We start from the raw sequence: 111,805 nt of genomic DNA, 5'->3' as shown, positions 1-111,805 counted from the left end.
GTGGGCGCCGACCGCGCGGGCGGCCGCCTCCACCTCGGCGTCGCTCGCGTCGGGACGTCCGTAGGCGATGGCGTCGCGGACGGTCCCCGGGAACAGGTACGGCTCCTGCGGGACGACGCCGAGGCGGTGGCGGTACGCCGTGAGGTCGAGCTCGCGCAGGTCGGTGCCGTCGGCCGTGACCCGGCCGGAGGTCGGATCGTAGAACCGGGCCACCATCTTGACCAGAGTGGACTTGCCGGCTCCGGTCTCGCCCACGAAGGCGACGGTCTGGCCCGCGGGTATCCGCAGGGTGATTCCGGCCAGCGCCTCTCCCTTCTCCCCCCGCTCCTCGGCGGTCCCGTACTGGAAGCGGACGTCCTCGAAGGCGATCTCCCCGCGCAGCTCCGGAACCGCCACGGGGGTGGCGGAGCGCGGGGTGGTGGTCGGCTCGCGCAGCAGCCCCTGGATGCGGCCGAGGGAGACGGTGGCCTGCTGGTAGCCGTCGAAGACCTGGGACAGCTGCTGGACGGGGGCGAAGAACAGGTCGATGTAGAGCAGGTACGCGACCAGCGCGCCGGTGGTGAGCGTCCCCGCCTCCACCCGGCCCGCGCCGACGATCAGCACGGCGGCGGCCGCGGCCGAGGACAGCAGCTGGACGAAGGGGAAGTAGACGGATATCAGCCACTGCCCGCGGACCCGGGCCGAGCGGTACGAGTCGCTGCGCTCCGCGAAGCGGACGGCTCCGGACCGCTCGCGGCGGAAGGCCTGGACGATCCGGAGCCCGGCGACGGACTCCTGGAGGTCGGCGTTCACCAGGCTGACCCGGTCGCGGGCGAGCTCGTACGCGGCGACCGACTTGCGGCGGAAGACGATCGTGCCGAGCACCAGCAGGGGCAGGGTGGCGAAGACGATCAGCGCGAGCTCGACGTCGAGGACGAGCAGGGCGATCAGGATGCCGAAGAAGGTGAAGACGGAGACGACGGCGGTGACGAGCCCGGTCTGCAGGAACGTCGACAGGGCGTCCACATCGGTGGTCATCCGGGTCATGATCTTGCCGGTCAGCTCGCGCTCGTAGTAGTCGAGGCCGAGACGCTGGAGCTGGGCGAAGATCTTGACGCGCAGCGCGTACAGCACGCGCTCGCCGGTACGGCCCGTCATCCGGGTCTCGGCGAACTGCGCGGCCCACTGCGCGACGACCACCGCGAGCGCGAGGCCCGCGGCCACCCAGACGGCGCCGAGCGCGACCTGCTCCACGCCCTGGTCGATGCCGTGCCGGATGAGGATCGGCAGCAGCAGTCCGGAACCGGCGTCGACGGCGACGAGGCCGAGGCTGATGGCGAGCGGCGCCCAGAAACCGCGGAGCAGGCGGCGCAGGCCGTAGCTCTCCTCGGCCGCCGAGGCGCGGGTCTCGTCCACGTCCGGGGTGTCGTCGGCGGGCGGCAGCGCCGCCACCTGGGCCAGGAGTTCGGGGGTGGCCGGCATGCCGGGGACGGCCGCGGGCACGCCGGAGGCGGCGCTGTCGGACTCGTCCTGGCGCCGCCAGAGCTCGGGGGTGATCCCGCCCGCGACCCGGCGCTTGGCGTTGACGGGCTCGGAGTCGATCTCGGCTTCGAGCTCGATGTCCCGCTCGATGTCGCGCTCGAACTCGGCCATCGCGGCCGCCGCGTCGGGGGTGCGCGGCGAGCCGGCCCCGAGGGCGTCCGGGTCGGTGAGCAGCCGCCGGTACAGGGGGGACCTGCGCTCCAGCTCCTCGTGCGTGCCGATGTCGGCGAGCCGCCCGTGTTCGAGTACGGCGATCCGGTCGGCGAGCGCGAGGGTGGAGCGGCGGTGGGCGATGAGGAGGGTGGTGCGGCCGGCCATGACCGCGCGCAGCGCCTCGTGGATCTCGTGCTCGACCCGGGCGTCGACCGCGGAGGTGGCGTCGTCGAGGAGGAGCAGGCGGGGGTCGGTGAGGATGGCGCGGGCCAGCGCGATGCGCTGGCGCTGGCCGCCGGAGAGGGTGAGCCCCTGCTCGCCGACCTTGGTGTCGTACCCGGCGGGCAGCGCCTCGATGAACCCCTCCGCCTGCGCGGCCCGGGCGGCGGCGCGTATCTGCTCCTCGCCGGCCTCGGGGTGCCCGTAGGAGAGGTTGGCGCGGATGGTGTCGGAGAAGAGGAAGGAGTCCTCGGGCACCAGCCCGATGGCGTCGCGCAGGGAGCCGTAGGTCAGCTCGCGGACGTCGTGGCCTCCGATGCGGACGGCGCCGTGGTCGGCGTCGTAGAAGCGCGGCAGGAGGAGCGCGAGGGTGGACTTGCCGCTGCCGGAGGAGCCGACGACGGCGACGGTCTCCCCCTCCGCGAGGGAGAGCGAGAACCCGTCGAGGACGGGCCGCTCGGGGTCGTACCCGAAGCGGACGTCGTCGAACTCGACGGTCGCGGGCGCGCCCGCGGGCAGCTCGTGCGTGCCCTCCTGGATCACGGGCTCGGTGTCGATGAGCTCGAAGACCCGCTCGACGCCCGCGCGGGCCTGCTGGCCGACGGTGAGGACCATGGCGAGCATGCGGACGGGGCCGACCAACTGGGCGAGGTAGGTGGAGAAGGCGACGAAGGTGCCGAGGGTGACCTGCCCCCGGGTGGCCATCCAGCCGCCGAGCGCCAGCATGGCGACCTGCCCGAGGGCGGGCACGGCCTGCAGGGCGGGGGTGTAGCGCGAGTTCAGCCGGATGGCCCGCATCCGCCCGGCGAAGAGCCCGCGGCCGGCGGTGCGCAGCTTGGCGGTCTCCTGCTCCTCCTGCCCGAAGCCCTTGACGACGCGGACGCCGGTGACGGCGCCGTCGACGACGGTCGCGACGGCGGCGGCCTGGCCCTGGGCCCACCAGGTGGCGGGGAAGAGCTTCTTGCGGCTGCGTTTGGCGATGAACCAGAGGGCGGGGGCCATCAGCAGCGCGACGAGGGTCAGCAGGGGGGACAGCGCCAGCATGATCCCGAGCGATATGCCGAAGAGCAGGAAGTTGCCGATGGTCATCGGCAGCATGAAGAGCAGGCCCTGGATCAGCTGGAGGTCACTGGTGGCCCGCCCGACCACCTGCCCGGTGGACAGCTCGTCCTGGCGCCGCCCGTCGAGGCGGGTGATGGCGTCGTACATGTCGGTGCGCAGGTCGTGCTGCACGTCGAGGGCGAGCCGGCCGCCGTAGTACCTGCGTATGTAGGTGAGCAGGTAGACCAGGACGGCCGCGCCTATGAGCATCCCGGCCCAGGGCCCCATGGGCTTGGACTTGTCCCCGATGACGTCGTCGAGGATCACCTTGGTGACGAGCGGTACGAGCGCCATGACGGCCATGCCGGCCAGCGAGGACCCGAGCGCGAGCAGCACGTTCAGCTTGTACCGCCAGGTATAGGCGGTCAGCCTCCTGGCCCACCCCTGTTTCTCCGCCGCCGCCACGTGGTGCCTCCCCGTTCGTCCTGTCCTGCCGGAAGCCCCAACGCCCCGACCGGCGGATTTCATCCCGCCGCAACAATTCGAACGTGTACGCCGAGCGGCTCCGGCGCACGCGGGGAGCGCCGGGACATGGGCCGGGCGGGTACACCCGCTGGTTCAGCCGGGTGGTCCGCGCCCGGGTGCGGGCGGGGGGAGCGGCGAACAGACTGGGCGCATGCCCGAGCCGCAGGATCAGCCGCCGGAGGGGCCGCCGGCGCCTGATACGCGGGCGGCGCCCACCGCCGGCGAGGCTGCGAGCTCGTCGAGGGCGTTCCTGGAGAAGGTGGCGTACATCGGGGCGCCGGGGACCATCGCCCTCGGCCTCCTCTACTACTTCGGCAGCACCTACACCGAGGCGTACTACGCCACCTTCGGCGTGCCGGCGGCCGACCTCCAGCTCTCCGTCCAGGCGTATCTGGTCCGGAGCCCGCGCGCGATCTTCTTCCCGCTCTGGTTCCTGCTGTTCTGCGGGCTGGCCGTGCTGCTGGCGCTGGGGTGGGCGGGGCGGCTGCTGGCCCGGCCGGGACGGGAGGCGGTGCGCGGTCCGGTGGCCGCCTCGTTGCTCGCGGCCGGTCTGTTCCTGGTCCTCACCGGCTTCCCCGTCTTCTTCTGGGAGGACCGGCTGCCGCGGCTGCCCCGGGGCTGGTTCCGCGAGTTCGTGCCCTGTCTGGCGGTGGCCCTGGGCGCCACCCTGGCGTTCGTCGCGGTCCAGCTGCGCCTGAGCGGTCCCGGGGGGCGGGACCGGGAGAGCCGCACGGCCGACCGGCTGTGGCTGGCAGCCGGCGCCCTGCTCCTGGGGGTGCTGACCATGAGCCTGTTCTTCGGCATGGCGCGGTACGTGGCGGCGGCGGGCCGCACCGAAGCCATGCACGACGCCGCCGGAGGCTACGTCTCCAGCCCCAGGGTGGTCGTCTACTCCCGGGTGCCCGTGACCCACCACGCGCCGGGCATCGTCTTCGACGACCTGGGCGGCGGCCAGGGCCCGTACCGCTACCAGTACCGCGGCTTCCGCGTCCTGGCGAAGACGCCGGCCCGCTTCTACCTCGTCTCCTACCTGCCGAAGCAGCCGGAGCGCATGCTGGTGGTCCTGCCGGACGACGCCACCGTCAGGATCGAGCTCAGCCCGTGAGGGGGCGGGTGGGTCAATAGCTGTCGGTGGGGACGGGCTCGGGGGTCTCGGAGGCGGTGTAGCCGTCGGGGGTCGACGACGGGGACGGCTCTTCGGTGCCCGTGGGGTCCTCGTCAGCGGGAGTGGTCCCTGCCAGGGCCTCACCGGAGATGCCGACGGACAGGACGTTGCCGTCGGAGGTCGTGGCGGTCAGCTCCCCGGTGTAGGGGCCCGGCTCCGTCGCGATGTGCCGCAGCCGGATCCGGCAGCTCCCGCCGGGCGGCAGCTCGACGCCGGTGCAGGCGTCCTCGACGATGGAGGTCTCTCCGGTGTCGGTGGTGGCGGCGAGGTTCTTGACGGTGACGGCGTCGCTGCTCGGGTTGACCACGGCGACGTCCTCACCGGCGGGTTCGCCGACCCGCGACGTCGGGACTTCGATCTTCGGCGCGGAAGCGTCGGCCCCCCGCCCCAGGAACACCGAGGCCGAGGCGTCGGGCGTGCTCTCCTGGACCGCGGACGGCACCGGGGGCGGCGGCGACGCGGCATTGCCGCCCGACCCACCGCCCCCACACCCCGCGAGCAGCACCCCGGCCGCCACTGCCACGACAACACCGCCGACGACTGCACGCTTCACGGCGCCTCCACCTGCGCTCCGGTTCCGGCCGCCGCCCAACGTCCCACACGCCGCCCCTGCCCCGACCCATCCGGCGCGGTGACACAGCGTCATCACCCGAAGAGACGCGTCCGCTCGCGCGGTGCGCCGTCAGGGGGTGGGGAGCGGCTTCACCACGGGGGGCTTCGCCAGTGGCTCGTTCTCGCAGCCGAGCGCGTCGGTGACGCGGCGGGCCATGAGGTAGGCGAGGGTCATCCGCCGGCCTTGAGCCGCCTGGTCCGCATCCGGCCGTGACGGGGTGAACGTGATGTCCGCTGTGAGCCACGCCTTCTGCGACTGCGACCCGAGTTCACCCGGCATGTCGCACGGGACGAACAGCGCCGTGCGGGTGCCACTCGTCACGCCGCGCGCACCATTCAAGTCGTAGGACACATCGCCCGGGAAAGAGGGCACTTCGGAAGCCCGCAGGAACCACCCGGGCACGAAGGTCATACGGGCGTCACCTTGCTCGTCGTCCGTGCTGTACCCGCATGCGTTCGTGTAAAAGATGTGCTTCTCGGGACGGAGCACCGGCAATGCGCGCTTGAACTTGTCGACCAATTTGCTCGTGGTGCCGTACGCCTTCGTCTCGAAGGCCTCCGTACCGAGGAGCTCGCGCACGAGCGCTTCCTCCTCCGAAGACGGGCTGATCCCGCACGGGTCTGCGGCCTTCTCGTCCAGCTCTCCGGAGGCGCACGAGGCCAGCATCAGCACGCAGACGAGCGCGGTCGCCGACCGTACGAGGGCTTTGGGCACGTCAGGGCCGCAGGTGCGCACGGGTGGCTTCCCGTCCAGCGGAGTAGGCATTGCCCGCTTCGTTCTGGGCATGCTCGGCTGCCGGATCGGCGGCGTCGATGTGCCGTTCCTTCCGCCATGCGTCGAACAACTCGTTGGTTCCTTCCACACCCGCCGCGTAGTTGTTGCTGGAGTCCTGCTTGCTCTGCTCCTCGGCGGCGTCCTTGACGCCCTCCACCCAGTCGTACTTGGCCACGTCGATCATCGAGCCGCCGATCGTGCTCACGACCGGGATCTCACCGATGAGCCCGTTCGCGCCCGCGGCCGTGTACTCGGCGGTGCCCTCCGCCCACTTGACCTGGTCGTCTTCCTTGTCCTTGTAGACGTCGGCTCCGATGCCGTTGAGGGCGCCGGCCGCCACCCCGATGTCGTGCGCGCGGTTGTCCCAGTCCGCGCTGACCGAGTGCGGGGAGTCGGCCTTGTACGGGGCGGCGGTCGCGAGCTGGTCCGCCGAGTAGGCCCGCTCCGCCTCAACCAGCAGGGCGTAGGACGGGCCGTCGTCCGCGATGCCGCGCATCACGCGGATCAGGCTGCCCTGCCCGACCGCGATCTGGGCCTTGTCGCCGGAACCGTGAATGGAGTCGCTGCCCTTGACGGCGCCCAGATCGGTGTTCTTGCCGCCCAGGATTTCGTGGGTGTCGTCGACGTAATCCACCAGCGCCTTCGCCATCGGCTGCTGCAGACCCTTCAGGTCCTCCGGGAACTCGTCGCCGCCCATCTCGTCGTCGAGGAAGCGGATCGCGTTGTGCATCACGCGCGCCTGGCCCTCGGTGTGGGGGCCGGGCGGGCCGAGCTTCTCGCCGTCCGTGTGGCCCGTGGCCGCAGCCTGGATGGCCGCGCCCAGGCCTGCCGTCTTGTCACCGTGCATCTCGATCGGCTGGCCGACGCCCGTCGAGATCCACGGGTCCGGCATGTCACGGTCGTTGAGCATGTACTTGAGGTGCTCGTTCTTGTTTCCGGGCGCCTCGGGGTCGAGGAAGTACGTCGCCGAGTCCGGGTCCTTGGCCATGATGCCGAGCAGGCCGTCCAGCGGGTCGGAGACCAGGTTCGGGCGCTGGGAGTCGTAGGCGTGGTCGTACATGTGCGGCTTCGACTTCTCGGCCGCGATCATGCCGTCGCCGATGTCGTTGAGGAACTGCTTGCCGTAGCCGTCGCCGTTCGACATGAGGGTGACCAGCGCCTGGTAGCCGTACGTGGGCCGCAGGCCCTTGGCGACCAGTTCCTTGCCCTGCTCGTTGAGCCCGTTCACGAAGGGCTTGTACGCGTAGCTGTCCGGGTCCTTCGTGCCCGAGGCGATCGTGCCCGCGAGGCCGTGGTTGATCGACTCGTAGAGCTTCTTGTCGGCCGCCGACGCTCCGCGGTCGTTGGACGCCAGGTTCATCTGGTCGGCCAGGAGCAGGGTGTCCTTGGCGCCCAGCGAGTTCAGGTACGCCTCGCTGAAGTGCTGGTCCCCGGAGTTCTGCTTGAGGAGGTCGTCGTAGTGCCGGAGCTCGTCCGCAGAGGCCTTGCCGTCGCGGATCTTCTGGGTGAGGGCCAGCGCCTCCACCGCCTCGACGTCGTTGACGGGCTTCGAGTTGAAGCCGAACATCGCCGTGCCGTCGGCGCCCGACGCGTTCAGGAGGGCGACCTTGACGTCCGCGTCGAACTCCGTGACCGCCTTGACGGTGTCCGCGATCCGGCTCGTCCACGACTGCTCGACGTTGTGCAGGTCGGGGTCGTGGCGCGCCGCGTTCGCGGTGGCCGCGTCGACCTTGCTGAAGTCGAAACTCGCGATGCCCGCGTCCGAGACCTTCATGCCCGCCTTGACGGCGTCCTCGACGGCGGAGGTGACCCGGCCCTTGAGCTCCGTGAAGCGGGTGTGCGCGTCACGGAGCAGTGACTCCATGGCCAGCGCCTCCGTCTGGGCGGAGTCGAACTCCTTGCGGGTGATGGAGGCGTTGGTACTGGCCACCTGCTGGCTGCTGCCCAGCCAGCCGTTGCCGGAGGAGACGCTCTGCACCTCCTTCTCGTACACGTCCTCCATCTTCTTGAACTGCGTCGCCATCGACTTCCAGCCGTCGGCGGCCGTCGTGAGCGCGGAGAGGTCCGTCTGCATGATCTCGTGATAGTTCGGCATGCCCGTCTCCCCCTACAGTCCCGAGACCTTGGACGACTGCACCGGCCGGAAGCTGCTTCCCGTGAGCTGGTCGTTCCCGGTGAACAGGTTCGACGCACCGCGCAGGGCCGTCTTCTCGGAGTCGAGGCGGGCCATCAGCCGCTTGACCTGGTCGTCCCAGTGCGTGTGGGCCTTCGACAGGCCGGCCGCCGTGTCCCAGCCGTTGAAGGCCTTGACGGCGCTCTTGGTGGGTTCGTCGGCCGCGTCCGCGGCCTTCGTCGTGCCGGGCTGCAGGACGTTCTCGATGGTGTTGGCGGCCTTCTTCTTCTCGGGAGGGGCCGTGGCCAGCACGCCGTACCCGCCGGGTGCGGAGCCGCCCTGATCGGCGGGGAGCTGGTTGAGTCTCATCTGTGGCGACGGATCCTGGGTCGTGGCCGCCTGCTTGTGAAGGCCCCACTCTTCCTCGAACGACACCGCTCCCCCTCGCACTCCGCCCACCTGATCAAGGCCACCCTAGCGAGCGTCCTGACGGGCCCTAAACGTGCGTAGGGGCGAACATGCGCAGTTTGACCGGAAGTACCACCACCGAGGGGCCCGGGGTGGCGAAGGCCTTCACAAGGTCCCCACGAACGGTGGCCGGGGAGGTGAGGACCGCCGGGACGCCGAAGGATTCCGCCAGGGCCACGAAGTCGGGCCGGGTCAGTTCCGTCGCGGTCGTGCGGCCGTCGAAGGAGTCGGTCATGTACTCCCGCAGGATGCCGTAGCCGCCGTCGTCCACGATCAGCCACGTGACGTCCAGGCCGTACTGCTTCGCCGTGGCCAGTTCCGCGATCGAGTACATCGCGCCGCCGTCGCCGGAGACCGCCAGGACGGGCGTGCCCGGTTCGGCGACCGCCGCGCCGAGGGCCGCCGGGAAGGCGTAGCCGAGGCCGCCCGCGCCCTGGGCCGAGTGCATGGTGTTGGGGTGCTTGGCGTCGAAGGCCGACCAGGCCCAGTACGACAGGATCGTCATGTCCCAGAACGACGGGGAGCTGGCGGGCAGGGCTGCTCGGATCGAGGCCAGGAGCTCCTGTTCCCGGTCCAGGTCCTGGGAGGCGATGCGCGCCGCGATCTCCGCCAGCAGGGCGCGGACCCGCTCGGGGGCCTGGGCGTCCTCGCGCTCGGAGACCGTTTCGAGGAGGGCCTGGAGGGCGAGGCGGGCGTCCGCGTGGATGCCGAGGGCCGGGTGGTTGGACTCCAGCTTGCCGAGGTCCGCCTCGATCTGGACGACCCGGCCGGTGGGGAAGAACGTGTGGTAGTTCGAGCTGAGTTCGCCCAGGCCCGAACCGACGACCAGGACGACGTCCGCGTCCTCCAGGAAGTCGGTCATGTGGCGGTCCTCCAGCCAGGACTGGAGGGAGAGCGGGTGGGTCCACGGGAAGGCGCCCTTGCCGCCGAAGGTGGTGACCACCGGGGCGTTCAGGCGCTCGGCGAGCTGCTTCAGCTTGCCCGCCGCGTCCGAGCGGATGACGCCGCCGCCCGCGATGATCACGGGCCGGGAGGCGTTCTGCAGCCAGTGCGCGGCCAGCGCGGTGAGCTCGGGGCGCGGGGCGAGCTCGTGCGGGGTGGCGTCCATGCCCGTGACCTGCGGGATGAGGGTTTCCGCGCGCAGCACGTCCTCCGGGATCTCCACCCAGACCGGGCCGGGCGGGACCGTGAGGGCCGATTCCCAGGCCTCGGCGACGACGGAGGGGATCTGGGAGGGGGTGCGCGCAATGTGGACCGACTTGACCACGTCCCGGAAGGACGCGGACTGGTCGCGCAGCTCGTGCAGGTGACCGCGGCGCCCGCCGCCCAGGCCCGCCGTGGGGACCTGGGAGGAGATGGCGACCACGGGAGCGGAGGCGGCCGCCGCCTCGGCGAGGGCGGGCAGGGAGGTGAGCGCGCCCGGACCCGTGGACAGGAGGAGGGGGACGGCCTCTCCGGTGATCCGGCCGTACGCGTCGGCCGCGAAGCCCGCGTTGTTCTCCACCCGGAGGGTGACGAGGCGCAGGTCCGATCGGCCGACCGCGTCGAAGAGGGCCAGCGCGTGCTGCCCCGGCAGACCGAAGACGGTGGTCGCGCCGAGGCCGCGCAGCGTCTCCACGACCAGGTCCCCGCCCGTCCGCCCCGGCGGCGGCGCGAGTGCGGCCGCCGTCTGGGCTTCGGTGGGACGGAGTACCAGGTCGTGGTCGTGCGTCACGCGCTTGTGGGCCCTTCTTACTTCGCCTTCGCGGCAGCGATCTGGCGGCTCATGATCGTGGTGAGCTCGTACGCGGTGTGCGAGGCCGCGACCGAGGTGATCTCGGCGTGATCGTACGCCGGGGCGACCTCGACGACGTCGGCGGAAACGAGGTTGCAGGAGGACAGGCCGCGGATGATCTCCAGCAGCTCGCGGGAGGTCATGCCGCCCGCCTCCGGGGTGCCGGTGCCCGGCGCGTGCGCCGGGTCCAGCACGTCGATGTCGATGGAGATGTAGAGCGGGCGGTCGCCGATGCGCTGGCGCAGCTGGTCGGCCACCTCGTCGGCGCCGCGCCGGTAGACGTCCGCGGAGGTGACGATGCCGAAGCCCATCTTGGCGTCGTCGTCCAGGTCCTGCTTGCCGTACAGCGGGCCGCGCGTGCCGACGTGGGACAGCGCCTCGGTGTCGAGGATGCCCTCCTCGACGGCGCGGCGGAACGGGGTTCCGTGCGTGTACTCGGCGCCGAAGTAGGTGTCCCAGGTGTCCAGGTGCGCGTCGAAGTGGAGCAGCGCGACCGGGCCGTGCTTCTTCGCGACGGAGCGCAGCAGGGGGAGGGCGATGGTGTGGTCGCCGCCGAGGGTCATCAGGCGGGAGCCGGAGGAGAGCAGCTCGTCGGCGGCGGCCTCGACCGTCTCGACGGCCTCGTTGATGTTGAAGGGGTTGACGGCGATGTCACCGGCGTCCGCGACCTGCGCGAGGGCGAAGGGGGAGGCGTCCTGGGCCGGGTTGTACGGGCGCAGCAGGCGGGAGGCCTCGCGGATGGCGTTGCCGCCGAAGCGGGCGCCGGGGCGGTAGGAGACGCCGGAGTCGAAGGGCACGCCGACGACGGCGACGTCGGCGGAGCCGACCTCGTCGAGGCGGGGCAGACGGGCGAAGGTCGCCGGGCCCGCGTAGCGCGGGATGCGGGAGGAGTCGACGGGGCCGCGCGGCTGCGTGCTCATGGGGGGGGTGCCCTTCTGGAGGTGCTGCTGGTTCCTACTGGTGCGGTGCTTCGAGCGTAAAGCGACACCTCCGGCCCGCGAAGTGTACGTTCTATCCACAGAGCACCCCTTGATGTGTACGGAGTATCCATGGAGGCCCCGCCCACCCCGCCGGTCCCCCTCGGCGCGCTGCTCGCCGACCGGGAGCTGGGCCTGCGGCACCTCGCGGGGCCGGCCGGGGCGGAGGTGCACGGGGTGCACGCCTCGGAGATGGCGGATCCCTCGCCGTACCTGCTGGGCGGCGAGCTGCTGCTGACGGCGGGGGCCGACCTCGCGGGGGCGGACGCGGGCCTCGCGACGACGGCGGCGCGGACCGGGACGGCCGGGACGGGGGCCGGGACGGAGGCCGGGGAGTACGTCGCCCGGCTGGTGCGGGCGGGCGCGGCCGCGGTCGGGTTCGGGGTGACCCCCGTGCACGAGACCGTGCCGCGGGAGCTGGTGGACGCCTGCGACCGCCACGGGCTGCCCCTGGTCGAGGTGCCGCCCGGGACCCCTTTCACGGCGGTCGCCCGAACGGTGTGGCGGCTGATGGCGGAGGCCCGGACCCGGGAGCTGCGCCGGGTGGCCGAGGCGCAGCAGTCGCTGGCCGCGGCGGCCGGCCGGACGGACCCGGTCGCGGCGGTCCTCTCCCGCCTGGCGGCGAGCCTGGGCGGCTGGGCCGGCCTGCTCACCCCGGAACCGTCCCCCGGGCCGGCCGGCAGCCGGCGCGCCGGGACCGTCACCGCCCGCACCGAGGCCGAGACCGACACCGACACCGCCGTCGCAGGAGCCGGCCGTACCGGCCCCGGCGGCCTCCGCGGCGTCCGGGCCGCCGCCGGGAGCGGGCCCGACGCGGGCGTGCACGCCGCGATCGAGGCGCTCGCGGGACGGGTGGCCGAGGGGGCCGCGGCGACCGCCACCGACACGCTGGCCGGGACGGATCTCGCCGCCTACGCCGTGGGCGGGGGCCAGGTGCTCGCCCTCGCCACCCCCGGCCGGGCCGCGGGCGACCACACCATCGCCTCCGCCGCCGCCGTGCTGCTCACCCTGCTCACCGCGAGCCGCCCGGCCGGGACGGAGGCGGCCGCCCTCACCCGGCTGCTGCTCGACGGCGACCCGGCCGCGGCCCTCGCCCCGGGGCCCTGGTACGCCGTGCACGCGCGGGGCGCCGGCGACCCGCGGGCCCTCGCCGAAGCGCTGGGCACCGTACTGGTGGACCCGCGCGGGCCGGTCGTACGGCTGCTCACCGATCGGGAGCCCGGCCCGCAGCCCGGCTGGCGGCTGGGCGTGAGCGCCCCGGCCGCGCCCGCAGCCCTGGCCGGCGCCGACGCGCAGGCCGGGCGGGCCCTGGAGCGCGCCGAGGCGGCCCGTACCCCGCTGGCCCGGCACCGGGACCCCGGCTTCGCCGGCCTGGTCGGCGAGGCCGAGGCCCGCGCCCACGCCGAGGCGCTGCTCGCCCCGCTCTCCCCGGCCCTGCGGGACACCCTGCGCGCCTGGCTGGCCCACCACGGCAGTTGGGACCGCAGCGCCGCCGCGCTCGGCGTGCACCGCAACACCGTCCGCCAGCGCATCGCCCGCACCGCCGACCTGCTGGGCGCCGACCTGGACGACCCGGACACCCGGATGGACCTGTGGTTCGCCGTACGCCGACTGCCCGAGGCGTGACCTCCCTCACCGCGCGCCGGACCCCGCGCAGGCCAGGCGCGGAAAGGTTTCAGCGGGCAGGTTCCCCGCCCTGGACAGCTGGAGTGACTCCCGGGTAACTTAGCCATGAGCAAGCGCTTAGGCATGTGGACTGGCCGAACCAGGGATCAAGGAGGCGGCTCGTGCGCCGTACCGTATTCAACGAGGACCACGAGGCGTTCCGGGAGACCATCCGGGCCTTCATCGAGGCCGAGGTCGTCCCCGTCTACGACGAGTGGTTCCAGGCCGGCCAGGCGCCGCGCGACTTCTACTACAAGCTCGGCGAGCTGGGCGTCTTTGGCATCAACGTGCCCGAGGAGTTCGGCGGCGCGGGCCTGGACACCCACAAGTTCGAGGCCGTCCTCTACGAGGAGACCTCCCGCGCGGGCGTCAACTTCGGCGGTTCCGGCGTGCACGTGCTGCTCGCCCTCCCCTACATCAAGATGCTGGCCGACGACGAGCAGAAGAAGCGCTTCCTGCCGAAGTTCGTCTCCGGTGAGGAGATGTGGGCCCTCGCCATGACCGAGCCGGGCACCGGCTCCGACGTCGCGGGCATGAAGACCACCGCCAAGCTCTCCGAGGACGGCACCCACTACGTCCTCAACGGCGCCAAGACCTTCATCACCGGTGGCGTCCACGCCGACCGCGTGATCGTCTGCGCCCGCACCTCCGCCCCGAGCGCGGACGACCGCCGCTTCGGCATCTCCCTGTTCGCCGTGGACACCAAGTCCGAGGGCTACTCCATCGGCCGCAAGCTCGACAAGCTGGGCCTGAAGACCTCCGACACCGCCGAGCTGGCGTTCGTCGACGTGAAGGTCCCGGTCGAGGACCTGCTCGGCGAGGAGGGCAAGGGCTTCTACTACCTCGGCCACAACCTCGCCTCCGAGCGCTGGGGCATCGCCTTCGGCGCGTACGCCCAGGCCGCCGCGGCCGTCCGGTTCGCCCAGCAGTACGTCACGGAGCGCACCGTCTTCGGCAAGCCCGTCGCGCACTTCCAGAACACCAAGTTCGAGCTGGCCGCCTGCCAGGCCGAGGTGGACGCCGCCCAGGCCGTCGCCGACCGCGCCCTGGAGGCCCTGGACGCCGGCGAGCTCACCCCGGCCGAGGCTGCCTCGGCGAAGCTGTTCTGCACCGAGGTCGCGCACCGCGTCATCGACCGCTGCCTCCAGCTCCACGGCGGCTACGGCTACATGAACGAGTACCCCATCGCCCGCCTGTACGCGGACAACCGCGTCAACCGCATCTACGGCGGCACCAGCGAGATCATGAAGTCCATCATCGCCAAGTCCATGGGCCTGTAAGGGATTCAGGGCACCTACCCTTCCCCCATGAACGAGGCACTGACGACGCTCCTCGATCTGCTCGACCTCGAGCAGATCGAGGAGAACATCTTCCGCGGCACCAGCCGGCCTTCCCTGGTGCCGCGCGTCTTCGGCGGTCAGGTCGCGGCCCAGGCGCTGGTCGCCGCGGGCCGGACCGTGCCCGAAGACCGCACGGCGCACTCGCTGCACTCGTACTTCCTGCGCGCCGGTGACCCGGGCGTGCCCATCGTGTACTCGGTGGACCGGATCCGCGACGGGCGCTCCTTCACCACGCGCCGGGTCGTCGCCGTCCAGCACGGGCAGCCGATCTTCCACCTCTCGGCGTCGTTCCAGACGTACGAGGACGGCCTCGACCACCAGGCCGCCATGCCCCCGGCCCCGGACCCGGAGACCCTGCCGACCGCGGCCGAGTCCCTGCCCGCGTACCGGGACATCTTCCGCGACCCGGGGACGGTGGAGCGGCTGATCGACGCGCGCGGCGCGGTGGACCTGCGGTACGCCACGGTCCCGCCGTGGGGCAGCATCGGCGAACCGGTGGAGCCGCGGACGCAGGTGTGGTTCCGCACGGCGGGCAAGCTGGAGAGCGACGACGCGCTGCTGCACACCTGCCTGGCCACCTACGTCTCCGACATGACGTTGCTGGACTCGGTGCTGCTCGCGCACGGGCGGGGCGGGTGGGCGGTCGGCGATGTCGTCGGCGCGTCGCTGGACCACGCGATGTGGTTCCACCGGCCGTTCCGGGCGGACGAGTGGCTGCTGTACGACCAGGAGTCGCCCTCGGCGTCCGCCGGGCGGGGGCTGGGGCAGGCCCGCATCTGGACGCAGGACGGGCGGCTGGCCGTGACCGTCATCCAGGAGGGCGTCGTTCGCGTTCCGCGCGGATAGTTCCGCGGGCCTCGGGCGCCTCTACCTCCGGTGGGCGCGCCTGCGCCGCCGGTGGCGCGGGGCCGTGGGCGGGTGCGGGTGGTCGGCCCTGCGGGGCTGGTCCCCTGCCCGCCCTTCCTCCGTTCCCCGGGCTCCGCCCGGACCCGTTCCCGGGGCGGAGCCCCGAACCCGCCTCCGGGGCTCCGCCCCGGACCCCGCGCCTCACACGCCGGCGGGGCTGAACCGGCTAGTCGTCAAGGAGGCCGGCGGCAGCCAGCAGGTAGGCGACCATCGGGTCGTAGAAGCGCGGGTCGCGGACGTGGTCGTCCAGGGGGACCGCCACCTGGAGGGTGCCTTCGGCCTCGCCCAGGAAGAGCGCCGGGTCGTTGCAGTCCGCGTAGCCCACCGCGTCCAGGCCCCGCTGGGCCGCGCAACCCGCCCAGCCGTGGTCGGCGACGACCAGGTCCGGCAGGGCGCGGCCCGCCGCGGCCAGGCCGTCCAGGATCGCGGCCATCGGTTCCGGCGAGTGGGTGTGCCACAGCGTCGCGCCCCGCTCAAGGACGGCGACGTCCGCGAACTGCCACACCGAGCCCTCGTCGGCCAGCAGGCCGGACGGGATGACGACGATCTCGCACCCGGCGGCGCGCAGGGCCGCCGCCGTCGCGCGGTGGACGTCCAGGAGCCCGCCCGGGTGCCCGGTGGCCAGCAGTACGCTCTGCCGGTCCAGTGCCGCCTTGCGCAGCCGCGCCGCCAGCCGGTCCAGGCCGGCCACGGTCAGTTCCGGGTCGATCGTGTCCTGGCCCACGCGGTGCACCGGGTCGTCCACGACGCCGACCCGCTCGGCCATCACCGCCAGCACGTCCTGCTCGTCGGTCCACCGGTCGCCCAGTTCCAGGCCGAGCCAGTAGTGCCGGTCCCCGTTCGCGAGCTTGCGGTAGTGCGAGAGGTTGTTCTCCCGCGGGGTGGCGACCTGCCCCGCGATCCGCGTGCGGACCAGGTGGTCGATGAGTTCGGCGCGGCTCGGGACGGGCGTCTCTATCGGCTTCGGCATGCGCGCCATTCTGCCGCCGCCCGGGCGGAGGCGGCGCGTCCATTCCAGCGTGCGGACCCGGGCCCCGCGCCCCCTCACCCCGACAGCGCCCCGAACGCCCCGTGCGCGAGCCTGCGGAGCAGCGACTCCGTCGCCTCCCGCCCCAGGGCCGCCAGGTGGGGCGTGGAGTTCAGCAGGCCGAAGACCGCGTGCACGGAGACCCGTACCTCCGCCTCGCCCACCTCCGGGTGCAGTTCCCGTACGACGGCCACCCACAGCTCCACGTACTGGCGCTGCAACTGCCGTACGAGCTTGCGGTCGGCCTCCCGCAGCCGGTCGAGCTCCCGGTCGTGCAGGGTGATCAGCGCCCGGTCGTCGAGCGCGAAGTCGATGTGGCCGTCGATGAGGGAGGACAGGACCGCCGCCGGATCCCCGACGGCCTCCTCGACCCGGCGCCGGCCGCCGGTCAGCAGCCGTTCGCTGATGCCGACGAGCAGCTCGGCGAGCATGGCGTCCTTGCCCGCGAAGTGCCGGTAGAGGCCGGGGCCGCTGATGCCCACGGCGGCCCCTATCTCGTCGACGCCGACGCCGTGGAATCCACGCGCGGCGAAGAGGCGGGCGGCCTCACTGAGGATCTGCTCGCGACGGGTCGGGGCGGCCGCTCTGGTGCTCATGGGAAACCATTCTAGACAGGGCGGTTAGCGGTCGTTAACCTAGGCCGTACATGCGTTAACGACCATTAACAGCGTGCACCGAGCAAGTGGAACGAGCAAGGGAGCTCGACCGATGCAGCAGGCACCAGTGCTGACGAGCGCCGCGGACCCGGCGTCCGAGGCCTGGCGGACCAACGAGGCCGCCCACCGCGAGCTCGCCGAGGGGCTGCGGGCCCGGCTCGACGCGGCCCGCCTCGGCGGCGGGGAGAAGGCCCGCGCCCGCCACACCGCCCGCGGGAAGCTGCTCCCCCGCGACCGCGTGGACACCCTCCTGGACCCCGGGTCCCCCTTCCTGGAGCTGGCCCCGCTGGCCGCCGAGGGCATGTACGGGGGCGCCGCCCCCGCCGCCGGGGTCATCGCGGGCATCGGCCGGGTCAGCGGCCGCGAGTGCGTGATCGTCGCCAACGACGCCACCGTCAAGGGCGGCACGTACTACCCGATGACCGTCAAGAAGCACCTGCGCGCCCAGGAAGTGGCCCTGGAGAACCGTCTCCCCTGCCTCTACCTGGTCGACTCGGGCGGCGCGTTCCTCCCCATGCAGGACGAGGTCTTCCCCGACCGGGAGCACTTCGGCCGCATCTTCTACAACCAGGCCCGCATGTCCGGCGCCGGCATCCCGCAGATCGCCGCCGTCCTCGGCTCCTGCACGGCGGGCGGCGCGTACGTGCCGGCCATGAGCGACGAGGCCGTCATCGTCCGCGGCCAGGGCACGATCTTCCTCGGCGGGCCGCCGCTGGTGAAGGCGGCCACCGGTGAGGTGGTCACGGCCGAGGAGCTCGGCGGCGGTGAGGTCCACTCCCGCACCTCCGGGGTCACCGACCACCTCGCGGAGGACGACGCGCACGCGCTGCGGATCGTACGGAACATCGTGGCGACCCTGCCCGACCGCGGGGCCCTGCCCTGGTCGGTCGAGGCGCCGGAAGAGCCGAAGGTGGACCCGGCCGGGCTGTACGGCGCGGTTCCCGTCGACTCCCGCACCCCGTACGACGCCCGCGAGATCATCGCGCGCATCGTGGACGGCTCCCGCTTCCAGGAGTTCAAGGCCGAGTTCGGGCAGACGCTCGTCACGGGCTTCGCCCGGATCCACGGGCACCCGGTCGGGATCATCGCCAACAACGGCATCCTCTTCTCCGAATCCGCCCAGAAGGGCGCCCACTTCATCGAGCTGTGCGACCAGCGCGGCATCCCCCTCCTCTTCCTCCAGAACATCTCCGGCTTCATGGTCGGCCGGGACTACGAGGCCGGCGGCATCGCCAAGCACGGCGCCAAGATGGTGACGGCCGTGGCCTGCACGCGGGTCCCCAAGCTGACGGTGGTGGTCGGCGGCTCGTACGGCGCGGGCAACTACTCGATGTGCGGGCGCGCCTATTCCCCGCGGTTCATGTGGATGTGGCCCAACGCGAAGATCTCCGTCATGGGCGGCGAGCAGGCTGCCTCGGTGCTGGCGACGGTCAAGCGCGACCAGATCGAGGGCGCCGGCCAGGAGTGGCCCGCCGAGGACGAGGAGGCCTTCAAGGCCCCGGTCCGCGCGCAGTACGAGGAACAAGGCAACGCCTACTACGCCACCGCGCGGCTGTGGGACGACGGGGTCATCGACCCGATGGAGACCCGGCAGGTGCTGGGACTGGCCCTGACCGCGTGCGCGAACGCCCCGCTGGGCGACTCGGGCTTCGGCATCTTCCGTATGTGACGTGAGGACCTCACTGATGTTCAGCACTGTTCTGGTCGCGAACCGCGGCGAGATCGCGGTCCGGGTCATCCGCACCCTGCGGGAGCTCGGCATCCGCTCCGTGGCCGTCTTCAGCGACGCGGACGCGGACGCCCGCCACGTACGGGAGGCCGACACGGCCGTCCGGATCGGCCCCGCGCCGGCCGCCGAGAGCTACCTGTCCGTGGAACGGCTGCTCGACGCGGCCCGCCGCACCGGGGCCGAGGCCGTTCACCCCGGCTACGGCTTCCTCGCGGAGAACGCGGCGTTCGCGCAGGCCTGCGCCGAGGCCGGGCTGGCCTTCATCGGGCCGCCCGCTTCGGCGATCTCCCTGATGGGCGACAAGATCCGGGCCAAGGAGACCGTGAAGGCGGCGGGCGTGCCCGTGGTCCCCGGCTCCTCCGGCAGCGGACTGTCGGACGCCGAACTGGTCGCCGCCGCCGAGCAGATCGGCATGCCGGTGCTGCTGAAGCCCTCGGCGGGCGGCGGTGGCAAGGGCATGCGGCTCGTGCGCGACGCGGCCGTACTCGCGGAGGAGATCGCGGCGGCCCGCCGCGAGGCGCGGTCCTCCTTCGGCGACGACACGCTGCTGGTCGAGCGGTGGGTGGACCGGCCGCGGCACATCGAGATCCAGGTGCTCGCCGACTCCTTCGGGAACGTCGTCCACCTGGGCGAGCGCGAGTGCTCCCTGCAGCGGCGCCACCAGAAGGTGATCGAGGAGGCGCCGTCGGTCCTGCTGGACGAGAAGACGCGGGCGGCGATGGGCGCGGCGGCGGTCGAGGCGGCCCGCTCGTGCGGGTACGTCGGCGCGGGCACCGTGGAGTTCATCGTCCCGGGCGGGGACCGGTCCTCGTACTACTTCATGGAGATGAACACCCGTCTCCAGGTCGAGCACCCGGTGACGGAGCTGATCACGGGGCTGGACCTGGTGGAGCAGCAGCTGCGGGTCGCGTCCGGCGGGGCGCTGGCCTTCACCCAGGACGAGGTCCGGCTGACGGGCCACGCGATCGAGGCCCGCGTGTGCGCGGAGGACCCGGCGCGGGGGTTCCTGCCCTCCGGCGGCACGGTGCTCGCCCTGTCCGAGCCGTCGGGCGGTCCGGTCCGCACGGACTCCGGGCTGACGGCGGGCGTGCCGGTGGGGTCGACGTACGACCCGATGCTGTCGAAGGTCATCGCCTACGGACCCGACCGGGCCAGTGCGCTGCGCTTGCTCCGGGGGGCGCTGGCGGACACGGTGATCCTGGGTGTCCAGACCAATGCCGGTTTCCTGCGGCGGCTGTTGGCCCACCCGGACGTGGTGTCCGGCGACCTGGACACGGGTCTGGTGGAGCGGGACCTTTCCGGGCTCCTCCCGGAGGGCGTCCCGCCGGAGGTGTACGCGGCGGCCGCACTGCTGGCCCAGGCTGCTCTCCCCCACCCCGCCCCTTCCCGAAACCGGGCTCTGCCCGGACCCGCGCCTCAAACGCCGGCGGGGCTGGGGATGGCTGCGCCCCGACCGGACAGCCAGGGCGGCGCGGGCGCCTGGGTGGACCCCTTCGGCGCCGCCAACGGCTGGCGCCTGGGCGGCACTCCCGCCTGGACGCTCCACCACTTCCGCCTCCCGGGCCAGGACCCGGTAACGGTCCGCACGCGCCCCACCGGCTCGGAGCTGGAGCTCCTCCTCGGCACCCCCGCCCCCGACACTCAGCCCGCAGTCGGCGCACCGGCCCGCGGCCGGATCGTGGCCCGCACCATCGACACGGTCACCATCGAACTCGACGGCGTCACGCACCGGTTCAGTCACGCCACCTCCCCGGAGGGGACCTGGCTCGGACGCGACGGCGACTCCTGGCACCTGCAGACGCATGACCCCGTCACCGCGAACCTCAGCGGCGCCGGCCGCGGCGGCGCGGAGACCCTCGCCGCCCCCATGCCCGGCACCGTCACCGTCGTCAAGGTGGCCGTCGGCGACAAGGTGACCGCCGGTCAGAGCCTCCTGGTCGTCGAGGCCATGAAGATGGAGCACGTCATCTCCGCCCCGCACGCCGGGACCGTCACCGAGCTCGACGTCACCCCCGGCACCACCGTGGCCATGGACCAGGTCCTGGCCGTGGTCACCCCGGAGTCCGAGGAGGAGGGCGCATGAACGGCCTGCCCATGACCGTCCCGAGCCCCGGCCTGCCGGCCCGGGTCCGGATCCACGAGGTCGGCGCCCGCGACGGGCTGCAGAACGAGAAGACGGCCGTACCCACCGCCGTCAAGGCCGAGTTCATCCACCGGCTGGCCGCCGCCGGCCTCACCACCATCGAGGCCACCAGCTTCGTCCACCCCAAGTGGGTCCCCCAGCTCGCCGACGCCGAGCAGCTCTTCCCGCTGCTCGGCGACGTCGAGGCGGCGCTGCCCGTCCTCGTTCCCAACGAGCGCGGCCTCGACCGTGCCCTGGCCCTCGGGGCCACCCGTATCGCCGTGTTCGGCTCGGCCACCGAGACCTTCGCCTCCCGCAACCTCAACCGCACGGTCGCCGAGTCCCTCGCCATGTTCGAGCCCGTCGTGGCCCGGGCCAGGCAGGAGGAGGCACACGTCCGCGGCTACCTTTCCATGTGCTTCGGCGACCCGTGGGAGGGACCGGTCCCGGTCTCCCAGGTGGTCTCGGTCGCCAAGGCGCTGCTCGACCTCGGCTGCGACGAGCTGAGCCTCGGCGACACCATCGGCGTCGCCACCCCCGGCCACGTCCAGGAACTGCTCCGCAGCCTCAACGAAGCGGGCGTCGGCACCGACCGCATCGGCGTGCACTTCCACGACACCTACGGCCAGGCCCTGTCCAACACCCTCGCCGCGCTCCGGCACGGCGTGACCACCGTCGACGCCTCAGCCGGCGGCCTCGGCGGATGCCCGTACGCCAAGAGCGCCACCGGCAACCTCGCGACCGAGGACCTGGTGTGGATGCTCGACGGCCTCGGCATCGAGACCGGGGTCGATCTGGCCGCCCTCACCGCCACGAGCGTGTGGATGGCCGAACAGCTGGGGCGACCCAGCCCCTCCCGTACCGTCCGCGCCCTCTCCCACAAGGAGTAGTCACATCATGTCCCTCGACCACCGGCTCACCCCTGAGCACGAGGAACTCCGCCGTACCGTGGAGGCGTTCGCGCACGACGTCGTCGCCCCGAAGATCGGCGACCTGTACGAGCGGCACGAGTTCCCGTACGAGATCGTCGCCGAGATGGGCCGCATGGGCCTGTTCGGCCTGCCCTTCCCGGAGGAGTACGGCGGCATGGGCGGCGACTACCTCGCCCTCGGCATCGCCCTGGAGGAGCTGGCCCGCGTCGACTCCTCGGTCGCCATCACCCTGGAGGCCGGGGTCTCGCTGGGCGCCATGCCCCTCTACCTCTTCGGCACCGAGGAGCAGAAGCGGGAGTGGCTGCCGAGGATGTGCTCCGGCGAGATCCTGGGCGCCTTCGGCCTGACCGAGCCCGGGGCGGGCAGTGACGCGGGCGGCACGCGCACCACCGCCGTCCGCGAGGGCGACGAGTGGGTGATCAACGGCTCGAAGTGCTTCATCACCAACTCCGGTACGGACATCACCGGTCTGGTCACGGTCACCGCCGTGACGGGCCGCAAGGCGGACGGCCGCCCGGAGATCTCCTCGATCATCGTCCCGTCCGGCACCCCGGGCTTCACGGTGGCCGCGCCCTACTCCAAGGTCGGCTGGAACTCCTCGGACACGCGCGAGCTGTCCTTCGACGACGTCCGGGTCCCCCTCGCCAACCTGGTGGGCGAAGAGGGCCGCGGCTACGCCCAGTTCCTGCGCATCCTCGACGAGGGCCGGATCGCCATCTCCGCGCTCGCGACGGGCCTGGCCCAGGGCTGTGTGGACGAGTCGGTGAAGTACGCCAAGGAGCGGCACGCCTTCGGCAAGGCGATCGGCGACAACCAGGCCATCCAGTTCAAGCTGGCCGACATGGAGATGCGCGCCCACATGGCCCGCATCGGCTGGCGCGACGCCGCCTCCCGCCTGGTGGCCGGCGAGCCCTTCAAGAAGGAGGCGGCCATCGCGAAGCTGTACTCCTCCACGGTGGCCGTCGACAACGCCCGTGACGCGACCCAGATCCACGGCGGCTACGGGTTCATGAACGAGTACCCCGTGGCGCGCATGTGGCGCGACTCGAAGATCCTCGAGATCGGCGAGGGCACCAGCGAGGTGCAGCGCATGCTGATCGCCCGCGAGCTGGGCTTCGCCGGCTGACCGCAGCAGACGCCGGGCACGCCCGGCAGGAGGGGGCCCCGGGGAAACTTAGGGCCCCCTTACCGCTTTCAGCCAAGGTTAGGCTAACCTTCCCTGCGAACGGCCCAGTGGCCGCCCTGCAACGCACGAAAGCGGACATCGACATGCCCAAGTCCCGAAGCTTCCCCCTCTCCCGCCGCGGTTTCATCGCGGCCGGCGGCGCCCTCGGCCTCGTCGCGGCGCTCGCCGCGTGCGGCGGCTCCGACTCGGCGAAGGGTGACGGCGGCAAGGACAAGGGCGCCGCGGCCTCGGGCGCGTGGACCTTCACGGACGACCTCAAGAAGGAGGTCAGCCTCAAGGCCAAGCCGAAGAACGTCGTCGCCTTCACCGGCACCGCCGCCGCGCTGTACGACTACGGCATCCCGGTCAAGGGCGTCTTCGGCCCGACCAAGACCGCCGACGGCAAGCCCGACGTCCAGGCCGGCTCCATGGACATCTCCAAGGTCGAGATCCTCGGCAACGTCTACGACGAGTTCAACGTCGAGAAGTACGCGGCCCTCCAGCCCGACCTGCTCGTCACCAACACCTGGGACGGCTCGTACTGGTACGTGCCGGAGGCCTCCAAGGAAAAGATCCTCAAGCTGGCCCCGGCCGCCGCGATCGGCGTGGGCGGCGACGTCACCATGGACAAGGCCCTCGAGCGCACCGCCGAGCTCGCCAAGTCCCTGGGCGCCGACATGAACGCCAAGGCCGCCGTCGACGGCAAGGCCCGCTTCGAGGCCGCCGCCGCGAAGGTCCGCGAGGCCACCAAGGCCAACCCGGGCATCAAGGTCCTCGTCGGCTCCGGCTCCGCCGACCTGTTCTACGCCTCCACCCCCGAGACCTCGGCCGACCTGAAGTACTTCAAGTCGCTGGGCGTCGAGTTCGTCACCCCGGAGAAGCTGGACGAGGGCGGCTTCTTCGAGAGCCTGAGCTGGGAGAACGCCGGCAAGTACAAGGCCGACGTCATCCTGCTCGACAACCGCACCGGCACCCTGCAGCCGCAGGACCTGAAGGCGAAGGCCACCTGGGCCGAGCTGCCCGCGGTGAAGGCCGGCCAGATCGTCCCGCGCGTCACCGAGCCGATCTACTCGTACGAGAAGTGCGCGCAGATCCTCGAGGACCTCGCGAAGGGCATCCAGAACGCCAAGAAGGTCAGCTGACCACCCTTCACTCCGGCTCGATCCCAGGGGGACCCTCCGCATGACCGTCAACGCGTCCGACGCACCTGCCGTCGCACACTTCCGGTTCTTCACGCTGGACGTGCTCCGCACGCGCCGCGTCGGCCACTCGTTCCTGCGCGTGACGTTCGGCGGTGAGTCCCTCGCGGACTTCCGTTCGGGTGGCTACGACCAGAGCCTCTCGCTCTTCCTGCCGCCGCCGGGGCGGGAGCACACCGTGCTCCCGTCCACGGACGAGGACACCTGGTTCGCCGCCTGGCGCGGGATGCCGGACGAGGAGCGTCCGGTGATGCGCTCCTACACCGTGCGGGAGCAGCGCCGTACGGCCGGGGGCGTGGACGAGGTCGACATCGACTTCGTCCTGCACGGCGACACGTCACCCGCTTCGCACTGGGCCGGGCGCGCGGTGACCGGCCGGCGGATCCTCGCGATCGGCCCGGCCGTCGCCGAGAACAAGTCCGTACGGTTCCAGCCGCCGGCCGCCGCCGACGCGATCTGGATGTACGCGGACGAGACCGCCCTGCCCGCCGCGGCGGCGATCCTGGACCGGCTGCCCGCCGGGACCAGGGTCCGCGCCTGGTTCGAGGTTCCGCACGAGGACGACCGGCTGGACCTGCCGACCCTCGCCGAAGCGGACATCACCTGGATCGTGCGGGAGAGCGCGGGCCGGGAGCGTACCGACCGGGTACTGGGGGCGCTGCGCTCGGCCGGACCGGCCGCCGCCGAAGCCCCGTACGTATGGCTCGCGGGTGAGGCGGGCACGATCCGCGCGGTGCGCCGCCACTTCGTGCAGGAACGTTCCGTCGACCGCCGCTCGGTGCGCTTCACCGGCTACTGGCGGCTCGGTGCGACCGAGGAGGAACTGCTCGCCGAGGCGTACGCGGGCCAGGCCCCGAGCGAGGACCCAGGGTCCGAGCTCTAGGCGGCAACCCACGCCGCTCCGCAGGGATGTGAGAGAAGGGCCCCGGCCACAGCCGGGGCCCTTCTCTGTTTGGAGATGAAGTTAGGTTAGGCTAACCTAAGCAACACCCCACCACCTTCGCTCCCCAGCCACCGCTGGGAGGTACCCCACCTGCCCGGAGGAAAGTTGATGCGCCAGCATCTGCTGAACGAGACGACCGCGGATGTCTACCGGCGTTCTGTCACCGAGGGCGTCGACCGCGTCGCCGCCAAACTCGCCACCACCGAACGGCCCCACACCGGCATCTCGGTCGACGAACTCGCCCCGGTGGTCAACGGAATCGACCTCGACACCCCGCTGGCCGACGTCTCTGCCGCGCTGGCCGAGCTGGAGGACGTCTACCTCCGCGACGCCGTCTACTTCCACCACCCGCGCTACCTCGGGCACCTCAACTGCCCGGTGGTCATCCCCGCGGTGGTCGGCGAGGCCGTCCTCTCGGCCGTCAACTCCTCCCTCGACACCTGGGACCAGTCCATCGGCGGCACGCTCATCGAGCGCCGCCTGATCGACTGGACCGCCCGCCGCATCGGCCTCGGCGAGGGCGCGGACGGGATCTTCACCTCCGGCGGCAGCCAGTCCAACTTCCACGCCCTGCTGCTGGCCCGCGACGAGGCCTGCCGGGTCGTCATGAAGCGCGCGCTGGACGCCGGCATCCGCCTCACGAAGGCGGAAGTCCTGCCGAAACTGCGCATCTTCGCCTCCGAGGCGGGCCACTTCAGCGTGCAGAAGTCGGCCGCCATGCTGGGCTTGGGTTACGAGGCCGTCATCGCCGTCCCGGTCGACCGGAACCGCCGGATGGACACCTCCGTCCTCGCGCTGGAGCTGGAGACCTGCGCCGCCGAGGGCCTCTTCCCGATGGCCGTCGTGGCGACCGCCGGCACCACCGACTTCGGGTCCATCGACCCGCTCCCCGAGATCGCCCGCCTGGCCGGCGAGCACTCCGCCTGGATGCACGTGGACGCCGCGTACGGCTGCGGACTGCTGGTCTCCCCCACCCGCCGGCACCTCCTGGACGGCATCGAGCACGCCGACTCGGTCACGGTCGACTACCACAAGTCGTTCTTCCAGCCCGTGAGCTCCAGCGCCATGCTGGTGCGCGACCGAGACACCCTCAGGCACGCCACGTACCACGCGGACTACCTCAACCCGCGCCGCATGGCCGAGGAGCGGATCCCGAACCAGGTCGACAAGTCCATCCAGACCACGCGCCGCTTCGACGCCCTCAAGCTCTGGATGACCCTGCGCATCATGGGCGCCGACGGGATCGGCTCCCTCTTCGACCAGGTGGTCGACCTGGCCGCCGCCGGCCACGAGGTCATCGCGGCCGACCCGCGCTTCGAGGTCGTCGTCGAGCCGCAGATCTCCACCCTCGTCTTCCGCTTCCTGCCCGGCGAGGAGGTCCCCGCCGACCTCGTCGACGAGGCCCAGCTGCACGCCCGCAAGGCGCTCTTCGCCTCCGGCGAGGCGGTCGTCGCCGGCACCAGGGTGGACGGGAAGCAGTACCTGAAGTTCACCCTCCTCAACCCGCAGACCACGACGGCCGACATCGCGGCCGTCCTCGACCTCCTCGCCGCACACGCCGAGCAGTTCCTGGGAGAATCCCTTGCCGTCCACCGTTAAGCCCCACGACTTCATCGGAATCGGCCTCGGTCCCTTCAACCTGGGACTCGCCTGCCTGACCGCCCCGATCGACGAGCTCGACGGCCTCTTCATCGAGTCCAAGCCGCACTTCGAGTGGCACGCCGGGATGTTCCTCGACGGCGCGCACCTGCAGACGCCGTTCATGTCGGACCTGGTCACCCTCGCCGACCCCACCTCGCCCTTCTCCTTCCTGAACTACCTGAAGGACAAGGACCGGCTGTACTCCTTCTACATCCGGGAGAACTTCTACCCGCTGCGCGCCGAGTACAACGACTACTGCCGCTGGGCGGCCGACCGGCTCGACAACGTCCTGTACTCCACCTCCGTCACCGAGGTCACCTACGACGAGCGGGCCGGTCTCTACGAGGTCCACACCGACAAGGGCGGAACCCACCTGGCCCGCCGCCTGGTTCTGGGCACCGGCACACCGCCCTTCGTCCCGGAGGCCTGCGCCGGACTCGGCGGCGACCACCTGCACAACTCCTCCTACATGCAGCACAAGGCGGAGTTGCAGAAGAAGAAGTCGATCACCCTGATCGGTTCCGGCCAGAGCGCCGCCGAGATCTACTACGACCTCCTCGCCGAGATCGACGCGTACGGCTACCAGCTCAACTGGGTCACGCGTTCCCCCCGGTTCTTCCCTCTGGAGTACACGAAGCTGACGCTGGAGATGACCTCGCCCGAGTACGTGGACTACTTCCACGCGCTCCCCGAGGACACCCGCTACCGGCTGGAGACCCAGCAGAAGAACCTCTTCAAGGGCATCGACGGCGATCTGATCAACGCCATCTTCGACCTGCTCTACCAGAAGAAGATCACCATGCCGGGCCAGGTGCCGACCACCCTGCTGACCAACACCTCACTGAACAGCGCGGCCTACGACACCACCACGCGGACCTACACGCTGGGCCTGCGCCAGGAGGAGCAGGAGCGGGACTTCACCCTCGACACCGAGGGCCTGGTCCTGGCCACCGGCTACAAGTACCGCGTCCCCGAGTTCCTCGCCCCGGTGCGCGGGCGGCTGAACTTCGACGGCCGGGGCCGCCTCGACGCCGCCCGCAACTACAGCGTCGACACTACGGGCCGCGGGGTGTACCTCCAGAACGGCACGACCCACAACCACTCGCTGACCTCGCCCGACCTGGGCATGGCCGCGTACCGCAACGCCTACATCGTGGGCGAACTCCTCGGCCGCGAGCACTACAAGGTCGAGAAGTCCATCGCGTTCCAGCAGTTCGCAGCCCCGGAAGGCATGCACGTATGAGCACCACCGACATCCTCTTCTCGCGGACGGACCCGGCCCTCGGGACCTTCTCCCTCCGCCCGCTGGACCCCTTCGCCGACGCGGAGCTGCTGCACGGCTGGGTCACGCACCCCAAGGCCTCGTTCTGGATGATGCAGGACGCCTCGCTTCCCGACGTCGAGCGCGAGTACATGCGCATCGCCGCCCACGAGCACCACCAGGCCTTCATCGGCCTGCACGAGGGCCGCCCCGCCTTCCTGATGGAGAGCTACGACCCTGCGCGGCTCGAGCTCGTCGGCCTGTACGACGCCCGGCCGGGCGACGTCGGCATGCACTTCCTGGTGGCCCCGACGGAAACCCCGCTCAGCGGGTTCACCCGCGCGGTCATCACCACCGTCATGGCCGCCCTCTTCGCCGATCCGGCGACCGAACGGGTCGTCGTCGAACCGGACGTCCGCAACACGGCGGTCCACGCCCTGAACGAAGCGGTCGGCTTCGTCCCCCACGGCCCGGTCCGGAAGCCGGAGAAGGAAGCCCTCCTCAGCTTCTGCACCCGCGCCCGGTTCGAGGCCGCCACCGGCATCCTCGTGGGGGAGTCGATATGAGCCTCGCCGACGCCGTCTCCCACCTCGCCCCCGAGCTGTGGGCCCGCGCCAACCGCGCGCTGGTCCGCAAGGCGCTCGCGGAGTTCTCCCACGAGCGCCTGCTGACCCCGAAGCCGCTGGGCGGGGACCGGTACTCGGTGCTCAGCGACGACGGGACCGTCGAGTACCGCTTCAAGGCCGTCCTCCACGCGCTGGACCACTGGGCGGTGGACGAATCCTCGGTCACCCGCCACCAGGACGGCGCCGAGCTCCCGCTGGACGCCCTCGATTTCCACATCGAGCTCCAGCAGGCCCTGGGCCTGAGCGCGGAGGTCCTGCCGGTCTACCTGGAGGAGATCTCCTCGACCCTGGCCGGCGCGGGCTTCAAGTACACGAAGCCGCAGATCCCGTCCGCGGTCCTCGCCAAGTCCTCCTTCCAGGACATCGAGACCGGCATGACCGAGGGCCACCCCTGTTTCGTGGCGAACAACGGCCGCCTGGGCTTCGGCGTGCACGAGTACCTCTCGTACGCACCCGAGACCGCGAGCCCCGTCCACCTGGTGTGGGTCGCGGCCCGCAAGGACGTCTCCACCTTCACGGCCGGCGCGGGCCTGGACCACGACTCCTTCATGCGCGAGGAACTGGGCGAGGCGGCCGTCGCCGGCTTCTCCGCGAAACTGGCCTCCCTGGGCCTGGACCCGGCGGACTACCACCTGTTCCCGGTCCACCCCTGGCAGTGGTGGAACAAGACCACGGTCACCTTCGCGGCCGAGATAGCCAACCGCCGCCTGGTGCTGCTCGGCGAGGGCGAGGACGCGTATCTGGCCCAGCAGTCGATCCGTACGTTCTTCAACACCACCACCCCCGAGAAGCACTACGTGAAGACCGCGATCTCGGTCCTCAACATGGGCTTCATGCGGGGCCTCTCCGCCGCGTACATGGAGGCCACGCCGGCCATCAACGACTGGCTGCACCAGCTGATCGAGGGCGACGAGGTCCTCCAGTCCGTCGACTTCTCGATCATCCGCGAGCGCGCGGCCATCGGCTACCACCACCGCCAGTACGAGCGCGCCACCGACCGGTACTCGCCGTACCGCAAGATGCTGGCCGCGCTGTGGCGCGAGTCCCCGGTGAACTCCCTGCGGGACGGGGAGCGCCTCGCGACCATGGCCTCCCTCCTCCACGTGGACGCGGAGGGCCGCTCGTTCGTCGGCGCGCTGATCGAGGAGTCGGGCCTCACCCCCGCCGAGTGGCTGAAGCCGTACCTCCGGGCGTACCTCCTCCCCCTCCTCCACTGCTTCTACCAGTACGACCTGGCGTACATGCCGCACGGCGAGAACACCATCCTGGTCATCAAGGACGGTGTGGTGCAGCGGGCGATCTTCAAGGACATCGCCGAGGAGATCGTGGTCATGGACCCGGACGCGGTCCTGCCGCCGGCCGTGGAGCGCATCAAGGCCGACATCCCGGAGGACATGAAGCTCCTGTCCGTCTTCACGGACGTCTTCGACTGCTTCTTCCGCTTCCTGGGCTCGATCCTGGCCTCGGAGGGCATCTGCACCGAGGAGACGTTCTGGCGCGCGGTGGCGGACTGCGCCCACGACTACCAGGACTCGGTCCCGGCCCTGGCGGACCGCTTCGCCCGCTACGACCTCTTCGCGGAGGAATTCCAGCTGTCCTGCCTGAACCGCCTCCAGCTGCGCAACAACAAGCAGATGGTCGACCTCGCCGACCCGTCAGCGGCCCTCCAGCTGATCGGCACCCTCAAAAACCCCGTCGCACCCTTCGCGCGACGGTGACCCGGGGCGCGCGCCGGTGAATACGGTCCCTCGGCGGCGCGCGCCCTTCCCTCTCTTCTCCGGTTACCGCTGCCAGGGCACCTCCGGGTCGCGGAAGTAGGAGATGTCCTGGGCGTCCAGCCGGGGGCCCTGCGCCGCGAGGCGTTCGCGGTACGCGGCCCAGTCGAGGGCGCCGGCCGGGGACCAGCCCAGTTCCGCCAGGCCCAGGATCCGCGGGAACGCCATCAGTTCCCAGTCGCCCCGGTTCGCGATCGTCTCCGTCCACAGCGGTGCCTCGACGCCCAGGACCGAGGATTCCGCCACGCCGGGCAGGTAGGCCCCGGGGTCCCAGGCGTAGGCGCGCCGCACCGGGACGTAGCCGGCCCACGCGAGGCCCGGCTTCGTCGCCTTGTCGTACTTCATGTCCAGGTACAGCCGGTCCGCCGGTGACAGGATCACGGGGTGCCCGGCCTTCGCCGCCGCCGCCACGGCCTCCTTCTCCGCCGCGGCCGTCCGGTCGTGTCCCCAGTACTGGAGCACCGCGCCCGCCGCCGGCCGGGCCGACGCCAGCTGGTGCCAGGCGAGCACCGTCTTCCCGTGCCGGCCCACCACCGCCTGCGCCCGGTCCATGAAGGCCGCGTAGCCCGCCGCCGGGGTCGAGTGCGCCTCGTCGCCGCCGATGTGGAGGTAGCGGCCCGGCGTGAGCTCCGCCAGCTCGCCGAGCACCTGGTCCACGAACTCGTACGTCCGCTCCTTGGCGACGCACAGCGAGCTGAAGCCGACCTTGATGCCGGTGTACCGCTCGGGTGCCTTCCCGTCGCAGTTCAGCTCCGCGTAGGAGGCGAGCGCCGCGTTGGTGTGCCCGGGCATGTCGATCTCCGGGACCACGTCCACGTACCGGTCCGCCGCGTAGGCCACCAGATCCCGGTACTGGTCCTTGGTCCAGTGGCCGCCCGGGCCGCCGCCGACCTCGCTGCCGCCCCCGTACGGGGCGAGCCTCGGCCAGGAGTCCACCGCCAGGCGCCACCCCTGGTCGTCGGTCAGGTGCAGGTGCAGCGTGTTGACCTTGTACTGGGCGAGCTGGTCCACGTACCTCTTCACCTGCTCCACCGTGAAGAAGTGCCGCGCGATGTCGACCATCGCCCCCCGGTACGCGAAGCGCGGCCTGTCGGTGACCGTCCCGCCCGGCACCGTTCCCGGGCCCGCGACCGGCACCAGCTGCCGCAGGGTCTGGCCGGCGTGGAACAGTCCGGCCGGGGTGCGCGCGGTGAGGGTGACCCCGGTCGGTCCGGACTCCAGCCGGTACCCCTCCGCCCCGGTCTCCTCGGCCTCCTCGTCGATCCGGAGCCGGATCCCGCCCCCTTCGGCCCCGTCGACCACCGGGAGCGGCAGCCCGCTCGGGCCGCGCAGCTGTTCCGCGAGGAGCTCGCCGACCCTGCGGACCTCCTCGTCGGAGCCCCGGCCGGTACGGATGACCGTGCCCGCCCCGAAGGCGTACCCGGGGCCCGCGGCCCGTGCGGAGACGGGCGCCGGCAGGAGCCGTTCGAAGGGGGCCGGGGCGGCGCGGGGGACATCGCCGGGTTTGGCGTCGTCCCCCCGGGCGGTGGTGCAGCCCGTGGCCAGGGCGGGGGCCGCGCAGAGGAGCAGGAGGGTGCCGAGCGTGCGTCGCAGGACTCTCATGGCCCAGGTATAGGCCAAGGGGGCCGCCGCGGAGGCCGCCCCGAGGCCCGGAGGGCGGAAATCATCCGGAAGGACGGCGCGGACATTCGTTGGGCACGCGCCCGGTTTTGTCCCGATTCTGACCGGATCCCACCATTCCGCTGGTTCATACCAAGGTGATCCTGCCCGCATTCGGGCAGAATCTTTGCGTTCAGCGGCGGGAACCGTCAGTATCTACGGGTGCTCGACCGCCGCCCGTCGCATGACGACCTCGTCGAACACCTGGTGCGGAGCACCTCGCTCCAGCGGGGCGAAGCCGCCCGGGTGGTACTCGACGTGCTCGCGTACTTCGATGAGACGACCGAGGACTACGTCCGACGCCGCCACCGCGAACTGCAGTCCGGCGGGGCCGTGAACGCGGAGATCTTCGAGCGGATCGCGGCGGAACTGCCGCACCGCGCCGTGGCGCCCCCGGAGCTCTCGCTCCGGCAGCTGCGCCGCATCGTCTACGGCTGAGAGAGCCACCGGAACTTCAGGAGGGGTAACACTTTTATGTGCGGAATCGTCGGTTACATCGGTAAGCGTGACGTGGCACCGCTGCTGCTGGAGGGCCTGCAGCGGCTCGAGTACCGCGGATACGACTCCGCGGGCATCGTCGTGAACAGCCCGAAGGCCGCCGCCCTCAAGGTGGTCAAGGCCAAGGGCCGGGTCCGCGACCTGGAGTCCCGTGTCCCCAAGCGCTTCGCCGGCACCACCGGCATCGCCCACACCCGCTGGGCCACGCACGGCGCCCCGAGCGACATCAACTCGCACCCGCACCTCGACGCCGACAACAAGGTCGCGGTCGTCCACAACGGCATCGTGGACAACGCCTCCGAGCTGCGCGCCAAGCTCGAGGCCGACGGCATCGTCTTCGTGTCCGAGACCGACACCGAGGTCATCGTCCACCTGATCGCCCGCTCCGAGGCCGACACCCTGGAGGGCAAGGTCCGCGAGGCGGTCCAGGTGATCGAGGGCACCTACGGCATCGCCGTCATGCACGCCGACTTCGCCGACCGCATCGTCGTCGCCCGCAACGGCTCCCCCGTCGTGCTCGGCATCGGCGAGAAGGAGATGTTCGTCGCGTCGGACGTCGCCGCGCTCGTCGCCCACACCCGCCAGGTCGTCACCCTCGACGACGGCGAGATGGCCACCCTGAAGGCCGACGACTTCCGCACCTACACCACCAGCGGTGCCACCACCACCGCCACGCCGGAGATCGTGGAGTGGGAGGCCGCCTCGTACGACATGGGCGGCCACGACACCTACATGCACAAGGAGATCTCCGAGCAGCCCGACGCGGTCGACCGCGTGCTGCGCGGCCGGATCGACGACCGCTTCTCCACCGTGCACCTGGGCGGGCTGAACCTGGACCCGCGCGAGGCGCGCGGCATCCGCCGCGTCAAGATCCTGGGCTGCGGCACCTCGTACCACGCGGGCATGATCGGCGCCGGCCTCATCGAGGGCATGGCCCGCATCCCCGCCGACGCGGAGCCGGCCTCCGAATTCCGCTACCGCAACCCGGTCGTGGACCCCGACACCCTGTACATCGCGGTCTCGCAGTCCGGTGAGACGTACGACGTGCTCGCGGCGGTGCAGGAGCTCAAGCGCAAGGGCGCCCGCGTCCTCGGCGTGGTCAACGTGGTCGGCTCCGCTATCGCCCGCGAGGCCGACGGCGGCGTGTACGTGCACGCCGGCCCCGAGGTGTGCGTCGTCTCCACCAAGTGCTTCACCAACACGGTCGTGGCCTTCGCGCTGCTGGCCGTGCACCTGGGCCGCATCCGCGACCTGTCGGTCACCGACGGCAAGCGGATCATCGAGGGCCTGCGCCGGCTGCCCGCCCAGATCGAGGAGATCCTCAAGGGCGAGGAGGACATCAAGAAGCTGGCCGCCGAGTACGCCGAGGCCAAGTCGATGATGTTCATCGGCCGTGTGCGGGGCTACCCGGTGGCGCTGGAGGCCTCCCTCAAGCTCAAGGAAATCTCCTACATCCACGCCGAGGCCTACCCGGCCTCCGAGCTCAAGCACGGTCCGCTCGCGCTCATCGAGCCCTCGCTGCCGACGGTCGCGATCGTCCCGGACGACGACCTGCTGGAGAAGAACCGCGCCGCGCTGGAGGAGATCAAGGCCCGCAGCGGCCGGATCCTCGCCGTCGCCCACCGCGAGCAGGAGAAGGCCGACCACACCATCGTGGTGCCGAAGAACGAGGACGAGCTGGACCCGATCCTGATGGGCATCCCGCTCCAGCTGTTCGCGTACCACACGGCCCTGGCCATGGGCCGGGACATCGACAAGCCGCGCAACCTGGCGAAGTCGGTCACCGTCGAATAGTCGCGAAGTCGCGTAGTCGCGACACGCGAGAACCCCCGTGCGCTCCCTGCGCACGGGGGTTCTCGCCTGCCTGCGACCGCTCAGCCCGCGGCGACCGCGCCGCGCCGGGCCCTGCCCACCGCCATGGGCCAGTGTGCCAGAGCCGCGGTGGCCCCGTACCAGGCCAGCAGGCCGGCCACGGCGGCGACCCAGCCGCCCGCCTTGGCGAGGGCGCCGTTGTCCGCGAACGCGCCTATCGCCAGCAGGAGGAGGGACAGGGTCAGCAGGGCGTAGACGCCCTGACTGAAAAGACCGCTCGCCGCGGCGACCGTGAGGGTCAGTGCGAGCATCGCGAAGAGGACGAGGAACGTTCCGGCTGCTTCGTCGGAGACGGAAGCTCCGGCGCCCTTGGCCCACGTGAACCAGAAGATGCCGAGGCCCGCGAACGCGGTGCCGTTGAAGCCGTTCCCGCCGCGGTACTCGAGGAGTCCCAGGAGGAACAGGGCCGCACCGCCGACGTACATCGCGAGCGACACGGAATTGGCGGCGGACACTCCGTCGATGACACCGGTGTGGCCGACGCCGAATGCGAGAAGGGTGAGACCCAGGGCGATGTGCCCGAGGGTCGAGGTCGAGGCCGTGCTTCCCGCAGAGACACCATTGTCCACGGCGGGCTCCCTTCGATCTGCAGTTGTTTGCTGCGTCCCAGCAGCATTTATCTACCCTTTACAGGGGTGCACAACCGCACAATCGCCTAGCAAGCGGTCACGGAATGACAACGACCGGTCGCTGTGCGCGCTTGGCGAGCCGGCCCGCCACGGACCCGAAGATCCGGCCGACGATTCCGTGCGTGGAACCGACCACGATGGCGTCGGCCGAATACTCACGACCGACCTCCTCCAGCTCATGGCAGATGTCACCACCGCGCTCGACCAGGATCCACGGCACTTCCGACAGGTAGTCCGCGCAGGCGAGTTCCAGTCCGAGCACCTCGGTGCGGTGGTCCGGCACGTCCACAAAGACCGGCGGCTCACAGCCGGCCCACACCGTGGTGGGCAGCCGGTTGGCCACATGGACGATGATCAGACCGGATCCGGAGCGGCGGGCCATGCCGATCGCGTACGCGAGGGCGCGCTCGCTGGAGGTGGATCCGTCGAATCCCACGACGACCCCGTGCCGGAAGGCCGGATCGCAGGGCAGGCGTGTCTGTTCCACCGCGCGCAGATCGGCGGCCGACGCGGGGTCGGCGAGGCGTTTGCGCTTGCGGTCCGCGGGTTCGGAGAATTCGTGACCGGCCATGGGTGTCTCGGCGAGGAGGTCCTTGGAGGAAGGAACAGGGGCGAAATTCGGCGACGCTGGGTGACGGAGCTCTGTCCGGGAAGCATCTTCCCAAGCCCATACCCACCAGGGTACGGCGACACTCCTGCCTGCACAGGGCTTGCCGCCCTTGGAGAGCGTCCCAGGGAGCATGCCGGAGCGAGCCCGCCTTGGCAATGGCCGCTGCCCCCTACAGCCAGTGACGATCGGCCCCGTCGCCACCCGTGTGCGGAGTGACCGAGCCCTGCCGAGGGGCGTTGGACAAGAGTCCGACCGTCCAGGAAGAGCCCGCAGGGAGCACGCCGTGCCCGGCCATCCGGTTCACCCCGTCCAGCCAGCTCAGCCGACGCAGTCCGTCCACTACGCCGACACCGTTGCGCACTTCACCCCTTCGCCGCGCACGCCCCTTCACCCGTCCGTGCAGTCCGCGAGACACCACCAGGACGACCCCGCGGGTGACGTCGTCCGGTGGGCCGCCTTCAGCTGCCTGCTCGTGCCCGTGGTCCTCGTCGTCTACGGGACCTCCTTCGGCGGGGCGGCCGTCGCGACCCTCGGCCTGCTCGCCGTCACAGCCGCGTGCCGGGTGCTGCTGCGCCTCTCGGAGCGGACGGAGCGGGCCGCGGCCCGGGGGCGGGCGCAGGAGGGGCTCGCGCCCGGTCACCGCGGCCGGCACTCCCGCGGCGGGCCCGGGAACCACCGCGGCTGCGGCGCCTCTGACCCGATCTCCCCGCAGGACTGACTTATTCGCACACCCACACCCGCATGTTTTCAGCCAACTTCCCGGCAGGTTGCCCTCCTTGCCGGAATGTCCCCCCAACCCCCCTACCACCAGGGACGACAGAGCGCGGGGGGCGTCACGACCCTACGGGTACTGGCCACAGGCGGACGGAGCGCTTCCCACCCGGCTAGCGGAGCGGAACGCTTCCTGATCGAATGCTTTTCGCCAAGTTGAGAAGTCGACATAGCGCTGCGTGCTGAACTTGTCACGCCGACACCACGGGACGCAGTAGATTCGATCATGTTTTTACGGCGGGGGATCCACGTGCAAGGCCGAGGGGAAACGTGCAGGTGCGACCAGACCAAGGAGTCGCGACACCCAAGGGGGGCTTAGCGCCATGAGCCAGGATTCCACCGCCGTCGTCGCAGACGCCGGCCGGAAGCTCGCGGGGCGTCGCCGCAGGGAGATCGTCGCGGTGCTGCTCTTCAGCGGCGGACCGATCTTCGAGAGCTCCATTCCACTTTCCGTGTTCGGCATCGACCGGCAGGACGCGGGAGTTCCACGCTATCGATTGCTCGTGTGCGCCGGTGAGGACGGTCCACTCAGGACCACCGGCGGACTCGAACTGACCGCGCCATACGGGTTGGAGGCGATCGCCCGGGCAGGGACGGTCGTCGTGCCCGCCTGGCGCTCCATCACCTCACCGCCGCCTCCGGAGGCGCTCGACGCACTGCGTCTGGCGCATGAGGAGGGGGCCCGGATCGTCGGCCTGTGCACGGGAGCCTTCGTGCTCGCCGCCGCGGGTCTGCTGGACGGCCGGCCCGCGACGACGCACTGGATGTACGCGCCGACGCTGGCCAAGCGGTACCCGTCCGTCCACGTCGATCCGCGCGAGCTGTTCGTCGACGACGGCGACGTGCTCACGTCCGCGGGCACCGCGGCCGGAATCGACCTGTGCCTGCACATCGTGCGCACGGACCACGGCAGCGAGGCGGCCGGGGCCCTGGCCCGCAGGCTCGTCGTGCCGCCGCGCCGCACCGGCGGCCAGGAACGCTATCTCGACCGGTCGCTGCCGGAGGAGATCGGCGCCGACCCGCTGGCCGAGGTCGTCGCCTGGGCGCTGGAGCACCTCCACGAGCAGTTCGACGTGGAGACGCTGGCGGCCCGTGCGTACATGAGCCGGCGCACCTTCGACCGGCGGTTCCGCTCGCTGACCGGCAGCGCGCCGCTGCAGTGGCTGATCACCCAGCGGGTGCTCCAGGCACAGCGGCTGCTGGAGACCTCCGACTACTCGGTCGACGAGGTCGCCGGGCGCTGCGGGTTCCGCTCGCCGGTCGCGCTGCGCGGGCACTTCCGGCGGCAGCTGGGGTCCTCCCCGGCCGCCTACCGGTCCGCCTACCGGGCGCGTCGGCCGCAGGGCGACGTGGCGCAGGTCTCCGAGCTCTCGGGGGCCCCGGTGCCGCACCAGCGCACTCCGCAGCCCCAGCGGGCGGCGGCGGCCCTGGCCGCGGCCGGCCCGTCGGTGACCGAGCTGTACTCGCCCGGCCGGGTCCTGCGGGAACACGCGTAACCCACACAACGGGTACGACACGGAAGGTCCTCCATCGGTCACCACCGAACGGGGGACCTTCCGCTTGTGCGGTCCGCTCCCGGAGCGACCGCATAAGGTGGGACACATGAACGATCGCATGGTGTGGATCGACTGCGAGATGACCGGGCTCTCGTTGACGGACGACGCACTTATCGAGGTGGCCGCGCTGGTCACCGACTCGGAGCTCAACGTGCTCGGCGAAGGCGTGGACATCGTGATCCGCCCGCCGGACGCGGCCCTGGAGACCATGCCCGACGTGGTGCGCGCGATGCACACCGCCTCCGGACTGCTCGACGAGCTGCCCGGCGGGACCACCCTCGCGGATGCCGAGGCCCAGGTCCTGGCGTACGTACGGGAGCACGTGAAGGAGCCCCGCAAGGCGCCCCTGTGCGGGAACACGGTCGGCACCGACCGCGGCTTCCTGCTGCGCGACATGGCCGCGCTGGAGGGCTACCTGCACTACCGGATCGTGGACGTGTCCTCGATCAAGGAGCTGGCGCGCCGCTGGTACCCGCGGGCCTACTTCAACAGCCCGCCGAAGAACGGCAACCACCGGGCGCTCGCGGACATCAAGGAGTCCATCGCCGAGCTGCGCTACTACCGGGAGGCGGTCTTCGTTCCGCAGCCCGGCCCCGACTCGGACACGGCGCGGAGCATCGCCGCCAAGCACGTCGTGCCCGCCGAGTAGCACCGCCGGAGACAGAGCCGGGGAAACCCGGGCGGGGGTCGGGAGAAAAGGTGGGAGCGAGCACCCTCCCGGACCCTGTACCCTTTTCTTCGGCCGGTCGGTTTTCCGACCGGACATGGTGGGTGTAGCTCAGTTGGTAGAGCACCTGGTTGTGGTCCAGGTGGCCGCGGGTTCAAGTCCCGTCACTCACCCTGCGGGAAGGCCCCGGTCCGTGAAAGCGGACCGGGGCCTTCTGCGTTTCCGGTGCCGTGGCCGGAAAGGTTGGCCGGGACGCCCCGGCCCGGTGAACCTTTCCGGTCACCGCGGAGTCGCCGAATCCGGCGAGCGCCGCCTCCCGCCGCATCCGCCGGCCGGCCGCGCGCAGCTCACGCCGGGCGCCCGCCGCCATGGCGTCCGAGGCGGCGAAGACCGCGTCAGCGGAAGGCCGGGGCGAAGCGCGCCGCCCAATCGGTGAAGGGCCGGGCGGGGCGGCCGAGTATCCGCTCCACGGCGGGGCTGGGTACAAGTTCGGCGGGCAGGGGTGCCCCGAGGATCCCGAGGGTTCCCTCGACGACGGGCTCGGGCATGAAGCCGAGCATCTGGGCGCGGGCCTCCTCCCGGCTCTGCTCGACGAACCGCACGGGCTCGCCCAGGGCCGCGCCGATCGCCTCCACCCGCTCCCTCGGGGTGGTCAGGACCGGCCCGGTCAGCTCGTAGGTCCTGCCGCCGTGTCCGGGTTCGCGCAGGACGGCGGCCGCGACCTCGGCGACATCCGCCGGGTCGACGGTCGGCAGCCCCACGTCGCCGAAGGGCGCCATGGCCGTGCGCCGCATGCGGATCGTCTCGGCCCAGGCGAAGGCGTTGGAGTTCAGACCGCCGGAGCGCAGGACCGTCCACTCCAGGCCGGACCGCCGGACGGCCGCCTCGAACTCCGCGGGGTGCCGGTAGACCTCGGGGCGCGTGCCGACCCCCTGCGAGGAGAGCAGGACGACCCGCCCGATCCCGGCCGCCCGGGCCCGGTCGAGGATGCCCTGCGGGTTGTCGCCGGCGACGATCAGGAACAGCGCGTCCGCGCCTTCGAGCGCGGGCCGCAGCCCCTGCGGCTCGGCAAGGTCCGCCTGATGATGGCGGGCCCCCTCGGGCACCTCCGCGGGCCGCCTGGACACGGCGGTCACCTGCTCGCCCGCCGCCGCCAGGATCCGTACGAGCTCCTGCCCGACATTCCCCGTCGCACCTGTCACCACGATCACAACGTCCCCCTGAAACTCGGCAGTTGAGTCATTAGTGAGTTGACTGACTCACTTCCCCGACCATAGCCGTCCCCTTTTCTCTCGTCTACAGTTAGTCAGGTGACTGACTCAAAGAAGCCGCGACGGACGTCCGGCAAGCGGGAGCGGCTGGCGGCGGCCGCCGCCCAGGTGCTCCACGCACAGGGCGTCGCCCAGACCACGCTCGCCGACATCGCCCAGGCGGCGGAGGTCCCGGTGGGCAACGTCTACTACTACTTCAAGACCAAGGACCAGCTCGTCGAAGCCGCGATCGACGCCCACGCCGAGAGCCTCCAGGGTCTGATCGGTGCGCTCGACCAACTCCCCACGCCTCAGGGCCGCCTGAAGGCCCTGGTGAACGGTTGGACCGAGCAGCGCGACCTCACGGCCCGGTACGGCTGCCCCACCGGCAGCCTCGCCTCGGAACTCGACAAGCGCGCCGACGGCCTCGACCAGTCCATCGCCCAGGTCATGCGCATCCTGCTCGACTGGGCCGAACAGCAGTTCCGCGCGATGGGCCGCACCGACGCCCGCGAACTCGCGGTTGCCCTGCTCTCCGCCTACCAGGGCGTCTCGCTGCTCACCAACACCTTCCGCGACCCGGACCTCATGACCACCGAGGCCCGCCGCCTGGAACGCTGGATCGACTCCCTCGCCTAGCGGATGACACCGGCCACCGAGACCGGCCGCCTGCGCTCCCGTACCGAACACCGCGCCCCTCTAGGCGTCGAAGGCGTCGGCGTGGTCCTTCACCCAGGTCTCGAAGGTGCGGGCCGGGTGACCGGTGAGGTGGTGCACCTCATCGGTGAGCTCGAGCGGGAGGCCGTCCGAGGAAGCCCAGAAGTCGAGCAGGGCTTCGGCGTAGGGGCCGGGTATGTAGCCGTCGACCTCGGACTTCCACTGCTCGGCGGTGACGGCCTCGAAGGGTACGGGCCGGCCGAGGGCGTGGCCGAGTACGGAGAGCTGGGCCTCGAAGGTCAGCGTCTGCGGCCCGGTCAGGGTGTAGGCGCGGCCACCGAGGGCGGGGTCCGTGAGGACGGCGAAGGCGGCCTCCGCGAGGTCGGCCTCGTGGACGGGGTCGCAGTAGGCCCCCGGGTAGGGCAGGTGGACCGGGCGGCCGGACTTCAGCGACCACGCCCAGCCGAGCGCGTTGCTCGCGAAGGATCCGGGACGCAGCAGGGTGGTGCGCAGCGGGGAGGCGGACAGGGCCTGTTCCACGGCGAGGTGGGATGCGGACAGCGGGCTGTCGGCGGCATCGGGGGCCAGCACCGAGGAGGAGGACAGGAGCACCACGTGCTCGACGCCGGCGGCGACGGCCTCCTTGACGAAGGCATCGATGCCGGAGGCCTCGGCGTAGAGGAAGACGGAGCGGACCCCCTCGAGGGCGCCCGGGAAGGTCGCCGGGTCGGAGAGGTCGCAGTGGACGGTGTCGGGGCCGGCCGGCTCGCGCGAGCCGACGCGGTGCGGGATGCCGTGGGAGGCGAGGAGCGCGGAGAGTCCGCGGGCGACGGCGCCGCGGCCGCCGGTGACGAGGATCGACATGGTGATTCCTGCTCTCGGTTCTGTGTTTCTCGGATTCTCGCTACGCTGGAACCGTGACACAGATTCTGCGCTACACATTCTCTGTGTCACGCAGATAAATTTGGAGCATGGAGAAGCCGATGTCAACCGATTCCCCTCGTAAGGGTGATGAGTGGAGCCGAGCCGAGCTGCTCGCGCGCATCGTCACCGAGAGCCAGCGGCACTACGCCGACTACTCCCTCTTCAACCAGGCCATGGCCGACCACGTCGGCCTGCACCCCACCGACATGCAGTGCGTCGCCCTCCTCGACATGGAGCCCGGCCCCGTCACTACCGGCGACATCGCCCGCCTCACCGGTCTGACCTCCGGCTCCGCCACCCGCCTCGTGGACCGCATGGTCAAGGCGGGCATCGTCGAGCGGCACGCCGACCCCCACGACCGCCGCCGCTCCCTCGTCTCCCTGTCCCCCGAAGCCCGCCGGCGGATCGGCGCCGCCTGGGACACCCCCGGCCGGGCCTTCGGGGCCGTACTGGAGAGCTACTCCGACTCCGAACTCGCCGTCATCGCCGACTACCTGCACCGCGCCGCCGAGGTCGGCCGGGCCCAGGCCAAGCGGCTGACCTCGGGCGAGGCCGGCTGAAAGCGCCCCGCCCCTGCGGTCGCGAGCCGCTACGAGGACTGCAAAGCCCCCAGCGCCTTCGCCAGCTCCTCGGGCGTCATCACCGGACCGACCTCGATCTCGGCGTTGAAGTCCTGGAACAGGTCCCACGTCAGCGACGGCATCACCGCGCTGTCCTGCAGGTCGAAGACGATCCAGCAGGACCGCACGCCCTCGTGCAGCCCGAAGTAGGCCGCCTCCGGCTTGACCGTGTCCATCAGCTTCCTGATCGCCTGGGGCAGGGCCCCGCTCTTGATGCCCTCGTTCGTGGCGGCCGTGTCCATGTGGGCCCTGAGCATGACTCTCATGCCGGCTCCTTCCGTCAGGGCCACCCTGGGCGGGGCCGCCGGACCCGGCAACATCTCGCCACCGTCCGGGCGGCGGCCGTACGGGGGAAGGAGCCGCACGCGGGGAAGCCGTAGGGGGAAGGCGCGGCGCCCGCAACGCCGTAACTACGCCCCCTGGATGTGGAAGTTGAAGTCCGTGTGCCCCAGGGCCCCCATCAGCCGCAGCCACACCGGGAGCATCATCTCCACACCCCGGGCCGTCTCGATGCCGCCCAGATCGAGGATGCTCCGCTCCCGCCAGCCGAAGGAGCGCAGCAGCTCCCGTACGGCCTTCTTCGCGTCCGCGTCCTCACCCGACAGGAAGACGTGGTGCTCACCGGCGACCCGGCCCGGATCGACCATGATCCGGCAGTTCATCGTGTTCAGCGTCTTGACCACCCGCAGCCCCGGGAAGGTGCGCTGGATCAGCTCGCCCAGGCTGTCGGTGCCCACCGGGTCCAGGCTCGGCGGGAACCCCCGCGCGAAGTCCAGCGGGTTCGCGACGTCGATCAGGACCTTGCCGTCCAGGCGGGCCGCGCCGGCTTCCGTCAGCGCGGCGATGCTGACCTGCCCGCCGGTGGCGTTGACCAGGGTGTCCGCGTCCCGCGCGGCCTCCGCGAAGGCGGCGAGCCGCACCTGGGGCTGGAGCGCCTGCCACTCGGCGTACTCGGCGCGCCCGGCGGTCGCCTCGGGGTCCCTGGTGCCGATGACCACGTCGTGGCCCAGGGAGGCGAGCCGGGCCGCCAGCGTACGGCCGGCGATTCCGGTGCCGAGGACTGCGTAGCGCATGCCTGTTTCCTTCCGCTGGGCCGGGAATGCCCGGCGCGCCCAGCACGACCCCGCCGAAGACGGGGGTGTCCATGGCGCGGACCGTACCGACGGACGGACACACCGCCCGCGAGGCGCGCCCCCCGCCCTCCCCCGTTACGTCAGTTGCTGCGCCGCTTGCGCCGGTCGCGCCTGGTCCGGACTCCGCCGGAACCGCCGCGGGTGCGCCCGTCCAGGCCGATCCAGACCCGCACCTCGGTTCCGCCGAGCACCGAGCGCCCCAGCCGCAGGTCGCCGCCGGTCGACTCGGCGACCCGGCGCACGATGTCGAGGCCGAGGCCCGTCGAGCCGTCGCGGGCGCCGTCGTTGCCGCGGCGCAGGGCGGCGTCCGGGTCGGCGATGCCGGGGCCCGCGTCCGAGACGAGCACGATGACCGCGTCGGAGGCGTCGTGGACGTCCACCGCGAAGGGGGTGCCCTCGGGGGTGTGCCGGAAGACGTTGCCGAGCATGGCGTCGAGGGCGGCGGCCAGTTCGGGCCGCGCCACGGGGATCCGTACCGTACGGTCCACCCCGGCGAGCCGCACCTCGCGGCCCTCGTCCTCCGCCAGCGCCGACCAGAAGGCCATCCGGTCGCGGATCACCTCGGAGGCGTCGCAGCCCGCGCCCGCCCCGGCGCCCGCGCCGGTCAGGCCGGTGGCCGGGCGCTGTTCGCGGGCCGTACGGATGATCGTGTCGACCTCCCGCTCCAGCTGCTCGACAGCCGCCCGGGTCTGATCGGCGGCCGCGCCGTCCCCGAGGGAGGCCGTGTTGAGCCGCAGCACCGTCAGCGGCGTCCGCAGCCGGTGCGACAGGTCGGCGGCCAGCTCCCGCTCGTTGGCGAGGAGTTCCACGACCTGGTCCGCCATCGAGTTGAACGCGACGGCCGCCGAGCGGAGTTCCTTCGGCCCGTCTTCCGGTACGCGGGCCCCCAGCCGCCCTTCGCCCAGCTGGTGCGCGGCGTCCGCGAGCCGCTCGGCCGGCCGGACGAGCCGGGCGCCGAGCCGGTCCGCGACGGCCACCGAGCCCACGATCAGCGCCAGCCCCACACCGGCGAGCACCAGCCAGGCGGTCGTGACGCCGTTGCTGACCTCGCTCTCCGGTACGAAGACCTCCACGACGGCGATGTCCCCGGACCCGAGCGCGATCGGCTGGAGCAGCGCCGAGCCGCCGCCGGCGACCGAGGCCGTCGTGGCCCGCCCCATCCGGCGGGTCTCGGCGACGGCGCGCTCGCCCGCGCGGCCCTCGCCGATGTCCACCGGCGCACTGCCGCCGATCGCGGGCACGTGGACGGCCATCCGCCGGGATGCGCCCATCTGTGTGGATTCCACGGCCTTGCGCAGCTGCACCGGGTCGGTGGTGATCGACAGTGTCGGCCCGATGGTGGCGGCCTGCCGCTCGGCGTTGGAGAAGGCCCGGTCGCTGGCCATCTCCTTGACGACGAGCCCGAGGGGCACGGCGAAGGCCACGACCACCATGACCGTGACCGCGAGGCACACCTTGACCAGCGCCCACCTCATCGCGGGTTCCTCACTGCGGCGGCTCCAGCTTGACGCCCACACCCCGCAGGGTGTGCAGGTAGCGCGGGCGGGCGGCGGTCTCGCCGAGTTTGCGGCGCAGCCAGGACAGGTGGACGTCGATGGTCTGGTCGTCCCCGTACGACTGCTGCCAGACCTCGGCGAGCAGCTCGCGCCGGGCCACGACCACCCCGGGCCGCCCGGCGAGGAAGGCCAGCAGGTCGAACTCCCGGCGCGTGAGGTCCAGCACCGTGCCGTCCAGCTCGGCCTGGCGGCGCAGCGGGTCGATGGCCAGCCCGCCGACGCGCAGGACGCGAGAGGGCGGTTCGGCCGCGGCGGCCTGGGAGCGGCGCAGGACGGCGGCCATCCGGGCGGAGAGGTGCTCGACGGAGAAGGGTTTGGTCAGGTAGTCGTCCGCGCCGTCGTTGAGCAGCCGGACGATCTCCGCCTCGTCGTCGCGCGCGGTCGCGATGATCACGGGTACGTCGGTGATGCCGCGCAGCATCTTGAGCGCCTCCGACCCGTCGAGGTCGGGCAGCCCGAGGTCGAGGATGACCACGTCGAAGCGGTTGTGCGCGACCTCGCGCAGGGCCTCCAGGGCGGTTCCGACGCTCCGCACGGTGTGCGAGGCCTCGGTCAGGTGCCGGATGAGGGCGGATCGTACGAACTGGTCGTCCTCGACCACGAGCACACTTGCCATGGCCCGCACCGTAGCCCATTCGGGGGACCGGGGGAGGGGCCGAGCGGCTCTTGTGGCACGTGGTGCAGTATGTCCCCCGATGCTTCGAGGACTTGTACATGCCATGGCTTGGACGCTGGCGACCGGGGCGGCGGTGACGCTGTCCTGGTGGGGCGTGCACACCGTCATGTCGGGCACGGCCTACGATCCGCCGCTCGCGGTGCCGCTGGCCGGGCAGCCGCTGTCCTCCTCCACCCACCACGCGCAGCTCGCGCCCTCGCCGCCCGCCGAGCCGCCGGCCTCGCCCACGCCCTCCGCCCCGCCGTCGGCGCAGCCCTCGTCCGCCAAGCCCTCGCCGAAGTCCTCGCCCAGCCCCCGCGCGAGCCAGAAGACGGACGAGGAGGACCAGGGCGACGTGAAGGCCTACCCGGTCTCCGGCGGGCGCGTCGTCTTCTCCCTGGGCGCGTCCTCGGCCGAGCTGGTCTCCGCGACGCCGGCGGCCGGCTGGCGGATGCAGGTGTGGAAGCAGGACACGTGGATCCGGGTCACCTTCACCCGGGACGGCCGCGAGGTGTCGGTCTTCTGCACCTGGCACGACCATCCGCCGATGGTGGAGATCGTCGACCCTTAGGGGGTGTCTGGCCCTGATCCGCCAGACACCCCCTAAGGGTGTCCGGTGTGTCAGCGGTTCCCGGGGACCGTGCCCACCAGCACGAACTCGTTGTACGGGAAGACCTTGCCCATGGGGCGGGGGAACGGGAACGAGTAGGTGCGCCGCACCGTGACCCCGGCCTTGTCCGCGTGGCTGCGCAGCTCCTCGAAGCCGACCCACCGGATGTGGGTGGCGTCGGAGCGGAAGCCGACCTCCTGCGGGGTGATCAGGACGAGGGAACCGCCCGGCTTCACCAGCGGAAGGTACTGCTCCAGCAGCGCGGCCGCCGTCTCCTCGTCGACGTGCTCCAGCACGTGGGCGGCCAGCAGGCTGTCGAAGGACCCGGGACCGCAGTCGGGGGCGGCGGCCAGTTCGTCGGGGGTGTAGGCGGTCAGTCCGCGCTCGCGGCAGGTCTGTACGGAGTGCGGGTTGTGGTCGACTCCGACGCTGTCCGGACCGCAGTTCAGCAGGTTGCGCCCCAGGCCGCAGCCGATGTCCAGGACCCGGCCCAGCTTCAGCCTCTGCAGGTTCCACCGGTACGGCGCCTGCGTGGGCAGCAGCCGCTTGATCCCGGACTGCTCGAGGCGGGCGAGCCGCTTCGTGTAGTCGGACGTGGCGGTGCTCGGGGCTTCGGGGTTGGCGGGGGATTCAGACATCGTCGGCCGTCTCCTGACGCACTCGTAGAGGGGCAGCCCTCCCGGGGGACATCAGGCTACGCATGGCGGCCGTCCTTCGGGAGACCTCCGGCGATCTTTATCCGAACTTCCCCGTGTGCGTCCGGCGGAGCCCCTGATTCCCGCTTGTCCGGGGGGTGTCCGACCGGTCCGGGCCCGGCGTGATCGACGGACACCCCTCTGGCAGGACACCCCTGGCACGACACCCCTCAGCGGAACACCGAGGGCGGCGGCTGCGGCGAGGCCACCGCCGAGGCGTCGGCGACCGGGGCGGCGCCGCCCGCGAAGTCCGCCAGGGCCCGGCCGTGCTCGACCCGGCCCGGGTGCGGGTCGCTCGCGACCCGGCGGGTGAACTCCGCCACCGGGAGCTCGCGGTCCGCGGCCACCAGGACCCCGTTGCCGAATCGTTTCCCCCGCCAGACCACGGGATCGGCCGCCAGCGCCAGCTCCCCGAACCGGGACGCGGCCGTCGCGATCTGCCCCCGCAGGTGCGCGAGCGGCGGACCGTCCGCGAGGTTGGCCACGTACCACCCGGTGGGCGCGAGGGCACGGCGTACGTCGTCCAGGAACTCGGTGCTCGTCAGGTGCGCCGGGGTGCGGGCCCCGCTGAACACGTCCGCGATCACCAGGTCCGCCCAGCCGTCCGGCACCTTGGCCAGCCCGGCCCGCGCGTCCACCGCCCGGACCCGGACGCGTGCCTGCGGGTCCAGCGGCAGGTGTTCCCGTACGAAGGCCACCAGCGCGGCGTCGATCTCCACGATCTGCTGGGTGGAGCGGGGGCGGGTGGCGGCCGTGTAGCGGGCGAGGGTGAAGGCGCCGCCGCCCAGGTGCACCACGTTCAGGGGTTGGCGGGCAGGAGCGGCGAGGTCGATGAGGTGGCCGATCCGCCGCTGGTACGCGAAGTCCAGGTGCCCGGGGTCGGCCAGGTCCACGTGCGACTGCGGGGCCCCGTCGATCAGCAGGGTCCAGGCGTCCGCCCGCTCCCGGTCGGGCTCCAGCTCCGCCCGGCCGCCGGCCACCTGCCCGACGACCGCCTCGGCGGCGCCGCGTCCGCGCTGCTGCTGCCTGCCGGTGCCTCTGCCCTTGCCTCTGTCCTTGCCTGCCACGACCCCATTGTCGCCGGTCAGCGGCAGTTGTCCGCGGCCTCGATCAGCCGGGCCGCCTCGCCGAGCGCCGCCCGCAGCACCTCGGGGTCGGTGACCGGACCGACGGCCTCCGGCGGAAGCAGCCAGCCCGTGCCGCCGGCGGTCGGCGAGACCACGTCGCCGAAACGCATCCCGCGCCCGTTGGTCTGCGTACACGCGCTGCCCGGCAGGTCCCAGGCGTCGGCGGTGCCGGGCGGGACGAGGAAGCCGAGGGTGCCGCCCGAACCGTCGTGCAGGACCGGGCCGACCCCGCCGGCCTGGCTGGCGGCCCGGCGGATGATGTCCACCGCCTCCAGCCCCTGCCGGGCGGGCACGGTCACGAGGTCCAGGTCCGGCTCGGGGACCACGAGCGGGACCGTGACCGGAGGGGGGCCCGCGGCGGGGGCCGCGCCGGGCGCGGGCGCGGTGTTCGTTCCAGTGCTCTCCATGCCGCCCTCCACCAAGGGAACCCCTCCTCGATCCGTATCCGCATGGGTTCAACGCACGGGAACGTCAACGGGTGCGGCGGCAAGACGCTGCAAAGGATGGCAGTTCATGGCGGATGGCGGGTGAGATATCCCTTTTGTAGCCAAACACCGCATGTACCACCCCTCGCTGGCGGTACGTTCATGCGCGCCGGGCTCACCTTCACTTCACATGTCACAGCACCGGCACTGCGTTCCTTGCCAGAGAGGCCACGTCCATGGCGGCGTCCCCCCACTCACCCAACTCCACGTTCCGGCGGCTGCGCGGGCAGCACTCCCCGGCCGAGTTCGCGGCGCTGGTGCGCCGGGCGGCGAAGGAGATCGGCGAAACGGTTTCCTGCGACGCCCGCTACATCGGCCGGGTCGAGTCCGGCGAGATCCGCTGCCCCAACTACGCCTACGAGCGGGTCTTCCTCCACATGTTCCCCGGCCGCACCCTGGCCGACCTGGGGTTCTCGCCGCGCGAGGCCGTCCGGGGCCGGTCGGCGCAGCTCACCGGCCGTTCCGGGGCCGGTTCTCGTGCCGGTTCCGCTTCCAGTTTCAAGGAGAGCGACGTGCTGCGTCGCGCGTTCATGGCGGGCGGCTCCGCGACCGTGGCGGCCGCGACGCTCAGCCTCACCCTGCTCGGCGAGCCCCGCCGGCTCCCCTCCCGCGCCGGCGAGTCCGAAGCCGCGGCCGTCGAGGACGCCGTACGCCAGATCCGGCTCCTGGACGACCGGCACGGGGCCGACGCCCTCTACCGCAAGGCCGCCGAGCCCCTGCGCACCGCCTACGCGCTGCTCGACGCGGGAGCCACCCGGCAGTCCACCGAGGACCGGCTGCACGCGGGCGCCGGTGAACTCGCCGTCTCGGTCGGCTGGCTGGCCCACGACTCCGGCCGCTTCGACGACGCCCGCTCGCACTACGCGGAAGCCCTCGCCACGGCCCGGGTCTCCGGGGACGCGGGCCTGGAGGCGCACGCGTTCAGCAACATGGCGTTCCTGGCGCGGGACTGCGGCCGCTCGCGCGAGGCCGTACGGGCGGCCCAGGCGGGCCGCCGCGCCGCGCGCTCGCTGGGGTCCCCGCGGCTGCTGTCCCTGCTGGCCCTGCGGGAGGCCGGGGGCTGGGCGGGCCTGGCGGACCGCAGGGCGTGCGAGGAGGCGCTGGCCCGGGCCCACACGGAGTTCTCCCGGGGGGAGACGGGCGCGGACCCGGAGTGGATGTCCTTCTTCGGCGAGGCCGAGCTGGAGTTCCTGGAGGCCAGGTGCTGGGCGGCCCTCGGCGAGCACGCCCGCGCCGCCCGGCACGCCCGCCGGGCCGCCGACCTCCAGGACCCGCACTTCGCACGGAACGTGGCGCTCTACACCGCCGAGCTGGCCGATGACCTGGCCCGGGCCGGGGCCCCCGACGAAGCCGCGTGGGCCGGGGGCCGGGTGCTGGACCTGCTGACCGAGGTCCAGTCCACGCGGGTCCGCTCGATGCTGTCGGAAACGGCCCGCGCGCTGGTCCCCCACCAGCGGTCGCCCCGGGTGGGCGCGTTCCTGACCAGGCACGCCACGGCCTGACGGGCGCCGCCGGGCCACTGCCGGGCCACTGCCGGGCCGCTGCCCCGCCGGAGTCCGAGACGTGGGGTGCGGGCCGGTCCGCGGGGCCGGGGAGGGGTGTCTCCTCGGCTCGCGCACCGAGCGGGGGCCCGGATGCGCGGCGTGGTTGCGCGCTCGTCCTGCGGGGACACCCCTCCCCGTCCCCGCTCCCCCCGTACGGGGCGGCTTCGGGCAGGGCCCGGACCCGCATCCGGAGCCGGCCGTGGGGTGGGGACACTCCGGAGTGTCCCCGCAGGACGAGCGCGCAACCACCCTTGGCCGTCGAAGCACTGCCTCAGTGCGCGAGCCGAGGAGACACTCCGGAGGGGCCCCGCCCCACCCCGCTGCCCCGCCCCACCCGCTGCCCCGGCCGCGCCGCTCCCGCCCGGCGAGCGCAGCGGCCCGGCCGGACACGCCGCATGCGGCTTTACGATGCCCCGGTGACACTTGGGCGGAGCCCCGGAACAGGCGCCGCGCCAGGCCGGGGGGCTTCCGCGCAGCGGGCTACGCGTCCAGGTGGCCCGTGTCGTTCCAGCGTTCCAGCGCAGGGGCGCCGTACGCCCAGCCCAGGACCGACAGGGACGTGGGGTCGAGGCGGATGCGGGCGCCGAAGGAGGCCTCGAGGCCGAGCCAGCGCGCGGCCAGCGTCCGCAGGATGTGGCCGTGCGCGAAGACCAAGACGTCGCGCTCCGCCGAGCGGGCCCAGGCGACCACCTCATCGGCGCGGGCCGCGACATCGGCGACCGACTCGCCGCCCGGAACCCCGTCGCGCCAGATCAGCCAGCCCGGGCGGATCGCCTGGATCTCGGCCGGGGTCATGCCCTCGTAGTCGCCATAGTCCCACTCCATCAGCGCGTGCCACTCATCCGCCTGCGCCCCGAAGCCGGCCAGGTCACAGCTCTCGCTCGCGCGCACCAGCGGGCTCGTGCGGACCTCCACGCCGGGCAGGCCCTGCCACGGGTCCCGAGCCAGCCGCTCGCCGAGCAGCTTCGCGCCCTGCCTGCCCTCCTCCAGCATCGGCACGTCCGTGCGTCCGGTGTGCTTGCCGAGCTTGGACCACGCCGTCTGGCCGTGACGGGCCAGCAGGATGCGGGGGGCCATGTGAGTTCTCCTGGTACGTAAAGAGTCTGCGCACATCATCCAACACCCACCCCCTCGGCCGTTTTCCGGACGAAGCCCACGATTGTCAGTGGCGGATGGGACACTTCCGCCCGTGAGCTCCTACCCGCCCAGCAGCCCCGCGCAGCCGACGGCGCCGCCGACGACCCTGCGGCAGCGGCTCGCCGGCCTGCGCGGCCCCGCCGTGCCGCCCCGCCCGCTCGACGCCCGGGCGCTGGCGGCCCTCGCCGCCAACCCGGGCTGTGGCAGACGCGCCCTGCTCGACGGCGCCGGGGTGGACAAGACCGCCCTCGCCTCCGCGCTCGGCTCCCCCGCCGCGTTCGGGCAGTCGCAGTTCGCCATCGTCCGCGGGAACTCCTTCGAGGCCAAGGTGAAGGGGGACGGCGGAGCGGAACTGCTCCGGCTCGTCCACCGGTACCTCGACCCCGGCTCCGAGCCCCCCGGCCCGGGCGCCCCCGTGCCCGACCTGGCCGCCGCCGGGCCCGAGGGCCGCGCCGCGCGGACCGCGCTCGCCCTGCGCGAGGCCACCGCCGCCGGACGGGAAACGGGGGCCTGGACCCTGCTGGACCACCCGATGCTGGCCCTGGAGGTGGCGGGCTCCCCCGCCTACCTGGAGCCGGACGCCGTCGTCGTGCACCCCGACGGCCGCTGGACCGTCGTGGAGATCAAGTCGTTCCCGATGATCGACGGGGCCGCGGACGCGGCGAAGGTGGGCGCCGCCGCCCGCCAGGCCGCCGTCTACGTCCTCGCCCTGGAGAAGACCGCGGAGAAGCTGGCCGGCGCCGAGGTCGGGCACCGCGTGCTGCTGGTGTGCCCCAAGGACTTCTCGAACCTGCCCACCGCCGCGCCCGTCGACATCCGCCGCGAGCGCGCCGTGACCCGGCGCCAGCTGGACCGGCTGACCCGGGTCGAGGAGCTGGCCGCGGCGCTGCCGGAGGGCCTGAGCTTCGACCCGTCGCGGACCGCCGAGGAACTGGCCGAGGCGGTCGCCGCGGTGGACGCCTCCTACGCCCCCGAGTGCCTGGCCGCCTGCGAGCTGGCCTTCCACTGCCGGGACCGGGCCCGCGCCGCCGACGAGGTGACCGCGCTGGGCCGTTCCGTACGGGGTGAGCTGGGCGCGCTGACCACGGTCGAGGCGGCCCTCGCGGCGGCCGCCGGACACGGCCCCGCCGACGATCCGACCGCCTCGGCGCTGCACCACGCGGCCCGGCTGCGCGCCGAGGCCCTGGACCTGGCGGCGGGGGTGGGCGCATGTCCCTCCTGAGCACCCTGGCCCGGCTGCAGGCCCGCAAGGCGGGGCGCGCCCAGCCGCTCGCGACCGTACGGCACCGGCATCTGGGCGAGCGGCCGCTGGTCTTCGTACCGCTGACGACGGCGGGCGAGGCGGGGGCCCCGCTGGGCGCCCTGGTCGGCACGGATCCGCGGGAGCCCCGGCTGCTGGTCGTGCCACAGCCGCGCGACCGGGACCTGCGCTGGTCCTTCCTGGCCGACCTCGCGGACGAGGTCCTGCCGTACGTGGACGCGTACGGCGACGAGGTCGAGCTCGTGGAGCGCAGCGAGGCCGATCCGGAGACGGGCAAGAAGGTCAGGGTCGAGGCCGAACTGTGCCTGGACGCACCCCAGCTGATCGTGCCGAGCCGGGCGGGCATCGAGTACGTACGGCTGCTGGGACGGTCGATGCGGTTCCGGCGGACGGCCGAGGAGGATCCGGAGAACCCGTACCCGGCGCCCGCGCGGGTGCCGATGCTGGGGCGCTGGTTCACCCACCTCGGCGAGCGCTCCCGGGTGCCCGGATCCGCCATGCTGCTGGCGGCGACGGACCTGCTGTCCCGGCACTGGGCCACGGGCCAGAGCAACCTGGAGGACCAGCACCTGGGCGCACTGCTGGCCTGGATAAGCCCGCCGGAGGGGACGTCCGGCGCGGAGGCGGCCCTGCACGCCGAACTCGCCCGGGACCGGGACGGCTCGCTGCTGGTCCCGCCCGCCGGCCCGGCCACCGATCCGGCCTTCGACAACAAGCTGCTGGCCCCGGCCGTCGCCCGGTACGACGCCGCGCGCTCCGCCGAGCCCCGCGACGAGCGGGCCCTCGCCCGGGCCGAAGCGGAGGTACGGGCCCTCGTCGAGGCGCAGATGCGGCCCACGTGGGACGCGGTGTGGCGCTCCGTCGAGCTGCTCCGCGCCCTTCCGCCCGGCGAACGGGCCGAGGAGCGCTGGACGCGCGACCGCTGGTCCTACACCGGCCACCGGGACCGGGTCCGGGCGGGTGAGCCGCCGCAGCCGCGCCGGGACGACGCGGTGACGGCGGCGCAGAAGCTGGCCACGCGCGAGACCGAGCAGGTACGGCTCGACGCCCAGGAGGCCCTGGACGATCCGCTCGTCATGGCGGGCCGGCGCCTCGCGGGCGAGGCCTTCGCCGGCGAGGTCACCGAGGTGGTGATGGAGTGGACGGACTCGAAGCGTCCGAGTCCGCGCCCGCTGGTGACGGTGGCGACGGAGGACCGGCCGCAGCTCGCGGAGGGCGGTGGCGGGAAGGTCTACCGCTCGCTGGACGGACGTCCGCAGAGCGCGCAGTTCGTGCGCGTCGAGGAGGACGGCGGGCTGGTGCTGCGCCTGCTGGACAAGATGGGCCGCGGCCGGGACCCGGAGCCCGGTTCGGTGCCGGAGAAGGGCGACCGGGTGTGCTGGACGCTCTTCGAGCACGACGCGCGCGGCGGCCCGAAGCTCCCGGACCGCGAGCAGACCCCGTGGACGCACGGCGGCCCGCCCGGCTCCGACACCGCCCTTCCGCTGCCCGACGCCGTGACCGACGAGGACCTCCTGTGACCGCGCCCTTCGACCCGGGGGCCGCGGCCGCCGAGGCGACCGCCGCCATCCTGCACGACACCCTGCACGGGACCGAGCGGGGCGTGGTCGTCGACTCCCCGCCCGGGGCCGGCAAGTCCACGCTCGTCGTGCGGGCGGCCCGCGAGCTGGCCGCGGCCGGGCGCCGGCTGATGGTGGTCGCGCAGACCAACGCGCAGGTCGACGACCTGGTGCTGCGGCTCGCCGAGAAGGATCCGGGGCTGAAGGTCGGCCGGCTGCACAGCAGCGAGGGGGACTCCTACGACCCGGCCCTGCGCGAGCTGCCCTCGGTCACCCTGTCGGCCAAGCCGGGCGACCTCGCGGAGCTGCCGATCACCCTCTCGACGGCGGCGAAGTGGGCGTTCGTCAAGGACGCCGAGCCGTGGGAGCACGCCATCGTCGACGAGGCCTACCAGATGCGCTCCGACGCGCTGCTGGCCGTGGCCGGGCTGTTCGAGCGGGCGCTGTTCGTCGGTGACCCGGGGCAGCTGGACCCCTTCAGCGTGGTCGGCGCGGAGCAGTGGGCGGGCCTGTCCTACGACCCCTCCGCCTCGGCGGTGAGCACCCTGCTGGCCCACAACCCGCAGCTGCCGCAGCACCGGCTGCCCGTGTCCTGGCGGCTCCCGGCGACGGCGGCGCCGCTGGTCTCCCGCGCGTTCTACCCGTACACGCAGTTCCGCAGCGGTACGGGCCCGGGCGAGCGGCGGCTGTCGTACGGGGTCCCCGCGGACGGGTCGGGTCCCGACCGGGTGCTGGACGAGGCGGCGGAGTCGGGCTGGGGCCTGCTGGAACTGCCCGCGCGGCACACCCCGCGCACCGACCCGGAGGCGGTGCGGGCGGTGGCCCTGGTGGTCCGCCGCGCCCTCGACCGAGGGGCGGTGACCTCCGACGAGCAGTCGCCGGAGCCGGCCGCACTGACGGCGGACCGCATCGCCGTCGGCACCGCCCACCGCGACCAGGCGGCGGCGGTCCGCGCGGCCCTGACCGGCCTCGGCGTCACCGGCGTCACGGTGGACACGGCGAACCGGCTCCAGGGCCGCGAGTACGACCTCACCGTGATCCTGCACCCGTTGTCGGGCCGCCCGGACGCGACGGCCTTCCACCTGGAGACGGGCCGCCTGTGCGTGCTGGCCTCCCGGCACCGGCACGCGTGCGTGGTGGTGGCCCGTGCGGGCATCGCGGAGCTCCTGGACGACCACCCCTCGACGGAGCCGGTGCAGCTGGGCGTGACGGTGAAGTTCCCGGACGGCTGGGAGGCGAACCACGCCGTGCTGGCCCACCTCGCCGAACACCGCGTGCCCTGGCGGCCCTGAGGGCGCCGCTACTGCTTGCGGGCGATGCCCATGCGGATGCGGAGGGCCTCGCCCACCTCGGCCATGGTGCGCAGCTGCTCCGGCGTGAGGACGTCGATCAGGTGGCGGCGTACGGACTCCACGTGGAGCGGCGCCGCCGCCGTGATCATGTCGACGCCGGCCTCGGTGAGGACCACCTCCGCGCCGCGGGCGTCTTCGGCGACTTCCTCGCGGCGGACGACACCGCGCTGTTCCATGCGGGTGAGCTGGTGGGACAGCCGGCTGCGCGACCACTGCATCAGGGCGGCCAGCGCGCTGATCCGCATGCGGTGGCCGTCCGTGGAGCCGAGCACCGACAGGACGTCGTAGTCGGCCTCCGAGAGGCCGCTGTCCTGGTTGAGGTCGCGCGCGATCCCTGCGTTGACCAGGGGGAACATCCGCCGCCACGCGTACCAGGCGGCTTGTTCGGGCTCGGTGAGCCAGCGCGGCTCGGGTGGGGGGGTCATGTCTTCCACAGTAGCCAGATCGATGACACATCACCTATCTGGTTGACACGTCACCCACATTCGGGCTTTTATAGGTGACACATCAACAACCGCACCGAGGACCGGGAGTCCACTCCATGACCCGCCTGCACGTCATTTCCGCCGCCACCCGTCCCACCTCCTCCGGCCGCCCCTTCGCCCGGTGGGTCACCGAACAGGCCCGCCTCCACGGCGCCTTCGACGTCACCCCCGTCGACCTCGCCGAGATCGCCCTCCCCTTCCTGGACGAACCGGAGTACGCGTCCACCGGAAACTACGCCCACCAGCACACCCGCGACTGGAGCGCGCTGATCGACTCGGCCGACGCCTTCCTCTTCGTCATGCCGATGTACAACGGCGGGTTCACCGCCCCCTTCAAGAACGCCATCGACTTCCTCTACAACGAGTGGAAGGGCAAGCCGGTCGGCCTCGTCAGCTACAGCGCCGGCCCCTCCGGCGGCGCGCCGGCCGCCGGGATGCTGCTGCCGGTCCTGACCCAGCTCGGCATGCTGCCCGCCGAGCGGTCGGTCGCCGTCCCGGGCATCCCCCGGCTGATCGGCGCCGAGGGGTTCGAGGCCCCCGAGGGGCTCGCGGGCGAGCTGGCAGGCGTGCTCGACGACGTGGCGGGGCTGGCCTCGCTTCGCGCCGCGGAGACCGTCACCGCGTAAGGCCTCATACGGGTGCAGCGGTCGGCCGCTGTGCGGTCTTGCGCGTCGCGGGACAATGGACGGTGGCCCGGAAGCATTTCGCACGCGCAGCAGGAGGACACGCATGGCAGAGCCCGAGCGGACCGAGCGGAGGCTGCGGCCCGCGCCGCTGCTCTTCGAGCCGTCGGAGGCCGCCACGGACCCGGAGCACTTCTTCGACCTGGAGTCGATAGAGGACCCGCTGGAACTGCTGCTCCGGGCGACCGAGCTGACGCTGGCCTTCCGGGCCGCACAGGAGCGGGCGGTGGAGTACCAGGCACTGGCGGCCGCGCAGCTGGCGGATCCGCGACGGTTCGACCGGCTGTCGCCGGGGACGATCGCCGAGCGGGCGGAATGGACCGAGGACTACGCGCGGAAGATGATCGAATTCGGCGAGTCCCTCCAGCGGGACGCGGGCCCGGAAACCGCCTAGGCCCGCACCTTCACCGGCGGTCGGGGTGCGGGGCAGGGGGTGCGGGGCAGGGGTGCGGGGCGGCCCACGGCGGGGCGGCGAGGCCGGTGGCCGGCGGGGCGCTGCGGCCACGCGCACAGCGGCTGGCATATGCGGGGCGCAACATACCCCACGCCCGCCCGCGCTGTCCCGGTTTCCGGTAACTCCGGGAAACCGGAATGTCACGCCGGGTAGACCTGGTGGCATGACGACCTGCCCCGCCCTCGATGTGCGTCCCGCGCCCGCCACCCACGTGACCGCGCAGGGCGCCGCCTGGCTCGCCTCCGCCTCCGCCCGCCCGGAGCGCACCCTCGCGCTGTGGCAGGCGCAGCCGGCCTCGCCCGCCGTGCTGCCCTGCGGGAGCGCCTTCGACGTCGTCAACGTCCCGCTCGTCCTCGGCCGGCGGCTGCTGGACCTGCTCTGGGCCGAAGGCCCCGGTTCCGGCCCGGTGGCCGTGCACCGCGGCCGGATGCTGCTCTTCGCCGCCACCGGCACCGCCGACCGGCTGCCCGCGCTGCTCGCGTGGGAGGAGTGGGGAGGGTCCCGTACCGTACCGGCGCCCCTGTGCCACGGACACGGCGACGCCGTCACCGTGCCCCCGCTGGCCGGCACTCAGGGCGCCTCCCGCTGGCTGGTGGCCCCCGACGCCCGCACGCCGTGGCTGCCCGGGCCCGAGGCCCTGCTGTGGGCGTTCGTCCGCGCCGCCCGAGCTGCGGATATCGATTTTTCGTTCCGCCGATCGGGATGCTAATGTCTACGACGTCAGCAAGCGCCGCTAGCTCAGTTGGTTAGAGCAGCTGACTCTTAATCAGCGGGTCCGGGGTTCGAGTCCCTGGCGGCGCACAGACGGAAGAAGGCCTCCACTCGTCAGAGTGGGGGCCTTCTTCGTGTCCGGCACCAGCGGGGGTGCGGAGCCTACGTCGTGATCTTCACCGTGTACGCGCCGGACTGCGTCCGGTCCGCCACCTCGATGGTGATCCGCTCCCCCGGCACGGTGAACGTCTCGCCCACCTCCAGCGGCGCGTCCGCGAGTGGCGGGTACACCGAGCGGTCCCAGCACGCCTCCGTCGACGGATGCGCGTCGAGCACCTCGATGGGGCCGCCGCCCGAGGCGGCCTCGTTGCGCACCCGGTAGACCAGCACGCCTTCCGTGCAGGTGTCCCCGTCGTTGCCGGCCGAGCCGCGCGCCTCCACGGCGATCGCACTGCCGGGGCCGGTCCGGATCACCGCGAGCCGGGTCCCGCCCGTGCCGCCGCTGGGCGGGGTCTGCGCCAGCGGCTGCAGGGTGTGCAGCGAGGAGCCCGACTGCACGCAGTCCACCTGGCGGGGGTCGAGCCAGCCCAGCTTCCACTTGTGCCAGGCGAAGAGGTCCGGGGCCATCCCGAACTGGCTGCCCATGACGTCCCAGTCCCCGACGTACGTGTCCCAGTCGCCCTTGCCGTCCGACGGCCGGTGGTAGAGGTCGGGCAGGTCGAAGACGTGCCCGGTCTCGTGGGCGAGCACGTTCCGGTCAGGCGGGTGCCGCTCGAAGACGGTCACGATCCGCCGCAGGTCGGTGCCGTCCGCGCGGATCGGACGGTCGAAGTTGACGACCTTCGTGGCGTCGGAGTCCACGCCCGGCGCATCGGGATCGGCGACGAAGTAGACGACGTCGTACTTACCGAAGTCCACCTCGGCGTCGGCGGTGGTGACCGCGTCCCGCAGGTACGCCGCCCGGTCCTCGGGGGCCCAGTCGCGCCGTATCCCGTACGCGGTGGACGGCTTGGGCATCCGGATCCACTGCTTCTGCGGGTGCGGGACCAGGCGGAACCGCCCGTACGAGGCCCGCTCGAAGAAGTCGCTGGTGGCGGGGAAGTAGTCGCCCGCGATCGCGGCGGGGGTGAGGGTGGTCCGGTGGTCCGGGAAGGACAGGAAGACCATGACCGCGTGCAGGGGGCGCTCGGGCCGCGGGTAGGCGCCGTTCCAGCTGTCGAGCCCCAGGGAGTGGTGCGCCGCAGTGCGGGTCAGCGCGCACGGCCCGGCTCCCGGATCGGCCACCGCGGGGCCCGCGACGAGCGACGTGGCGGCGAGCGCCGTCAGGGAAGTGAGCGCTGCCGCCGTACTTCGGACGCGGGAGCGTTCCACTCCCCCGGGTGTCTGCTGTCGCGGCACATCGACCTCCGGTGGTGGATTCGTACCTGTTCATCCACCTTGGGGCGGTCGTCTTGCTTATGCCCTGTTCCGCTGCCCCACACGAGTGAGCGGTACGGCAAGCCGGTGACCCCCGGACTTCACGCCCTTGCCTACAGAACGTCACGACCGATCACCCGAGATCAGCAGGGGTCCATGCACGCTCACAGCTGCGCAGAAACGATCAAGCGATCTTGGACCGACGATCCGTCATCACACCGAACTCCCGCGTCTCGCGCGGCGACGCCGCTGGATAGGGCCTCCCGGCAGCCTCTATGATCGGCAGACTTTCCTGCACGGACACTCACGAGCACTGCGGGAGCCAACGGTGAGCGGAACCTCAGAGGGAACCGGTTCGGCGGCCGACAGCATCCGATCGGCCATTACGGAGCGTCACCCTGCAGTGTCGGCGGCGGCATCCCCGTCGCGCGCCGAATCCGATCTGCGCGACTACAAGGCCGCCTTCAACGCGGCCCACCTCGCCATGGCCGTCGTCGACCGCGACGGCTATGTCGTCACCGCCAACCAGGCGTTCGCCGGACTGCTGGGCTCCGAACCGCACGCACTGGTCCACCGGTGCGCCGCCGACCTGGTGGACCTGGCGGCGGAGGCCCGCACCTGGGCCTCGTACCAGGAGGTGCTGCGCGGACGCCAGGCCCGGCTGCGCTGCACCCGGCGCCTCAAACATCCCGACGGGCATTCGCTGTGGACCGAGGTCACGCTCGGACCCGTGCCCGGGACCGGCGAAGTCCTGCTGTCCGTCGCCGACATCAGCGACCGGCGCGACCTCCAGGCGCGGCTGCGCCACCTCCAGATGCACGACCCGGTGACCCGGCTGCCCAACCGGGCGCTGTTCTTCGAGCGGCTCTCGGCCGCCCTGGAGGCGTCCTCGTACGAACACGGCGGCGGCACCGGGCGGATCGGGCTGTGCTACCTGGACCTCGACGGGTTCAAGGCGGTCAACGACACCCTCGGCCACCGGGTCGGCGACCGGCTGCTGGCCGCCGTCGCGGCCCGGCTGACCCACTGCGCCGACCAGTCCGGATACGGGCGCACGGGCGGGCACCTCGTGGCACGGCTCGGCGGCGACGAATTCGCCCTGCTCGTCGAGGACTCCACCGGTACCGAACAGCTCGCCGACCTGGCCCGGAGCGTACTGGCCGCCGTACAGGAGCCGTTCGACCTGGCCGGGCAGCGGCTGTCGGTCTCCGCGTCGATCGGGGTGGTGGAGCGGGCGGTGGCCGGGACCTCCGCGACCTGTCTGATGCAAGCCGCCGACACGACCCTGTACTGGGCCAAGGCGGACGGCAAGGCCCGCTGGACCCTCTTCGACCCGGAGCGCAACGCACACCGCATGACCCGGCAGGCCCTGTCCTCGACGCTGCGGCCGGCCGTGGAGCGCGGGGAGTTCGAGCTGGAGTACCAGCCGCTGGTGGACCTGGAGAGCGGCGCGCTGCGCGGGGTCGAGGCGCTGGTGCGCTGGAACCACCCGCAATTCGGCACGTTGACGCCGAATCGGTTCATCGGCATCGCCGAAGAGGACGGCTCCATCGTCCAGTTGGGACGATGGGTGCTGCGCACGGCATGCCGGCAGGCGCGGCGCTGGCAGATCGAACAGCCCAGCGACTCACCGGTCTTCGTGTCCGTCAACGTCGCGGTGCGGCAGGTGTGGGACTCGGATCTGGTGGGCGATGTCGCCGAGATCCTGGCCGAGACGGGCCTGGCTCCGCAGCTGCTCCAGCTGGAGCTGACCGAGTCGGCCGTGATGGGCTCGGCGGGCCGGCCGCTCCAGGCGCTCCAGGCGCTGAGCGACATGGGCGTACGGATCGCCATCGACGATTTCGGCACCGGCTATTCGAACCTCGCCTACCTCAGCCGGCTGCCGGTCTCGGTGCTGAAGCTGGACGGCTCCTTCGTGCGGGGCTTCCGCTACGACGAGGGCACGCACCCGAACCCGGCGGACGAGACCATCGTCGAGGCGCTGGTCCAGCTCGCGCACCGGCTGGGGCTGACGGTGACGGCGGAGTGCGTGGAGACCGCCGGGCAGGCGGCCCGGCTGCGCCGGGTCGGCTGCGACACGGGCCAGGGCTGGCTCTACTCACGGGCGGTGGCCCCGGACGTGATCGCCCGCATGATCGGCCGCAGGGTGGCGGCGGCCGCCGCCACGGGGACACCGGAACCGGAAACGGCCCCTGACCCGGCACCGGCACCGGCACCGGCACCGGCTGCGGCATGCCAGGCCTCCTCCGCCGAACAGGACGGCCCCGCCCCGCACCCCCTCGTCTGAGGGGCGCGCGGGCGGGCCGCCGGTGGCGCCGACACGGCCGCCCCCGGCCTCGGACGAGGACGGGGGCGGCCGGCGCTCGGCGCGGGGTGGGGGGAGATCAGCAGGCGCCGAGGTCCTTCCAGACACCCCATTCACCGGTGGTGCCCGGCGTCTCGTTCTGCGTCCACCACTGGGCCTTCCACTTGTGCCCGTTGTGGGAGACCTCGTTGCCCGCCGTGTAGACCGTGCCCGCGACGTACGCCGGGGTGGAACCGCAGCCGGTGGTCGGCGGGGTCGTCGTCGGCGGAGTGGTCGTCGGCGGGGTCGTGGTCGGCGGGGTGGTCGTCGGAGGCGTGGTGACCGGCGGCTGCGTGGCTCCGCCGAGGGCGTCCGAGATCTGGTTCAGCAGCGTGGTGTTGGCGTCCAGGCCGAGCAGGGAGTACATCATCGCGCCGGCCAGGCCTCGCTGCTTGCCGTAGTCGACCCGGGCCTGGATGGACCTCTGGTTCAGGCCGGTGAAGAACTCGCCGTCCTTGTAGAAGTACGAGGCCTTGGCCCGGTCGTCCCAGAAGGTCGTCGCCGGGTTGTCGACGATGCCGCCGAGCTCCTTGTACATCGCGATGCCGGCCTGCTGGCTGGTGGGCCGGGCGCCCGAGGCACCGGTCGCGGTCTGGGCGAGGCCGTTGGTGGTGCCGGCCGGGACGCCCTTCCAGCCGCGGTAGTAGAACTCGTATCCCAGGGTCAGCTTGTTGGCGGGGAAGCCGCCCGCGATGCCGTAGGCCGGGTTGCCGTCGATCCAGGAGTCGATCGCGTTGTCGATGCTGTACTTCTCGGTGCCCGGCGCGATCGGGTCGGTCGGGTCGGCCGCCGAGGGCTGCAGCGGGGACTGGTGGTACGTCGGCCCGTCGCCGTCCCAGGCGCCGTGCATGTCGTACGTCATGATGTTCGCGTAGTCGAGGTACGCGCCGATCTTGTCCGTCTCGATGTACTTGATCTTGTCCTGGCCGGCCGGGAGGGCGGAGGTCAGCAGGTACTTCTTGCCGCCGTTGGCCGCGCCGTAGGCGTCGAGCTGGGTGCGGAACTCCTTGAGCAGGAGCGTGAAGTTCTGCTTGTCCTCGGGGGCGTAGTGGTTGCCCAGGTGGCCGCCGGAGGAGCCGGGGTACTCCCAGTCGATGTCGATGCCGTCGAAGATGCCGGCCGCGCTGCCCGCGCCGCCGTATCCGCCCTCGACCGGCAGGTTGCCCTTGATGTACTGGTCGATGCAGGAGGACACGAGCTTCTTGCGGGAGGCGTCGGTCTTCGCCGCGTCGCTGAAGTACTTGGAGTACGTCCAGCCGCCCAGCGAGATGTTGATCTTCAGGTGCGGGTACTTGGCCTTCAGCTGCTTGAACTGGTTGAAGACGCCCACGATCGGCTGGTCCCACTTGTCGGCGACCCCGCTGACGCTGTCGGCCGCGCTGAAGGACTTCTGGTAGTCGGCGTACGAGTCGCCCGCGCCGTCACCGGCGTTGGGGTTGTTGTCGTCGCCCGCCGCCTTGTTCGCCTCGAAACAGGTGAGGTTGGTGGGGTGGATGTTGCCGAACGAGTAATTGATGACGTCCAGCTTGCCCGCTATGCCGCGGGTGTCGAGGTGCTTGGGGTAAAAGGCGTTCCCGTACACGCTCCACTGGTCGTAGTAGGCGATGCGCACGCCGCCGGCCGCGGCGGTCGCAGAGGCGTCCGCGGCCTGGGCGGTGCCGAGCCCCGCGAAGGAGGCGAGCGCCCCGGCTGCCAGCGCGGCGGTGGCGGCGGCCGCGATGAGGGGTTTACGGATGTGCATGGAACTGCCTCCGGAGGTGGGGGGAGGGCATCACTGGCGGGTGAGAGAAGTGATAGCGATCACCGCCGTCCTCCGTCAATGGTTTGGACCAAAGAAGGACTAGACCACTCCTGCAGCAAATGCCCTCGTCAGAGACCTGAGCGCACATCAGAAACCGCCCGCCACCCCGGGTGACGAGCGGTTTAACGGTGTTTCAGGACGGCCCGCGGCAAGGTTTCGGCAACAAACCAGCCGAACCCCGTTCGCCTGCGGTCAACCGGCGGCGGGCGCCTCCGTGGGCATGCCGTACGCATCTGCGACGAGGCCGTAGGAGTGCAACCTGGCGGCGCCGCTGTGGGCGTTGGCGGTCAGCATCAGCTCGTCCGCACCCGTCCTCTTGGCGAGGTCGTCCAGTCCGGTGCGCACCTCGTCGGCGGTGCCGTGGACGATGTTCGCGAGCCAGCCGTCCACGAACTCCCGCTCCAGCGGGGAGAAGGCGTACGCCGCCGCCTCCTCGGGCGTCGGGACCAGGCCGGGCCGGCCGCTGCGCAGCCGCAGCATCGACAGGGCGCCCGTGAGCACCTGGGCGCGGGCCCGCTCCTCGGTGTCCGCGGCGAGCGTCGAGACACCGATGAGGGCGTACGGCGCGTCCAGGACGGCCGAGGGGCGGAAGCTCTGCCGGTAGAGGTCGAGCGCGGGCAGGGTGCCGGCCGCCGAGAAGTGGTGGGCGTAGGCGAAGGGCAGTCCGAGCTCCCCCGCGAGGCGGGCGCTGAACCCGGAGGAGCCCAGCAGCCACAGCGGCGGCCGCCCGGCGGGCCCCTGCACCGGACCGGGTACGGCGTGCACGCGCGCGTACGGGTGCCCGTCGGGGAAGTCGTCGTCGAGGAAGCGGGTGAGCTCCGCGAGCTGCCGGGGGAACGCCTCCGCGGACTCGTCCAGCCGTCCGGGCCCGCGCAGCGCGGCCGCGGTGCGCCCGTCGGTGCCCGGCGCCCGGCCGAGTCCGAGGTCGATCCGCCCCGGGGCGAGCGCCTCCAGGGTGCCGAACTGCTCGGCGATGGCGAGCGGGGCGTGGTTGGGCAGCATGACCCCGCCCGAACCGAGCCGGATGCGGGAGGTGTGCGCGGCGAGGTGGGCCAGGATCACGGCCGGGGAGGAGCTGGCGACCCCGGGCATGGAGTGGTGCTCGGCGACCCAGTGGCGGTGGTAGCCCCGGGACTCGGCGAGCCGGGCTATGTCCACACTGGTGCGCAGGGAGGCGTGGGCGGTGCTGCCGGCGCCCACGGTCACGAGGTCCAGGACAGAAAGCGGTACGGGCGCCCGGCCCCTCGCGGTGCCGCGGATCGCGTCGCGACCCTCCTGCCGATGCCCGTCCCCGGTGTCACTCATCGTCGCTCCCGTCTCGGTTCCCGTCCGTACGGAGACTTCGAACCGCGCGCGGGGCCCGGGCATTCCCGGCACACGGGGCAGCGCCCTTGACCATGGCATATGCCAATGGAGTAGGTCCTGGCAGAGAGACATGATTGAGCCATTAATCTCCTCAACAGGCGCTCCACATGGGCCTCTTGATGGCTATCGTGGTAGGGCAAGCGGTAACAACCTGCTAGGGGGAAACCGTGGCGCTGAAGCCCGAGCCGACCGCGCCGTTCCACTCGGTGCAGTACGCCCTGCGCGTACTCGAAACGATTGCCCGGCACACCGGTGGTGTGACCGACGTGCAGATCGCGCGTGAGACCGGCCTGCCCGCCGTCCATCTCGCCCCGATGCTGCTCATGCTGCGCCGGGAGGGATACGTCCTGCAGGTGTCCGACGGCGCCTACGCCATAGGGGATTCCCTCGTCCTGCTCGGTTCCGGTGTCGACCGGCAGCAAGCGCGCTGACCGACAAGCTGCAGGAGACCCTGGACCGGCTGCGGGACTCGGTCGGCGCGGCCGTCTACATCAGCCGGTACGTGGACGGTGAGGTCAGGATCACACAGTTCGCGGACAGCCCGCGGACTCCCAAGGTGCACGAGTGGGTCGACTTCCGCTCCGCCGCGCACGCCAGTGCGGTCGGCAAGTGCCTGCTCACCCAGCTCGACCTGAACGGGCGGCGTGACCACCTGTCCCGTCACAAGATCGCCCGGCTCACGTCGAAGACGATCGTGAACGAGCGGATCCTGTTCTCCAAGCTGGACGCCCAGCCGGCCACCGTGCCGGTGCTGGACCTCCAGGAGTACGCCGTGGGCACGGTCTGCGCGGCGGTGCCGATCACGGCCGGGGCGTCGGTGGGCTGCCTGGCACTGTCGATGCCGGTCGAGCACGCGCACCGGCTGCGGGCCGCGGCCGACACCTTGAACCGGAAGGCGGCGCCGCTGCTGCTGTCGCTCACGCTCTAGGGAGTGTCGTCAAAGTAGCGCCGGCCGCCCGAAGGGCGGGCCGGCGGGGTCTGGTGCGTGCGGTCGCAAGGCGGAGGAGGGAATCGACGCGGAGCGTCGGTGACCGACGACAACGCGGCGAGCGTGCGTGCCAGACCCCGCCGGCCAGGCGGGACTTTGACGACACGACCTAGGGGGTTGGGGGCAACCGGGCAAGGTCCCGGAAGCCCCTGGTTGCCCGGCCCGGAAAACACTTCGGGCGGTTCCCGGTGAACCGGAAACCGCCCGAAGGACAGGTGCGCCGCCAGGGACTCGAACCCCGGACCCGCTGATTAAGAGTCAGCTGCTCTAACCAACTGAGCTAGCGGCGCCTGCTGACAGAGAAAATACTACCTGGTCCTCAGGGGTGCTCAAAACCATTACCCGCGGAGGTACGCGAGGACCGCCAGGACGCGGCGGTGGGTCTCCTCGGCCGGCGGCAGGTCCAGCTTCCCCAGGATGTTCCCGATGTGCTTGCCGACGGCCGCCTCGGTCACCACCAGCTCCCGGGCGATGGCCCCGTTGGACTTCCCCTCCGCGACCAGGCCCAGCACCTCGCGCTCGCGCGGGGTCAGGGCGGTGAGGGGGTCGCGCCGCCGGCGCAGCAGCTGGCGTACGACCTCGGGGTCCACGACAGTGCCGCCCGCGGCCACCGTGACCACCGCGTCGAGGAACTGCTCCACCTGACCGACCCGGTCCTTCAGGAGGTAGCCGACGCCGCTGCCGTCGCCCGAGTCGAGCAGGTCGGCGGCGTACGAGCGCTGCACGTACTGGCTGAGCACGAGCACCGGCAGCGCCGGGCGGGCGGCGCGGAGCTCGACCGCGGCGCGCAGGCCCTCGTCGGTGAAGCCCGGGGGCATCCGTACGTCGGTGACGACGATGTCCGGATCGTGCGAGGCGACGGCGGCGCGGAGTCCGTCGGCGTCGCCGACGGCGGCCGCCACCTGGTGGCCGAAACGTGTCAGCAGGCCGACGAGCCCTTCCCGCAGCAGCACGCTGTCCTCCGCGAGGACGACTCTCAGGGGCTCACCGGGCACGGGATCTCCAGGCTCAGGACGGTCGGCCCGCCGGGCGGGCTGGTGATCGTCAGTGTGCCATCGAGGACCGCGATCCGGTCGGCGAGTCCGGTCAGGCCGGAGCCGGCGGCCGGATCGGCGCCGCCACGGCCGTCGTCCCGTACGTCGATCAGCAGCGCGGCGCCGGTGTGCCGGGCGGCGACGGCGGCGCGGCCGGCGCCGCTGTGCTTGCCGATGTTGGCGAGCGCCTCGCAGACACCGAAGTAGGCGGCGGCCTCGACCGACTCGGGCAGGCGGGGCAGGGCGGGATCGACGGCGTCGGTGTCCACGGGGAGGGCGGACCGTTCGGCGATGTCGGCGAGGGCGCCGGGGAGCCCGTAGTCGGTGAGGACCTGGGGGTGGATGCCGTGGATCAGCTCGCGCAGCTCGGTGAGGACCCGGCCGGCTTCCTGGTGGGCGGTGGCCAGTTGGTCGGCGAGCGGGCCGGGGGGTACGTCGAGGCGGGCGAGGCCGAGGGTCATGGTGAGGGCGACGAGCCGCTGCTGGGCACCGTCGTGGAGGTCGCGCTCGATGCGGCGGCGCTCGGCCTCGAAGGCGTCGACGAGGCGGGCCCGGGAGCGGGTGACCTCGTCGAGCCGGTCCCGGAGCTCGCCTTCGCGGGGGACGAGGAGGACGCGGGCGAGGGCGGCGCGGGCGCCGGCGTAGACGGAGAGGGGGTGGAGGAGGGCGGGGAGGAGCGCCGCGCCGGCGGCGGCGCAGGCGAAGGCGGCGGGGTAGCCGGTGACCAGCCAGAGTTTGACGACCTTGACCTCGTGGTCGGCGGCGAGGGCGAGGAGGAGCGGGGTCGCGAGGAGCAGCAGCGGGAGGCCGAGGAAGGCCGCGAGGACGGTGAGGTCCACCCACCAGAGGAGAAAGCCGTGCAGGACGGCGTAGCCGAGCTCGCGCCAGGTGGCCTGCTCTCGGTAACGCAGCCGGGCCCAGGCGGCGAGGCCGGGCTCGGCGGGCGTGCGGTGGGGGGTGGGGGCGGGCTCGGTGTCCACGAGCCGCAGCCGGCGGCGCTCGACGGCGCCGGTCGGGATGCCGACGAGGCCGAGCAGCGCGAGGAGGGGCAGGCCGACGAGGACGACGCCGAGGGCGGCTCCGGCCGTGGCGAGCAGGACGAGGGCGAGCAGCACCGGGATGCCGGTCAGGGCGCTCCCGGCGAGGTAGCCGGCGGCGCGCCAGGGCTGCGCCGTGCGGAGGTGGTGGGGGGCGGGGGTCGGTGCCTGCCGGGGGCTGCGGCCGTCGTCGTCCATGCGGGCACGCTAGCCGCGGGGCTGCCGGGCCGCGATGGCCCCTGCGGGCGTCCCGGAGGTAGCCCTGGCCCTACCCCCGGGGCTCCGCCCCCGGACCCCCGCGCCTCAAACGCCGGCGGGGCTGGTTGTGGCCACTGCCCGGCCTTTCGGCGCGGCTCAAAGATCCGCCTCAAACGCCGGCGGGGCTGGATTTCCCGCAGCTGAAGGGCGGACGGGAGCAAAATCCAGCCTCGCCGGCGTTTGAGGCGCGGGGTCCGGGGCGGAGCCCCGCAGCGGCGGCACACCTGACGGCGGAGGTCGCGCACCCTCCAGCCCCGCCGGCGTTTGAGGCGCGGGGGGTTCGGGGGCAGAGCCTCCTCAGGGGGCGTTCCGACCCGTCTGGACGAGGAGGTGGCTGCGGCCGTGGGACTCGTACGTCGTGAGGAGGGTGGACAGGATGTCGGGGGTCAGGGGCTCGTAGGGGCCCGAGGGGGTGCGGTGCCAGATCGGGTCCGGGCTGGGCTGGGGGAGGAACGCCTCGCGGCGGAGGGCCGCGCGGTGGATCTTGTTGGTGGCCGTGACCGGCATGGCCCGGACCACGCGGACGTAGCGCGGGCTCATCTTCGTGCCCAGGTCGGGCTGGGCGGCCAGGAAGGACGCGAAGGAGGAGGGGGAGAAGGCTGCTCCCTCCCGGAGGGCCACGGCCGCCATCACCTGGTCGCCCGCGACCTCGTCCGGGACGGCGTACACCGCGACCGCCGCCGCGTCGGACCAGCGGGCCAGGATGTTCTCGATCACCGCGGCCGCCAGGTTCTCGCTGTCGACCCGGAGGCGGTCGTCCGTACGGCCCGCGAAGTAGAGGTACCCGTCGGCGTCCCGGAAGAAGAGGTCTCCCGTCCAGTACCAGCCCTCCCGCGTCCGCGCGGCCTCCGCCTCCGGGTTGCGCCAGTAGCCCTCGAACAGGCTGCGGCCCCGGTTGACCAGTTCGCCGATGGCCGAGGAACCGTTCAGCAGGCGGCCCTGCGCGTCGAGGACCGCGGGCGGACACTCGAGACCCGTCTCCGGGTCGATCACCGCCAGGTCGTCGCCGGCGCCCGCCCGGCCGAGGGCGCCCGGCGGGGTGTCCGGGGTGTGCTGGACCGAGGCGCCGCCCTCGGTGGCTCCGTAGCCCTCCACCAGCCGGACCCCGAACCGCTCGGTGAAGCGGGCCGCGTCGACCGCCCCGGCCTCGGTGCCGAAGCCGAGCCGCAGGGTGTGCGCGCGGTCGTCGGGGCGGGGCTCGGTGGCCAGAAGGTACTGGATCGCCCGCCCGACGTACGTGAAGTACGTGGCCCGGTAAGCCCGTACGTCGTCCAGGAACGCGGAGGCCGAGAAGCGCCGGCGCAGCGCCACCGCGGCCCCGCCGGTGAGCGCCGGTAGCCAGTCGGCGATGACCGCGTTGCCGTGGAAGAGCGGCATGCAGACGTAGTGGACGTCGTCGTGGCCCACCGAGAACCGGCGGGCCAGCGCGGAGCCCGCCGCCGCCAGCCGGCCCTGGGTACAGATGGCGGCCTTGGGCGCGCCGGTGGAGCCGGAGGTGAAGTAGAGCAGCAGCCGCGAGGCCGGGCCGGGGCCGGCCAGCACCGCCTCGCCCGGCTTGGCGGCGGCGTACGGGGCGAGCAGGGTCTCGTACTCCTCGGTGCCGGTCACCAGGATCCGTACCCCCGGCAGGTCGAGGCCGCGCAGCAGCGGGAGGTGGACGGGTTCGGTGACGAGGATCCGGCAGTCGGTGTGCAGGATGTCGCGGGCCAGCTCGGGGCCGCGCCGGGTCGGGTTGATCCCGGCGACGGCGGCCCCGGCGAGGGCCGCCGCGCCGAGCCAGAAGGGGAACTCGGGGGTGTTGTCCAGGAGCACCCCGAGGTGGGGTTCGGCCTCCGGCGGCATGAGGTCGACGAGGAGCGCGGCGCGTGCGGCGGCCTCCTGGGCGGTCCGGTGGTGGGTGAGGACGTGCCGTTCGGCGTCCCCGTACATCAGCCCGGGCCGGTGGTCGCCCCATTGGCGCGCGATGAGCTCCGCGACGGTTTCGGGTGCAGTCGTCGTCCGCATGCCGCCGGAGAGTATCTGACGTAGCGTCAGAATTGAACGTCGGAGCAAGCGTAGAAGGCGTTCGCCGTGTCGTTGATGGTCCAGACGGCCAGGATCATGTGACGGCCGGACTTCCCGCTCGGCATGGCGCCCTGGTGGACGGTGGTCATGGCGGGGCGGGCGCCGTTGTAGGCGACGGTGAGGAAGGGCTGCGGGTCGAGGTCGGCGCGGGTGAGGGCCCTGGTGCCGGTCCAGCCGTTCTTGGTGACGTAGTACTTGAAGTCGGTGGTGGAGTGGTTGGCGGTGAACTGCCACCGGAAGCCGTAGCTCTGGCCACTGGTCACCTTGGTGGTGGGCCAGGCGCCGCCGCGCGGGTCGTCGAGCTCGGCGAACTGCGGCAGGCCGGCGGAACATATCTTTCCGTCGGCGGGCCCGGCCGCCGGGAAGCCCTTGGGGCCCTCGACGCTCTGCGGCTCCCACTGGATGGAGCCGCAGTTCGACACGGTCTTGTTGGCGCAGAGCTTCTGGCGGCTGATGGGGGTGTCGGTGTATCCGTGGCTGCTCGCGGTGGGGGCGCTGAGGACGGATACGCCGGCGACGAGGCCGAGACCGAGCAGGGCTGCTCCGGCTCGTCGTCCGGGCATGCGGAGGCTACGCATGATGCTCCTTGAACGTGGGGGGAGTTCGGTGAGCGTGCGCACGCGTGGGGATACTTCAGGTCTAGACCAAGTCCCAGATTATTGACGCGAGTTGGCCGTGTCCATACCAACGGAAGAACGGGTGGTCCGGTCCTTTCCGGCCACCCGTTCCCGTGCCCCGCGCCGCCCTACTCGGCGCGTCCCGTGTAGAAGGCGACGGTGAGGTCCTTCACCAGCGCCTTGCGCTCGTAGTCGTCGAGCTCGACGAGCCCGCGCGAGGTCAGCCGGTGGACGGTGTCGTCGACGGCGTCCACGACCGAAGTCAGCACGGTGTCCCGGTGCTTGGCGTCGATCGCCGCGACGCGGCGGCGGCGCATGGCCTCGGCCACCTCGGCCGCGTACTCGATCCGGGTCGGCTGGGCCGAGAAGACCTCGATCCCGACGGCCTCGGTCTCCGCCGCCAGCATCCGGGTCAGCGCGTCGCCGACGGCCTCGGCGTCGCGCAGGGTCGGGGCGTCCTCGTGGAAGGCGTCGGCGGGAAGCTGGGACAGGACGCGGGCCATGGCCGATTCGACCTGTTCGGCCAAGTACTCCACGTGGTCCTCGACGGCCAGGGTGGCCCGGGCCGTGTCCTTGACCTGCCAGACGACCTGGACGACGACCTGGAGGGCGAGGCCGCCGGAGTCCACCGCGGGCATGGGCTCGCTGCGCCAGTGGCGCAGTCGTACGTCGACCCTGCGGCGCAGGAGGAGCGGGCTGACCCAGGTCAGGCCGGTACGGCGGACCGTGCCGCGGTAGCGGCCGAAGAGGGTGAGCACCCAGGCGTGGCCGGTACGGATGCGGCCGAGGCCGCCGAGGGCGAGGAGGGCGACGATGCCGAGGAAGGCGAGCGGGGGCCAGTGGGTGGCGCGCAGGCCGTGGTAGGCGCGGGGGCTCGCCCCGAAGGCGGCCACGATCACCGGGGGGACGACTCCGGCCCGCCAGAACACGGCCGCGCAGCCGGCGAGGGCGAGGCCGCCGACGCCGACGCCGACCCAGCCGGGCAGGACCGGGCCGCGGTGCTCCCGGAGCCGCTCGTCGCCCGGCGGCACCCGGCGGCCGGGGGCGGCCGGGCGCCGGGTGGTCCGCGGGGCGCGGGGGCCGGGGTCGGGGTCGGGGTCGGCGGGTGGGGTCGGCCGCTGCGGCTCGGCGCGGAAGGGCAGGCGCACCGGCACCTCGGTGACCGCGGAGCCCCGGTGCGGGCCGGGGGGCGCGATGTCCTCGGTGCCGCCCTCGCGTCCGGGCTTCGGCACCCGGCCCCGCTTCGGCTCGCGCCGCATCCCGCGGGTCACGGCCCGGGCGACGATCTCGGCCACGCCGGGGCCGGGCACTCCGGAGTGCGGTTGCTCCGGCTCCTTTTCGGCGGTGAGCCGGGCCTCGGGATCGGCGTGGGGGTCGGGGTCCACGTCGGGGTCCGGCTCGGTGGGCCTCTGGTCCTGGGGATGCGGGATCGCGGGCTCCCCGTCGGCGGTCCGCGGGCGCGCGACGCCCGCCGGGGCGTCGCCCGTCGCCGCCTCCTGCTCCTGCGGGTGCGGAACGTCCGCGTACGGATGCACCGCCTCGGGCCCGGTCCGGCCCCGGGCGGCCGGCAGCGCCAACGGAACCGACTGCGGCCCGGACTGCGGAGGCTCCGACCACGGCTCCGGCTCCGACCACGGCTCCGGCTCCGGGCGGACCTCCCGGGCGGGAGTCTCCACCAGGAGCGCCGCAAGCGCGCCGGCCCAGCCGGTCGAGGTCTCGGCCTCGGCCTCGGCGGCCGGTGCCGGCGCGCCGCAAGCACCCTCGGACACGCCCGGCCCGGCCTCCTCCCGGGGTGCACCGACGCCCCGCCCGGCCGCCGGCTCCCCGGCCCGGCCCGTGCCCTGAGGTGCGCCGGCAGTTCGCACCTCGGTCCCGCCCGGGCCGGTGGCCGCACCGCCGGCCGCCCGATCGGAGGCCGGCGCCGGACCGGTGCCCCGCTGAACGCGCGGCGCCGCGAACCCGAACGCGGCCGGGGCAGGGGCAGGGGCCGGGGTGACCGGCGGCGGGGCCGCGGACCGCGCCGCGGCGGGGGCAGGAGCGGTGGGCCGGTCCGGGGCCGGGACCGCTGCCGGCGCCTGCGCGGCGCATGCGTGCGGGACCGCCGGATCCGGCGAGACCCCTGCCGGGCCCGCGGGCGCGGGCGCCACGCCGGCTGCTGCGCGGTCGGGCGCGACGGCCGCAGCCGGGCCCGGCGCGGGGACCGCTGCCGGGGCCAGGTGGCCGAGCGGGGGCCGGGAGTCCGTGACGGCGGGGACAGGGGCCGAGGCCGCCCGCGCGGCCCCGGACGGCACCTCCGCCGGGGCGGCAGCCGAGGGCGCCGCCGGGGTCACGGGCTCCGGTACGGAGGCCAACGGTCCCGCATGAGGGGACTCCGGTACGGAGGTCCAGGTCATTCCCGCGGGCGCGGACGCAGGGGCCGGGGCCGAGGCCGAGGTCATTCCCCGGGGCGCGGCCTCCCGGACCGGGGCCGAGGTCGTTCCGGCGGGCCCGGCCTCCCGGATGGAGGTCAACGTCGGTCCCGCACCAGGGAACTCCGGGACGGCGGCCGAGGTCGCTGCCTGTGGCGCGCTCTCCGCGCCGGAGGCAGCGGTCAGCGCCTGGGGCGAAGCCGCCGGAACGGAGGTGAGCGTCGGTCCCGCCGACGTGGACTCCGGGACGGAGGGCGAGGTCATTCCCAGGGACATGGGTGCCGGGGTGGGAGTCGAGGTCATTCCCAGGGCCGCGGACGCCGGGGCGGGGGACGAGGTCATGCCCACCGACGCGGACGCCGGGGCGGGGGGCGAGGTCATGCCCACGGACGCGGGCGCCGGGGCGGGCGTCGAGGTCACTCCCAGGGACGTGGCCGCCGGAGTGGATGACGTCGAGGGTGTTGCCCGGGGCGCGGGCGGCGGGGTTGCCCGTCCCGGGGTCGGGGCGGGCGGGACCCGGAGGGTGCCTGTCGTCGAGGTGGTGTGCGTCGGGTACATCGTTTCCTCCGTCATGCGAAGAGCCGTCGCCAGGTTTCCGGGCCCGGGTAGCCGTCGGCCGCGGCACCGCGCCAGCCCTGGGCGCGCTGGAAGGCCTCGACGTTGCGGCGGTCGGCCTCGTTCCAGCGGGAGTCCGGACCGGATGTGTAGTGCTTGCCGAAGCCCTTCTTCACCAGCTGGCGGCCCAGGGCGGCGATGGCCGCGTGCGACCGGCCCGGGCGGAACACCCCGGGCCCCGGGTAGGCCCGTACGCCGCCCGGACCCGGTGCGCCCGCCACCGTCGGCGGGATGTCCCGGCCCTGTCGCTCCACCAGCAGCCGCCAGGTGTGGGCGCCGGGGATGCCGTCGGCCTCCGCGCCCGTCCAGCCCTGGGCCTTCTGGAAGGCCTGGGTGGCGAGCCGGTCGTGCTCGCTCCACGTCCGGTCGGCCACCCCCTTCGGGTAGAACCGGTACGCGCCGCGCTCGATCAGCATCCGGCCCAGCTGCGCGATGTGGTCGTTGGTCTGCCCCGGTCCGAACTTCGCGGCGCCCGGGAAGGCCGTCGACTCCCCCGGCTTGGGCCCCGGTGCCGGGACCTCGGGCACGATCCCGCCCGTGACCCCGTTGAACCGGTACGGGATGTACTTGCTCGCGTTGGCCCAGTAGCCGTAGGGCGTGGCCAGCTTCCGGGTGGTGGGCCGCGTCTGCTCGTAGGCGATGTAGTGCGTCTGCGTCTCGTCGACCCAGCCGCCGAAGAGGACGACGTGCGAGCCGTTGTTGGGGTCCGCCGGGTTGTGGAAGAGCAGCATGTCCCCCGGCAGCAGCTCCGCCTTGGTGATCTTGGTGGCGAACTTGTCCAGGCTGCCGGTCCACTCGTTCGTGCCGAGGTTCCAGGCCATGGAGACGTAGCCCGAGCAGTCCTGCCGGTATCCGTCCGTCCAGTACTCCGACATGCTGTACGGGACCTGCGCGTCCAGCCACAGCTTCGCCCGGTTGACGATCGTCGTCCGGTCGATCCGCTTCAGGCCGGCCGGTGCGCCGGGCTTGCCGACCGGGCCCTTGTGGGGGCCGTGCAGCGGGCCCCGGCCGCCCTGCGGGGACCCGGGGTCGTCCAGGGCGAGCGGGCCGGGAGTCGGGGTCGGGGCGGGGGTCGTCACCGCCGCCGCGGCCGCGCCGCCCCCGCTCAGGACCACCCCGGCGGCCGTGGCCAGGACCAGCGCCCGGCGGGCGCCGCGCGCGGCGGGATGGCCGCCGTCACGGAGCGGTATGGCACGGGCGCGGGCGAGGGAGCGTCGGCGCTGGGCGCACCCCCGGCACGCGCAGTCGCCCGCGGGCTCGTACTCCTCGAAAACGGGCATCGGCATCGGCACATGCCTCGGCGGCTGCATCGTCATGCGGTTCCGTCCACTCCCCTGCTCGTCCACTGGTCGGCCGCGACCACACCTGGCGGGGCGTCAGATGTTGCGCGGCCAGACATATCGTGCACGATAAACCCCCCAAACATGGGTTAATCGGACAAGGCGGGCGTGGCTGGTCATGAGCACCCGCGGAGGTGGGGTAGAGTTTTCCCTGTCAGCAAGCGCCGCTAGCTCAGTTGGTTAGAGCAGCTGACTCTTAATCAGCGGGTCCGGGGTTCGAGTCCCTGGCGGCGCACAGACGGAGGAAGCCCCTCGCAGCGAAAGCTGTGAGGGGCTTCTTCGTTGCTGCCGGACTTCCGCCGAACGGCGGTGCCTACGCCGCCGTTCCCGGGCGGACGCCCGCCCCCGTCAGATAGGCGGAGACCACTACGTTCGCCGTGTATTCCTTGGCCCGCTTGTCATAGGAACCCCCGCAGGTCACCAGCCTCAGCTCGGCCCGGCCCTCGACCCGCTGGCCGTACGCCTTGTGCGGGTCGAAGCCCGCCCGCTCGTAGACCCGTACGTCCTCGATGGTGAACTCGGCCACGGAACCGTCCGTGCGCACCACCCGCACCTTGTCGCCCGGCTGCGCCGAGCTCAGCCCGTAGAACACCGCCGGCTTGGACTTGGTGTCCACGTGCCCGACCATCAGCGCGGTCCCGGCGGCGCCCGGCACGGTGCCGTTGCCCCACCAGCCCACGGTGCCCGGGCTGTCGTACGGGGGCGGTTCGATCGCACCGTCGGAGTCCAGGCCCCGGGAGATCACCGGGGCCTGGATGCCTATGGAGGGCACGTCGACGCGCTGGGGCAGGACCACGCGGAGGGGGGCGTGCGCGGCCGGCAGGCCCCGGCCCACCGACCCGCCGGCCTGACCGGCGAGGGGGGCCGGGACCCCCGTGAGCTGGCGGCCCCAGAGCCACAGGCCCAGCACCAGCACCGACCAGGCCGCGAGGGTCAGCAGCCGGCCGCCGCCGGAGGCCCTGCTCTCAGTCACCGTTTCGGCGGCGGCGCAGGGTCAGCGCCCGGCCCGCGACCGCCAGCGTGGCTGCGGCGGCCAGGACGGCGCCGATCACGGTGTGCGGCAGACCCGGTCCGTCACCCCCGTGCTCCTTCTTGGCCGCCGCGGCGGCCTGGGAGTTCTGCCGGAGTTCGGCGGCCATGCCACCGCCCCCCGCGTGGACCGGCCAGACGGGCGACGCGTGGTGGCTCGGGCGGTGGTGGCCGATCTCGATGGAGCCGCTGACCTTGTCGTGGCCGTCGCAGGACACCCGGATGGAGTGCCGGCCCGGCTCGACGTGCGAGCTGATCACCGCCTCGCCGTAGAGCGGGCTGTGGTCGCCGCTGCGGCCGAACAGCTCCACGTCCGTCGCGAAGACGGATGACTTGGCCGTGCCCCTCGTACCGTCACAGCCGTGGACGCGCAGCTTGACCTGCGCCCCCGGGTGGGCCGGGTCCGGATCGACCGAGATGCTGCCGCGATCGCCGCCGCTCCCCCAGCGGTCCTCCTCGCCCGCGAGGGCGGTGGGCGTTGCCACGGCGGTCAATGCCGTCACGGCGACGGCCACCCCGGTGACACGGAGCGCGAACAGAACACTGCGCATGGTGAACCTCCTCAACAAGGAGATTCACGCGCGCCACGCCGCTCCGCATCCGGAGCGGCGCCGTACGTGTCAGCCGTACGCGTTACACGAGGTCCACCAGGTCGGCGATCGAGGCGACCGTCCTGGTCGGCCGGTACGGGAACTTCTCGGTGTCCGCCGCCGTGGTCAGGCCGGTCAGGACGAGGAAGGTCTGCATGCCCGCCTCCAGGCCCGCGAGGACGTCGGTGTCCATCCGGTCGCCGATCATCGCGCTGGTCTCGGAGTGCGCGCCGATCGCGTTCAGCCCGGTCCGCATCATCAGGGGGTTCGGCTTGCCGGCGAAGTACGGCATCTTGCCGGTGGCCTTGGTGATCAGCGCGGCGACCGCGCCGGTGGCCGGGAGCGGGCCCTCGGTGGAGGGGCCGGTCTCGTCGGGGTTGGTGCAGATGAAGCGGGCGCCCGCGTTGATCAGGCGGACCGCCTTGGTCATGGCCTCGAAGCTGTAGGTGCGGGTCTCGCCCAGGACCACGTAGTCGGGCTCGTGGTCGGTCAGGACGTAGCCGATGTCGTGCAGCGCGGTGGTCAGGCCGGCCTCGCCGATGACGTAGGCCGTGCCGCCCGGGCGCTGGTCGTCGAGGAACTTGGCGGTGGCGAGCGCGGAGGTCCAGATGTTCTCGACGGGGACGTCGAGGCCCATGCGGCTGAGGCGGGCCTGGAGGTCGCGGGGGGTGTAGATGGAGTTGTTGGTCAGCACCAGGAAGGGCTTGCCGGATTCGCGCAGCCGCTTGATGAAGGTATCGGCGCCGGGGATCGGCGTGCCCTCGTGGATGAGGACCCCGTCCATGTCGGTGAGCCAGGATTCGATCGGCTTGCGCTCTGCCACTGGACTGTTCTCCGCTCTCGGTGGCGTGGGACCTGACCGGCGGCCCGTGGTCCGGGACCTGTGACCTGCGGTCTGTGACGTCTGGTCTGTACCACCCTATCGGGGCCGGGCGGCGGACGCCGGGGGCGTCCACAGCCCGGACCGGGAGGGCGGGGATCAGCCCAGCCGGACGGTGTCGACGGTCCAGTACCAGCGGTTGTCGCCGCTGTAGCGGAAGCGGATCTGGATGTCCGTGGCGCCCGCCGGGATCCGTCCCACTCGTCGGAGTCGGCGACGGCGAAGACGTCACGGGAGCGGACGTTCGGCTCCCGCCACTGGTCGCGCTGCGTCCGGCTCCAGAACTCGTCGGTGGGGAAGGCCCATCCGGCCCGCTCGGTGACACCGCCCGTGCCCCTCCCGGAGTTGTCCACGGACCGGTCGGCGGGCGGGGTGTGCGTGAAGCCCTTCACCCCCGACGGGATGCCCGTCTCGTCCACGCGGGCCCGGAGGCTGGGGCGCAGGCCGTCGAAGGCGTCGCGTCGTCCGGGGCGTTCAGCGGGACGCCGTCCAGCCCGGTCGTGGGGACGCCGACCTGCTGGAGCGCGGTCGCCGCCACGTCGACGAGCCGTACGTCGTCCCGTACCGAACCGGCGGGAAAGCCCGCGCCCTTGGCGATGACGAAGGTGCCGCGCTCCTGGATGGTGGAGCCGCCGTGGCCGCCCGCGTCGGTGTGGCCGTGGTCGGTGGTGACCAGGATCGTCCAGTTCTCCCGGGCGTAGGCCGGTCGGTTGTGGACGGCCGTGAGCGGTTGGCCGATGAGCGTGTCCACGCGGCCGATGGCATTCAGGTACTCCTGGCTCGCGGCGCCGGAGGTGTGGCCGGCGTGGAGGACGTCCGCCACGATGCCCGCTCCGGCGCGGCGGCCACTGAGCATGTCGTACGCCGTGTCGCCGGCCACCACGAGGCCGCATACGTCGGGCACGGCGCCGGTGCGCAGGAAAGCGGCCAGGACCATGTCGGTGCGGCCGTCGGCGCGGAGTTCCTCGATGGTGGCGCGGGCGCCGGGGACCGGGGCGATGAGGCCGCCGTCGGCGACGGTGGTGCCGGCCATGTCGAGGACGATCAGCCGGCTCGCCGGTGCGGCGGCGGTGGTGGCCGTGGTGGTCATGTCGCTCACCAGCCCAGTTCGTTCGCGGTGGTCTCGGCAAGGGCGGGCGAACAGGTCATGCCTCGGCCGCCGGGTCCGGTCATCAGCCGTACGCCGTCGGCCACTTGCCGGCGGTGGACGACGCGGGTGGGGTCGGTGCCCTGCGCGTACACGCCCGCCCGGCGGTGCCGGATCTTCGGCGGGGGGCGGCCCAGGAAAAACTCGACCGCCTCGGTGAAGTGGTCGTAGGGGTCTTCGAGGGTGTCGAACGCGAAGGGGTGCTCGTACTCGTGGGTGTCGCCGATGGTCGGTCCGCCGTCCTGGCGCTGGACCATGAGCAGCTGCATCCTGTGGGCGGCTGCGGTCGGGGCCTACGCCTGCCCGGTGTTGAGCTCGTCGAGGGCGGCGGACCGGTAAGCGGGGTAGTAGCGGGAGTCGCCGCGCAGGGCCGGGTCGATCTTCCGCGCCCGGGCGGCGGTGACCAGTTCGTAGCCGCGGGCGGCGGTGTCGGGGCGGGGCCGCGTGTACGGGCCGCTTCGCGCGTGCCCGTACGGGATCAGGGCGCGGGTCGGCGCAGCCGCCGGGCCCCCAGCAGGAGTCCGCCGCCGGCGGCGAGGGCGGCCAGCGCCCCTGCGCCGTACGCCCGTTCGCCCGGGCCGGTGTGGGCGAGGGAGCCGGCCTCGCCGGGGTCCTCGGGGCCTTCGACGGAGAACCGGTAGCCGCCGGCCTCGCCGATCCAGTCGCCGTCGTCGCCCTTGCGCTGGACGAGGGCGGCGTCCGCGAGGACCTCGCCGGTGGGGGCGTCGGGCGCGAAGGAGAGGCCGACCTTGACGGTCAGCGATCCGCCGGGGCCGACGGTGAAGCCGGGGAAGGCGTCGCCGCCGTCGAAGACGGCGATGATCTCGTCGCGGTCGGTCCGCTCCAGGCTGACGGGGAGGGTGCCGCTCGGGGCCTCGAACTCCATCCGCAGGTGGGCGGGGCGCAGGGCGCGGGTCTTGTCGGTGAGGACGACGACGGGGTGGATGGCGGTGCAGGTGGAGTCGGTGGTGTTGGTCAGGTCCAGGTACCAGGTCTGCGGCTCGCCGCCGGTGCGGTACACGGCCGGGCCTCCGCGGATGCGGGCCCCGATGGGGAAGGCGGTGCTCTTCCCGTCTCCGCAGGTGGCCTGGGCGCGGGACGGCAGCGCGGGCGCGGGGCGGGCACCGCCCCCGGCCCCGATGTCCGCCGCCGCGGTGGGGGCGGTGGCGGCGGCGGCCACGAGTACGGCGGTGAGGGCAAGGGCTTTGCGCAGTCGCATGGAAGACCTTCGCTGCTCGCCGGACGGGATGATGGTCGGACGAGGTGACAATCACCCCGGCCCTGCCCGCACGGTGACACGCCCGCACGACCCGGAACCGCCCGCCGCGCCCGACCTGCTCCGGTTTACGCCCGAACGGCCGACGAGGTCAAACCGCCCACCCCGACGGCGCGGAGCCGGGGGCGCGGAGCCGGGGGCGCGGGCGCCTCGGGGGCACCTGAGCCGCGGGGCTCGCCCCACACCCCGCGCATCCCGCGCCGGCGGGTTGAGCCCGCGAAGCCGACGCGCACTCTTTGGGGGGCTACTCGGGGGTGTCAGTGGGGCAGGGCATGATCCGGCGAATGAGTTACACACGGTGGACTTTGGATCGCATGTTTGTCTCGTACCGCCAGTACTACCTACAGGGCGACGACTTCCTCACTGATTACGACGACACCGACACCGTCGGGCGGATCTTCGAGGGCAACAGCCTGGCGGCCGGAGGCCCTGAACACCTCACGGTGTTCGCCGGCACGCACACCGGCTGGATCCGCCTCACGACCGAGCAGTGCGCAGAGGAACCTCCTTCGCCGGGGCCGGAGTGGGCAACCGCGGTGGACGTGAGTATCTACAGCACGAGCGGAAATCTGCGGCTGTTCCGGTGGGGTGGGGATGTGGAGGAGGCGGCGGGGAACTTCGCGACTGCCGGCGAGGGCTGGTATCGAGTCCGGGTTCAGGCACGCGGACGAGATGAGGGTGAGGGGCATGGGGGCGACGATCCGGTTGAGGAGCATTCCTTGAGCGTGTGGCCTGCGCCGCCGCAGCCCGATGTCGTGCACCGTGCCGACGATGCCTTCGCCCGCGCCACCTATGACCCCACCCGGCCCCCGGCAGAGCCCATTCAACCGTGAGCGCGTTCGCCTACGGGCTCCTGATTTCCGTATCCGGCGGCCCCCCGGCGCGGCTCGCCATGAGGCGTTTCCGGAGCTTGCCGTCGGGAGCGCCGGGCGCCATCAGCCTCGGCGGCCTTTGAGGCACGGGGTCCGGGGCGGGGCCCCAAGTCCTCCCCCACACCCCCAGCCCCAACCGCGCCGGGCGCGACCAGCCTCGCCCGCCTCTCAGGCACGGGGCCCGGGGCGGGGCCCCCGGTCCTTCCCCACCCCCGGCCGTAGGCTGGCGTGGCGAAGGACTTGGGGCCCCTGCCCCCCATCACCAACAGCGGACTGCCGCCCCTCGCCAGCATCGCCACCGCCCTACGCGAAGACCGGTACGCGGTCGCCCAGGGGATCACCAGCCCCTACGACTCCGGAGTCAACGAGGGTCGCATCACCGACGTCAACCCCAACCGCGCCGGGCGCCATCAGCCTCGCCGGCCTTCGAGGCACGGGTCCAGGGCGGAGCCCTAGGGCGTGTCCGCAAAGTGGGTTGGTCGTTACGCCGTTCGTGGTGCGACGTCATGAACTGACTGATCAGGCGTGGGCGGTGATCGAGCCGCTCGTGGCCCCGTCCCGGATGGGTCGTCCGGTGCGGGACCGTCGGCAGGTCCTCAACGGGATCCTGTGGAAGCTGTCCACAGGTGCGGCCTGGCGGGACCTGCCCGAGCGGTATGGACCGTGGAAGACCGTCTACGAACGGTTCCGCCGCTGGTCAGCGGACGGTACCTGGGACCGGCTCCTGTCCCACGTCCAGCAGCACTCGGACGCGGTCGGCGAGGTCGACTGGTCGATCGTGTGTGTCGACTCGACGATCGTGCGGGCCCACCAGCATGCGGCCGGGGCCCGAAAAGGGGGCCCTGGACCGGTGAAGCTCTCGGACGCTCCCGCGGCGGGCTGAGCACGAAGATCCACCTGGCCTGCGACGGCCAGGGACGCCCTCTCGCGTTCACGGTCACCGGCGGGAACGTCAACGACTGCAGCCAGTTCGAGCCCGTGATGGCCCGCATCCGCATCAAGCGCCGAGGGCCCGGCCGGCCCCGCACCCGTCCGGTCCGGGTGGTCGCCGACAAGGGCTACTCGTCGCGGAAGATCCGCGCCTACCTCCGCAGGCGCGCCATCGCCTGCACCATCCCCGAACGCGTCGACCAGATCAGCGGACGCCTGCGACGCGGTGAGAGCCTGTGCCGCCTCGACCGTGGCGTCTACCGGCGCCGCAACGTCGTCGAACGCTGCTTCAACAAGCTCAAGCAGAACAAAGCCCTCGCCACCCGCTACGACAAACGCGCCCGCCACTACAAAGCCCTGGTCACCCTCGCATGCCTGCGGCTATGGCTCCCAGCAGACATTGCGGACAGGCCCTAGGTCCTGCCCCACACCCCGGCCCCGCCCGCGCCGGGCGCCACCAGCCTCGCCGGCGTTTGAGGCGCGGGGTCCGGGGCGGAGCCCCGGGTCCTTCCCGGGGCCGGCTCCTTGCTGCCTCGTCGGCCTCTGAGTCACGGGGTCCAGGGCGGAGCCCCAAGTCCTCCCCACACCCAGCCCCAACCGCGCCGGGCGCCGCCAGCCTCGCCGGCGTTTGAGGCGCGGGGTCTGGGGCGGAGCCCCAGGTCCTTCCCCGCGCCCGCTCCTTGCTGCCTCGTCGGCCTTTGAGGCGCGGGGTCCAGGGCAGAGCCCCGGGTCCTCCCCCACACCCAGCCCCAACCGCACCGGGCGCCACCAGCCTCGCCGGCGTTTGAGGCGCGGGGCCCGGGGCGGGGCCCCAGGTCCTTCCCGGGGCCGGGTCCTTGCTGCCTCGTCGGCGTGTCGGGCGCGGGGGCCGCCTCCGGCGGCGGGGGTCGTTAGGACGCTCGGCCGAAGAAGGGGGCGAGGGCCAGTTCCGCCGCGCCCTCGGCTACGCCCCGTACGGCCAGGCCCACGGCCGCCGGTTTTGCGGTCAGCGCCCGCGCGGCCAGTACCGCCCGTACGCCCTGCACGAAGACCTCCGGGGCCGCGCCCACCACGCGGCCGCCCAGCAGGACCTGGTCCACGTCCAGGAGCGCGACCAGGTTGGCCGCCCCCTCGCCGAGGATCCGGGCCGCCTCCGCCAGGTCCCCCCGGGCCACCGCCTCCAGGCACAGCACCTCCGCGCACCCCCGCCCCCCGCACCGGCACGGCGGCCCGTCCAGCCGGAGCACCTGGTGCCCGAACTCCCCCGCCCCCGACCGCATCCCCCGGTACACCTCGCCCCCCAGTCGCAGGCCGGCGCCGAGCCCGGTGCCGACGTGGAGGTACACCGAGGTGGAGGCCGGCGCGGAGGAGTCCTGCGGCGCCGCCGCGGCGGCGTTGGTGTCCTTGTCCAGCAGCACCGGCGCCCCCAGCCGCCCCGCCAGCACCTCCCGCAACGGGAAGCCCTCCCATCGCGGGAACCCCGTCACCCGGCCCATCACCCCGGTCCGGTGGTCCAGCGGCCCCGGCGCCGCCACCCCCACGCCCAGCGGCGCGGGCCCGGCCGGATCGGATACCCGCGCGACCTCCCGTACGACGGCCTCCACCACCGCCTCCGGCCCCGCCCCGAAGTCCAGCGGCCCGCCGCTCTCGGCGACGACCCCGCCCGCGAGGTCCACCCGTACCGCCCGCAGTTCGTCGCGGTCCGCGTGCACGCCCACCACATGCCCCGCCTGCGGTACCAGCCGGAGCAGGGTGCGCGGCTTGCCGCCGGTGGACGGGGCCCTGCCGGCCTCCGCGACCAGCCCCTCCGCGACCAGCCGCGCCGCGATCTTGCTGACGGCCTGCGGGGTGAGACCCGTACGGGCGGCGAGTTCGCTGCGGCCCAGGCCCGTGGGCCCGGCCCCGCGCAGCAGGCCCAGCAGCAGCGCCTCGTTGTGCCCGCGCAGCACCGGCAGGTTCACGCCACCGCCGCCACCGACACCGCCCGCGCCGATGCCCCGCCAATCCCCGCTACCCCTGTTCACCTGCCCATTGTCCACTCTCCTTGCACTTCGGCAACACTGTTGCCAAAGTGGCCGGTATGAACCCCTCCGGCTCCGCCTCCACCCCCGCCCCTCCCCTCCGCGTCGGCCTCATCGGCTACGGACTCGCCGGTTCCGTCTTCCACGCCCCCCTCGTGGCCGCCACCGACGGACTCGTCCTCGACACCGTCGTCACCTCCGACCCCGGCCGGCAGGCCCAGGCCCGCACCGAGTTCCCCGACGTCCGCATCGCCGCGTCCGCCGACGAGCTGTGGGAGGCGAAGGACGGCGACACCCTCGACCTCGTCGTGATCGCCTCTCCTAACAGGACCCACGTCCCGCTGGCCACCACCGCCCTCACCGCCGGCATCCCCGTGGTCGTGGACAAGCCGCTCGCCGCCACGGCCGCGGAGGCCCGCGGACTCGCCGCCCTCTCCGAGCGGACCGGAACCTTCCTGTCCGTGTTCCAGAACCGCCGCTGGGACAACGACTTCCTCACCCTCCGCCGCCTCCTCGCCGGCGGAGAACTCGGCGACATCCAGCGCTTCGAGTCCCGCTTCGAGCGCTGGCGCCCCCAGCTCAAGGGCGGCTGGCGCGAGTCGGGCGCCCCCGAGGAGATCGGCGGTCTGCTCTACGACCTCGGGAGCCACGTCGTCGACCAGGCGCTGGTGCTGTTCGGCCCGGCCGTACGGGTCTACGCGGAGACCGACCTGCGCCGCCCCGGCGCCGAGGCCGACGACGACACCTTCCTCGCCGTCACCCACGCGAACGGCGTCCGCTCCCACCTCTACGTCAGCGCCACCACCGCCCAGCTCGGTCCGCGCTTCCGCGTCCTGGGCTCACGGGCCGGCTACGTGAAGTACGGCCTCGACCCGCAGGAGGTCGCCCTGCGCGAGGGGCTGCGGCCCGGGCAGGACGCGCCCTGGGGCGAGGAACCCGAGCACCTCTGGGGGCAGCTGGGCTCCGGCGAGTCCCCGCTGACCGGCGGCGGGACCCCGGTGCGGACGGTGCCGGGCGACTATCCGGCGTACTACGCGGCGGTGGCCGCCGCCCTGCGCGGGGGCGGGCCGGCTCCGGTCACCGCGTACGAGGCCGCGCACTGCCTCGACGTACTGGAGGCGGCCCGCGTCTCGTCCCGGGACGGGGTGGTCGTGGAGATCCCCGCCGCACCGGCCGCTTCGTAGCGGCAGGCCCCCAGGGAGGTGCCGGGAAGGGAGACGGGACGACGGCGAGGGGCCGGCTCCGGCGGAGGCGCGGCGGCCCGCACGCGCGCGAAGGGGCGGAGCCGCCACCGGCGGCCCCGCCCCTTCCCTCGTGCTCGCGTTACGCGCTCTTGAACTCCTGGCGCTGCTGGCCCAGGCCCTCGATCTCCAGCTCCACGACGTCACCGGCCCGCAGGTACGGCTTCGGCTCCGGCTGGCCCATCGCCACGCCACCCGGCGTACCGGTGACGATGACGTCGCCCGGGTACAGGGTCATGAACTGGCTCAGGTACCGGACGACCTCGCCGACCGGGAAGATCTGGTCCGCGGTGTTGCCGTCCTGCTTGAGCTCACCGTTGACCCAGAGCTTCACGTCCAGGACCTGCGGGTCCGGGATCTCGTCGGCGGTGGCCAGCCACGGGCCGAGGGGGGTGAAGGTCTCGCAGTTCTTGCCCTTGTCCCACGTGCCGCCGCGCTCGATCTGGAACTCGCGCTCCGAGACGTCGTTGACCAGCACATACCCGCCGACGTGCGCGAGGCCCTCCTCGGCGGAGCCGAGGTAGCGGGCGGTGCTGCCGATGACGACGCCGAGCTCGGCCTCCCAGTCGGTCTTCACGCTGCCGCGCGGGATCAGCACCGTGTCGTCCGGGCCGACCACGGTGTCCGCGGCCTTCAGGAAGAGGATCGGCTCGGCCGGCGGCTCCGCGCCGATCTCGGCCGCGTGCCCGAAGTAGTTCAGCCCGATGCCCACGATCTTGCCGATACGGCCGACCGGCGACCCGATGCGCAGCCCTTCGGCGTCGAGTACCGGGAGCTCGCCCGCTTCGGCCGCTTCCCGTACCCGGGACAGCACGGAGTCGTCGGCGAGCAGGGCGCCGTCCACATCCGTGATCAGGCCGGACAGGTCACGCAGGGTCCCGTCCTGGTCGAGCAGCGCGGGGCGCTCCGACCCGACCGGTCCGACACGCAGCAGCTTCATGGGCATTCTCCCGTGGTCGAGGGTGGTCGGCCCATGGGCATGCCCCGGGCCGGCCGATGGGTTGCGGCCATCGGAGGATTGGTGAATCCTCCAAGAAGTCCGGACAATCCGCAAGACCCTGTTCACAGGCTGGAACGCGCAGCTCCGGCACCACCCGCCCGGCGCTGCAGCCAGGCGCGCTCCGCCACCGACCACGCCGTGGTGGTCAGCAGATAGAGCCCGGCGGCCAGCGGCACCACGGCAGCGGTGATCAGCGTGCCGAACGACAGCAGGGGCAGTACGCCGCCCAGCTTGCGCATGGCCGCCTGCTGCTCGGCGCTCAGCGCGGGCGGCGCCCCGGCCGTCCCCCGGCCCGCGGCCTTGCGGGCGGTACCCCGCCCGACGGTGGGGACGACGGCGGGTACGGGCGCGGGCACGGGCGCGGCCGCAGCGGCCCGCCGGCCCCGGACCGCGCTCCAGGCCGCCACGACGCCGATGGCCGCGAACAGCCCGAGGAACACCAGCCCCTGCGCCCCGAACAGGCCGCCTTCCCCGAGCACCTCGGTCCACCGCGCTCCGAGCGGCGCGCCGAACAGGCGGTGGCTCAGCAGCTCGTCCGCGGAGGAGAAGGCCCGGTACATCAGGAAGAACACCGGCAGCTGCAGCAGCACGGGCAGGCAGCCCGCCACCGGCGTCGCGCCGCGGAAGGCCGCGCGGCTCAGGGGGTGCAGCGCGAGCCGTACGAGCACGGTGAACAGCACGATCGCGGCAGCGGTCGCGGACTCGGCCAGCACCGGCTCCAGGAACCGGCCCAGCTCGACAACAAGATGGGTGAAAACGGACACGTGGGCCCTCCGAGGGGTCTCGTCGAACGTCGAAAGAGATGCATTTCGGCGTGACGACCCGCGAGGGGCGACAACAGTGATCAGTCAGTGCAGCAGAAGGCGAGGTGTACTGCGCGCCCCTACGCGGCCGTCAGGACGAGACGGCCGGGCGCCCTGGGCCGCGACCGGCCCGAGGCATCGGGATCGCGCTGCGGCAGGAAGGCCGTGCGCTGCTCGCGATCGCGGATGGCGGTGCGTATTCGGTGCGGCGGCACGGGCCGCACCAGCCGCGCGGCCGCGGCCAGGGCCTCGGTCCCCACGGAGACGGCGGCGACGGCGGCCGCGAGGGCGACCACCACGGCGCCCGGCCCGCTCTCCCCGGCGAACAGGCCGAGGGCTCCCCCGAGCAGGACCAGCGGCAGCAGCACGACCGCCCCGCCACCCAGGGCGCGCGAGAACAGCGACGAGAGCAGGGAGGAGAACAGCGAGCGACGCCGCTCACCACGTGCTGACCGAGCCATTCGGACCTCCCCCTTCCTCTCCCGCGCACCAAATCCCGTACGAGATGCGGGTCCTCGTGATCGAACTCGTCATCGATACTAACCGCGCCCACTGACAACGGACCCCCGGCACAGACGGTGGCCTAGGAGAGCAGCGTGCCCCAGACCACGAGACGGTACTTGGAGGTGTACTCGGGCGTGCAGGTGGTGAGCGTGATGTACGCGCCGGGCTCGCCGTACCCGTAGTCCGGCTTCACGACGCTCCGCGGCACGGGCGCGATGACCCCGGTGTCCCGCTCCGTCGTCTCGCTCAGGACCTTCCCCACCACGTAGGTGTACCGGCGCCCCTTCACGTCGACGATCAGCCGGTCCCCCTCCCGCAGCCGGTTGATGTAGCGGAACGGCTCCCCGTGGGTGTTGCGGTGCCCGGCCAGCGCGAAGTTCCCCCGCTCACCCGGCCGGGCGGTCCCGGGGTACTGGCCGGCGTAGCCCTTGTCGAGCACGCTGCGCTTGTCCACCCCCTGCGCCACGGGCACCGCCAGCCCGAGGCGCGGGATGCGCAGCACGGCGTAGGCCCGCTCCTGAACGGCGGCCGACGGGGACCCTCCGCCCGACGGCACGACGGAAGGACTGACAGGACGCGCATCGGAGGGGGAAGAACCGGAAACGGAAGAAGAAGGGGAAGGCGAAGGAGAATGGGAGGAAGAGGCGGAAGAGGCGGAGGAGGACGGCGAGGAATCCCCCCACTCACTCTCCAGGGCCTGGACCTGCTCCCGCGCGGCGGCCACGGCCTGCCGATTCGTCCACCACACCTGGTGCACCACCAGCAACGCCACCACCACACCCGCCGTGGTGATCACCTCGGCGCACGCCCACAGCACACCCGCGAGACCGGCCCGGCGCACCCGCCGGCCGCTCCCGTGCACCACCACAGGTATGCGATCTCGCACGGGCGGCACCTTAAGTCCTCCCCCGTCAACTGACCAGCAGCAGTACGGTGTAAACCATGCGCCCCGACACGCCTGCCGAGCACATCGCCGAAGCCGAGCGCCTCATCCGCACGGCGACCCGCTACCCCGAGGACCAGGAGCCCTTGCTCCTCCAGGCCGCGGCCCACCTCGAACTGGCCGACGAACGCGATCGGGCGAGCGCCCTCTACGACCGGCTGCTCTCGGCCTCCCCCGCCAACCCGTACCTGATCAAGGCCCTCCAGGCGGCGAACCTGTGGGAGTACGGCCACGAGCCGGAGGCCCGCGCCCTGATCTCGGGCATCCGTGCCGCCGCGCCCAGGGACCCGGCTCCGTGGGAGGTCATCGCGGAAACGCTGGAGACCCATGACGAGTTGGAGGCCGCCCACGACTGCTTCACCGAAGCCGCGAGCCTCCTCATCACCGAGGACGAGCCCCTCACGGCCGCCACCACCGCCCTGCTGACGGGCCGCCACCGGGTCCGCCGCCTCCTCGGACGGCCGCACGACGACTGGGACATGGTCGCGGACACCCGCCACATCGGCCCGATCCCGCTCGACGAACTCCACGACCCGAAGCGCATCTGGGCCCTGGGCTCCGACGACCCCTCCGAACTCCGCGCCGAGATCGCCCGCCTCCGCGCCGAACTGGGCGACCGCCGCGCCGCCCTCTCCCGCCCCTTCCCGGTGGCGATCCTCCACTGGCCCGCGCGCGAACTGGCCGAACTGCTCACCTCGTACCCGACCCTGGCCGCGGACTACCCCTCCCATGAGGCCCACCTGCGGGACATCGAAACCTCCCTCCGCGCCCTGGCCGCCTCGGGCACCACGAACCTCGGCATCGTCACCGCGAGCGTCCCCTCGTACGAGGCTTTCGCCGCCTCGGAGAAGACCTCCCCGGCCTCCCCGTCCCTCCTGGCCGAATACGCCACCACCCTGGCGGCCCGAGGCAAAGCCACCCCTTGGCCCCCCACCCCCACGGCCCCGTGCTGGTGCACGTCGGGCAAGCCGTACAACGAGTGCCACGGAGCGCCTACCGCTTGATCAATCGATCATGCCCCAGGCGGCAGCGGTGCTCGTCCCGCCCCAACCACCACCGTTCTGCCACATCGCGGCGATCCCTTGGTCCTCGAGGTAGGCGGCGTATACGCCGATTTCCTCGGAGAACAGGCCCATGAGGTGGGGAGCAGCAAGCCGCTGCTCTCGATAGAGGAAGTAGCTGTACTCGCGAAGCTGTCCTACGGCTTCGCGTACAGCTGTGGCCGCGTCCCCCCGCCTGATGACTTTGACCTCTACGAGCCACTCCGGGGCACCCTCGCCCGTACCGTCACTCTGCCGGAGAATCAGATCCTTGGGATGGATGCGCAGGTTCGTCGGTGTGAAGTCGCGAGTCACGATGTACGCGCCGAAGTCTCTGATCAGCGTCTCGTGCTTCTGGCTCTTCACCTGCTGCTGGGCAGCGATGTTCGCCACATACCCGCTGCTATTGCGGGGCTTGAACCCAGCCAACGCCGTCGTCGCACGCCTCCCCACCCCCTGCCGGGAATCCGAAAGCTCTCGATCGTCTTGATCTTCATCCCTGGCAGCACGCCAAGCAGCGTCAGCGGCAGCAGCGCGCTGCAGAAGGCTTTCTGCCACTCGCAGGTCCTGCCGGAGCTGCCCCTCCGCCGGTAGGTCGCTCGTCTCGTAGCGGCGAGCCACGACGCTCGCCGCTTCATACGACTCGGGGCGTTCGCCACGACCAAACACCGGACGATGGTTCCACTGCTCGGCCAGGCTTGCCGGAAGCGCCCCGAACAGCCTCTCAGCATGCCGTTCAAGATGCGTGCGGAAAGCTTTCTGCTCTTTGAGCTTTTCTCTCAGCTCAGTGACCCCCTGCTGGAGGGTCAGCGTCACGGACTTGAGATCCGTACTGAAAATGTAGGCAAGGTACAGCCCCGCCTTCGGATCGGTATTGATCTCTGGGTCAAAGATCCCGATCCACGGCGCACTGGCCGCGGTTCCCTTACCGCCGAATCCGGCCACTTCCCAGCCCTCCCGCACCCCCAGGTCGGTACGGCTGGAGACTGCTCGAAGAACCTTCTGGCCAGGTACACCTGCACCCGTGCCGGCCTTCTGCTCGTAAGTCTGCGCTACCTCAAGAAGCAAATCCCGCATCGTCATGGACCGACGCTACGTAGAGATCAACACCTGTCCATACCTGCCGAGTATTTTTGGCCCATACCTGGCTCGATCTTGACAGCTCCCCTGCGCAGCACCCGCGCGCCCGGGCCTTGAGGCAGCCCGGGCCGGCCGATGCCCGCGAACGCGTTTCCCTTCGGCTAGAGCCTTCCTTCCAGCGGCAATGCGAGTTGGACGTGGCCACGGACCATGACGGTCGGTGGGGTGGGGCGGGAGGCGGAGAGGGTCAGGAGGGTGCGGAGGGCGGCCAGGACTTCGGTGGGGGTGTCGCGGATCATTGAGGGGGTTGCGCTGACCACCAGGATGCCGTGGGACTCCAGGCGGAGGCGGCGGCGGAGGGTGGCGTGCCAGGCGTCGCGCGTGTAGTGGTACTCCGCCGAGTCGATCTCCAGGGCGACGCCCTCGTCGGGCCAGTAGGCGTCGGGGCTGGCCAGGAAGGTGCCGTCCGGGGTGTGGAGGCGGGCGTTCCACAGGGGGGTCGGGAGGTCCGTCGCCGTGAGGGCGTCGCGGGCCCGGGCCTCGGCGATCGAGCGGATGCCGGCCAGCAGTTCCGCCGCGGCCGCGCGGATCGCGGGGCGGGCGAGGAGGCGGGAGGCGCGGAGTTCGGCGTGCAGGTCGTGCGGGTGGCACCAGCCGGCCTGGACGACGTGGGCCAGGGTCGAGCGGATGCGGTCGGGGTCCTCGGCGCGGGAGGCGAAGTCGGCCGCCGCCCGGACCGGGCGGGTGCTGGGGATGCCGGAGACGGTGATGGTGCGCGGCCAGCGGGAGGTCGGCAGGGGCCGGACCTCGGGGGTGCCGGCGAGGCGGCGCGGGGCGCGGATCAGGACGTCGGCGGGGGTGTCCGGGGCGTCGCGGATGCCGAGGAGGGCGAGGGCGGCGCCGCCGGTGAGGGCGGCGGTGTCGCCGGAGAGGGGGTCCACGGTGGGTTCGGCGGCGTACAGGACGGCGGACAGGGCGCGTTGGCGCCGGTCCGGGGGACCGGTCTGGAGGAGGTAGACCCGGGGCAGCAGGCGCTGCCAGGGGCCGCCGGGGCGGGTCCGGGAGGTGATCGTGCCGCCGGGGACGCCGGCGGTGGTGAGTTGGTGGCGCGTGGCCAGGTTGAGCTGACGGCGGGGGGCGCTGGACTGCTGCGCGGTGATCATCATGCGGCCGGTATGCCCGGCCTCACGGGGAAGACACCCCAGTCGGGGACCGTCTTCTGGTCCTCGCCGGCGGGACGCGTGGCCTTCGGAGGGAGGGCGCGGCGTCCGGTGCGGTGCGGTGCGGTGCGGTGCATCGGAAGGCGGAGAGCTGTGGGGCGTACGGGGCGTGCATGCGCGGTCCGGCCAAGCGGCGGGGTGCCGTGCCGGACGCCCAAGCTAGGCGAACCTTCCGCTGTTGTACCGGGGAGGGTCGTCACGATGGCGGCGGCCGCCCGGAGGGCGGGGCTGGTGGGGCTACCGCTGGGAGGTCGCTGACCGACGGCCACGCAGCGAGCGGGCGTACCAAGGCCCGTCCGGCCGCTACCGCTGGGAGGTCGTTGACCGACGGCGACGCGGGCGAGCGGGCGTACCAAGGCCCGTTCGGCAGGCGGGACTTCGTCGGCGCGGTCTAGCGGTTCGGGTGGTCGGGGGACAGGAAGACGATGACGCCCGTCTCCGTGCCGGGGCGGGCCGCGACCTCGTGCCAGCCCAGGCGGCGGTAGGTGGCGACGGTGTCGGTGGCGAGGCGGGAGGTCAGGAGCCAGGCGCGCCGGTCCGGGGCGTCGGCGGTGATCTCGGTGAGCAGGGTCCGGCCGGTTCCGCGGCCGCGCGCGTAGGGGCGTACGGCGAGTTCGTCGATCTCCAGTGCGCCGGTCAGGAGCTCCTTCACGCGCTTCGGCCCGAGTTGCGCGGCGACCTGCGCGTATGCCCGTTCCCTGGGGAAGGCGGCCGGTGTGATCCAGCCCGTGGCGAAGCCGTCGATCCCGGCCTCGGACTGGGCGAGGGCCGTACGGAATCCACGGCGCCGGGTGTCGGTCTGGAGGCGGGTCGCGAAGTGGCGAATGGTTTCTTCGTCCTCGTTCCACGGCGGGGCGGAGAAGACGTCGGCGTAGGCGTCGAGCAGTTCGTCCGCGAGGTCGAGGACGGCCTGTCCGTAGCAGATCACGATGTCCGGGCTCCTGATGTCGGGGTGGGGGTGGGGGGCGTGGGGGGATTTTCCTCTTTGGGTGGGGAGAGTGAATTTATGCGCTTCGGGTTCCCCACGGCGCACATCGCACGGATCCGGCGAGTGTGCGACAAATCCCCTCTCCGCCCTCCGTGTCGGGGTCGGCGCGCCCGCGTTGAGCAAGCGTGGAGAGACTGCTTCGGGCGGCCGGCCGGTGCGCCCTCGCCTTCGTTCTGGTCCTGGGTCTCGTGGCGCTGCTGCCGCGGGCGGTACGGGACGCGGTGCCGGATGGCGTGATCGGCGGAGCCGTGCTGGTGGTGGTGTGGGTGCTGGGCGCCCGCCGGGTCGCCGGGCGGCCGCGTTAGCCTCGTGGCACCAGAGGAGACAGGGAGTTGAACATGGCGCGGGTACCGAGTTCCGTGGTGGCGGCGGCCGGGCTGGTCGGCGGGTACGCCGTCGCCCGGTGGACGAAGAAGCGGCCCCTGGGCGGGGTCGTCCTGGGCGCCGCCGGGCTCGCGGCCGGGCGGGAGTGGCACCGGCAGGGCGGGGCGCCGGCGGCGGCCGGGCTCGGCGCGCTGTACCTCGCGGGCTTCGCGGGGGCGCATCCGCTGGCCAAGAAGGTCGGCGCGTGGCCGGCCGTCTTCGGGGCCGCGGGGGTCGTGGCTGCCGCGTCCTGGGCTGTCGCCGACCGCGGCTGACCGCGTCTGCGGGGGCTGCCGCCGGCGGTTTCGGTGGGGCCGGGGGTGTGCCGGGGTGTCCCCACCGGGCGGACCTCCGGTCGCGTTCGGCGCCCGAAGAGGTGCCCCGGCGCGCGACCGGCCCCGCCGGAACCGCCCTTCAACCGGGTGCGGCGCCGCCGCGTGCGCGGCCCCTGGCTGCGCCCGGGCTTCATGGGGCTCCGCCCCAGAGCCCGCGCCTCAAACGCCGGCGAGGCTGGATGTGCCCTCGCCGGGTGTACGGGTGCAGGCACAAGATCGGGGCTCCGCCCCGCACCCCGCGCCTCAAACGCCGGCGAGGCTGGTTTTACCCCCGCTCCGGATGCGCTGGCACGGGCACAAGAACGGGGCTCCGCCCCGGGCCCCGCGCCTCAAACGCCGGCGAGGCTGGATGTGTCCCCGTCGCCTGTACGGGTGCAGGCACACGATCGGGGCTCCGCCCCGGACCCGCGCCTCAAACGCCGGCGAGGCTGGATGTGGCCTGCGTCAGTCTTTAAGCCTTTGGGTGGCCTTTGGGTGCGACCGCAGCGCACAAGCGGGGAACACCCGGGGTGGAGTCTCCTCACCGGGCCAATGCGCCGCCAGTGTTCGGGCGTACCAACCGCCTGTCGGGCTGGCCGCCCGCCCGCCGGATGTGACCCCGACCCCGACCTTGGCCGCCGACCTCGCGGCCGCCGATTCGCGACCGCCGACCCCCCGACCCCGGCCGCCGACTTCACGGCCCCGACCCCCGACCCCGATAGCCGACACCGCCCCGCCCCCCGACCGCCGACACCCGACTGCCGCCGCCGGCCGCCGGCCGCCGGCGCTGGCCGCCGATCGCGTCCGGCCGCCCCGGCCCCCGGCCGGCTACGCCCCGAACGCGCGCGACACCGTGTAGATCAGCAGGCCCGCCAGGGCGCCGACCACCGTGCCGTTGATGCGGATGAACTGCAGGTCGCGGCCGATGTGGGCCTCGATCTTGCGGGAGGTGTGCTCGGCGTCCCAGCCCGCCACCGTGTCCGTGATCAGCGAGGTGATCTCGGCCCGGTAGGTGGTCACGACGTACACGACCGCGCCCTCGATCCAGCCCTCCACCTTCCGCTGGAGGCGCCCGTCCGTGGCGAGCCGCGCGCCCAGGGACAGCAGCGAGGAACGCACCCGCAGGCGCAGTTCGCTCTGCTCGTCCTCCGCCGCCGAGATGATCATCGCGCGGACCGCCGACCAGGCGGAGGCGATGACGTCCTGGACCTCGTCGCGCGCGAGTATGTCGGACTTGAGGCGTTCGACGCGGGCCCGGGTCTCCGTGTCCGACTGGAGGTCGGCCGCGAAGTCCGTCAGGAAGCGGTCGATCGCGCTGCGCGCCGGGTGCTCCGGCATGTCGCGCATCTCGGTGACGAAGCGCAGCAGTTCCTTGTACACGCGCTCGCCGACCCTGCGGTCCACGAACCTCGGGGTCCAGCCGGGGGCGCCGCCCTGGACGGCGTCCGAAATCGAGTCCCCGTGCGTGACCAGCCAGTCCGCCGCGCGGGCGCACACGAGGTCGACGGCCCGGTGGTGCCCGCCGTCCGCGACGACCCGCTCCAGCGTCTTGCCGATGCCCGGTGCGATCTCGGCCGTCTCGGCGCGCCGAGTGATGGCCTCGCCCACGACGGCCTGCACGTCGGAGTCGCGCAGTACGGTCAGCGCCCCGCGCAGCGCGGTGGCGAGCTCCGCGGTCACGCGGTCCGCGTGGGCCGGCTCGGCCAGCCAGGCGCCGAGGCGGCCGCCGATGCCGAGGGCGTGCAGGCGGGCCTTGACGACGTCGGAGGAGAGGAAGTTCTCCCCGACGAACTCCCCGAGGGAGATGCCGAGCTGGTCCTTCTTCGTCGGGATGATCGCGGTGTGCGGGATGGGCAGGCCGAGGGGGCGCTTGAAGAGCGCGGTGACGGCGAACCAGTCCGCGAGCGCGCCGACCATGCCGGCTTCGGCGGCGGCAGCGACGTAACCGGCCCAGTCGCCGGCGCCCCAGGCGTGCCGGGCGTACGTGGCCAGTACGTAGACCAGCGCGACCAGGACCAGCAGGCCGGTCGCGGTGGTCTTCATACGGCGAACGCCGCGGCGGCGCTCCTCGTCGGCGGCGCTGAACACGAACACTCCGCGGGCGGGCGCGGCCGGCGGCTCCGCCGGCGGGGCGGCTCCTCTGGTGCTGCTGCGGTTGCTCATGTGGTCCTGCCTTCCCCCGGGGGCGCCGGTTTTGTCTGCATAGCATCCGACTACTGGGAGGCGGGAGGAGTTCCCGGCACGCCGTTTCGCTCCCGCGGAAGGCAGCCCGCCGCTCCCGGAAAGGGCAGCCCACCGCTCCCGCGAAAGGCAGCCCCCGCTCCCCCAAGGGCAGCGGCGCCCGGCCTCCCGGGGCCGGCCCGCCCCGCCCTCCCCTGTGGCGCTACAGCTCCTTGCGCGGCGGCCCGCCGTCCACGGGGCGCACCGGCTGCTTGGGGTGCTTGACCTTGATCTCCACGCCGCCCCAGAAGGCGAAGCCCGTGACGACCACTCGCGGAGCGCCCGGCTCGGGCGGCCCCGGACTGTCGGACTGGTCGAAGGCCCCCATCAGGCCGAAGCCCCGTACGTCGACCTCCACGCCCGGCGGCACCGTGATCTGGATGCCGCCCATGATCGCGACGCAGTTGATCACCACCTCGCGCTGCGCGAAGTCCGCCTCGCGCAGGTCCAGCTCCCCGCCGCCCCAGAACGCCACCGCGTCGAAGCGGGCGGGCACCGTCCAGCGGCCCTTGCGCTGGAAGCCGGACATGACCGCGACCGCCGTCGCCGACGTGCCGGTACCACCGATCCGGGCCGGCCACCCCGAGCCGGCAGCCGGGGCGGAGGCGTACCCCGGCCCGGACACCGGCATCGGCATCGGCATCGGCATCGGCGCCGCCGGCAGGTCCTTGGTCAGCGGTTCCAGTTCCGCGTACGTGCGGGACGTGTACGCCGCCTCCAGCCGCTCCTCGAATTCCTCCATGTCGAGCCGGCCCTCGGCGACGGCGTCCCGCAGACGCTCCACCACCCGGTCCCGGTCGGCATCCGACGCCCTCAGCTCCGGCAACGGCTTCTCCGGCCGCTCGTCACTCATGCGCACCAGACTATGCAGGGCGGGCGGGGAGTTGTACGGGTCGACCCCTACTCCGTCCCCGGCTTCCCCCTGATTCATCCCCGGGATCCGCCTCGGCCCGGCCCCCGGGGTCCTGGGCCCGGCCCCGCCCCGCATCCCGGTCCCCGACCCCGGCCCCGCCCCCGCCTCAGCCCCGCCCCGCGTACATCCGCGCGATCACGTCCTCGATGTCCGGCTCCCGCACCGACAGGTCCACCAGCGGATACCGCGCCGCCACCTCCGCCACCAGCGGCGCCGCCGAGGCCCCCGCCGGGAACGCCAGCCACTGCCGCGGCCCGTCCACCTTCACCACCCGCGCGCCCGCCAGCTCGATCGGCGCCAGCTCCCGCTCCAGGTCCACCACCAGGGTCCGTTCCCCGTCCGCGACCGAGTGCAGCCCGTCCAGCGGCCCGTCGTACATCATCCGCCCGTGGTCGATCACCATCACCCGCTCACACAGCTGCTCGATGTCCTGCAGGTCGTGCGTGGTCAGCAGCACCGTCGTCCCGAGCTCCTCGTTCAGCTGCCGCAGGAACCCCCGTACCTTCGCCTTGCTCACCACGTCCAGCCCGATCGTCGGCTCGTCCAGGTAGAGCACGTCCGGATCGTGCAGCAGCGCCGCCGCGATGTCCCCCCGCATCCGCTGCCCCAGCGACAGCTGCCGCACCGGGACGTCGAGCAGCTCGCCCAGGTCCAGCCGGTCCACGCAGCGCTCCAGGTTTTCCCGGTACCGCGCCGCCGGGATCCGGTACATCCGCCGCATCAGCCCGTACGAGTCCTTCAGCGGAAGGTCCCACCACAGCGTCGTGCGCTGCCCGAAGACCACCCCGATCCGGTGCGCGAGCCGCATCCGCTCCCGCGCCGGGTCGATGCCCGCCACCCGCAGCCGGCCGCCGCTCGGCGTCAGGATGCCGGTCAGCATCTTGATCGTGGTCGACTTCCCGGCGCCGTTGGGCCCGATGTAGCCCACCATCTCCCCCCGCGCCACCTCGAAGCCGATCCCGTCCACCGCCCTGACCTGGCGTTTCTCCCTACGCCACAGCCCCACCCGGCGCCGTACGTGAAAGACCTTCTCGACCCCGTCCAACGAGATCAGTGCCTCGGCCGCCATCTGCACTCAGCTCCCCGTGCTTCGGTACGAACGGACTCCCGCGCGCCACGCCAGCGACGCGGGCAGGAACACCACGAAGGCGACCAGGGGGCTCGCGTACGCGACCCACTCCGGCAGCCCCAGCGGATCGGGCCGCCCCAGCACGTGCAGCGCCGGCAGCCAGTTGACGAAGGCCAGCGGAACCACGAAGGTCACCCCGCGCAGCAGGTCCTTCGCGAACACCGACGGCGGGTACTGGAGCATCGTGCAGCCGCCGTACGTGAAGGAGTTCTGCACCTCCGCCGCGTCCCCGGCCAGGAACTGGAACGCCGCCCCCGCCACCATCACCGCCCCGAAGATCCCCGCCCCCGCCGTGATCATCACGGGCACCAGCAGCACCTTGCCGGCGGTCCACTCCACGTCCAGCACCGACACCGCCCAGCCCAGCACCCCCAGCCCCTGCACGCACCGCCCCAGGCGGCGCAGCGCGAATCGGTCCGCCGCCACCTGCGCGAGCACCGGGACCGGCCGCACCAGCATCGTGTCGAGCGAGCCGTCGCGGATCCGCACGCCCACCCGGTGGGTGTTGCCGAGGAACAGGTCGGCCAGGCCCAGGGAGGCCGTGCAGGTCCCGTACAGCAGGGCGATCTCGGGCAGCGTGAACCCGCCCAGGACGTCCACGTGGGAGAACATGATGGCGATCGCGACGAAGTCGAGGAGGGTGATCGCCGCGTTCCCGAAGGCCGACAGCAGGAACGACGTCCGGTACGTCATCGTCGAGCGGATCCACATCGCCACGATCAGCCCGTAGCCGCGCAGCCCCTCCCGCGCACGGCTGCGCCGCGGCAGTTCCGGGACCGCCGTGGACGGCTCCCGCTCCAGTACCGCCTCAGCCACCCTGGACCACCACCTTCCGCGTCGCGGCCGACTGCAACAGCCGTCCCGCGCCCAGCAGTACGAGCGCCCACCCGGCCTGGAACACCAGCGCCTGCGCCGCGCCCCCGGCCCCCGCGTGCCTGCCCATCAGCACGTCCATCGGCACCTGCAGCATCGCCGCCCACGGCAGCGCCCGGACGAACTCGCCGAAGCCGCCCGGGAACACGGTCAGCGGCAGCAGCATCCCCGAGAAGAAGATCGAGACGACCGTGGCCACCATGTTGATCCCGGCCCCGTCCAACAGCCAGAAGGCCAGCAGCCCCAGCAGGTAGCGCACCGCGAAACTCACCACCAGCCCGAGCGTGACCGAGACCAGGAACAGCAGCCAGCGCACCGGATCGGCGGGCAGCGCCAGCCGGAACGCCAGCGCCCCGACCGCCAGCGGGACCACCCCGCGCCCCGCCAACTGGAAGGCCGCCCGCCCCAAGTCGGCCGCAAGCCACCACATCTGGAGGTCCGCCGGCCGGTACAGGTCGACGGCGATGTCCCCCGTACGGACACGCTCCTGGAGCTCCTCCTGGAACCCGCCCCCGATCAACGCCCCCGCGGCGAGCAGCGCCTGGCTCACCCATACGAAGGTCAGCGCCTGCGCCTGGTCGTAGCCGCCGAGCCCGGGCCGCTCGTCCCACAGCGCGATGTACGTGTACGCGAGGATGAACCCGAACACGGTGTTGGTGAACACCCCGGCCGCCGTCGCGATCCCGTAGGTGGCGTAGCGGCGGAACCCGCCCGCGGCGACGGCCAGGTAGAGCCCCGCCCTCTCACGCGCGCCCTGACGCACCGTATCCCTCCGTTTCCCACGTCGTTCCTACGTCGGCCAAAGCGCGCGAGCTTAGTGCGGAGGGGCGAGCCACGCGACCGATTTACCCCCGTCCGGCGCGTCATGACCGGTCATCGGGTAGACACCATGAGGTACAGAAGTGGATATTTCGCACGGCGTCGAGGAGTCCCGGAGATGAGCGACCAGTCACCACCCCCTGGCTGGACCCCTCGCGACCCCGACACCCCCGAAGAACACCAACCCCACCCGGTACAGCAGACCCACCACACACAGAGGCCGGGACACCCCGGCGCCAAGGCCCGCCGCAGGCGCACCGGCTGGCGCCGCGCCCTGCCCACCTGGCGCATGCTCCTGGGCGGCATCCTGCTCCTCGCCCTGCTGATCGGCGGCGCCCTCGTCGCCGGCTACCTGCTGGTCGACATCCCCCCGGCCAACGCCGCCGCCACCGCCCAGTCCAACGTCTACCTCTACTCCGACGGCTCCCAGATCGCCCGCGACGGCGAGGTCGACCGCGTCAACGTCCCGCTGTCCCAGATCCCCCGGACCGTCCAGGAAGCCGTACTGGCCGCCGAAGACCGGGACTTCTACTCCGAACGGGCCGTCGACCCCAAGGCGATGCTCCGCGCCGCCTGGAACACCGCGACCGGCAAGGGCACCCAGTCCGGATCCACCATCACCCAGCAGTACGTCAAGAACTACTACCTGGGCCAGGAACAGACGATCAAACGCAAGGTCAAGGAGTTCTTCATCGCGATCAAACTCGGTCGCGAGAAGTCCAAGCAATACATCCTCGAGGGCTACCTGAACACCAGCTACTTCGGCCGCAACGCCTACGGCATCCAGGCCGCCGCCCAGGCCTACTACGGCAAGGACGTCGGCCGGCTCACCACCGCCGAGGGCGCCTACCTCGCCACCCTCCTCAACTCCCCCAGCGCCTTCGACGTCGTCTCCCACCCCCAGAGCCGCGCCCGCGCCCTCGCCCGCTGGAACTACGTACTCGACGGCATGGTCAAGAAGGACTGGCTGCCCGCCACCGAACGCGCGACGACGCAATTCCCCGAACCGGGCAAGGTCCGCGCCGCAGCCGGACTGTCCGGGCAGCGCGGATACCTCGTCGAGGCCGTCAAGGACTACCTCGTCGAACGCGAGATCCTCGACGACAAAACCCTCGCCGAAGGCGGCTACCGCATCACCACCACCATCGACAGGCGCCGCCAGAACGCCTTCGTCGAAGCCGTCGACGACCAGATGGTCGGCAAACTCGACCCCGGAACGCGCAAGGCCGACCGCCTGGTGCGCGCCGGCGGAGTCTCCATCGACCCCGCCACCGGCAAGGTCGTCGCCCTGTACGGCGGCATCGACTACACCAAGCAGTACGTCAACAACGCGACCCGGCACGACTACCAGGTCGCCTCCACCTTCAAGCCGTTCGTCTTCGCGGCCGCCGTCCAGAACGACTCCCGCACCCAGGACGGCCGCCGCATCACCCCGAACACGATCTACAACGGCGACAACAGGCGCCGCGTCGTCGGCACCCGGATCCCCTACGCCCCCGAGAACGAGGGGCAGGTCTCCTACGGCAACATCACCGTCAACACCGCCACCGACCTCTCCGTGAACGCCGTCTTCGCCCAGATGGTCGTCGACGTCGGCACCACGAAGGTCAAACAGACCGCCGTCGACCTCGGCATCCCCGAGAACACCCCGAACTTCGACCCCGGCCCCGCCATGGCACTGGGCACCCTCCAGGCCAGCGTCCTCGACATGACCCAGGCCTACGCGACCCTCGCCGACCACGGCCGCCGCACCCCCTACACCTTCGTGGAGAAGATCACCAAGGGCGGCGATCCCATTGGCCTGCCCGACCGCACCCCCACCCAGGCCGTCAGCCGCGAGGCCGCCGACACCACCACCTCCATGCTGATCAGCGTCGTCGACAACGGCACCGGTACGGCCGCCCTCGCCGCCGGGCACCCGGCCGCCGGCAAGACCGGCACCGGCGAACTGGACCGCTCGGCGTGGTTCGCGGCCTACACCCCCGACCTGGTCACCGTGGTCGCGATGATGGGCCAGGACCCGGACACCGGAACCCTCCAGTCGCTCTACGGAGCCCTCGGCGACGCCCGGATCGGCGGGGGCGGCTACCCCGCCCGGATCTGGGCCCAGTACACGAAGACGGCCCTCGAGGGCACCGACCCCGTCGACTTCGACCTCGAACTCCAGCCGGGCGGGGCGCCGCTCCCCACCCTCCCGCCCGCCCCGTCCGAGCAGCCGACGGAGGAGGCGACACCGGAGGAGGAACCCCCGACCCGCCCGGGCCGTCCCAACCGGCCGAACCGGCCGGGGCGCCCGACACCCCCGGACGGCGGACAGGACAACGGCGGCCAGGACAACGGCGGCCAGAACCAAGGAGGCCAGACCAACGGCGGACAGACCCAGGGCGGACAGACCCAGGGCGGCCAGACCCAGGGCGGCCAGGACAACGGCGGCGCCACCGAGGGCACCCAGGGAGGCGCCGGCACGGGCACGGGCACCGAAGGCGGCACCACGGCGGGCAGGGGCTCCACCGGCGGCAGAGAGGGCCTGCGCCCGGCACCGCCCTCGGCATTCCTCGAGTAGTGAGTGTGAAGGTCAGTGACCAGAGGTCGCCTTCAGCCCCACCACGGCGACCAGCAGCAGACAGATGAAGAAGATCCGGGCGGCGGTGACGGGCTCACCCAGCACCGCCATGCCCAGCACGGCCGCACCGGCGGCACCGATGCCCACCCACACCCCGTACGCCGTACCGATGGGCAGCGACTTGGCGGCGTACGAGAGCAGCACCATGCTGGCGACGATCCCGGCACCCGTGAACACACTGGGCCACAGCCGGGTGAAGCCCTCCGTGAACTTCATGCCGATCGACCAGCCGACCTCGAGCAGACCGGCCACGATCAGAAGAACCCATGCCATGACGGCACCTCCGAGACGTCGAGCGATACGGGGTGCGTCGTCTTGTCGTACCCGGTACGGCGCGTCTCGTCGGGGTTCCCCACCACCGTAGCAAAGGGCATGCGAAAGGGCCGGTGACGTCCGCCACCGGCCCTTTCCCGCTCTCTCCACCGCCTCAGAGTCAGAGGTACAGCCCGGTGGAATCCTTCGCGCCCTCCAGCCGCTCCGCGGCCACGGCGTGCAGGTCCCGCTCGCGCATCAGCACGTACGTCGCCCCCCGCACCTCGACCTCGGCCCGGTCCTCCGGGTCGTACAGCACCCGGTCACCGGGTTCGACGGTGCGGACGTTCTGCCCGACCGCGACCACCTCGGCCCAGGCCAGCCGCTTGCCCACCGCGGCCGTCGCCGGAATGAGGATGCCGCCGCCGGAGCGGCGCTCGCCCTCCGGCAGGTCGGACTTCACGAGCACGCGGTCGTGCAGCATGCGGATGGGCAGCTTGTCGTGGGTGGTGTTCTCGCTCACGCCTTGAACCTACCTGAGGACGTCATCGGCGCTTGCGCCGCACCGACAGCACGACCAGCCCGATCACACCGGCGGCCAGCAGCGCCACCGGCACGATCCGCTCCACGCGCGGGGCCCCGTCCTCGTGGCGCAGTCCGTCGGACACGTCCGTCACGAGACGGTTCACCGCGACGAACGCGCGCCCGGCGGTGTGGTCGACCGTCGAGGCGACCCGTGCCTTCGCGTCCCCGATGATCGTCTTCGGGTGCATGCGCACACCGATCTCGTCGAGCGTCTCGGCGAGCTGCTCGCGGCGGCGGACGATGTCCGCCTCGATCTGTGCGGGGGTCCTGGCTTCCGGCACCGCGCTGCCTCCGTCGTCGTGGTCGTGGTCGTGCTCGTAAGTGAACAGGCTGTCAGCTTAGTCTCGTGGCATACCGATGCCCTCCCGAGGAGACTGTGGACATGAGTGAACGACTTCAGCCGGGCGACACCGCCCCCGCCTTCACCCTGCCGGACGCGGACGGCAACGAGGTCTCCCTCGCCGACCACAAGGGCCGCAAGGTCATCGTCTACTTCTACCCGGCGGCGCTGACGCCGGGCTGCACGAAGCAGGCCTGCGACTTCACGGACAACCTGGACGTCCTGGCCACGGCCGGCTACGACGTCATCGGCGTCTCCCCCGACAAGCCGGAGAAGCTCGCGAAGTTCCGCGAGCAGGAGCACCTGAAGGTCACTCTGGTCGGCGACCCGGAGAAGGAGACGCTGGCGGCGTACGGCGCCTTCGGCGAGAAGAAGCTGTACGGCAAGACGGTGACCGGGGTGATCCGCTCCACGGTGGTCGTCGACGAGGACGGCAAGGTCGAGCACGCCTTCTACAACGTCAAGGCCACCGGTCACGTAGCCAAGATCATCAAGGACCTGGGCATCTGACCCAGCCCCCCTCGGAGCGGCCCACACCCAACCGGTGCGGGCCGCTCCGTTTATCGGCCAAAACAGCCCGTAACCGTCCGACTATCGGTCCGTTACTCCGTACGAGAGCCGCACACGCGGCCGGGGACGGAGAGGGGTCGGTATGCCGATCAGCCCATACACCCAGGAACGCCTGGCGAAGGTGGCGAGTACGTCGCGCACTCTGACGGAGGCACTGGAGCAACTGGGAGTCGACCCGAAAAGCGGCTCGCGTGAGTACATACGCAGGCGGATGAACCAGCTCGGAGTGGACACCTCGCACTTCGAGCGCGACGGGAACCGCTGGACCCGCGCGATCCTGGAGGAGGCGGTCAGCGCCTCCAGCAACATGTACGAGGTCCTGCGGCGCCTGGGGCTCGACGCTGTAGGCGGGCACCACGCCCACATCAGCCGCCGGGTCCGCGTGCTGGGCATCGACACGTCGCACTTCACCGGTCCGTCCCGGACGAACCGCTCGCCTGACAGCAATCGACGGCGTACAGCGGACGAGATCCTCCGCAGGGACGACACGCGTCAGGCTAGACGCACCCCGAACACCATGCTCCGCCGCGCGCTGCTTGATCTCGGCGTTGAGGAGCGCTGTGCCGATTGCGGCACCACCACTGTGTGGATGGGTCAGCCCCTACCCTTGGAGGTCGATCACATCAACGGCGACTGGCGCGACAACCGCCGGGAAAACCTGCGGCTACTGTGCCCCAACTGCCACTCCACGACGGATTCGTACCGAGGCCGTGGCAAGGGGCGGCGATGAAAAACCAACGCCACGATCGACCCTCGCGAGAGGAACTGGCCCAGGCAATCGCCGAGTCGGCCAGCTTCGCAGGAACCCTCCGGATTCTGGGGTTCCCCGATCATGGCGGGCAGCGCGCCCACTTGCGCAGGTGGATCACGGAGGAGGGACACGACACGTCGCACTTCCTCGGCCAAGGGCATCAACGCGGCAAGGCCGGGACCAGGCCGCCCAAGGCGGCAGACGACGTCCTAGTCGACCGGAGCGGAACCCAGCGAACGGGCACTGAGCTCTTACGCCGTGCCCTTCGGGATATCGGAACCCCTGACCGCTGCGACCGGTGCGGCACCCCTCCTGAGTGGCGGGGGCGCCCCATGACGCTGGAGGTTGACCACATCAATGGCGACCGGAGCGACGACCGGCGAGAGAACCTGCGCCTGTTGTGCCCCAACTGCCATGCGGTCACCAGTACGTGGTGTCGTGGTGGACGACACAATCGGTAATGCCGTTTCCCTTGTACGGCGCGGTGCGCAGTAGAGTGTCCAGTGCTCGCGCCCGTACGCGACCTGGTTAGCGGTGGTCTTTAGGTGGCCACGTATGTCGGTTCGAATCCGACCGGGCGTACCAAACGAGGCCGGGTCCCTGATCGGGGGACCCGGTCTCGCCGTTTCAGCCCAGGAGGGCGCGGACGAAGGGGACCAGGGCGCGGAAGGCCTGGCCTCGGTGGGAGATGGCGTTCTTCTCCGCCGGGGTGAGTTCCGCGCAGGTGCGGGTGTCGTTCAGGGGCTGGAGGATCGGGTCGTAGCCGAAGCCGCCCGTGCCCGACGGGGTGTGGCGGAGGGTGCCCAGGAGGCGGCCCTCGACGACGCGTTCGGTGCCGTCCGGGAGGGCCAGGGCCGCCGCGCACGCGAAGTGGGCTCCGCGGTGTTCGTCCGCGATGTCCGACAGCTGGGCCAGGAGCAGGTCCAGGTTGGCCTTGTCGTCGCCGTGGCGGCCGGCCCAGCGGGCGGAGAAGATGCCGGGGGCGCCGTTCAGGACGTCGACGCAGAGGCCGGAGTCGTCGGCGACCGCCGGGAGGCCGGTGGCCCGGGCGAGGGCGTGGGCCTTGAGGAGGGCGTTCTCGGCGAAGGAGATGCCGGTTTCCTTGACGTCCGGGATCTCCGGGTACGCGTCCGCGCCGACCAGCTCGTGCGGCAGGCCGGCGTCGGAAAGGATGGCGCGCAGTTCGGAGACCTTGCCCGCGTTGCGGGTGGCCAGGATCAGGCGGGCGGGCGGGTTCTCGGGCGTCGAGGTCATGCCCTCATTATCCCGGGGTGCAGACCTTGGAGATCTCGCTCGCGGCGTCCGCGACCGGCTTGATGTCCGGGGTCGGGTTGCCCTGTTCGATGGCGGTACGGACGTTCTTGACGGCCGTGTTCATCGAGTTGATGGCCTTGCCCAGGTCGGCGTTGTCCGTCTGGTCGCCGATCTTCTTGAGGTTCGTCTCGATCTGGTTGAGCGCGTTCTGGGCGTCCTGCGGGCTGTTGCCGGCCTGGGAGACGGCCTGCTGGAGGTCGTTGGCGCCGTCGGTTATGGCGACCGCCGTGTTGGCGCAGTCCATCGCCGTGGAGATCGCGTCACAGGCCGTCAGGGCCGGCAGGGTCAGTACGGCGGCAGCGGCCACCGCCGCGATGCGGAGCTTCATTCGGTTCTCCCCCGGGGGTGCTCGGATACGTGGACGGGCGCACGGCTGTGACACCGTGCGCCCGTATCTTCGTAGACGCGGGGGCTAGAGCTCCAGTTCCAGCGCGCTCAGCTGAAGGGCTTCCAGGTCCGCGCAGCCGCCGGCGGCGAGGTCGAGGAGGGCGTTGAGCTCCTTGCGGTCGAAGGGCTCGCCCTCGGCGGTGCCCTGGACCTCGACGAAGCGGCCGTCGCCGGTGCAGACCACGTTCATGTCGGTCTCGGCGCGCACGTCCTCCTCGTAGCAGAGGTCGAGGAGCGGGACGCCGTCGACGATGCCGACGCTGACGGCGGCGACGGTGCCGGTGAGCGGCTTGCGGCCGGCCTTGATGAGCTTCTTCTTCTGGCCCCAGGCGACGGCGTCGGCGAGGGCGACGTAGGCGCCGGTGATGGCGGCGGTGCGGGTGCCGCCGTCGGCCTGGAGGACGTCGCAGTCCAGGACGATGGTGTTCTCGCCGAGGGCCTTGTAGTCGATGACGGCGCGCAGCGAGCGGCCGATGAGGCGGGAGATCTCGTGGGTGCGGCCGCCGATCTTGCCGCGGACGGATTCGCGGTCGCCGCGGGTGTTGGTGGAGCGGGGCAGCATCGAGTACTCGGAGGTGACCCAGCCTTCGCCGCTGCCCTTGCGCCAGCGCGGGACGCCTTCGGTGAAGGAGGCGGTGCAGAAGACCTTGGTGTCTCCGAAGGAGATGAGGACGGAGCCCTCGGCGTGCTTGCTCCATCCGCGTTCGATGGTGACCGGGCGGAGCTGTTCGGGCGTACGGCCGTCGATGCGAGACATGCTCCCGAGCCTAGCCGTTGTGGTGGTACGCGAGGACCCCGTCCGGGTGGGTCCGGTACGGGGTCCGCGGCGGGCTGGTGGGCCCGGGTGGGCTCATGGGCCCGGGTGGGCTGGTAAGCCCAGGTGGGCTTGGGGGCCCTGGTTACATCATGTCTTCGATGTCGGCGGCGATCGGGTCGGCGTCGGTGCCGATGACGACCTGGATCGCGGTGCCCATCTTGACGACGCCGTGGGCGCCGGCGGCCTTCAGTGCGGCTTCGTCGACCTTGCTCGGGTCGATGACCTCGGTGCGCAGGCGGGTGATGCAGCCCTCGACCTCTTCGATGTTCTCGATGCCGCCGAGCCCGGCGACGATCTTCTCAGCCTTGGTGGCCATGTGTTTCTCCCTGCGTTTTACGAAGAACGGGTCTCGGCGGCCAGGTTCGCGGTGTCCCACCTGTGCGCTCCGCTTCGTCACGTTAACGCACGGTTGGCCCATCTACACGAGCACATGACCGGTATCTGCCGAAGGATGACGATCAGCAGAAGCAGCCTGCCCACGACTGGTCTACACCAGTGTGCCGCACGTGCCGCGGCTGCCAAAAACGGGCCGGTCAGGGAGGACGCCGATGAGCGCGAACAGCGCCGCAGCAGCGCCGGAGCAGAAGCGGTGGAACGGTGCGTTCCAGGGGCTGCAGAAGATGGGGCGGAGTCTTCAGCTTCCGATCGCCGTCCTGCCCGCGGCAGGGATCCTCAACCGGCTCGGGCAGGACGACGTCTTCGGTAAGGACGGCCTGAACTGGACGGACGTCGCCAGGGTCATGAAGGGCGCGGGCGAAGCGCTGCTGAACGCCGACCTGGGCCTGCCGCTCCTCTTCTGCATCGGCGTCGCGATCGGGATGGCCAAGAAGGCCGACGGTTCGACGGCGCTGGCGGCGGTCGCGGGCTTTCTGGTCTACCGGGGGGTGCTGCACGCGTTCCCGGACGAGTGTCCGGCCGGGACGAAGACCCTCGCGGGGGGCTGCCTGGGACAGGGTGACACCTTCAACGGGTTCACGTACCAGAACCCCGGGGTCTTCGGCGGCATCATCATGGGGCTGCTGGCGGCCTGGTTCTGGCAGCGGTACCACCGGGTGAAGCTGGTCGACTGGCTCGGCTTCTTCAACGGCCGGCGGCTGGTGCCGATCATCATGTCCTTCGTCGCGATCGCGTTCGCCGTCCTGTGTCTGTGGATCTGGCCGCCGGTCGGTGATGCGCTGGAGAGCCTGTCCGACTGGCTGACCGACCTGGGCTCGTGGGGTGCGGGCATCTTCGGGGTGGCGAACCGGGCGCTGCTGGTGATCGGCCTGCACCAGTTCCTGAACGTGCCGCTCTTCTATCAGCTCGGCTCGTACACCACGCCGCAGGGGGAGACGTACCACGGCGACGTCAACATGTTCCTGCACGGTGACCCGGACGCCGGCCTGTTCCTGTCCGGCTTCTTCCCGATCATGATGTTCGCGCTTCCGGCGGCGGCGCTGGCGATCACGCACTGCGCGAAGCCGCAGCGGCGGAAGGAGATCGGGGGCCTGATGCTGTCGGTCGGCCTGACGTCCTTCGTCACCGGGATCACCGAGCCGCTGGAGTACTCGTTCCTCTTTCTGGCGCCGGCCCTGTACGCGGTCCACGCGGTGTTGACGGGGGTGTCGATGGCGGTGACGTGGGCCCTGGGTGTGCACGACGGATTCACCTTCTCGGCGGGTCTGATCGATTACGTCATCAACTGGAAGCTGGCGACGAAGCCGTGGCTGATCATCCCGATCGGGCTGTGCTTCGCGCTCGTCTACTACGTGATCTTCCGGTTCGCGATCACGAAGTTCGACATCCCGACGCCGGGGCGGGAGTCGGATGAGGAGATCGCGGCGATGCAGGCGGAGAACGTGAAGGCGTAGGAGTGGTCGGGCCTTGCGGCCCGGGCCTCAGGGGCCCCCGGATCCTTCGATCCGAGGGCCCTTCGCCATGTGGTTTAGACCATAGGAAATCGAAGGTTCCTTATCTAACCCCGACCGTGCTACAACTGGTCTACACCACCGAATGGTGTAGACCATGCGCATGCGGAGCAGCCGTGGTCTCCCTTTCTGAGACGCCGCCGCCGTCCCCTTCTTCTTTCCCTGGCGGTGCCTTGCCCAATGGAGGAAGTTGATGAGTACGGCTACCGCCGCGCCCGCCAAGAAGTGGGGCGCCGGCCTGATGCAGGGCCTGCAGAAGATCGGCCGCAGCCTTCAGCTGCCGATCGCGGTCCTTCCCGCCGCCGGCATCCTGCTGCGCCTCGGCCAGCCGGACGTGTTCGGCAAGGACGGTCTGGGCTGGACCAAGGTCGCCTCGGTGTTCGCCACCGCCGGTGACGCGGTCTTCGCCAACCTTCCGCTGCTCTTCTGCATCGGTGTCGCCATCGGCTTCGCCAAGAAGGCCGACGGCTCGACCGCCCTGGCGGCGATGGTCGGCTTCCTCGTCTACAAGAACGTACTGACCGCGTTCCCCGTGACCGAGGCCGTCGTCAACACCACCGAGAACAAGGGTGTCGACGTCGCCGCGACGTACAACAACCCGGGCGTCCTCGGCGGCATCATCATGGGTCTGCTGGCCGCCGTGCTGTGGCAGCGCTTCCACCGCACCAAGCTGGTCGACTGGCTTGGCTTCTTCAACGGCCGCCGCCTGGTCCCGATGATCATGGCCTTCGTCGGCGTCATCGTCGGTGTCTTCTTCGGCCTGGTCTGGGAGCCGATCGGCGGGGTCATCTCCGACTTCGGCGAGTGGATGACCGGCCTGGGCGCCGGCGGCGCGGGTCTGTTCGGCCTCATCAACCGCGGCCTGATCCCGATCGGCATGCACCAGTTCGTCAACACCGTCGCCTGGTTCCAGATCGGTGACTTCAACAACGCCGCGGGCGAGGTCGTCCACGGTGACCTGAACCGCTTCTTCGCGGGCGACCCGAACGCCGGTCTGTTCATGACCGGCTTCTACCCGATCATGATGTTCGGTCTGCCGGCCGCCGCCCTGGCCATCGCACACTGCGCCCGTCCCGAGCGCCGCAAGGTGGTCACGGGCATGATGGTCTCGCTCGCGCTGACCTCGTTCGTCACCGGTGTGACCGAGCCGATCGAGTTCTCCTTCATGTTCATCGCCCCGCTGCTGTACGCGATCCACGCCGTCCTGACCGCGCTGTCCATGGCGATCACCTGGGCGCTGGGCATCCACGGCGGCTTCACCTTCTCGGCCGGTCTGATCGACATGGGCCTGAGCTGGAGCAAGTCGACCCAGCCGTGGATGCTGATCCCGGTCGGCCTGGCCTTCGGCCTGGTCTACTACGTGGTCTTCCGCTTCGCGATCGTCAAGTTCAACCTTCCGACGCCGGGCCGCGAGTCCGACGAGGAGCTCGCCGAGATGGCGAAGGCCGAGGCCAAGTAGGCAGCCCCGCTCCACCACGATGCCCCGCTCTCCCGGAAGGGAGGGCGGGGCATCGTCGTACGTCCGGCGCCTCAGACCTCGTAGACGGCGCCCGAGTACGCCAGGTCGACGCGGCCGTCGTAGACCGCGCGGGCGTCGGCGAGGTTCTGCTCGGCGTCCGTCCACGGCGGGATGTGGGTGAGGACGAGCCGGCCGACCCGGCCGCCCCGGGCGTACTCGCCGGCCTCGCGGCCGTTGAGGTGGAGGTCGGGGATGTCCTCCTTGCCGTGCGTGAAGGAGGCCTCGCACAGGAAGAGGTCGGTGTCCTGGGCGAGCAGGCCCAGCTCGGGGCAGGCCCCGGTGTCCCCGGAGTACGTGAGCGAGCGGCCGCCGTGCTCGATGCGGATGCCGTACGCCTCGACCGGGTGGCTGACCCGCTCGGCGCGGATCTGGAAGGGGCCGATCTCGAAGTTGCCCGGCTTGAGCGTACGGAAGTCGAAGACCTCGCTCATCGAGCGCTCGTCGGGCACGTCGTCGTAGGCGGCGGACAGGCGCCTTTCGGTGCCCTCGGGCCCGAAGACCGGGATGGTGCCGCAGCGGCCGCCCTCGTGCCGGTAGAAGCGGGCGACGAAGTAGGCGCACATGTCGATGCAGTGATCGGCGTGCAGATGGCTCAGGAAGATCGCGTCGAGGTCGTAGAGGCCGATGTGGCGCTGCAGCTCGCCGAGGGCGCCGTTGCCCATGTCGAGGAGCAGCCGGAAGCCGTCGGCCTCGACGAGGTAGCTCGAACAGGCCGATTCCGCGGACGGGAACGACCCCGAACAGCCGACGACGGTGAGCTTCATGGAGCGTGAACCTCCGTGGACGGTCCGTGGACGGAATGCGGGCCGTGCGTGGGTCGAGCGTAAGGCGCGAAACGGCCGGTCGCTCCTCCGCGGCGGGCCGTTGTGGGGGGAATCACCTGTGCTGTCACCCGAGGGAGCGATGGTGGGTACGGACGTTGCCCCACGTTGCCATGCCGGGGCCTTCCCGCGCGGCTACGGTCGAAGCATGGACACGTCCTGGTGGCCGGCGGTGGCCGCGGTCGTGGCCGTGGCGCTGGTGGTGCTGGTCGCCGGGGCGCGGCCGGGGCCGCCGCGCCGGGCGCCGCCCGCGCCGGAGCCGCCGCCCGGGCACGGGACCGGGCCGCCGCCGCGGCCCCGGCCGGGTGAGATGTGGTCTCTGGTGGACGGGCGGATGTGCCTGGTCCTGGCGCTGGGGCCGGTACGGGTGCGGCGGGCGCGGGTCGCGTGGATCACCGGCAAGTACGACGACCGGCGGGCCGGGGTGATCCCGCTGCCGCCGGGGACGGTGGGCGCGCAGCACGGCCGGGCCGGTTTCCTGGAGGCGGACCGGCCGGTGGAGGTGTCGCTGTGGGAGTTCCGTACGCGGATGGGCGTGCTGGATCCGGCGGTGTGGGACGAGGTCAGGGGACTGGGAGGTGGCGGGTGAAGAAGGCGATCCGGATGCGGAGGGTGTACGAGGCGCCCGAGCCGGAGGCGGACGGCGTGCGCGTGCTGGTGGACCGGCTGTGGCCGCGGGGTCTGTCGAAGGAGGCGGCGGGGGTGGACGAGTGGCCGAAGGCGGTGACGCCGTCCGGGGAGCTGCGCAAGTGGTTCCACGACGGAGGGTCGGCCGGGGAGTTCCGCAAGCGGTACGAGGCGGAGCTGGCGGAGCCGGAAGCGGTGGCGGAGCTGGACCGCCTGCGCGCGCTGGTCGCGGCGGGCCCGGTCACCCTGCTGACCGCGGTCAAGGAGCCGGAGTCGAGCCATGCGGCGATCCTCGCGGAGCTGCTGGGCGCACGGTCCGGGCGGTCCTGACACGCTGCGGG

Annotated in this window: 102 protein-coding genes, 5 tRNA genes, 4 pseudogenes and 1 riboswitch (1 of these 112 cut by a window edge); of the genes and pseudogenes, 50 read left to right on the top strand and 61 right to left on the bottom strand. The window is 72.2% G+C overall.

The annotated features are described in order from the left end of the window. On the bottom strand, positions 1-3,399 hold the 5' portion of the coding sequence (locus ACIP5M_RS01050) for an ABC transporter ATP-binding protein (protein WP_401190550.1). The gene continues 390 nt to the left of window position 1, outside the view; 3,399 of the gene's 3,789 nt are visible here — the first part of the coding sequence; the start codon lies at positions 3,397-3,399; its stop codon lies off the left edge, out of view. A 211-nt stretch (positions 3,400-3,610) separates the two neighbouring features. Here ACIP5M_RS01050 and ACIP5M_RS01045 point away from each other — a divergent pair, with 211 nt between their 5' ends. After that, on the top strand, positions 3,611-4,564 hold the full coding sequence (locus ACIP5M_RS01045) for a hypothetical protein (protein ID WP_401190548.1): 954 nt from the start codon (positions 3,611-3,613) through the stop codon (positions 4,562-4,564). 13 nt (positions 4,565-4,577) lie between these two features. Here ACIP5M_RS01045 and ACIP5M_RS01040 read toward each other — a convergent pair whose 3' ends face one another. From ACIP5M_RS01040 to speB, 6 genes are all read right to left on the bottom strand, one after another. Beyond that, entirely contained in the window at positions 4,578-5,177 is a 600-nt protein-coding gene (locus tag ACIP5M_RS01040; RefSeq protein ID WP_401190546.1) for a hypothetical protein, read from the bottom strand. 129 nt (positions 5,178-5,306) lie between these two features. Next, on the bottom strand, positions 5,307-5,909 hold the full coding sequence (locus tag ACIP5M_RS01035) for a hypothetical protein (protein ID WP_401190544.1): 603 nt from the start codon (positions 5,907-5,909) through the stop codon (positions 5,307-5,309). A gap of 43 nt (positions 5,910-5,952) precedes the next feature. Continuing rightward, positions 5,953-8,106, bottom strand: coding sequence for a hypothetical protein (locus ACIP5M_RS01030; protein ID WP_401190542.1), 2,154 nt, complete (start codon positions 8,104-8,106; stop codon positions 5,953-5,955). Between the two features lie 12 nt (positions 8,107-8,118). Beyond that, complete coding sequence (locus ACIP5M_RS01025; protein ID WP_401190540.1) at positions 8,119-8,493, bottom strand: hypothetical protein; 375 nt, start codon at positions 8,491-8,493, stop codon at positions 8,119-8,121. 127 nt (positions 8,494-8,620) lie between these two features. Continuing rightward, complete coding sequence (locus ACIP5M_RS01020; protein ID WP_401190538.1) at positions 8,621-10,306, bottom strand: thiamine pyrophosphate-binding protein; 1,686 nt, start codon at positions 10,304-10,306, stop codon at positions 8,621-8,623. 17 nt (positions 10,307-10,323) lie between these two features. Beyond that, positions 10,324-11,286: an agmatinase gene (gene speB, locus ACIP5M_RS01015; RefSeq protein WP_363054390.1), complete on the bottom strand. Its 963-nt coding sequence runs from the start codon at positions 11,284-11,286 to the stop codon at positions 10,324-10,326. A 129-nt stretch (positions 11,287-11,415) separates the two neighbouring features. On the opposite strand from speB, the gene ACIP5M_RS01010 reads away from it, so the two are divergent. The 3 genes from ACIP5M_RS01010 to ACIP5M_RS01000 all read left to right on the top strand — a co-directional run bounded on the left by ACIP5M_RS01010 (position 11,416) and on the right by ACIP5M_RS01000 (position 15,194). Then, complete coding sequence (locus tag ACIP5M_RS01010) at positions 11,416-12,969, top strand: helix-turn-helix domain-containing protein (RefSeq protein WP_401190536.1); 1,554 nt, start codon at positions 11,416-11,418, stop codon at positions 12,967-12,969. Positions 12,970-13,130: 161 nt separating this feature from the next. Continuing rightward, positions 13,131-14,288: an acyl-CoA dehydrogenase family protein gene (locus ACIP5M_RS01005; protein ID WP_401190535.1), complete on the top strand. Its 1,158-nt coding sequence runs from the start codon at positions 13,131-13,133 to the stop codon at positions 14,286-14,288. 27 nt (positions 14,289-14,315) lie between these two features. After that, positions 14,316-15,194 (top strand): acyl-CoA thioesterase, encoded by an 879-nt coding sequence (locus ACIP5M_RS01000; RefSeq protein ID WP_401190533.1) that lies wholly within the window; start codon positions 14,316-14,318, stop codon positions 15,192-15,194. A 226-nt stretch (positions 15,195-15,420) separates the two neighbouring features. Here ACIP5M_RS01000 and ACIP5M_RS00995 read toward each other — a convergent pair whose 3' ends face one another. Together ACIP5M_RS00995 and ACIP5M_RS00990 are read right to left on the bottom strand one after the other, a co-directional pair. After that, positions 15,421-16,233 (bottom strand): phosphatase, encoded by an 813-nt coding sequence (locus tag ACIP5M_RS00995; RefSeq protein WP_401190532.1) that lies wholly within the window; start codon positions 16,231-16,233, stop codon positions 15,421-15,423. Between the two features lie 65 nt (positions 16,234-16,298). Continuing rightward, positions 16,299-16,877, bottom strand: coding sequence for a TetR/AcrR family transcriptional regulator (locus ACIP5M_RS00990; protein WP_401190530.1), 579 nt, complete (start codon positions 16,875-16,877; stop codon positions 16,299-16,301). A 112-nt stretch (positions 16,878-16,989) separates the two neighbouring features. Here ACIP5M_RS00990 and ACIP5M_RS00985 point away from each other — a divergent pair, with 112 nt between their 5' ends. From ACIP5M_RS00985 to ACIP5M_RS00940, 10 genes are all read left to right on the top strand, one after another. Continuing rightward, complete coding sequence (locus ACIP5M_RS00985) at positions 16,990-18,606, top strand: carboxyl transferase domain-containing protein (RefSeq protein WP_401190528.1); 1,617 nt, start codon at positions 16,990-16,992, stop codon at positions 18,604-18,606. A 16-nt stretch (positions 18,607-18,622) separates the two neighbouring features. Next, a complete protein-coding gene (locus ACIP5M_RS00980; RefSeq protein WP_401190526.1) occupies positions 18,623-20,749 on the top strand; it encodes a biotin carboxylase N-terminal domain-containing protein in 2,127 nt (708 codons plus the stop codon). Beyond that, complete coding sequence (locus tag ACIP5M_RS00975) at positions 20,746-21,678, top strand: hydroxymethylglutaryl-CoA lyase (protein ID WP_401190524.1); 933 nt, start codon at positions 20,746-20,748, stop codon at positions 21,676-21,678. Before ACIP5M_RS00980 ends, ACIP5M_RS00975 begins: the two co-directional genes overlap by 4 nt. Before the next feature lie 7 nt (positions 21,679-21,685). Next, entirely contained in the window at positions 21,686-22,846 is a 1,161-nt protein-coding gene (locus tag ACIP5M_RS00970; protein ID WP_401190522.1) for an acyl-CoA dehydrogenase family protein, read from the top strand. 143 nt (positions 22,847-22,989) lie between these two features. Continuing rightward, on the top strand, positions 22,990-24,027 hold the full coding sequence (locus ACIP5M_RS00965) for an ABC transporter substrate-binding protein (RefSeq protein ID WP_401190520.1): 1,038 nt from the start codon (positions 22,990-22,992) through the stop codon (positions 24,025-24,027). A gap of 40 nt (positions 24,028-24,067) precedes the next feature. Then, entirely contained in the window at positions 24,068-24,967 is a 900-nt protein-coding gene (locus ACIP5M_RS00960) for a siderophore-interacting protein (RefSeq protein ID WP_401190519.1), read from the top strand. 168 nt (positions 24,968-25,135) lie between these two features. Next, a complete protein-coding gene (locus ACIP5M_RS00955; RefSeq protein ID WP_401190517.1) occupies positions 25,136-26,626 on the top strand; it encodes a pyridoxal phosphate-dependent decarboxylase family protein in 1,491 nt (496 codons plus the stop codon). Continuing rightward, entirely contained in the window at positions 26,610-27,911 is a 1,302-nt protein-coding gene (locus tag ACIP5M_RS00950; protein WP_401190515.1) for a lysine N(6)-hydroxylase/L-ornithine N(5)-oxygenase family protein, read from the top strand. The genes ACIP5M_RS00955 and ACIP5M_RS00950 overlap by 17 nt, the downstream gene beginning before the upstream one ends. Then, a complete protein-coding gene (locus tag ACIP5M_RS00945) occupies positions 27,908-28,495 on the top strand; it encodes a GNAT family N-acetyltransferase (RefSeq protein WP_401190513.1) in 588 nt (195 codons plus the stop codon). Before ACIP5M_RS00950 ends, ACIP5M_RS00945 begins: the two co-directional genes overlap by 4 nt. Continuing rightward, complete coding sequence (locus ACIP5M_RS00940; protein WP_401190511.1) at positions 28,492-30,273, top strand: IucA/IucC family protein; 1,782 nt, start codon at positions 28,492-28,494, stop codon at positions 30,271-30,273. Before ACIP5M_RS00945 ends, ACIP5M_RS00940 begins: the two co-directional genes overlap by 4 nt. A gap of 63 nt (positions 30,274-30,336) precedes the next feature. Here ACIP5M_RS00940 and ACIP5M_RS00935 read toward each other — a convergent pair whose 3' ends face one another. Further along, positions 30,337-31,932, bottom strand: coding sequence for a beta-N-acetylhexosaminidase (locus ACIP5M_RS00935; protein ID WP_401190509.1), 1,596 nt, complete (start codon positions 31,930-31,932; stop codon positions 30,337-30,339). A gap of 219 nt (positions 31,933-32,151) precedes the next feature. On the opposite strand from ACIP5M_RS00935, the gene ACIP5M_RS00930 reads away from it, so the two are divergent. Together ACIP5M_RS00930 and glmS are read left to right on the top strand one after the other, a co-directional pair. Beyond that, a complete protein-coding gene (locus ACIP5M_RS00930) occupies positions 32,152-32,427 on the top strand; it encodes a hypothetical protein (RefSeq protein ID WP_401190508.1) in 276 nt (91 codons plus the stop codon). 36 nt (positions 32,428-32,463) lie between these two features. Then, positions 32,464-34,281, top strand: coding sequence for a glutamine--fructose-6-phosphate transaminase (isomerizing) (glmS, locus tag ACIP5M_RS00925; protein WP_401190507.1), 1,818 nt, complete (start codon positions 32,464-32,466; stop codon positions 34,279-34,281). Positions 34,282-34,361: 80 nt separating this feature from the next. Here the strand turns inward: glmS and ACIP5M_RS00920 are convergent, their stop codons facing one another. Together ACIP5M_RS00920 and ACIP5M_RS00915 are read right to left on the bottom strand one after the other, a co-directional pair. Further along, on the bottom strand, positions 34,362-34,928 hold the full coding sequence (locus ACIP5M_RS00920) for an acetate uptake transporter (protein ID WP_401190505.1): 567 nt from the start codon (positions 34,926-34,928) through the stop codon (positions 34,362-34,364). A 97-nt stretch (positions 34,929-35,025) separates the two neighbouring features. Beyond that, positions 35,026-35,559, bottom strand: a complete 534-nt coding sequence (locus tag ACIP5M_RS00915; protein ID WP_401190503.1) for a universal stress protein — start codon at positions 35,557-35,559, stop codon at positions 35,026-35,028. Between the two features lie 322 nt (positions 35,560-35,881). Between ACIP5M_RS00915 and ACIP5M_RS00910 the strand changes: the two genes are divergently transcribed. The 4 genes from ACIP5M_RS00910 (at position 35,882) to ACIP5M_RS00895 (ending at position 38,765) form a co-directional block, all read left to right on the top strand. Next, the gene (locus tag ACIP5M_RS00910; protein WP_401190501.1) at positions 35,882-36,316 is read left to right on the top strand and encodes a hypothetical protein; all 435 of its coding nucleotides are present in this window, start codon (positions 35,882-35,884) and stop codon (positions 36,314-36,316) included. Positions 36,317-36,692: 376 nt separating this feature from the next. Further along, positions 36,693-37,865 carry a helix-turn-helix domain-containing protein gene (locus tag ACIP5M_RS00905; protein WP_401190500.1) on the top strand — a complete coding sequence of 391 codons (1,173 nt, stop codon included), beginning with the start codon at positions 36,693-36,695 and terminating at the stop codon, positions 37,863-37,865. Positions 37,866-37,971: 106 nt separating this feature from the next. Continuing rightward, on the top strand, positions 37,972-38,574 hold the full coding sequence (gene orn, locus ACIP5M_RS00900; RefSeq protein ID WP_401190498.1) for an oligoribonuclease: 603 nt from the start codon (positions 37,972-37,974) through the stop codon (positions 38,572-38,574). 118 nt (positions 38,575-38,692) lie between these two features. Continuing rightward, positions 38,693-38,765: transfer RNA gene (locus ACIP5M_RS00895), tRNA-His, on the top strand. Positions 38,766-38,872: 107 nt separating this feature from the next. Here the strand turns inward: ACIP5M_RS00895 and ACIP5M_RS00890 are convergent. Both ACIP5M_RS00890 and ACIP5M_RS00885 read right to left on the bottom strand, forming a co-directional pair. After that, a pseudogene (locus tag ACIP5M_RS00890) lies at positions 38,873-39,001 on the bottom strand (LacI family transcriptional regulator); the annotation flags it as partial. Then, on the bottom strand, positions 38,988-39,803 hold the full coding sequence (locus ACIP5M_RS00885) for an SDR family oxidoreductase (protein ID WP_401190497.1): 816 nt from the start codon (positions 39,801-39,803) through the stop codon (positions 38,988-38,990). The gene ACIP5M_RS00885 and the pseudogene ACIP5M_RS00890, both read right to left, overlap by 14 nt. A gap of 99 nt (positions 39,804-39,902) precedes the next feature. On the opposite strand from ACIP5M_RS00885, the gene ACIP5M_RS00880 reads away from it, so the two are divergent. Beyond that, positions 39,903-40,481, top strand: coding sequence for a TetR/AcrR family transcriptional regulator (locus tag ACIP5M_RS00880; RefSeq protein ID WP_401190495.1), 579 nt, complete (start codon positions 39,903-39,905; stop codon positions 40,479-40,481). Between the two features lie 60 nt (positions 40,482-40,541). Here ACIP5M_RS00880 and ACIP5M_RS00875 read toward each other — a convergent pair whose 3' ends face one another. Next, positions 40,542-41,363 (bottom strand): NAD(P)H-binding protein, encoded by an 822-nt coding sequence (locus ACIP5M_RS00875; protein ID WP_401190493.1) that lies wholly within the window; start codon positions 41,361-41,363, stop codon positions 40,542-40,544. 119 nt (positions 41,364-41,482) lie between these two features. Between ACIP5M_RS00875 and ACIP5M_RS00870 the strand changes: the two genes are divergently transcribed. Next, complete coding sequence (locus ACIP5M_RS00870; RefSeq protein WP_401190492.1) at positions 41,483-41,983, top strand: MarR family winged helix-turn-helix transcriptional regulator; 501 nt, start codon at positions 41,483-41,485, stop codon at positions 41,981-41,983. A gap of 29 nt (positions 41,984-42,012) precedes the next feature. Here ACIP5M_RS00870 and ACIP5M_RS00865 read toward each other — a convergent pair whose 3' ends face one another. From ACIP5M_RS00865 to ACIP5M_RS00850, 4 genes are all read right to left on the bottom strand, one after another. Then, the gene (locus tag ACIP5M_RS00865) at positions 42,013-42,309 is read right to left on the bottom strand and encodes a DUF3303 family protein (RefSeq protein WP_401190490.1); all 297 of its coding nucleotides are present in this window, start codon (positions 42,307-42,309) and stop codon (positions 42,013-42,015) included. Positions 42,310-42,453: 144 nt separating this feature from the next. Continuing rightward, positions 42,454-43,116, bottom strand: a complete 663-nt coding sequence (locus ACIP5M_RS00860) for an NADPH-dependent F420 reductase (protein WP_401190488.1) — start codon at positions 43,114-43,116, stop codon at positions 42,454-42,456. A gap of 140 nt (positions 43,117-43,256) precedes the next feature. Then, complete coding sequence (locus ACIP5M_RS00855) at positions 43,257-44,651, bottom strand: sensor histidine kinase (RefSeq protein WP_401190486.1); 1,395 nt, start codon at positions 44,649-44,651, stop codon at positions 43,257-43,259. Between the two features lie 10 nt (positions 44,652-44,661). Further along, entirely contained in the window at positions 44,662-45,348 is a 687-nt protein-coding gene (locus tag ACIP5M_RS00850) for a response regulator transcription factor (protein WP_401190484.1), read from the bottom strand. A gap of 79 nt (positions 45,349-45,427) precedes the next feature. Between ACIP5M_RS00850 and ACIP5M_RS00845 the strand changes: the two genes are divergently transcribed. Continuing rightward, the gene (locus ACIP5M_RS00845; protein WP_401190482.1) at positions 45,428-45,958 is read left to right on the top strand and encodes a hypothetical protein; all 531 of its coding nucleotides are present in this window, start codon (positions 45,428-45,430) and stop codon (positions 45,956-45,958) included. Positions 45,959-46,008: 50 nt separating this feature from the next. On the opposite strand, the gene ACIP5M_RS00840 is transcribed toward ACIP5M_RS00845, so the two are convergent. The 3 genes from ACIP5M_RS00840 to ACIP5M_RS00830 form a co-directional block, all read right to left on the bottom strand. Beyond that, a complete protein-coding gene (locus ACIP5M_RS00840; protein ID WP_401190480.1) occupies positions 46,009-46,635 on the bottom strand; it encodes a class I SAM-dependent methyltransferase in 627 nt (208 codons plus the stop codon). A 227-nt stretch (positions 46,636-46,862) separates the two neighbouring features. Next, positions 46,863-47,759, bottom strand: a complete 897-nt coding sequence (locus ACIP5M_RS00835; RefSeq protein ID WP_401190478.1) for a spermidine synthase — start codon at positions 47,757-47,759, stop codon at positions 46,863-46,865. A 17-nt stretch (positions 47,760-47,776) separates the two neighbouring features. Further along, positions 47,777-48,226 (bottom strand): hypothetical protein, encoded by a 450-nt coding sequence (locus tag ACIP5M_RS00830; protein WP_401190476.1) that lies wholly within the window; start codon positions 48,224-48,226, stop codon positions 47,777-47,779. Positions 48,227-48,480: 254 nt separating this feature from the next. Here ACIP5M_RS00830 and ACIP5M_RS00825 point away from each other — a divergent pair, with 254 nt between their 5' ends. Continuing rightward, entirely contained in the window at positions 48,481-49,806 is a 1,326-nt protein-coding gene (locus tag ACIP5M_RS00825) for a tetratricopeptide repeat protein (protein WP_401190474.1), read from the top strand. A 522-nt stretch (positions 49,807-50,328) separates the two neighbouring features. On the opposite strand, the gene ACIP5M_RS00820 is transcribed toward ACIP5M_RS00825, so the two are convergent. Beyond that, complete coding sequence (locus tag ACIP5M_RS00820) at positions 50,329-50,925, bottom strand: histidine phosphatase family protein (RefSeq protein ID WP_401190473.1); 597 nt, start codon at positions 50,923-50,925, stop codon at positions 50,329-50,331. A gap of 88 nt (positions 50,926-51,013) precedes the next feature. Between ACIP5M_RS00820 and ACIP5M_RS00815 the strand changes: the two genes are divergently transcribed. The 3 genes from ACIP5M_RS00815 to ACIP5M_RS00805 are packed head-to-tail and all read left to right on the top strand — an operon-like array spanning position 51,014 to position 55,097. Then, positions 51,014-52,207: a hypothetical protein gene (locus ACIP5M_RS00815; RefSeq protein ID WP_401190471.1), complete on the top strand. Its 1,194-nt coding sequence runs from the start codon at positions 51,014-51,016 to the stop codon at positions 52,205-52,207. Further along, a complete protein-coding gene (locus ACIP5M_RS00810; protein ID WP_401190470.1) occupies positions 52,195-53,766 on the top strand; it encodes a hypothetical protein in 1,572 nt (523 codons plus the stop codon). The genes ACIP5M_RS00815 and ACIP5M_RS00810 overlap by 13 nt, the downstream gene beginning before the upstream one ends. Then, the gene (locus ACIP5M_RS00805) at positions 53,763-55,097 is read left to right on the top strand and encodes an AAA domain-containing protein (RefSeq protein ID WP_401190469.1); all 1,335 of its coding nucleotides are present in this window, start codon (positions 53,763-53,765) and stop codon (positions 55,095-55,097) included. The genes ACIP5M_RS00810 and ACIP5M_RS00805 overlap by 4 nt, the downstream gene beginning before the upstream one ends. Before the next feature lie 8 nt (positions 55,098-55,105). Here the strand turns inward: ACIP5M_RS00805 and ACIP5M_RS00800 are convergent, their stop codons facing one another. Beyond that, positions 55,106-55,582, bottom strand: coding sequence for a MarR family winged helix-turn-helix transcriptional regulator (locus ACIP5M_RS00800; RefSeq protein ID WP_401190467.1), 477 nt, complete (start codon positions 55,580-55,582; stop codon positions 55,106-55,108). A 116-nt stretch (positions 55,583-55,698) separates the two neighbouring features. On the opposite strand from ACIP5M_RS00800, the gene ACIP5M_RS00795 reads away from it, so the two are divergent. The 4 genes and pseudogenes from ACIP5M_RS00795 to ACIP5M_RS00780 all read left to right on the top strand — a co-directional run bounded on the left by ACIP5M_RS00795 (position 55,699) and on the right by ACIP5M_RS00780 (position 57,580). Then, positions 55,699-56,268 carry an NADPH-dependent FMN reductase gene (locus ACIP5M_RS00795; RefSeq protein ID WP_401190465.1) on the top strand — a complete coding sequence of 190 codons (570 nt, stop codon included), beginning with the start codon at positions 55,699-55,701 and terminating at the stop codon, positions 56,266-56,268. Between the two features lie 103 nt (positions 56,269-56,371). Further along, positions 56,372-56,719, top strand: coding sequence for a hypothetical protein (locus ACIP5M_RS00790; protein WP_401190463.1), 348 nt, complete (start codon positions 56,372-56,374; stop codon positions 56,717-56,719). A gap of 223 nt (positions 56,720-56,942) precedes the next feature. After that, positions 56,943-57,516: pseudogene (locus ACIP5M_RS00785) on the top strand (bifunctional DNA primase/polymerase). Next, positions 57,507-57,580 (top strand) — tRNA-Lys (locus ACIP5M_RS00780). Before ACIP5M_RS00785 ends, ACIP5M_RS00780 begins: the two are co-directional and overlap by 10 nt. A gap of 72 nt (positions 57,581-57,652) precedes the next feature. Here ACIP5M_RS00780 and ACIP5M_RS00775 read toward each other — a convergent pair. Further along, entirely contained in the window at positions 57,653-58,888 is a 1,236-nt protein-coding gene (locus ACIP5M_RS00775) for a M6 family metalloprotease domain-containing protein (RefSeq protein WP_401190461.1), read from the bottom strand. A 310-nt stretch (positions 58,889-59,198) separates the two neighbouring features. On the opposite strand from ACIP5M_RS00775, the gene ACIP5M_RS00770 reads away from it, so the two are divergent. After that, positions 59,199-61,193, top strand: a complete 1,995-nt coding sequence (locus ACIP5M_RS00770) for a putative bifunctional diguanylate cyclase/phosphodiesterase (RefSeq protein ID WP_401191813.1) — start codon at positions 59,199-59,201, stop codon at positions 61,191-61,193. A gap of 97 nt (positions 61,194-61,290) precedes the next feature. Here the strand turns inward: ACIP5M_RS00770 and ACIP5M_RS00765 are convergent, their stop codons facing one another. Further along, positions 61,291-62,991, bottom strand: a complete 1,701-nt coding sequence (locus ACIP5M_RS00765) for a glycosyl hydrolase family 18 protein (RefSeq protein WP_401190459.1) — start codon at positions 62,989-62,991, stop codon at positions 61,291-61,293. A 252-nt stretch (positions 62,992-63,243) separates the two neighbouring features. After that, complete coding sequence (locus ACIP5M_RS00760; RefSeq protein WP_401190457.1) at positions 63,244-64,356, bottom strand: LLM class flavin-dependent oxidoreductase; 1,113 nt, start codon at positions 64,354-64,356, stop codon at positions 63,244-63,246. 227 nt (positions 64,357-64,583) lie between these two features. Between ACIP5M_RS00760 and ACIP5M_RS00755 the strand changes: the two are divergent. Continuing rightward, positions 64,584-65,344: pseudogene (locus tag ACIP5M_RS00755) on the top strand (IclR family transcriptional regulator). A gap of 276 nt (positions 65,345-65,620) precedes the next feature. Here the strand turns inward: ACIP5M_RS00755 and ACIP5M_RS00750 are convergent. From ACIP5M_RS00750 to ACIP5M_RS00725, 6 genes are all read right to left on the bottom strand, one after another. Then, positions 65,621-65,694 (bottom strand) — tRNA-Lys (locus ACIP5M_RS00750). A 48-nt stretch (positions 65,695-65,742) separates the two neighbouring features. Further along, a complete protein-coding gene (locus tag ACIP5M_RS00745; protein ID WP_401190455.1) occupies positions 65,743-66,399 on the bottom strand; it encodes a response regulator in 657 nt (218 codons plus the stop codon). Next, positions 66,381-67,673: a sensor histidine kinase gene (locus tag ACIP5M_RS00740; protein WP_401190453.1), complete on the bottom strand. Its 1,293-nt coding sequence runs from the start codon at positions 67,671-67,673 to the stop codon at positions 66,381-66,383. The genes ACIP5M_RS00745 and ACIP5M_RS00740 overlap by 19 nt, the downstream gene beginning before the upstream one ends. A 357-nt stretch (positions 67,674-68,030) precedes the next feature. Then, on the bottom strand, positions 68,031-69,737 hold the full coding sequence (locus ACIP5M_RS00735) for an AMP-binding protein (RefSeq protein ID WP_401190451.1): 1,707 nt from the start codon (positions 69,735-69,737) through the stop codon (positions 68,031-68,033). Between the two features lie 26 nt (positions 69,738-69,763). After that, complete coding sequence (locus ACIP5M_RS00730; protein ID WP_401190450.1) at positions 69,764-70,375, bottom strand: lytic polysaccharide monooxygenase; 612 nt, start codon at positions 70,373-70,375, stop codon at positions 69,764-69,766. Between the two features lie 167 nt (positions 70,376-70,542). Next, complete coding sequence (locus ACIP5M_RS00725; protein WP_401190448.1) at positions 70,543-72,183, bottom strand: SPFH domain-containing protein; 1,641 nt, start codon at positions 72,181-72,183, stop codon at positions 70,543-70,545. A 472-nt stretch (positions 72,184-72,655) separates the two neighbouring features. Between ACIP5M_RS00725 and ACIP5M_RS00720 the strand changes: the two genes are divergently transcribed. Next, a complete protein-coding gene (locus ACIP5M_RS00720; RefSeq protein WP_401190446.1) occupies positions 72,656-72,778 on the top strand; it encodes a hypothetical protein in 123 nt (40 codons plus the stop codon). Positions 72,779-73,391: 613 nt separating this feature from the next. On the opposite strand, the gene ACIP5M_RS00715 is transcribed toward ACIP5M_RS00720, so the two are convergent. Continuing rightward, positions 73,392-74,723 carry a peptidoglycan-binding protein gene (locus ACIP5M_RS00715; RefSeq protein WP_401190444.1) on the bottom strand — a complete coding sequence of 444 codons (1,332 nt, stop codon included), beginning with the start codon at positions 74,721-74,723 and terminating at the stop codon, positions 73,392-73,394. Between the two features lie 215 nt (positions 74,724-74,938). On the opposite strand from ACIP5M_RS00715, the gene ACIP5M_RS00710 reads away from it, so the two are divergent. Beyond that, positions 74,939-75,012 (top strand) — tRNA-Lys (locus ACIP5M_RS00710). A 78-nt stretch (positions 75,013-75,090) separates the two neighbouring features. Here ACIP5M_RS00710 and ACIP5M_RS00705 read toward each other — a convergent pair. The 6 genes and pseudogenes from ACIP5M_RS00705 to ACIP5M_RS00680 all read right to left on the bottom strand — a co-directional run bounded on the left by ACIP5M_RS00705 (position 75,091) and on the right by ACIP5M_RS00680 (position 79,642). Then, positions 75,091-75,750, bottom strand: coding sequence for a class F sortase (locus tag ACIP5M_RS00705; RefSeq protein WP_401190442.1), 660 nt, complete (start codon positions 75,748-75,750; stop codon positions 75,091-75,093). Continuing rightward, positions 75,743-76,357, bottom strand: coding sequence for a hypothetical protein (locus tag ACIP5M_RS00700; RefSeq protein WP_401190440.1), 615 nt, complete (start codon positions 76,355-76,357; stop codon positions 75,743-75,745). The genes ACIP5M_RS00705 and ACIP5M_RS00700 overlap by 8 nt, the downstream gene beginning before the upstream one ends. Before the next feature lie 82 nt (positions 76,358-76,439). Continuing rightward, entirely contained in the window at positions 76,440-77,219 is a 780-nt protein-coding gene (locus tag ACIP5M_RS00695; protein WP_401190438.1) for an HAD-IIA family hydrolase, read from the bottom strand. A gap of 445 nt (positions 77,220-77,664) precedes the next feature. Further along, the gene (locus ACIP5M_RS00690) at positions 77,665-78,366 is read right to left on the bottom strand and encodes a hypothetical protein (protein WP_401190436.1); all 702 of its coding nucleotides are present in this window, start codon (positions 78,364-78,366) and stop codon (positions 77,665-77,667) included. Positions 78,367-78,371: 5 nt separating this feature from the next. Then, positions 78,372-78,776, bottom strand: a pseudogene (locus ACIP5M_RS00685) (FAD-dependent oxidoreductase); the annotation flags it as partial. Positions 78,777-78,901: 125 nt separating this feature from the next. Then, positions 78,902-79,642 (bottom strand): hypothetical protein, encoded by a 741-nt coding sequence (locus ACIP5M_RS00680; protein ID WP_401190434.1) that lies wholly within the window; start codon positions 79,640-79,642, stop codon positions 78,902-78,904. A 371-nt stretch (positions 79,643-80,013) separates the two neighbouring features. Between ACIP5M_RS00680 and ACIP5M_RS00675 the strand changes: the two genes are divergently transcribed. Next, positions 80,014-80,532, top strand: a complete 519-nt coding sequence (locus ACIP5M_RS00675; RefSeq protein ID WP_401190432.1) for a hypothetical protein — start codon at positions 80,014-80,016, stop codon at positions 80,530-80,532. Between the two features lie 532 nt (positions 80,533-81,064). Then, positions 81,065-81,918, top strand: a protein-coding gene (locus tag ACIP5M_RS00670) for an IS5 family transposase (RefSeq protein ID WP_401190430.1) whose coding sequence is annotated in 2 segments (ribosomal slippage) — positions 81,065-81,407 and positions 81,407-81,918 — 855 coding nt in all. Because the reading frame shifts where the segments join, the coding sequence is not laid out codon by codon here. Positions 81,919-82,391: 473 nt separating this feature from the next. On the opposite strand, the gene ACIP5M_RS00665 is transcribed toward ACIP5M_RS00670, so the two are convergent. Further along, a complete protein-coding gene (locus ACIP5M_RS00665) occupies positions 82,392-83,504 on the bottom strand; it encodes an ROK family protein (protein ID WP_401190429.1) in 1,113 nt (370 codons plus the stop codon). Positions 83,505-83,560: 56 nt separating this feature from the next. Between ACIP5M_RS00665 and ACIP5M_RS00660 the strand changes: the two genes are divergently transcribed. Further along, positions 83,561-84,685 carry a Gfo/Idh/MocA family oxidoreductase gene (locus tag ACIP5M_RS00660; RefSeq protein ID WP_401190427.1) on the top strand — a complete coding sequence of 375 codons (1,125 nt, stop codon included), beginning with the start codon at positions 83,561-83,563 and terminating at the stop codon, positions 84,683-84,685. Between the two features lie 139 nt (positions 84,686-84,824). Here ACIP5M_RS00660 and ACIP5M_RS00655 read toward each other — a convergent pair whose 3' ends face one another. From ACIP5M_RS00655 to ACIP5M_RS00640, 4 genes are all read right to left on the bottom strand, one after another. Beyond that, a complete protein-coding gene (locus ACIP5M_RS00655; protein ID WP_401190425.1) occupies positions 84,825-85,682 on the bottom strand; it encodes a fumarylacetoacetate hydrolase family protein in 858 nt (285 codons plus the stop codon). Positions 85,683-85,804: 122 nt separating this feature from the next. Then, complete coding sequence (locus ACIP5M_RS00650; RefSeq protein WP_401190424.1) at positions 85,805-86,506, bottom strand: YidC/Oxa1 family membrane protein insertase; 702 nt, start codon at positions 86,504-86,506, stop codon at positions 85,805-85,807. A 119-nt stretch (positions 86,507-86,625) separates the two neighbouring features. Further along, positions 86,626-87,006 (bottom strand): DUF6412 domain-containing protein, encoded by a 381-nt coding sequence (locus tag ACIP5M_RS00645; RefSeq protein WP_401190422.1) that lies wholly within the window; start codon positions 87,004-87,006, stop codon positions 86,626-86,628. Between the two features lie 122 nt (positions 87,007-87,128). Next, entirely contained in the window at positions 87,129-87,935 is an 807-nt protein-coding gene (locus tag ACIP5M_RS00640; protein WP_401190421.1) for a class E sortase, read from the bottom strand. A 56-nt stretch (positions 87,936-87,991) separates the two neighbouring features. Here ACIP5M_RS00640 and ACIP5M_RS00635 point away from each other — a divergent pair, with 56 nt between their 5' ends. Next, positions 87,992-88,996, top strand: coding sequence for a tetratricopeptide repeat protein (locus tag ACIP5M_RS00635; protein WP_401190419.1), 1,005 nt, complete (start codon positions 87,992-87,994; stop codon positions 88,994-88,996). Here ACIP5M_RS00635 and ACIP5M_RS00630 read toward each other — a convergent pair whose 3' ends face one another. From ACIP5M_RS00630 to ACIP5M_RS00620, 3 genes are all read right to left on the bottom strand, one after another. Beyond that, a complete protein-coding gene (locus ACIP5M_RS00630) occupies positions 88,997-90,115 on the bottom strand; it encodes an MrcB family domain-containing protein (protein ID WP_401190417.1) in 1,119 nt (372 codons plus the stop codon). Positions 90,116-90,273: 158 nt separating this feature from the next. Further along, complete coding sequence (locus ACIP5M_RS00625) at positions 90,274-91,278, bottom strand: hypothetical protein (RefSeq protein ID WP_401190416.1); 1,005 nt, start codon at positions 91,276-91,278, stop codon at positions 90,274-90,276. Between the two features lie 445 nt (positions 91,279-91,723). Beyond that, positions 91,724-92,260: a GNAT family N-acetyltransferase gene (locus tag ACIP5M_RS00620; protein ID WP_401190414.1), complete on the bottom strand. Its 537-nt coding sequence runs from the start codon at positions 92,258-92,260 to the stop codon at positions 91,724-91,726. Positions 92,261-92,445: 185 nt separating this feature from the next. Here ACIP5M_RS00620 and ACIP5M_RS00615 point away from each other — a divergent pair, with 185 nt between their 5' ends. Together ACIP5M_RS00615 and ACIP5M_RS00610 are read left to right on the top strand one after the other, a co-directional pair. Next, entirely contained in the window at positions 92,446-92,625 is a 180-nt protein-coding gene (locus tag ACIP5M_RS00615) for a hypothetical protein (protein WP_401190412.1), read from the top strand. A gap of 33 nt (positions 92,626-92,658) precedes the next feature. Next, positions 92,659-92,958, top strand: a complete 300-nt coding sequence (locus ACIP5M_RS00610) for a hypothetical protein (RefSeq protein WP_215015611.1) — start codon at positions 92,659-92,661, stop codon at positions 92,956-92,958. A gap of 867 nt (positions 92,959-93,825) precedes the next feature. On the opposite strand, the gene ACIP5M_RS00605 is transcribed toward ACIP5M_RS00610, so the two are convergent. The 5 genes from ACIP5M_RS00605 to ACIP5M_RS00585 form a co-directional block, all read right to left on the bottom strand. Further along, the gene (locus tag ACIP5M_RS00605) at positions 93,826-95,160 is read right to left on the bottom strand and encodes a DUF445 domain-containing protein (protein WP_401190410.1); all 1,335 of its coding nucleotides are present in this window, start codon (positions 95,158-95,160) and stop codon (positions 93,826-93,828) included. Positions 95,161-95,380: 220 nt separating this feature from the next. Further along, on the bottom strand, positions 95,381-96,070 hold the full coding sequence (locus ACIP5M_RS00600; protein ID WP_401190408.1) for a DUF1707 domain-containing protein: 690 nt from the start codon (positions 96,068-96,070) through the stop codon (positions 95,381-95,383). A gap of 166 nt (positions 96,071-96,236) precedes the next feature. Next, entirely contained in the window at positions 96,237-97,199 is a 963-nt protein-coding gene (locus tag ACIP5M_RS00595; RefSeq protein ID WP_401190406.1) for an ATP-binding cassette domain-containing protein, read from the bottom strand. A 6-nt stretch (positions 97,200-97,205) separates the two neighbouring features. Further along, a complete protein-coding gene (locus tag ACIP5M_RS00590) occupies positions 97,206-98,075 on the bottom strand; it encodes an ABC transporter permease (RefSeq protein ID WP_401190404.1) in 870 nt (289 codons plus the stop codon). Beyond that, a complete protein-coding gene (locus ACIP5M_RS00585) occupies positions 98,068-98,895 on the bottom strand; it encodes an ABC transporter permease (RefSeq protein WP_401190402.1) in 828 nt (275 codons plus the stop codon). The genes ACIP5M_RS00590 and ACIP5M_RS00585 overlap by 8 nt, the downstream gene beginning before the upstream one ends. Positions 98,896-99,069: 174 nt before the next feature. Here ACIP5M_RS00585 and ACIP5M_RS00580 point away from each other — a divergent pair, with 174 nt between their 5' ends. Then, complete coding sequence (locus ACIP5M_RS00580) at positions 99,070-101,514, top strand: transglycosylase domain-containing protein (protein ID WP_401190400.1); 2,445 nt, start codon at positions 99,070-99,072, stop codon at positions 101,512-101,514. A gap of 12 nt (positions 101,515-101,526) precedes the next feature. Here ACIP5M_RS00580 and ACIP5M_RS00575 read toward each other — a convergent pair whose 3' ends face one another. From ACIP5M_RS00575 to ACIP5M_RS00565, 3 genes are all read right to left on the bottom strand, one after another. Further along, complete coding sequence (locus ACIP5M_RS00575; RefSeq protein ID WP_401190398.1) at positions 101,527-101,847, bottom strand: DMT family transporter; 321 nt, start codon at positions 101,845-101,847, stop codon at positions 101,527-101,529. A gap of 31 nt (positions 101,848-101,878) precedes the next feature. Then, positions 101,879-101,950, bottom strand: a riboswitch (guanidine-III (ykkC-III) riboswitch). Between the two features lie 57 nt (positions 101,951-102,007). Beyond that, entirely contained in the window at positions 102,008-102,349 is a 342-nt protein-coding gene (locus ACIP5M_RS00570; protein ID WP_401190396.1) for a GroES family chaperonin, read from the bottom strand. A gap of 22 nt (positions 102,350-102,371) precedes the next feature. Continuing rightward, entirely contained in the window at positions 102,372-102,692 is a 321-nt protein-coding gene (locus ACIP5M_RS00565; RefSeq protein ID WP_401190394.1) for a DUF3618 domain-containing protein, read from the bottom strand. Positions 102,693-102,793: 101 nt separating this feature from the next. Between ACIP5M_RS00565 and bcp the strand changes: the two genes are divergently transcribed. From bcp to ACIP5M_RS00545, 4 genes are all read left to right on the top strand, one after another. Then, the gene (bcp, locus tag ACIP5M_RS00560) at positions 102,794-103,261 is read left to right on the top strand and encodes a thioredoxin-dependent thiol peroxidase (protein WP_401190392.1); all 468 of its coding nucleotides are present in this window, start codon (positions 102,794-102,796) and stop codon (positions 103,259-103,261) included. A 142-nt stretch (positions 103,262-103,403) separates the two neighbouring features. Further along, entirely contained in the window at positions 103,404-104,051 is a 648-nt protein-coding gene (locus ACIP5M_RS00555; RefSeq protein WP_401190390.1) for an HNH endonuclease signature motif containing protein, read from the top strand. Next, the gene (locus ACIP5M_RS00550) at positions 104,048-104,533 is read left to right on the top strand and encodes an HNH endonuclease (RefSeq protein ID WP_401190389.1); all 486 of its coding nucleotides are present in this window, start codon (positions 104,048-104,050) and stop codon (positions 104,531-104,533) included. Before ACIP5M_RS00555 ends, ACIP5M_RS00550 begins: the two co-directional genes overlap by 4 nt. Before the next feature lie 48 nt (positions 104,534-104,581). Then, a tRNA-Leu gene (locus ACIP5M_RS00545) sits at positions 104,582-104,657 on the top strand. A 42-nt stretch (positions 104,658-104,699) separates the two neighbouring features. Here the strand turns inward: ACIP5M_RS00545 and rdgB are convergent. From rdgB to ACIP5M_RS00525, 4 genes are all read right to left on the bottom strand, one after another. Next, positions 104,700-105,326 carry an RdgB/HAM1 family non-canonical purine NTP pyrophosphatase gene (rdgB, locus tag ACIP5M_RS00540; RefSeq protein WP_401190388.1) on the bottom strand — a complete coding sequence of 209 codons (627 nt, stop codon included), beginning with the start codon at positions 105,324-105,326 and terminating at the stop codon, positions 104,700-104,702. A gap of 7 nt (positions 105,327-105,333) precedes the next feature. Further along, positions 105,334-105,714 (bottom strand): hypothetical protein, encoded by a 381-nt coding sequence (locus tag ACIP5M_RS00535; protein WP_401190387.1) that lies wholly within the window; start codon positions 105,712-105,714, stop codon positions 105,334-105,336. An 84-nt stretch (positions 105,715-105,798) separates the two neighbouring features. Continuing rightward, a complete protein-coding gene (rph, locus tag ACIP5M_RS00530; RefSeq protein ID WP_382648184.1) occupies positions 105,799-106,530 on the bottom strand; it encodes a ribonuclease PH in 732 nt (243 codons plus the stop codon). A 142-nt stretch (positions 106,531-106,672) separates the two neighbouring features. Continuing rightward, on the bottom strand, positions 106,673-106,906 hold the full coding sequence (locus ACIP5M_RS00525) for a glucose PTS transporter subunit EIIB (RefSeq protein ID WP_112449866.1): 234 nt from the start codon (positions 106,904-106,906) through the stop codon (positions 106,673-106,675). A gap of 232 nt (positions 106,907-107,138) precedes the next feature. On the opposite strand from ACIP5M_RS00525, the gene ACIP5M_RS00520 reads away from it, so the two are divergent. Both ACIP5M_RS00520 and ACIP5M_RS00515 read left to right on the top strand, forming a co-directional pair. Beyond that, positions 107,139-108,440 (top strand): PTS transporter subunit EIIC, encoded by a 1,302-nt coding sequence (locus ACIP5M_RS00520; protein ID WP_401190384.1) that lies wholly within the window; start codon positions 107,139-107,141, stop codon positions 108,438-108,440. Between the two features lie 250 nt (positions 108,441-108,690). After that, entirely contained in the window at positions 108,691-109,956 is a 1,266-nt protein-coding gene (locus tag ACIP5M_RS00515) for a PTS transporter subunit EIIC (protein ID WP_401190382.1), read from the top strand. A gap of 71 nt (positions 109,957-110,027) precedes the next feature. Here the strand turns inward: ACIP5M_RS00515 and ACIP5M_RS00510 are convergent, their stop codons facing one another. Further along, positions 110,028-110,780 (bottom strand): MBL fold metallo-hydrolase, encoded by a 753-nt coding sequence (locus ACIP5M_RS00510; RefSeq protein ID WP_401190380.1) that lies wholly within the window; start codon positions 110,778-110,780, stop codon positions 110,028-110,030. A 205-nt stretch (positions 110,781-110,985) separates the two neighbouring features. Here ACIP5M_RS00510 and ACIP5M_RS00505 point away from each other — a divergent pair, with 205 nt between their 5' ends. Together ACIP5M_RS00505 and ACIP5M_RS00500 are read left to right on the top strand one after the other, a co-directional pair. Continuing rightward, on the top strand, positions 110,986-111,426 hold the full coding sequence (locus ACIP5M_RS00505) for a hypothetical protein (RefSeq protein ID WP_401190378.1): 441 nt from the start codon (positions 110,986-110,988) through the stop codon (positions 111,424-111,426). Positions 111,427-111,440: 14 nt separating this feature from the next. After that, complete coding sequence (locus tag ACIP5M_RS00500; protein ID WP_401191812.1) at positions 111,441-111,794, top strand: DUF488 domain-containing protein; 354 nt, start codon at positions 111,441-111,443, stop codon at positions 111,792-111,794. Positions 111,795-111,805 lie beyond the last annotated feature (11 nt).

It is taken from the genome of Streptomyces sp. NPDC088762, assembly GCF_044750905.1.
GTDB lineage: Bacteria > Actinomycetota > Actinomycetes > Streptomycetales > Streptomycetaceae > Streptomyces.
Note: the sequence above shows the minus strand (reverse complement) of the source record. Positions and strands in the feature narration are given on the sequence as shown.

Bases quoted from the DNA above. Each gene is read 5' to 3' on its own strand.
- ACIP5M_RS00675 (WP_401190432.1), top strand. From the start codon at position 80,014: ATGTTTGTCTCGTACCGCCAGTACTACCTACAGGGCGACGACTTCCTC.
- ACIP5M_RS00820 (WP_401190473.1), bottom strand. From the start codon at position 50,925: ATGGCCCCCCGCATCCTGCTGGCCCGTCACGGCCAGACGGCGTGGTCC.
- ACIP5M_RS00840 (WP_401190480.1), bottom strand. From the start codon at position 46,635: ATGTCTGAATCCCCCGCCAACCCCGAAGCCCCGAGCACCGCCACGTCC.
- ACIP5M_RS00595 (WP_401190406.1), bottom strand. From the start codon at position 97,199: ATGGCGGCCGAGGCACTGATCTCGTTGGACGGGGTCGAGAAGGTCTTT.
- ACIP5M_RS00990 (WP_401190530.1), bottom strand. From the start codon at position 16,877: ATGAGCACCAGAGCGGCCGCCCCGACCCGTCGCGAGCAGATCCTCAGT.
- ACIP5M_RS00965 (WP_401190520.1), top strand. From the start codon at position 22,990: ATGCCCAAGTCCCGAAGCTTCCCCCTCTCCCGCCGCGGTTTCATCGCG.
- ACIP5M_RS00715 (WP_401190444.1), bottom strand. From the start codon at position 74,723: ATGCCGATGCCCGTTTTCGAGGAGTACGAGCCCGCGGGCGACTGCGCG.
- ACIP5M_RS00535 (WP_401190387.1), bottom strand. From the start codon at position 105,714: ATGAAGCTCCGCATCGCGGCGGTGGCCGCTGCCGCCGTACTGACCCTG.
- ACIP5M_RS00680 (WP_401190434.1), bottom strand. From the start codon at position 79,642: ATGCGACTGCGCAAAGCCCTTGCCCTCACCGCCGTACTCGTGGCCGCC.
- ACIP5M_RS00955 (WP_401190517.1), top strand. From the start codon at position 25,136: ATGCGCCAGCATCTGCTGAACGAGACGACCGCGGATGTCTACCGGCGT.
- ACIP5M_RS00580 (WP_401190400.1), top strand. From the start codon at position 99,070: ATGAGCGACCAGTCACCACCCCCTGGCTGGACCCCTCGCGACCCCGAC.
- ACIP5M_RS00550 (WP_401190389.1), top strand. From the start codon at position 104,048: ATGAAAAACCAACGCCACGATCGACCCTCGCGAGAGGAACTGGCCCAG.
- ACIP5M_RS00735 (WP_401190451.1), bottom strand. From the start codon at position 69,737: ATGCGGACGACGACTGCACCCGAAACCGTCGCGGAGCTCATCGCGCGC.
- ACIP5M_RS01010 (WP_401190536.1), top strand. From the start codon at position 11,416: ATGGAGGCCCCGCCCACCCCGCCGGTCCCCCTCGGCGCGCTGCTCGCC.
- orn (WP_401190498.1), top strand. From the start codon at position 37,972: ATGAACGATCGCATGGTGTGGATCGACTGCGAGATGACCGGGCTCTCG.
- ACIP5M_RS00855 (WP_401190486.1), bottom strand. From the start codon at position 44,651: ATGAGGTGGGCGCTGGTCAAGGTGTGCCTCGCGGTCACGGTCATGGTG.
- ACIP5M_RS00945 (WP_401190513.1), top strand. From the start codon at position 27,908: ATGAGCACCACCGACATCCTCTTCTCGCGGACGGACCCGGCCCTCGGG.
- ACIP5M_RS00555 (WP_401190390.1), top strand. From the start codon at position 103,404: ATGCCGATCAGCCCATACACCCAGGAACGCCTGGCGAAGGTGGCGAGT.
- ACIP5M_RS00800 (WP_401190467.1), bottom strand. From the start codon at position 55,582: ATGACCCCCCCACCCGAGCCGCGCTGGCTCACCGAGCCCGAACAAGCC.
- ACIP5M_RS00575 (WP_401190398.1), bottom strand. From the start codon at position 101,847: ATGGCATGGGTTCTTCTGATCGTGGCCGGTCTGCTCGAGGTCGGCTGG.
- glmS (WP_401190507.1), top strand. From the start codon at position 32,464: ATGTGCGGAATCGTCGGTTACATCGGTAAGCGTGACGTGGCACCGCTG.
- ACIP5M_RS00510 (WP_401190380.1), bottom strand. From the start codon at position 110,780: ATGAAGCTCACCGTCGTCGGCTGTTCGGGGTCGTTCCCGTCCGCGGAA.
- bcp (WP_401190392.1), top strand. From the start codon at position 102,794: ATGAGTGAACGACTTCAGCCGGGCGACACCGCCCCCGCCTTCACCCTG.
- rdgB (WP_401190388.1), bottom strand. From the start codon at position 105,326: ATGACCTCGACGCCCGAGAACCCGCCCGCCCGCCTGATCCTGGCCACC.
- ACIP5M_RS00865 (WP_401190490.1), bottom strand. From the start codon at position 42,309: ATGAGAGTCATGCTCAGGGCCCACATGGACACGGCCGCCACGAACGAG.
- speB (WP_363054390.1), bottom strand. From the start codon at position 11,286: ATGAGCACGCAGCCGCGCGGCCCCGTCGACTCCTCCCGCATCCCGCGC.
- ACIP5M_RS00940 (WP_401190511.1), top strand. From the start codon at position 28,492: ATGAGCCTCGCCGACGCCGTCTCCCACCTCGCCCCCGAGCTGTGGGCC.
- ACIP5M_RS00870 (WP_401190492.1), top strand. From the start codon at position 41,483: ATGTCAACCGATTCCCCTCGTAAGGGTGATGAGTGGAGCCGAGCCGAG.
- ACIP5M_RS00970 (WP_401190522.1), top strand. From the start codon at position 21,686: ATGTCCCTCGACCACCGGCTCACCCCTGAGCACGAGGAACTCCGCCGT.
- ACIP5M_RS00610 (WP_215015611.1), top strand. From the start codon at position 92,659: ATGGCGCGGGTACCGAGTTCCGTGGTGGCGGCGGCCGGGCTGGTCGGC.
- ACIP5M_RS00500 (WP_401191812.1), top strand. From the start codon at position 111,441: ATGCGGAGGGTGTACGAGGCGCCCGAGCCGGAGGCGGACGGCGTGCGC.
- ACIP5M_RS00520 (WP_401190384.1), top strand. From the start codon at position 107,139: ATGAGCGCGAACAGCGCCGCAGCAGCGCCGGAGCAGAAGCGGTGGAAC.
- ACIP5M_RS00980 (WP_401190526.1), top strand. From the start codon at position 18,623: ATGTTCAGCACTGTTCTGGTCGCGAACCGCGGCGAGATCGCGGTCCGG.
- ACIP5M_RS00995 (WP_401190532.1), bottom strand. From the start codon at position 16,233: ATGGCGCGCATGCCGAAGCCGATAGAGACGCCCGTCCCGAGCCGCGCC.
- ACIP5M_RS00975 (WP_401190524.1), top strand. From the start codon at position 20,746: ATGAACGGCCTGCCCATGACCGTCCCGAGCCCCGGCCTGCCGGCCCGG.
- ACIP5M_RS00660 (WP_401190427.1), top strand. From the start codon at position 83,561: ATGAACCCCTCCGGCTCCGCCTCCACCCCCGCCCCTCCCCTCCGCGTC.
- ACIP5M_RS00700 (WP_401190440.1), bottom strand. From the start codon at position 76,357: ATGCGCAGTGTTCTGTTCGCGCTCCGTGTCACCGGGGTGGCCGTCGCC.
- ACIP5M_RS00810 (WP_401190470.1), top strand. From the start codon at position 52,195: ATGTCCCTCCTGAGCACCCTGGCCCGGCTGCAGGCCCGCAAGGCGGGG.
- ACIP5M_RS00765 (WP_401190459.1), bottom strand. From the start codon at position 62,991: ATGCACATCCGTAAACCCCTCATCGCGGCCGCCGCCACCGCCGCGCTG.
- ACIP5M_RS00825 (WP_401190474.1), top strand. From the start codon at position 48,481: ATGGCGGCGTCCCCCCACTCACCCAACTCCACGTTCCGGCGGCTGCGC.
- ACIP5M_RS01045 (WP_401190548.1), top strand. From the start codon at position 3,611: ATGCCCGAGCCGCAGGATCAGCCGCCGGAGGGGCCGCCGGCGCCTGAT.
- ACIP5M_RS01000 (WP_401190533.1), top strand. From the start codon at position 14,316: ATGAACGAGGCACTGACGACGCTCCTCGATCTGCTCGACCTCGAGCAG.
- ACIP5M_RS01030 (WP_401190542.1), bottom strand. From the start codon at position 8,106: ATGCCGAACTATCACGAGATCATGCAGACGGACCTCTCCGCGCTCACG.
- ACIP5M_RS00960 (WP_401190519.1), top strand. From the start codon at position 24,068: ATGACCGTCAACGCGTCCGACGCACCTGCCGTCGCACACTTCCGGTTC.
- ACIP5M_RS00730 (WP_401190450.1), bottom strand. From the start codon at position 70,375: ATGCGTAGCCTCCGCATGCCCGGACGACGAGCCGGAGCAGCCCTGCTC.
- ACIP5M_RS00525 (WP_112449866.1), bottom strand. From the start codon at position 106,906: ATGGCCACCAAGGCTGAGAAGATCGTCGCCGGGCTCGGCGGCATCGAG.
- ACIP5M_RS00760 (WP_401190457.1), bottom strand. From the start codon at position 64,356: ATGAGTGACACCGGGGACGGGCATCGGCAGGAGGGTCGCGACGCGATC.
- ACIP5M_RS00915 (WP_401190503.1), bottom strand. From the start codon at position 35,559: ATGGCCGGTCACGAATTCTCCGAACCCGCGGACCGCAAGCGCAAACGC.
- ACIP5M_RS00625 (WP_401190416.1), bottom strand. From the start codon at position 91,278: ATGATGATCACCGCGCAGCAGTCCAGCGCCCCCCGCCGTCAGCTCAAC.
- ACIP5M_RS01025 (WP_401190540.1), bottom strand. From the start codon at position 8,493: ATGAGACTCAACCAGCTCCCCGCCGATCAGGGCGGCTCCGCACCCGGC.
- ACIP5M_RS00505 (WP_401190378.1), top strand. From the start codon at position 110,986: ATGGACACGTCCTGGTGGCCGGCGGTGGCCGCGGTCGTGGCCGTGGCG.
- ACIP5M_RS00795 (WP_401190465.1), top strand. From the start codon at position 55,699: ATGACCCGCCTGCACGTCATTTCCGCCGCCACCCGTCCCACCTCCTCC.
- rph (WP_382648184.1), bottom strand. From the start codon at position 106,530: ATGTCTCGCATCGACGGCCGTACGCCCGAACAGCTCCGCCCGGTCACC.
- ACIP5M_RS00515 (WP_401190382.1), top strand. From the start codon at position 108,691: ATGAGTACGGCTACCGCCGCGCCCGCCAAGAAGTGGGGCGCCGGCCTG.
- ACIP5M_RS00645 (WP_401190422.1), bottom strand. From the start codon at position 87,006: ATGGCTCGGTCAGCACGTGGTGAGCGGCGTCGCTCGCTGTTCTCCTCC.
- ACIP5M_RS00600 (WP_401190408.1), bottom strand. From the start codon at position 96,070: ATGAGTGACGAGCGGCCGGAGAAGCCGTTGCCGGAGCTGAGGGCGTCG.
- ACIP5M_RS00845 (WP_401190482.1), top strand. From the start codon at position 45,428: ATGCTTCGAGGACTTGTACATGCCATGGCTTGGACGCTGGCGACCGGG.
- ACIP5M_RS00690 (WP_401190436.1), bottom strand. From the start codon at position 78,366: ATGACCACCACGGCCACCACCGCCGCCGCACCGGCGAGCCGGCTGATC.
- ACIP5M_RS00740 (WP_401190453.1), bottom strand. From the start codon at position 67,673: ATGGACGACGACGGCCGCAGCCCCCGGCAGGCACCGACCCCCGCCCCC.
- ACIP5M_RS00850 (WP_401190484.1), bottom strand. From the start codon at position 45,348: ATGGCAAGTGTGCTCGTGGTCGAGGACGACCAGTTCGTACGATCCGCC.
- ACIP5M_RS00935 (WP_401190509.1), bottom strand. From the start codon at position 31,932: ATGAGAGTCCTGCGACGCACGCTCGGCACCCTCCTGCTCCTCTGCGCG.
- ACIP5M_RS00985 (WP_401190528.1), top strand. From the start codon at position 16,990: ATGCAGCAGGCACCAGTGCTGACGAGCGCCGCGGACCCGGCGTCCGAG.
- ACIP5M_RS00830 (WP_401190476.1), bottom strand. From the start codon at position 48,226: ATGGAGAGCACTGGAACGAACACCGCGCCCGCGCCCGGCGCGGCCCCC.
- ACIP5M_RS00905 (WP_401190500.1), top strand. From the start codon at position 36,693: ATGAGCCAGGATTCCACCGCCGTCGTCGCAGACGCCGGCCGGAAGCTC.
- ACIP5M_RS00860 (WP_401190488.1), bottom strand. From the start codon at position 43,116: ATGCGCTACGCAGTCCTCGGCACCGGAATCGCCGGCCGTACGCTGGCG.
- ACIP5M_RS00875 (WP_401190493.1), bottom strand. From the start codon at position 41,363: ATGTCGATCCTCGTCACCGGCGGCCGCGGCGCCGTCGCCCGCGGACTC.
- ACIP5M_RS00605 (WP_401190410.1), bottom strand. From the start codon at position 95,160: ATGAGCAACCGCAGCAGCACCAGAGGAGCCGCCCCGCCGGCGGAGCCG.
- ACIP5M_RS00790 (WP_401190463.1), top strand. From the start codon at position 56,372: ATGGCAGAGCCCGAGCGGACCGAGCGGAGGCTGCGGCCCGCGCCGCTG.
- ACIP5M_RS00635 (WP_401190419.1), top strand. From the start codon at position 87,992: ATGCGCCCCGACACGCCTGCCGAGCACATCGCCGAAGCCGAGCGCCTC.
- ACIP5M_RS00630 (WP_401190417.1), bottom strand. From the start codon at position 90,115: ATGACGATGCGGGATTTGCTTCTTGAGGTAGCGCAGACTTACGAGCAG.
- ACIP5M_RS00655 (WP_401190425.1), bottom strand. From the start codon at position 85,682: ATGAAGCTGCTGCGTGTCGGACCGGTCGGGTCGGAGCGCCCCGCGCTG.